Genomic DNA, 115,343 nt, shown 5'->3' on the forward strand with positions numbered 1-115,343 from the left:
TGCGAAAGCCATCGGACCGATTCTCCAGGGGATTGCCCGCCCGGTCAACGACCTTTCCCGCGGCTGCTGCGTGGATGACATCTATTATATGGTAGCCATCACGGCGTGCCAGGCACAGGATGCGAAAAGAAAGTAACAACTCCAAAAATACAATATGAAGATATTAGTACTGAACTGCGGTAGCAGTTCCATTAAGTACAAGTTGTACGACATGGCAGATGAGTCGGTGCTGGCTCAAGGTGGTGTTGAACGTATCGGACTTGACGAGGCGTTCATCAAGGTGAAACTGGACAACGGCGAGAAGCGGCAGATAATGGCCGACCTCCCGACCCACAAGGAGGGTGTGGCACTCGTCTTCAAGGTACTGCTTGACCCGGAAATCGGAGCATTGAAGAGCCTCGACGAGATTGATGCGGTCGGCCACCGCATCGTGCAGGGTGGCGACCTCTTCGAGAAGAGCTGCATCGTCACCAAGGAAGTGGAAGACGGCATCGAGAGCCTTATCGACCTCGCACCCGTCCACAATGCCGGACATCTGCGCGGACTGCGTGCCGTCGATGAGCTGATGCCGCATACGCCTCAGGTGACGGTGTTCGACAATGCCTTCCACAGCACGATGCCCGACTATGCTTATCTCTATGCCGTACCCTACGACTTCTACAAGAAGTACCACGTCCGTCGCTACGGCTTCCACGGAACAAGTCACCGCTACGTGTCACACCGTGTCTGCGAGATGCTGGGTGTCGATATCAAGACGCAGAGAATCATTACCTGCCACATCGGCAACGGTGCATCGGTAGCGGCCATCAAGGGCGGCAAGGTCATCGACACCTCTATGGGTCTGACACCGCTGGCCGGCCTGATGATGGGCTCCCGCTCCGGCGACATCGACCCCTCTGCCGTTACCTACCTGATGGAGAAGCTCGGAAAGCAGCCGCAGGAGATGGCGGACTTCCTGAACAAGGAGAGCGGTGTGCTGGGTATTACGGGTATCAGTTCGGATATGCGTGATATAGAGAATGCCGATAACGAAGGCAACAAGATGGCGCATCTGGCACTGCAGATGTACACCTATCGCATCAAGAAATACATTGGCGCCTATGCAGCAGCCATGAATGGCGTGGACATCATCGTGTGGACGGCAGGCGTCGGTGAGAACCAGACCGGACTTCGCTGGGATGCCTGCAAGGACATGGAATATCTTGGCATCAAGCTCGACAAAGAGCGCAACGAATGCCGTGGTGTAGAGAAGATTCTCTCTGCCGACGACTCGAAGGTCAAGGTCGTCCTTGTTCCTACTGACGAAGAGATTGTCATTGCACGTGACACGCAGGAGCTTGTCAAGAATCTGAAGAAGTAAGAAGCCAGAGGAAAAGACAGGCGACAACAAGCGGGGACAGGCGATGATAGGTGGCGATAAGCGATGATGACAGCTTATTCCTTCTGTCATCGCCTGTCCTCGCTTGTTGTCGGGTCTGTCACCGCCTATGGCTCCACACTCTTCTGAAAACGCGAAAGGTAGTTGTCTCACGACAACTACCTTTCTTTTTGACTAAACTTAATCTACAAACCTGAGTTTTAATTTTATATTATGAATGTCTTTTAATCTTCTTATTGGTATGAAAAATCCCTGAAATCCTTTCAATGACAATTTTTTCGTCATATTTTCTAAGGACAATGCAAAGTTACGAGTTTGTTTTGTAACTTCCAAATACTTTTCAGTAAATTTGGGTTTTCATCTCTAAAAAAACATTTTTTATCCTTGTGAAGAATGTATTTTTACCTTTATTAAGGTTTGGTCTCGCCTTCTACATATTCCTCGAGGAACATGTGTTCTCCGTCGAATACAGCGTATGTGAACTGCCATATCCAGTCGCCGAGTACCAGAAGGCGTGCTTTGCGCGAAAGGGTGAGGTCCAGCTCGATGTGCCGGTGGCCGTAAAGAAAGTAGTCGATGTCTTTGTGCGTGCGCATATACTCTTTCGTGTAACGCACGAGATACTCCTTGTCTTCCCCCATATAGGGGGTCTCCTTGCCGTCCGAACGTTTCAGGCGGCTTCTTTTTGCCCAGTTCAGACCCAGCTGCATTCCCCACCAGGGATGGAAGAAGTTGAGCAGCCGCTGGCATCCGCGGTTGTGGAACACCCTGCGGAGAAACTGAAACATCGGGTCGGGATCACCCAGTCCGTCGCCATGGGCAAGATAGAACACCTTGTCGTAGATCTCCGTCGTGACGGGTTTCCGGTGGAGGATCACGCCGCATTCCTCCTCAAGATAGCCATAGGTCCAGATGTCGTGGTTTCCTGTGAAATAATGGACATCCACCCCCATGTCGGTCAGTTCCGACAGCTTGCCCAGGAAGCGGGTAAACCCTTTTGGCACAACGTACTTGTACTCGTCCCAGAAATCGAACATGTCGCCGAGCAGATAGACTGCGGCTGCCTTGTGCTTGATGCTGTCCAGGAAGCGGACAAGGCGGCGTTCCTGTGTGCGTCGGTGCTCTATGGCGAGCGAGCCGAGGTGTGCGTCGGAGAGGAAATAGATATTCTTCATGTCTTTATGCTGTGAGTGATCGGTTATAAGTGCCGGGGTGACGGACACCCGGCAGGATGCCCGGCCGATGCTCGGGAGACGGTGGGCACAGGGCTGGAAATCATGCGGGATTAATCAAATCCCAGCTCGACACGTGCCTCCTCTGACATCATGCTCTGATCCCAGGCAGGATCGAAGACGAGGTTGATGCTGGCAGACTTGACCCCTTCCACGCTCTCCACTTTCGTGCGTACATCCTCGAGGATGAAATCGGCTGCCGGACAGGAGGGAGCGGTGAAAGTCATATCCATGTCAAGGTTCCCTTTCTCGTCGACATCAATCTTGTAAATCATGCCGAGATCATAGATGTTGACGGGAATCTCCGGGTCGTAGACGGTCTTCAGCACGTCGACGATCCTCTCTTCTATCTTTGTCTTCTCTTCTTGTGTCATAATTGTATTTGGCGTTTATAACAGTGCATCTTTTGCCGGGACAGGACGGACGGAGGCATGAGAACCTGTTCCAAAACGGCCGGATGCCGCCCTATCTTCTGCAAAGATAATAATTTAAAACTACAATCGCAACAGAAGCGGGTGGAAAGGTGACCGGTACCGGTATTTTCAGATTCTTCCGTTCAATGCGTGGATGTTTTTCACATAGCTTTCACGGAAGAGCCGAAGTGATTCATTCAACAAAAACATAGCCAGGGCCGTCAACTGGCTATTCTGTCATCATCCTCCGATACAAAGACCTTTTCATTTTAATACGTTGAAATACAGATAAGATATTGAAAAGTCATTACATAATTTCAAACAGATCATCTGCAGATAAAAAGAATACGTGCCAAAATCAGGTTTGTAATCAGCAGTAAATCAATTAGTTGTCAATCCGTTCAGAAAAGGTGCTTGATTGGACTTCAAAAGGGCGTTGGTAACACGCTAAAAGGGCACCTGTTGCAAGTCAATCAGGCACCTTTCAGGAGCCAGAAGAGCATGTGTTGCTTTGGACTGCATGAAAACAGTTTACAGACGCCGATGATATGGGAACAAGTCGTCTGTGGAAGGCGGTAAGGCATACTGATGGACAGGCATCGTACCAATTTGCCTTTTCTGCATCTTATTTGGTAGTTTGTCCTTCTTTGCAAGACCATCTGCTTTTGGACAGTCATACCCTGCAAGTGCGCAAGCCTTTGTTCTATTTCCGATCTGCGCATTTAACGGAAGAACCGTTCTTCCACCATGAAGGAACGCATTTCTCACCGTGAAGGCGGGCTGGAAGTCTGCCGTCAACTGCATGGAAGCCCTCCCGTCTCCTGCCGATGGGCCGGTGTCCGTCACCGGTCGTGCGGTTGGTGAACACCGTTCGTGTCGATGGCATATACGCCTGCAGTCTGCCGTCGGAACGGGAGCGGCGTGTCGTGAAGGAAGCGTTGTACCGCCATGGCTGACCTGACCTGTCGGGCGACGGAGAGGTTCGCCTTCCTCTCAGGCAATGAGCGATTAGCCTGTTGAAAGAATATTACACCGAGGAGATAGATCCGTTAAAGTTTTTCAGGGAAGCCGTCCAGTTCCGTCTGTGAATTGAATGCAGGGACAAAAAAACGGTGATTCAGGCCCCTGCCCAGATGTTATTTATATATAAATTCTTGTCAAATCAACCTTTTTTGCTTACCTTTACACCAAATTTCAATAACGAGATTATGAGTTACAACTTATTAAAAGGTAAAAGGGGTATTGTTTTCGGTGCCCTCAACGAGAAGTCAATCGCATGGAAAGTAGCAGAACGGGCCGTGGAAGAAGGTGCGGCAATCACCCTGTCCAACACGCCTGTCGCCGTACGTATGGGTACGGTAAACGCTCTGTCGGAGAAGCTGCATTGTGAAGTGATTCCTGCGGATGCCACCAATGTGGAAGACCTGGAGAACGTCTTCAAGCGTTCCATGGAAATCCTCGGGGGAAAGATTGACTTTGTCCTGCACGCCATCGGCATGTCACCGAATGTCCGCAAGCACCGTACATACGATGACCTGGACTACAAGATGCTCGACACCACGCTCGACATCTCTGCCGTTTCGTTCCACAAGATGATTCAGAGTGCCAAGAAGCTCGACGCCATCAACGATTACGGCTCCATCGTGGCATTGTCTTACGTTGCAGCCCAGCGTACCTTCTACGGTTACAATGACATGGCGGATGCGAAGGCGCTGCTGGAGAGTATCGCCCGCAGCTTCGGTTACATCTACGGCCGTGAGCATCATGTCCGCATCAATACCATTTCCCAGTCGCCCACGATGACGACGGCCGGTGCCGGCGTGAAGGGCATGGACAAGCTCTTCGACTTTGCCAACCGTATGTCGCCTCTGGGCAACGCCAGTGCTGACGAGTGTGCCGACTACTGTATCGTGATGTTCTCCGACCTCACCCGCAAGGTGACCATGCAGAATCTTTTCCACGACGGCGGCTTCTCGAATGTGGGCATGAGCCTCCGCGCCATGGCTACCTACGAGAAGGGACTCGACGAATACAAGGACGAGAACGGGAACATCATCTACGGATAAAAGGCTCATCCTGCCAATATGAAATGCTCCGGCAAGTTCTGCTTGCCGGAGCATTTGTTTTCTGCGGATGTATCATGCGGCTGGACGACGCAAGGTCATTCCACTGGTTTTCTGTTCCGGTGAATCCGGTTCATCTCCCTTGGGAAGAACCGGGCTGCGCATCACGAGTCTGTGGAAAGGCTGTCCCACAACTTCTTGTAAAAGGCATGGCGGGTCATTGTCCGGGCATTGCCGAGGATTATCAGCTTCATGCGGGCACGGGTTATGGCGACATTCATACGCCGCAGGTCACGCAGGAAACCGATCTGCCCTTCTTCATTGGAACGCACAAGAGAGATGAGTATTACGTCGCGCTCCTGTCCCTGGAAGCCGTCAACCGTATTCACGCTGACAAGACTCCTATAAGGCTTGAAGAACTCCCGCTTCTTTATCAGGCTGCGGAGGTACTGCACCTGGGCACGATAAGGCGAGATGATGCCTACGTCAATCCGTTCGTCCAGCACACGCTGCCTGCCTATCTTCGTGAAATAATCCTTCAATGTCTGGAGTGTCAGCTCTGCTTCTCCTTTGTTGATACGGCCGAAAGAAGAACCGACAAACTGCTCGTGGAAAGCGTCTTCCTGGTCTTTACCAGACAGGGGGAAAGGCGTTTGGCTTTCATCTGCGGCAAGGCCGTAGGCGGACGTCACCGCCTCGTCGGAGGTGTCTATCCATACCATCGGGTTGTCATAGTCGAGGATGCCTCGGTACTTGATCTGCGGAGCCGCCTCCACCTGTCCGCCATAGAACCAGTCGGACGAGAAACGCATGATTTCCTCATTCATGCGATACTGCACTTTCAGCAGCGTCACCACTTCCGGCTTGTTCTCCACGATGCGTTCCATCAGTGTCTTCCCTAATCCTCCCCGCAGAGCGGCGATGCTCTTTACCGTCGGCGGCAGCTGGCAGTGATCGCCCGCCAGGATGACTCTCGAAGCCCTGCGGATGGCGATCCAGCAGGCTGCCTCCAGTGCCTGTGCTGCCTCGTCTATGAACAAGGTGGTGAACTTCTGCCCCTCCATCACCCTGCTGCCGGCCCCGACCAGGGTGGAAGCAACGACACGTGCCTCGCTGAACAGACTGGTGTGGATGCGTATTTCAAGCTCCGTGGCACGGCTCTTCAGGCGGTCCATCTTCTGATGATAGCTCTCAGATCCCCGTTTCCTGTTGTTCCGCAATTCACGGATAGCCTTCCGTATCGACCATAGCTGCGGGTAATCCGGATGCGCCTCGAACTTCCGTTCGTAGGTGAAACCGAGCATCTTGTCATTCACACGGGTAGGATTGCCGATGCGCAGGACATTGATGCCCCGGTCGATGAGTTTCTCAGAGATCCAGTCTACGGCCATGTTGCTTTGCGCACAGACCAGCACCTGGCTCTCCCGCATCAGCGTCTCGTTGATGGCTTCGACCAGTGTCGTCGTCTTTCCTGTTCCCGGCGGACCGTGGACGACCGCCACGTCCTTCGCCCACAGCACCTCGTTGACCGCCCGCTCCTGCGCAGGGTTCAGCCAAGGCAGACGAATGGGGGAAAAGGAGAATCTCTCTGCCTTCTGCCGTGAACAGAACAAGTCGCGCAGGTAGGCCAGCCGGTTCCCCTTTGCCTTCATTGTACGGTCCAGCGCGTCGAACATCATCTGGTAGCTTGTCTCATCAAAGCCCAACTGACAGCCTGTCTGCTCCGAAGCCGACTGAAGGTCCGGCAAGGGGGCGGAGTCGGGGACTGCAACTACCATACGGTCGCCTTCCACATACGATACGGTAGCTGTGAAATCGTAGTATTTCAGTCTGCCACCCTCCTTGTCTCCACCATCAACATACCTGAAGAACAGCAACGGCCGGCCGCATTCAAAGTTGTGTTCTATGTCGCCGTCCTGTGTACGGAACACCTCGATGCAGAGCTGGTTCAGTCCGTTATAGAACCGCTTGCCCACCCTCAGCGGGAACCAGGCATCGCCGCGCTTCACCTTCCGCTGCATGCCGGTGGCTTCCGTCTGCTTTCTGAAAGTTTCCTTCTCGGCATAATACTCCATCTGGAGCAGCAGCCGCTGTCGTTGTAAAAGCTGTATGGATGTTTCCTGAAACATTGTTTTGTAGTTGACGGGTTGACAAATTGACAAGTTAATTGTGGATGGGCTTTGTTCCGCAGTATGAACTTCTGGAATATTGTTTCGCGGTTGACGGGTTGACGAGTTAATTGTGGATGGGTTCTGGTCTGCGGCACGGATCCTTTCAAGGAGTCCAGGTGATTCTGTGCCGGAACCGCGATAGAGAATCATAGGCCTTGACATTTTAACGCATCACCCTTCCTTTCGCGGAGGATGGAAATTATCGCTCCGCCCAGTCGCTTCTGTCCAGGTTCCTGTAGCCGATGGCTTCTGCGATATGCTGCACCTGTACCGTCTCTGACGCCTCCAGATCGGCGATGGAGCGGGCGACCTTCAGGATTCTGTTGTAGGCACGGGCAGAGAGCTTCAGCCGTTCCATGGCGTTGCGGAGCAGCGTGACGGAGGCTTCGTCAGGTTCAGCAAACTCGTGGATCATCCGTTCGGACATCTGTGCGTTGCAGTGGATGTTGCGATAGTCACGGAACCGCTCGGTCTGGACGGTACGTGCCCGGATGACTCTTTCCCGGATGGCGGCACTCGGTTCGCCCGGCGTCGATTGTGATATGTCCTTGAAAGGCAGCGGAGCGATCTCGCACTGGATGTCGATACGGTCCATGAGTGGTCCGGAGATCTTGGCAAGATACTTCTGGATCTGTCCCGGTGTGCAGACACAATGGTGCGTTGGGTCGGCGAAATAGCCGCACGGACAGGGATTCATGCTTGCCACGAACATGAAGCTGCATGGGTAGGTGACGGTGTATTTGGCGCGCGAAATCGTTATCTGTCGGTCTTCCAGCGGCTGGCGGAGCACCTCCAGGGTGTGCTTGTTGAACTCTGGCAGTTCGTCGCAGAAGAGGACTCCGTTGTGTGCAAGGGTTATCTCTCCCGGCATCGGGTTCATGCCGCCGCCTACGAGTGCCACCTCGGAGATGGTGTGGTGCGGACTGCGGAAGGGACGTTGCGTGATCAGTCCCGTATCACGGTGCAGCTTGCCGGCGATGGAATGAATCTGTGTCGTCTCCAGACTTTCCGAGAGCGACAAAGGAGGGAGAATGGAGGGAAGCCGTTTTGCCATCATGCTTTTTCCGCTTCCGGGCGGTCCTACCATGATGAGGTTGTGTCCGCCGGCGGCTGCCACCTCCAATGCCCGCTTCACATTCTCCTGTCCGCGGACATCTGCAAAGTCGAGGTCGAAGGCATACTGGTGCTCATAAAATTCCTTCCGGGTATCGACAAAGCAAGGCTCTGGGGCCGTTGTCCCATTGAAGAAGTCAATGACCTGCAGGATGTTCTCCATGCCGTAGACTTCCAGCGTGTCTACCACGGCCGCCTCGTGTTCGTTGGCTTTCGGCACGATGATGCCCTTGAACTTCTCTGCACGCGCCTTGATGGCGATGGGCAGTACTCCTTTGACGGGCTGCAGGGTACCGTCGAGACTGAGCTCTCCCACGAGCATGAAGTCGCCCAGACGGTCATGACTCATCTTCTCGTTGGCAGCCAGAATGGCTATTGCCAGCGGGAGATCGAAACTGGAACCTTCCTTCTTGAGGTCGGCGGGAGCAAGATTGGCGGTGATGTCGGCTACGGGAAATTTGTAACCGTTATTGAGAAGTGCGGCGGCGATACGGTCATGGCTCTCCTTTACCGCCCCATCGGCAAGGCCGGTAAGATGGAACAGTACACCCCGTGTGATACTTACTTCGACGGTCACGGTGGTGACTTCCATTCCGTTGACAGCTGCACAGAATGTTTTTACAAGCACGATTCTGGTTTTTAGTCGGCACCATAACGCTGTCGGATGGTATTAGCGGTGATGTTCCGCTCGGTTACTTTTCCGTTGCGAATGACGATATTGTCGGGTATGGTGGTGAGTCCGAAGGTCTTGAGCAGGGGGGTACGAAGCATCTTTCCGTCACAGACATTGGGAAAGACGATCCCGTCGCGTTCCAGTGTCCGTCGCGTCTCTTTGGTACTGGCATCCACACAGATACCCAGTGCTGCAATCTTCCCGGCCTTTACGGCATCGTTCAGTGCGCGCTGCAGGTCGAGACTTTCATAGCTCCACGCAGCCCAGGTGTTGATGATGATGGTGACTTTTCCCTGTAAAGAGGTGTTATTGACGGTCTTTCCGTTGACATCCCTGGCAGCGAACTTAGGCAGTCTGCTGCCTACTGCCAGTGTGCCGAGGTCATTCAGCTGACGGTGAAGCCGTCCTAAGGTGATGTTTTCGGGCTGCTCTTTCATCAGGAGCGGCAAGAGTCTTGCGGCCTCTTTGTAGTCCGGCGATTCCGTCTGGACGAGGTAGCGGTTGAGCAGATAGGCACTCACGGCAGACTCCGGATGGTCTTTTATGAACTGAACGGCATATTTCACTTCCTGTGGAGGAGATGCATTGGCGATCTGCTTGCGGAACTTCGTCATGAGTTCATTGTCATCCGTCCCCTCTACTTCCATCTCCTTCAGGTGAGAGGCATCGGCCTTCACCTCGACTGCTTCGCCTGATTCGGCAAAGATGGGCTGCGTAGAATAATTGGGGAAAATGACAATCAGAGTGGAAGGCTTACTGCAAGGCTTTTCGTAAGCAAAGCGTCCCGCTTCGATCTTGATGGTATCCAATCCATCGACACCACCGTCGGGACTGTAGACATAAAGTTCGCCTTGATTCATGTGCAGGAAGCGTCCCTCCATCTTGAAGTAACCGCTGCGGGTACCACAAGAAACCAACAGCAGGGAGAACACAAGTAGGTATGCTATTCGCTTCATGCGCATAAAGATTTAAGAAAGAAGTGCCGCGAGCGGGACTCGAACCCGCACAGCCATTACTGGCCAAGGGATTTTAAGTCCCTCGTGTCTACCAATTCCACCATTGCGGCAAACCGTCTGCAAAGATAAGGTTAAATCTCCGAACTGCAAAGGATTTGGATGTTTTTTTGACTGTCCGCCTCCTCGGGCCGGCAGGCTTTGATGGCTGCCAGGACTTGTCGGGGCCGGCTTCCATGGTCCTACTCGCTTGTCAGTTTCCGGCTCATGTAGCGTACGGGATACCATACGGAGAGCCAGCCGACGAGGATGACGGTGAAGAAGATGACGATGATGTCCTCCGGGTGGACGCTGATAGGGTAGGCGTTGACGACGAAATTGCCGGCCTGGTCGCCGAGCTGGACAAGTCCGTAGGTCTGTTGAAGCCAGCAGAGCAGCAGTCCGAGTGCAATGCCGATGATTGCTCCTGCGGCGGAGATCATACGTCCTTCGAAGAGGAAGATACGGCGTATCTGACCGTCTGTCGCACCGAGGTTGCGCAGCGTGATGACATCATTCTTCTTGTCGATGATGAGCATGGAGAGCGAACCGATGATGTTGAAGCACGCCACCATGAGTATGAATGTCAGGAACAGGTAGGCAAAGAGTTTCTCTATGCGCATGATGTTGAAGGTGTCGGCCTGCTGCTCGTAGCGGTCCAGCACCCTGTATTTCCTGCCGAGAATGTCCTGTATTTCCTGTTTCTCCCTGTCGATGTCAACACCCGGTCTCATGCGCAGCTCCAGTGAGGTAATCTCTCCCTGGCGGTTGAAGATACGGCGCGCAAAGTCGATAGAGGTAATGATGTAACCCTTGTCGTATTTCGTCTGTTTCACCTGGAAGAGCACACCCGGTGACACCAGTGAGTCTTTCACGAAGGCATTTGTCGGGTTGGAGGCATCGTATTGCCCCTCCCGCTGCGGAGCGTATATCTGCAGGTAGTCCTGCCATGCCACGCCCGTACCGAGGTCCTGTGCCAGCCGGATGCCCAGAACGCCGTATTGCAGGTTGGCCGCATGGAGCGTGAAGTCGCCGTCGCCATAAAGGATGTTGCTGATATGCGTCAGTGAATCGAAGTTGTCCTCCACTCCTTTTACGGTCACCATGGCCTGTTTGTCGTGATAGACGGCCAGCGCCTGGTCTTCCACACACTCTGTTGCAACCTCCACTGTGGGCAGGTGCCTTACTTTCTGGAGCAGCGCGTCATCGGCCGGCATGGCTTTACCTTTGGCGGCCTCAATCTTCAATTGCGGATCGAAATTAGTGAAGAAAGAGGCGACAAGGTCGGAGAATCCGTTGAATCCACTCAATACAACGACCAGTGCCATTGTCGCCACAGACACGCCGAGTACGGAAATCAGGCTGATGACATTGATGGCATGCGTGCTCTTTTTCGAGAAGAGGTAACGGCGGGCGATGTAAAAGGGGAAGTTCATGCTGGGTGATAGGGGGTGATAGGCGGGGGTAAGCGGTGATAGACGATAATAAGTGGTGATGGGCGATAATAAGCGGTGCTGGATGAGACTATTACTTTTTCAGAAGCTCGTCGATGCGGTCCAGGTAGTCGAGGGAATCGTCGATGAAGAAGCGAAGTTCGGGGATGATGCGCAGCTGGTTGTGTACACGCTGTCCCAGTTCGTAGCGGACGGTCTTCTCGTTGGCATTGATGTTCTTCAGCAGCTCTTCCCCCTTTTCAGACGGGAATATGCTGAGATACGCCGTGCAGATGCTGAGGTCGGGGCTTATCTTCACACGTGTGACACTGACCAGTACACCGTGCATCATGCGTGTCTGCGTCTGGAAGATGCTCGCCAGCTCCTTCTGGAGGAGGCGTGCTATGCGGTTCTGTCTTGTTTCCTGCATAATTCTTTATTTTATGGTTTTTGTCGTGCAAAGGTACTGAATGTTTGAGGAAATCACAAACATTTGGCGGTGATAAGCAGTGATAAGCGGTGATGGGCGATGATAAGCGATGATAAGCGGTGATGGGCGATGATAAGCGATGATAAGCGGTGCTGGATAGTAGCTAATCTTAATCCTTATCGGTAATTACTCCCCTCTCCATTCGGAGAGGGGTCGGGGGGTGAGGCTTTAGAGAGGTCGTGGGAGGTCTTTCTTCCTTATCAGTGTCAGCCCGTCACGCAAGGGCAGGATGACTTTCTCCACACGATTGTCATTGGCTATGAAATCGTTGAAGCGGCGGATGCCGATGGTCTGGGCATCGTGGTCGTAGGCCGGGTCGATGACGTGCCAGTCCCACAGGGTATTGTCGGCAAGGATGTATCCGCCGGGCCGGATGACGGGCAGAATCTTTTCATAGACTTCTGTGTAGGTACGCTTGTCGCCGTCGACGAAAGCCATATCGAACACAATCCCGAGCTTCGGGGCTTCTTCGGCGGCATCACCGATGCGGAAGTCGATCCTGCCGGCCACCGGCGATCCTTCGATCCAGGGGCGTGTGAAGTCCTCCATCTCATCGTTGATTTCATAGGTGTAGAGTCTGCCGTCCTCTTCCAGTCCTTCGGCCATGCAGATGGCGGAATAGCCGCTGAATGTCCCCACCTCAAGGATGTTCTTGGGGCGTATCATGTGGACGAGCATCTTCAGGAGCCGTCCCTGAAGATGTCCGCTTGCCATTCGTCCGTGGATGGTGTGGATGTTCGTTGCACGATAGAGTCGGTAGAGGTAATCGCCTTCGGGGTCGATGTGGGAGGTGAGGTAGGAGTCGTGGTCGGTTGTTGTCATCTTTAGGGTGATGGTAGGCGGCCTCCCCAAGCCCCTCCGAGGGAGGGGGATGTGGTAAGCGGTGGTAAGCGGTGATAAGCGGTGGCTAAAGGACAGACAATGCCTCTATGGCCAGCCGGTAACTGTCGAGGCCGAAGCCCTGGATGGTACCCTTGCAGGCAGGGGCGATCATCGAGTTCCGGCGGAACTCTTCCCGGTCGTTGACATTGCTGATGTGTACCTCTATCACAGGTGTGCGGAGGGAACGGATGCAGTCGAGAAGGGCGATGCTGGTGTGCGTGTAGGCTCCGGCGTTGAGGATGATGCCGTCATACGAGAATCCTGTCTCCTGCAGCTTGTCGATCAGTTCGCCCTCCACGTTGCTCTGATAATAGTCAATCTCCATGCCGGCATATCGTTTCCGCAGCCGTGGAAGGAATGTCTCCATCGACTCTTTGCCGTATATCCCCGGCTCGCGGATGCCCAGCAGGTTCAGGTTAGGACCGTTGATAATGATTACTTTCATGTCTCTTTCTTCTCGAATATCAGTTTTTGATGTATCTTTGCATACGGAATGCAGCATGCAAAAATAAGAAAATAAATGGAAACAGACAAGAGTTCAAAGGATATTGTCGGCCGTTTCCGCCGTTATCTGAAACTGGAGAAAGGCTGTTCACCCAATACCGTGGATGCCTATCTGCATGATGTGGACAAGCTCCTGCGCTATCTCGCCGGCGAGCAGGTGCCCGTGACGGATGTGACGCTGGAGCAGCTGGAGCACTTCGCGGCATCGGTCTCCGACCTCGGCATCGGTGCCCGCTCCCTGGCCCGCATCCTCAGCGGCGTGCGCCAGTTCTATTGTTTCCTTGTCCTTGACGGCTATATGGAAGCAGACCCGACCGAGCTGCTGGAGTCGCCCAAGCAGCCGGACCACCTGCCGGAGGTCCTTTCCACGGCCGAAGTCGACCTCCTGGAACAGGCCGTCGACCTGACCAAATGGGAGGGGCACCGCAACCGTGCCATCATCGAGGTGCTGTTCTCCTGCGGGCTGCGTGTCTCTGAACTCACGAATCTGAAGCTATCCGACCTTTACAGGGAAGAGCAGTATGTCCGTGTGATGGGGAAGGGGTCGAAGGAGCGGCTGGTCCCCATCTCGCCCCGTGCCCTGGACGAACTGGACTGCTGGTTCGCCGACCGCAACGTGATGAAGATAAAACCCGGCGAGGAAGATTATGTCTTCCTCAACCGGCGCGGACACCACCTCACCCGCACGATGATTCTCATCATGATCAAGCGGTACGCCGCTGAGGCCGGCATCAGAAAGACCATTTCTCCCCACACCCTGCGCCACTCCTTTGCCACCTCCCTGCTTGAGGGCGGTGCTGACCTGCGTGCCATTCAGGCGATGCTGGGACACGAAAGCATCGGGACGACCGAAATCTATACCCATATCGACACCTCCACGCTCCGGCAGGAGATCCTCGAGCACCATCCCCGTAACATCAAGTACAGCGAAGAGCACCGCGGCGGATGAACGGACTACTCCAGCCGGTAGCCGCCTCTGTCCGCTACGATCTTCAGGCCGCCGCGCTCGCTGACGATGGGCTTCAGCCGGCGGACAAGCGTGTAGAGCGTTTCGCTTGCATCGGGTTTACCGGGCCAGAGCGTATCGCAGATGACGGCCTTCGAGAGCCTGTGGCCGGCAGTATGGACAAAAAGCTCCATCAGCTGCTGCTGCATCGGCGTGAAGGGAATCCTTTCGCCATGGCGGTCCCGGAAGCCGTGGTCGGATGCTGCATAGACCATGTTTCCCAATACCCTCCTGTCCGTACGGTGTCGGCGGAAGTATACCGTGGACACTGCCATCCACAGTCCCGCCAGCAGCAGGAAGACGAAAGCCATGCGCTGGTCGGACAGTCCCCACACCGTGGCGAAGGAGCAGTCGGCATAGCTCTGGAACGTCAGCGAATGCCGGCCTGAACCCCATCTCATCTGCCTGCTGCACAGCGAATGGCGGTCTTCTCCCAGAGCGTAGGAGACGAACGAACGGCTTTTCAGCCCGGCGATCTGCAGATGCCGCCGGTAACACTGTATCGTGTCGGGCGTGATCCAGGCTTCACGCTTCTGTGCGAGGGTCTTCGAGAGCGCCTGGTCCATGTCCTGCACGATGGCGGTCTCTGCGCGGTGATAGCTGTCGACGCCTGCCCATACGGCCGAGCTGACGAGCAGCAGGAACAGGATGACGGAAGAGATAGGTTTCATAGGCTTCTCATTATGTTTCTGCAAATATACACAAAAAAAGTGAACGGGGTGGCGGACGGGTAAGAAATACAGCTTTTCTTTATCCGGGAAGCGGTCGTTTTTTTCTCTTGGACCGATGTCTGTGGAAAGGGAGACCGATGCCTGACAGAACGCATCGCCAGTCTGTCCATTCTTACCCATGCCTGCTTGATTTCCAAACGGCCGTTACTTGCACTGCAACTAACGCCTGTTCGGGTCTCAATCGGGCGTTAGTTGGCGTGCAATCAGGCACCTTTTGGAAGCGTACCCGTAATCGTCTGCCAATCAGTAAGTTCTGAACCCTTATTTTAGAGGCGGGGGCGATGCGGGAAGTCGGCCCCGTAAGGCCGTCCGTTGGCAGAAGTCACAACGGAATGTTCTGTGCTGAAACACGATGCTGCGAGGGTGAACGGTACGGTGAGGACTGCCTCATAAAATTATACATCAAAATTTGGGCGTTAAACCAAAATGCACTACCTTTGCACCCACGATTGTCCTATGGTGTAATGGTAGCACTACAGTTTTTGGTTCTGTCAGTGGTGGTTCGAATCCGCCTGGGACAACAGCAGGAAATCCGCAGATCCAATAAGGAGCCGCGGATTTTCCGTTTAGAGCATCATCCTGAAATACAACATTTATGACTTGTCAACTATCTAAACTCAGAAAGGCAGTCCTGTTCTTTTCGGCCTTGCTGCTGGCTGCGCCGGCTTCCGCCGCTCTCGGCCGTGACTCTCTGGCACTGACTCCGCCGATGGGTTTTATGACCTGGAACAAGTACAAGGATGACATCAGCGAGCAGCTTATCCGGCGGATTGCCGACAGAATGGTTTCTGCAGGCTATGCGGAAGCAGGCTATAAATACATTTTCATCGACGACGGATGGCAGGGAGGACGCGACAAGCGGAATAACATCATCCCCGATCCGGTCAAGTTCCCGAGCGGCATGAAGGCGCTGGCGGACTATGTTCATTCGAAGGGGCTGCTGCTCGGAATCTACTCCGACGCCGCCCGGCTCACCTGTGCCGGCTATACGGGCAGCTATGGGTTCGAGAAGCAGGATGCCAGGACCTTTGCCGAATGGGGCATCGACTACCTGAAATACGACTACTGCCACGCCCCTTCCGACAGTGCCGTTGCCCATCAACGCTACAGGAAGATGGGTGACGCACTGCAGGACTCCGGACGGAAGATTGCCCTGGGTGTCTGCGAGTGGGGGCAGCTGAACCCCGAACGGTGGGCACGGCAGGCCGGCGGTTCGCTCTGGCGTGTGAGCTATGATGTGCGTGATATGTGGAAAGACATCGTCGGTCAAGGCGGCATGGGGATTCTGGATATCATCGATATCACAGAACCGCTCTATAAATACGCCGGACCGGGACACTGGCTCGACATGGATATGCTCATTGTCGGACTTGACGGGAAAGGCGGCCCTTCGAGCGATTTAGGTGGGGTGGGCTGCACCTGTACCGAATATCAGGCGCAGATGTCCATGTGGTGTATGTTCGCTTCGCCTTTGGCAATGAGCCACGACCTCCTGGACGAGAACGAAGCCACACGCCGCATCCTCCTTAACAAAGAGATGATTGCCATCAACCAGGACGCGCTCGGAGAGGCTGCCCGCAGAGTCGACTTCCCCGGCGTGTGCCGTGTCTACCTCCGTCGGCTGAGCGGCAACCGGCAGGCACTTGCCGTCATGAATCCTTCCGACAAGCCCCAGGGGATCCGGCTGCCGCTGTCAGTTATAGGAAAGGCGGAGAAATACGCGTTCAGGGATGTATGGGAACACAAGACTACACTTCGGCAAAAGACCTGGCAGGACGACCTGCAGCCTCACGAAACCAAGGTGTTTACGGTTACGGCACGGTAGTCTGATCATCAAAAGACAATTACCTTGTCCCGGACATCTGCCGTTCTGCCGCAAAAAAGTAACGCCCGCTTGGAAACCAAGCGGGCGTTACTTTTTAATCTTCAGTGATTTCTTCCTTGCAGAGAAAGCGGTCTGTCCCGGGCTTATGGGAGTCCGGTCTGCCGACTCCCGACCGTCAATGCGTCGCCTTGTAATAGGAATTCCCGCCCAGTGCATTTTTGACTTTTGGGTTGTTTGAAGGGTCGGAGATGGTGATGCCGGAGAAAGTGCTGATAGGCATGATGTCGCCGTTCTCGGGATCTCTGACAGATGTAAAGAACGAGGGCGTGTTGCGCTTGTAGGGAACCAGGAGGGCGAGCTGGCGTGTGAATCGGGCCAGCAGCTCCGGTTCGTTCTGTGCTGTCTTGCTGACGTAATCGCCCATGTCGAAGAAGATGGAAGGCTGGTAACCGTCCATCACCTGAAGGTCATTCTCCGGGACCGTGACGAGATTGCCCGAACGGTTGATGTCTCTCATCACACCGGCCATTCCCTCCACCTGCGAGCAGTCGATTACGCTGATGGTTCCATAGGGACTGGTATAGCTGACATAGAAATTGTAGAACTCGTCACAGATACGTCCATAGTCAGGCACACGTTTTGACAGCTCCGGCCAGAGACGGTCGTAGGGCATGCCGTGCGCCATGATTTCCGTAGGGCAGGCGATGATGTGCTGCGTGCTGTGGCGGAGTTCGTAGGCGACTTCCACGTTCGCCATGTAACAGTCGTCGAAGAGGATGTACTGCATCTTGCCGATTCCCGACTGTTCGATGCCTTTGTCCAGTGTCGTGATGTCCGTCTGGTATTTCTCGCCGCCGAACCACCGGGTCAGCGGCAGCCGTTCTGTCCCGTGTCCGCCGGAGACAGAGCGGGCATGGCGGCTCCTTGTCACTTTCTTTCCGGGAAGCCATCCCAGGCCGTGACAGCCCACGATCATCGAATAACTGCGGGCTGGGGCATGCTCCTGCACACGTTTCAGCAGGGCGGTTATCCAGCTGACAGAGTTCAGCTGCTGCCCGGGGAGGCTGTTGTCGAAGACCGTCATCGTATCGTCCACGCAGTGTCCTTCCTTGTATTCCACGTTGATCAGCGCGCCTTTGGAAGACGAGCTGGAGATGAAGACGATGAGGTGTCTGTCGCCAAGTCCGCCCTGTGACTGGACGGCCTGCTTGATGTCCTGAAGGTTCGTTTTGAAGAATGAGTACAGATTGCCGCTGTCGCCCGACCATGGCATATAGACGAAGATGGTGTTCTCCACCTCTGCAGGGGGCTGCGGTGCTGGGGCCGGTTCAGGGTCTTCGCTCTGACAGGAAGTGAAGACAAGGATTGCGGTCAATTGCAGGAAAAGAATCAGTTTCTTCATAATGATGATGTTTCTGCCCCGTAAAAGGATGTGGGACATTCGTTTTTATGTGGTCGGAAAAAGCCTTGCAGCATCCGGCCGGAATGCTGTAAGGCTTTTCATAGTTTTGTGCGTGAATAAGTCCGGAGTACTTATTTCACGATGATCAGGGAGTAGTTCTTCTTGCCTTTCTGTACGAGAAGATACTTGCCGTCGATGAGGTCGTCGGCAGTCACGGGCTGGTCGAAGGCTGCGAGCTTCTCCTTGTTCAGGGATACGCCGCCGCCTTTGACGAGCTTGCGCATCTCGCTTTTGCTCGGGAAGATCTGCATTCCTTCCTGGTTGAAGACCTCGACGGCCGGCTGACCGAGAATATCCTTTGATGCCTCATAGTGCGGCACGTCCTTGAAGACATCGGTGAAGGTCTGCTCGTCCAGCTGTAACAAGTTCTCCTTCGTGCTCTTGCCGAAGAGGATGTTGGAGGCTGCGACGGCCATGTCAAGGTCGTCCTGGGAGTGAACCATGCGGGTGACTTCTTCTGCGAGACGTCGCTGAAGTGTGCGGCGGCCTGGGTCCTGGCGGTGCTCTTCGATGAGTGCGTCGATGACGTCTTTCTCCAATGACGTGAAGATCTTGATGTACTTCTCGGCATCCTCGTCGCTGACATTGAGCCAGAACTGATAGAAAGTGTATGGAGTCGTGCGGTTGCGGTCGAGCCAGATGTTGCCGCTCTCGGTCTTGCCGAACTTCTTTCCGTCAGCCTTGGTGATCAGCGGGCAGGTGAGACAGTAAGCCTCTGCCTCGCTGCCCAGGGTACGGCGGATCAGTTCCGTGCCGGTCGTCATGTTGCCCCACTGGTCGTTGCCGCCGAGCTGCAGCTTCACGCCGAATTTCTCATACTGGTAGAGGAAATCATAGCCTTGGAGCAGCTGGTAGGTGAACTCGGTGAAGCTGAGGCCGTCGCGCGCCTCTCCGTTGAGCCGCTTCTGCACGCTGTCCTTGGCCATCATGTAGTTGACGGTGATGTGCTTGCCGACGACACGGGCGAAGTCGAGGAAAGTGAAGTCCTTCATCCAGTCATAGTTGTTGACCATCTCGGCCTTGTTCGGCTCGCTGCCGTCGAAGTCAAGGAACTTGCTTACCTGCTTCTTGATTGCCTCCTGGTTATGGTAAAGGGTCTCCGCATCGAGGAGGTTGCGCTCCTGGCTTTTGCCGGAAGGGTCGCCGATCATACCCGTTGCACCGCCCACGAGGAGGTAAGGCTTATGGCCGCAACGCTGCAGATGCCGCAGCATCATGATGCCGCAGAGATGTCCGATATGGAGGGAATCGGCGGTGGGGTCGGTGCCCAAGTAGGCTGAAACCATCTCCTTCTGGAGCAGTTCTTCGGTTCCCGGCATGATCTGTGCCAGCATACCGCGCCAACGGAGTTCTTCTACAAAGTTCTTCATCTATGTCTTTTATTTTGGGAGTTATATGGAGTTATGGGGGCAGTTATATGGGGCGTATGGAATTATTGGGAGTTGAAGAGGCTATTGGGAGGTAAGGAAGACAAGCCGGCAGCGATGTTCTCTTTCGTTCTTTGTCACGGTACGGGATCATATCCGCTGCCTCCCCACGGGTTGCATCTCAGTATGCGCCAGACGGCAAGGGCAAGTCCCTTGAACGGTCCGTGCTTCAGGATAGCCTGCCTGGCATATTCCGAGCAGGTCGGTGTGAAGCGGCAGGACGGCGGCGTGAAGGGAGAGATGAACTGCCGGTAGAACAGTATCGGGAGTATCAACAGCCACGAAAGACCTCGTGAGAGAAGGTGCAGCGGACGGAACCGGCGGCTGCGTGCCTGTCCTTCGCAGGGCGGATGGCTGTTCTTTCTCTGCTCTTCCATCAGACACGTTCTCCTATGCGCTGGAGCAGGCTGCTCACCTGCTGTTCCACGGCGGCGGTGTCGGACAGTTCGTCGGCCAGCCAGATGAAGGCGATCAGAAGCTGCTTCCCGGCCTGTCCGTCCATGTGCCGGATGACGGAGTGCTTGTGCTTGCGGTAGGCTTCACGTATCTGCCGTTTCACCCTGTTGCGCTTCACGGCACGTCTGAAATGCCTTTTCGGCACGCTGACCATCATCTGCACACTCGCTGTCTCCGGGTCACCGTCCGGTGAAGAGGATGCCGGAACGCTGTCGGTAAGCCGGTAGACGGCCTTCAGAGGGAATGCCGTCATGGCATGACTCCCACCCGTGCCGAAGAGCAGGTCTATGCGCTTCTTGCTGCACAGCCGTTCGCTCTTTCTCAGTCTTTCGTCCTGCTTGTCCATTCCTTTCCAGCTTGTAATACCTGTATGCCCTGCGCCTTCTCTCCGTTCCTTTCCGCCTGTCCGGCAGGGAGGGAAGCGGGGGCTTCACAGTTCTTTCCTCTGTTTCTCCAGATAAGAACGCAGTGCCCCTGTCATGGACGGATATTCCTTGGAGGGAGCCTGCAGGTCGAGCTTCAGCCCCTGTGCCTCTACCTCCTTGGCGGTGGCGGGGCCGAAGGCCGCAATCTTGATGTCGCCCTGCTTGAAGTCAGGGATGTTTTCTTTCAGTGCCTTCACACCTGTCGGACTGAAGAAGATGAGCATGTCGTAGTCGAAGTTCTTCACCTCTTCCTCGGTCAGACCGTTGCTGACCGTACGGTACATCACACATTCCTTGTGCTTGAGCCTGCTCGCATCCAGCAGCTTCGACAGTGCATCCGTGTGTACGGAACTCTGCGGTACGAGGTATTTCTCCACCTTGTGCTTCTGCATGGTCGGGATGAGGCTGTCGATCTTTCCTGTATTGCCGAAGAACACCTTGCGCTTCCGGTACTGTACATATTTCTGGATGTAGAGCGCAATGGTCTCGATCACACAGAAATACTTCATGTCCTCGGGGATGGTGATCCGCATTTCCTTGGCAAGATTAAAGTAATTGTCTACGGCATGACGGGAGGTGAATACCACTGCGGTATAGTCCAACAGGTTGACCTTCTGCTGACGGAACTCTTTCGCCGAGAGCCCTTCCACCTTGAAGAAAGGTCTGAAAACCAGTTCCACTCCTAAGTCCGTTGCGATGTCATAGTAAGGCGACTTGTCGCTTGACGGCTTCGGCTGTGAAACCAAGATCTTTTTTATCATCGTGTCCTAAAAGTTTATTACCAAATAGTTATCTGTAATCAGCAAAATGCCCCATAATACCATCAGCGGCATCAATTCGAGCGCACAAAAGTACAAAATTATTTGCAGACCGACACCCTTTCTTTTGAAAAAGATGGAATAGCCCTTATGGAAAGCAAGCATTTTGACGAATAACATGACAATCAGTATACAGACCAGTGCCGCATTCGCCGACAATGAGAAATACACCTGAAGCAGGACTACCGGGAACAGCAGCACCCCTTCGAGTGAGGAAAGGAAGAGCCATGTGTGGTTCCATTGTCCGTTGCTTCTCCTGTCGAAGAACACCCAGTTGACGAACCCATAGGTTAAGTACTTGAGCAGGAAGTAGCCCATGAAGATGCCGCAGAAGCATCCTATCGTCCCGAGGTGGGATGCGCATTCTGGCCGTCCGTTGTTCCCTCCGTGTGCAAAGAAGTAATAGAGGATGCTTGCCAGCAAAGCGGTCTGCGCTATTAGGAACAGCTGGAAGCGCACTTCATAGTCCGTCTCGGTGACCGATTCCTTGCGCCGGCCGATATGGAAGAAACTCCTGATCTGCTTCTCAATGAAGTTGCGTGACACGGAGAATGCCACCATCGCCATGACGAAGCAGCCCAAGAGCAGGACCGTTATCGTGTTGTCATTGCTGACCGTATAGGGGACCGGTACGCCCTCAACTCCGCCGGCGTGTCTGCTTCCGCGTTCTGTCTTGAAGTACTTGCTGCCCTTGAAGTAGCCTTCTTCCGCAAAGTGGATGTCCGTCAGCTGAAAGGTCTTCTGCTTCCGGGGGCACAGCAAGGCCGGCGGAACAGGAGACTGGTCCGCCTTTGTCGCAGAATCGGTCTTCTTCATCTTTCCTGCTGCCGGCTTCAGCAACAGGGAAGAGGGAACGATGGAGTCGGTTGTCGGCATTGTCAATTAAAGTCCGAATGCCTTTCTGATTTCGTCCACGCGGTCGATCTTCTCCCATGTGAAGAGTTCCACGTCCACGGTCTTGGTATCGTGATAACGACTTGAAAAGGTCTTCTTTACAATCTCGTTCTTCCGTCCCATGTGTCCGTATGCCGCTGTCTCCAGATACATCGGCTGCCGGAGCTTCAATGTCTTCTCGATGGCTTTCGGACGGAGGTCGAACAGCTTTTTCACCTGTTCGGCAATCTCGCCGTCGGAGGCTTTCACGTGCGAACGGCCGTAGGTGTTCACGTAGACGCTGACCGGCTCGGCGACACCGATGGCGTATGCCAGCTGTACGAGTATCTCGTCGCTTACGCCGGCAGCCACCATGTTCTTGGCAATATAGCGGCTCGCATAGGCTGCCGAACGGTCCACCTTGCTGGAGTCTTTGCCCGAGAAGGCGCCGCCGCCATGGCCGCCTTTGCCGCCGTAGGTGTCGACGATGATCTTCCGACCCGTCAGACCGGTGTCCCCATGCGGCCCTCCGATGACGAATTTGCCTGTCGGGTTGACGAGGTATTTGATGCCGTCCTTGAACAGCGCCAGCACTTTCTCCGACCTGATCTGCGCCTTTACGCGGGGCATCAGTATTTCGACGACGTCCTTGTGGATTCTGTCCACCATCTCCTTGTCGGCCTTCAGCTGTGCCTCATGCGAACCGTCGGCCGGCTTGATGAAGTCGTCATGCTGTGTCGACACAACGATGGTGTCAATGCGCTGCGGCAGGTTGTCGTCGCTGTATTCTACCGTCACCTGGCTCTTGGCGTCCGGACGGAGGTAGGTCATCACTTTGCCTTCCTTGCGGATGTCGGCCAGCGTGCGCATGATGAGATGGGCCAGGTCGAGGGTGACGGGCATGTAATTGTCGGTCTCGTCGCAGGCATAGCCGAACATCATCCCCTGGTCGCCGGCTCCCTGGTTCTCGGCATCGCCGTTGTCGACGCCCCGGTTGATGTCGTCGCTCTGCTCGTGAATGGCGGAGAGAATGCCGCAGCTGTTGCCGTCGAACTGGTATTCGGCCTTCGTGTAGCCGATGTTGTTGATGGTCTTCCGGGCGATGGTCTGCAGGTCGACGTATTCCTTGGACCTGACCTCTCCCATGATCACGACCTGTCCCGTGGTGTTGAAGGTCTCTATTGCGCACCGGGCCTCTTCGTCGTAGGCCAGGAACTGGTCGAGCAGTGCGTCACTGATCTGATCGGCAACCTTATCCGGGTGTCCCTCAGATACGGATTCCGATGAAAACAAATATGCCATATTTCCTCTGTTTTATTGTTTACTTTTCCGTTTAAGGGTGCAAAGTTACTGCAACTTGCTTGGAAAACAAAATAAAAGGGGGAGATTTATACATTATTATAAATTATAAGAGGTGGCGGGAGACCTCCCCGGCCCTCTCGGAGGAGGATGGAAGGCGGCGGCCGATGGCGCCGGGGACAGACGGAAAAGGCGGTGGCAGGCTTTTGATGAACGCTTGGAAACGTTCGTCATCGCCTGTCACCGCCTGTCTGTTCTGTGGCGGGAACCGTCCTTTACTTACCCGGTGTCATCACCACCTCTGCATGATTGCCGGCAGCAACCAGCTGCTTCAGGTGAGCTGCAAGCCTGGCAGGAGTGAGTGCCTCTACGGCTGCCTTGTAGCCTGTCTGGAGGTCGACACCCGTCCAGATGTACTCGTCGAGGATGTCCATCCAGTGGCCGTTGTTCTTGGCGGAAAGCTCCGCATTCTTCAGCATGAAGTCCTTTACCTTCTGCACCTTGTCGGCATCCATCTTCACCGTGTTGTCCTTCATCCCCTCGGCGAGGAGCTTCAGGGCAAGACCGGACTTGTTCGGGTCCATCGGACAGTAGCCCTGTATGATCGCCACTGCCTTGTCGCCTCGACGCTGCAGACCGCCGCCGGCACTCACGGAGTAAGCGGCGCTGGCATCCTCGCGGATGCTCTTCAGGTAAACCATTGAAAGCACCTGTGCGGCGGCATCTGTCAGGACGGAGTTCTCAACCGTATAGGCCATCGGCGCATGCCACAGTTCAAAGGCGATGGCCTTGGGTGTCTCAGACTTGCGGGTGAACCTGTTTTCGATCTTTCCGGCAGCGAAACCCGGGACATCTTTCCAGTTCTCGGCCTTTCCCTTGGGCAGGGAAGCGATGTACTTCTCGATCAGCGGGCGCAGTGCAGCCTCATCGAAGTTGCCGACGAAGTAGTAGACGAACTGCCCCGGATTGGCATAACGCTCCTTCCAGATCTGGAGAATGCGGTCGTAGTCCACGCCTTTCAGCGTGTTCAGCGTCACCGGTGCGAAGCGTGCCTCGTGCCCGTAGATCGTGCAGGTGACCGAGTCGGAGAAGACGCTCTCCGGCGAGAGGTCCTTGTTCTTCAACGCCAGCTCGAACTGCGACATCATCGACTTGAACGAAGCCTCGTCCTTGGTGACATCCGTGAAGTTGAGATAGAGCAGCTGCATCATCGTCTCCACATCCTTCGGGACACAGGATCCGCCGAGCATCTGATAGTAGTTTGACAGCGTGCACGACATGGAAGCCTGCTTGCCCGAGAGAGCCTTCTGCAGTTCCTGGTGCGAGAAACTGCCCAGTCCGCTGTTGCCCATGACGGCATCGAAGAGCTGCAGGTTGTCGAAGTCGGCCTTGCCATAGAGCCCTTTGCCGCCCTTGGCCACCGCCTGGAACTGGATTTCATTGTCCTTGAAGCCGGTCTTCTTCAGAATGACACGCGCGCCGTTGCTCAGGGTCAGTTCCTTGTAGCCGAGCACCTTGTTCTCTTTCTCGCCGGTAATCTTGCCGGCCTTCGGCAGCCGGGTCTCGTCGAGGAGCGGTTCCTGCTTCACGTTGTCAACGTAAGGTTCGATCTTCTCGTCACGTACGGCCTTGATGGTCTGCGCCATCTGCGCCTCCGTCGGATAGGTCTTGCCGGCCTTCTCCTGTGCGAAGATGAAAGCCACGAAGTTGCTGTCCTTGTCGGAGATGAGCTCCTGGGCATACTTGTTGATGACGTCCACGTTCAGTGCCGGCATATCTATCAGCTGCTTCATGATCTGATACTCGTCCTCCTTGCCCGGGATAGGCTCGTTGGTGAGATAGTGGTCGCGCAGCTCGTCGCCGTACTGTGCATTCTTGATCTTGTTGCGGTTGACGTAGGCGGCCTCGATCCGGGAGAGGTATTCCGCCTTCATGCGGTCGTACTCGCCGGCAGTGAAGCCGTGCCGGCGCACGCGCTGGGCCTCACGGTAGATGGCGGCCAGCGACTCGAGGTCCTTGCCGTCCTTGGCCGATGCCGACATTTCAAAGGCGTCCTTGGTCTTCGAGAGGAAGTAGTCGCCGTCGTCGGCACTGGCACTCGTGAACGGACAGTCAGGTTTCTGCGAGAGTTCCTCCAGCCGCTGGTCGAGCATCATGGTGATGATTTCCTTGGCGTACGAGTCGATGTAATAGTACATATCGCCTTTCTGATCATCAGGGAAAGCATCGTGCTTCATGCAGAAGCCTACCTGGCTGTAAGGCATCTCCTTGTCCTTTCCGAAGACGTAGATGGCTTCCTTGGTGTCAGGCACCTGCTCGTCTACGACCTGTGCCGCGTCGGCCGGAACGGTAGACTTCGCCCAGAGCTTCTTGATTTCGCTTTCGATATGGTCTACATCCACATCGCCGACGACGATGATGCACTGATTGTCGGGACGGTACCACTTCTTATAGTAGTCGCGGAGGTCCTGATAAGGGAAATTGTCGACGATGCTCATCAGGCCGATCGGCATACGGTGTCCGTACTTGGAGTTGGGATAGAACTTCGGCAGTACGTCGTCATAAATCCGCATGATCGGGCTGCGGCGCAGCTGCCATTCCTGGTGGATGACCCCGCGTTCCTTGTCGATTTCCTTGTCGGCAAGCGTCAGGCCGTTCGACCAGTCCTTGAGAATCAGCAGGCAGGAGTCGAGTGCGCTCTGGCGGGACGTCGGCACGTCGCAGACACGGTAGACGGTCTGGTCGATGCTGGTATAGGCATTCAGGTTGCTGCCGAACTCAACGCCGAGCGAACGGGTGAATTCCAGCAGCGTGGAGTCGGGGAAGTGCTCCGACCCGTTGAAGGCCATGTGCTCCAGGAAGTGGGCCAGCCCTCGCTGCTTGTCGTTCTCCTGGATGGAACCGACCCGCTGTGCGATGTAGAAGTTGGCTACATGCTCCGGCCATTCGTTGTGAAGGATGTAATAGGTCAGGCCGTTGCTGAGCTTTCCCTGTCTCACGTTCTTGTTCACGGGAATCGGCCCCATCTGCTGCGCAGACACCATCCCTGTGACAAAAAGCAAGACAGTCAAGAATAAGTGTTTGATTTTCATCTTGAACGTTGTTTTGTAATTGAATATTAGCTATTATGGCGCAAATTTAGATAAAATTCCCGAACTATAAGCCAGTCGGATGAAGAAAATGCTTTTTTCTTTAGCGGGAAGCTACCCGGAAATCCGTTGCTCTTCTCCGTTTTCCTTTATTCCGGATCTTCAGGAATCCGGAGTGATGAGGTTTGTCTCGCGCGTTGATGACTTTGATGAAAGATCACATCTCCGCTTCTCCGGCTTCCGGAAAGTGCAGGGCGGGGGGATGCAGCGGCGGTGCGTCTCCCAGCGGCTGGGAATCCTGTTCCCGACCGGTCGGGAATCCTGTTCCCGGCGGCCGGTACTCCTGTTCCCAACGCCTGGTACTCCTGTTCCCGACCGGCCGGGGACGGTTCGGCCCGTACTCCCCCTTGAAAGGGAGACGTGCTGTGCGGAAACAGCGGAAATGCCCCGGCAGATGGAAGGAAAACACAATGTCAGCCAAATGTCAGGGATTATTTTCGCCGGACGGGCAGTGAAAAGCTATCTTTGCACGCAAAAAACGAAGATGCGAAAGATGATGAGAAAAGTTGTATGTATGGCGATTTTGGCCCTTCTGTCCCTGCCGGTCCCGGCGCAGAAGGAGGGGGAAGCCGGGCAGCAGGCCGGGCAGGTAACGTTGAAGGAGGTCACCGTGGAGGCAGCAAAGGTGATCCGCAAGGTGGACGGACAGCTGGTCGTCCCTTCCGAAGCACAGCGGAAGGCCGCCGCTGACGGGTACAGTCTGCTGGGGAGGGTCGCCCTTCCGCACATCCGGGTCGACGAGACGATGCACACGGTCACGGCCTTGATGAACAACGGGGAGGTGCAGCTGCGGCTGAACGGCGTGCCGGCAGGCAAGGAGGAAATGCTCTCCTTGGATCCGAAACAGGTGAAAAACATCGATTTCATCGATAATCCCGGGGTGCGTTATGGAGAGGGAATCGCTTATGTCATCGACATCCATACGCAGCGGAACACCGGCGGCTATACGGTGGGGGCAGACCTGACGCATACGCTCACGGCACGGAACAGCGATGACAGGGTCTATGCCAAGTTCAACCGCAGGAACTCGGAACTGTCTTTCTCCTACGGCTTCTCTTATCAGGATTTCCGTGGAGAGCGGAGCTCCGAGGCGGCGGACTACCTGCTGGCCGACGGCAGCCACCACTTCGTTTCCCGGGAGCAGACGGCAGGAAGGAACCGCACGCTGGGAAATATGTTCCAGGTGAAATACTGTCTTGCCGACTCTTCCACGTATGTCTTCCAGGCGACGTTGTCCGGCGACGGCAGCAACAGCCCCGGCAGCTTCGCCGACTTCCTGCTGCGGGACGGAGCCGTGACCGGGACTTTCCGGAAGGCCGCCGTGGAGAGCAGTTTCTCCCCGGCATTGGACCTCTACTTCTTCCATCAGCTCGGGAAGCACCAGAGTGTCACGGTGGACATCGTGGGGGCCGGCATCTATACCGACAGGCGGACGCAGAATGACGAGGGCGGACACTACGCCTACCGGGCCGACGGACGGAGCTGGACGGTGCGCAGTGAAGCCGTCTATGAGAACCGGCTGAAGCCTTTCACCCTCTCGGCAGGAGTGCAGCACATGGCGAAGTACACCCGGAACGATTACGAAGGGGACGTGTCGGCGCTGAACAGAATCCACCTCGGGGAACTGTATTTCTTCTCCGAGGTGAAGGGGCGGTGGAAACGGATGAGCTGTTCGGCGGGTGCCGGCGTGGCGGACAAGACCTATTCGCAGGCGGCCTTCCGGTACGACTACTGGACGTTCCGCCCGAAACTGACGCTGGGCTTCGAGGTGGCGAAGGGGCTGGACGTGCGCTATACCTTCCAGACCTATCGCCGGGTATCGTCCTATGCCATGGTGAGCAAGGCACGCATCCGGAACAACAGCAGGGAGTGGACGGTCGGCAATCCCGACCTGAAGCCCTCGCGCGTCATCCAGCACCTGGTGGAAGTCAGTTACTGCCGTCCGCGCCTGACGAATAACGTCTATATGGAGTACCGGAACAACCAGAACTGCAACATGGGGGTCTATGAACGGACGGTGGCCGGACAGTTCCTTTATTCGCAGCAGAACGCCGGAAGCATACGGATGTTCTACGTCCAGGACTACCTCAGGTATGACCTCATCCCCGAGCATCTGTCCCTGACCCTGGCCGGAGGAATCAACCGTTTCTTCAATGTCAGCAGTCTTTACCGTCATTACCTTACATCCTATACCTGTGGCGGCAACGTGCAGGTCTATCTCGGCCGCTGGACCCTGGCCGGCTTTGCGGACAACGGCTGGAAATTCGTAGAGGGGGAACAGCTGGGGCATGACAGTCCGGCCGTCTATTTCACCGCCGGTTATCGGCTGGGAAACTGCACCGTCTCGCTTTACCTGCAGCATCCCTTCCAGCAGCATCCCAGGATGTATCGCTCACAGGTGCTGAATGAATATCTGCACAAGGAGATCTCCCAGCGCAGCAGGGATCTGGGCAATATGCTGACCATCAGCTTCAACTGGCGGCTCTCGAGAGGGAAGACGTATAAGGAAATCAGGAAGACGATCCAGCAGAAGGAAGACCGGCAGACGGGGATCATGTAGCGGGCCGCGGCACGGTATGCAGCTGCCGGTTCTTTGCCGGGCGGTTTGCCCGGCAGCTCCTGTCCGTTCATTTCTCCCTGTACGGAAAGAGGCAGACCCGTCGGGCCTGCCTCTTATCTGTTGCAGTCAGTCTGCGAATTTAAGCGTTTACCGCATCAGCCAGCTCTGCACCGGCCTTGAACTTGGCAACCTTCTTGGCAGCGATCTGGATTTTCTCCTTTGTTGCCGGGTTGATGCCCTCATGAGCAGGACGCTCGTTGACAGCGAATGTGCCGAAGCCTACCAGCTGTACCTTGTCACCAGCCACGAGTGCGCCCTTGATGGCCTCTGTCGTTGCGTCCAATGCTTTCTTTGCGTCAGCCTTGCTCAGCCCGGCACTCGCTGCGATCTTCTCGATTAACTCTGTCTTGTTCATAATTTTGATTTATTTGTTGATTAATTTATGAATGATATTCAGGATTATGCTGCAAATATAGCGGTTTACTTTTATAAAACAAATAAAATCTAATGAAAAGTGTAGATTTTTACAAATTTAAGCCTTTATCTCCCCTGTTCCATGCTTGATGACAGGAGAATTTCGTAATTTTGCAGTGTTTTAATGAGAAAGTCGTAAAGATATAGAAAACAGTAAATGCGAAACATACCTGTAGTAACGAAGAATCTTCTTGTCATCAACGTGCTGGTGTTCATCGCCACGTACGTCCTGAGCGGGTCGAACATCGACTTGAACGAGCTCCTCGGCCTGCATTTCTTCCTGGCTTCCGACTTTCATGTCTGGCAGTTGGTTTCCTATATGTTCATGCACGGAGGCTTCACGCATATCCTGATGAACATGTTCATGCTGTGGATGTTCGGCATGGTCGTGGAGAATGTCTGGGGGCCGAGGAAGTTCCTTTTCTATTATCTGGTCTGCGGCATCGGGGCCGGTCTGTGCCAGGAGCTGGCACAGTATGCGGCGTATGTCGTGGAGGGACTGGCGCAGTACGACTCCGTGAGGATGGGCGGGAGCATCGTCCCCATGTCGGTCTATCTGAACATGATGACGACGGTCGGGGCTTCGGGTGCCATCTATGCGGTGCTCCTGGCGTTCGGCATGCTGTTCCCGGAGGAGCGTATGTTCATCATCCCCATCCCCATCCCCATCAAGGCGAAGTGGATCGTCATGGGATCCGTGGCCGTGGAGCTGTTCTCGGCGATCGGGACAAGCAACGACGGTGTGGCACATCTGGCGCACCTGGGCGGCATGCTCTTCGGGTTCCTGCTGATCCGGTACTGGAAGAAACATCCGTATTCCGGCTACGGCGACTTCGGCATGAACAGGGGACAGCAGTTCTTCGACCGCATGAAGCATACGTGGGAACAGCGGTCGGGACACCGTGCCGACGGCTATGACAGGCAGAGCCGCAGCGGCTGGGCAGGTACGTCCCAGGGCAATACGGCCGGCAGCGACAGCGACTGGGACTACAACGCACGCAGGAAGCGGGAGCAGGAGGAGGTGGACCGCATCCTCGACAAAATACGCAAGAGCGGGTATGACAGCCTGTCGAAAGAGGAAAAACAGAAACTGTTTGACAGTAGCAGGAAGTAGCAGACGGGACTGCTTGCCGGAACAGGACATACAGCTCCGACCAGCTTGGGCTGTCCTTAGTCTGTCTGTCCGGTCTGGGAAGCGTCCCCGGTACAGAGATCATGAGATAAAGACGAAATGTACAGGACGATCAAGAAAATTACGTTCAGGCTGCTTGTTGCCGGCAACGGCATCGTGGTGCTGTTGATGCTGCTTGTCGGCAATGTCGACCGGCTCAATCCTGTCGACCACCCGCTGCTGGCCAATCTGGGGCTGGGCTTCCCGATACTCCTTGCGTTCAACCTCGGCTTTCTCGTGCTGTGGTGTTTCGTCAGGCTGCGTACGGTCTGGCTGCCGCTGCTGGGCTTTCTCCTCTGTTACGGCCCTGTCCGGAACTATTCGCCGTTCAATCTGCCCGAAGACAAGCCGCACGGCTCCATCAAGGTGCTGTCCTACAACGTCTTCATGTTTTCTACCTGGAGTGAGCCGGGCGGAGAGCAGAACCCGATCGTAGATTACATCCTGAAGAGCAAGGCCGATATTGTCTGCCTGCAGGAAGCGCAGGCGGACGTGGAAGGCACGGATCGCATCTATCCCGCACTGAAGAAGCATTATCCTTATTTCAGGCTGATGGTGAAGAAAAAGCCCGGCGCCGACCACATGGTACTGCTCAGCAGGTATCCTGTGCTCTGGCAGGACAGCATCCCTTACGGCTCGGGCAGCAACCAGAGTGTCGCTTATCTGGTGGACATCAAAGGGACGAAGACGCTCGTCGTCAACAACCATTTCGAGAGCAACGGACTGAGTACCGGCGACAAGGAGAACTTCAAGACGCTGGTGAAGGGAGACATGGACACCCATGATGCCAGGAACGAATCGTTCCATCTGCTCAGAAAGCTGGGCGAGGTCTCCGCAAGACGTGCGCCGCAGGCAGTGGCCGTGGCGCGTTATGTCAGGAAATACCTCGACCGGAAGGTGCCGGTCATCCTCTGCGGCGACTTCAACGACAGTCCGCTGAGCTACACCCACCGGACGATTGCCCGGGAACTGACCGACTGCTACGTAGCCAGCGGCAACGGTCCCGGAATCAGCTATCACCGGAGCGGGATGTACTTCCGCATCGACCACATCTTCTGCTCTGACGACTTCGAACCGTATGGCGCAAAGGTGGACGACAGCGCGGAGACTTCCGACCACTACCCTGTCTGTTGCTGGCTCAAATACCGTCCGAAACCTTAAAATGCACACATTTATAAGGTATAAATTTCCCAAAGTGTGAAAAAATGCTTATCTTTGCACGTCTATCAAGTGTAGCGGAACAATAATTAAAAACAACCATAATAAAATGCAGAACAAAGGATTAGTAATTTGCGTAGCCGTCCTCCTGACGCTCGCAAGTATCTTCTACCTGTCTTTCTCGGTGGCGACAAGCTACTATGACAGTCAGGCAGCAAAGATCAAGGACCCTATTGCGCAGCAGGATTACAAGGATTCTGTCAAGTATCTGGGTATCTACTCTTACCAGAAGTGCCTTGAGACACAGATCGGGCTCGGTCTTGACCTGAAGGGCGGTATGAATGTCGTACTTGAAATTTCCGTGCCCGACGTCGTCGACGTGCTGGCCGACCACAAGCAGGATGCTGCTTACCAGAAGGCGATGGCGGAGGCCAGACAGGAAGAGATGACCAGCCAGAAGGACTTCATTACGCTTTTCATTGATGCTTACCACAAGGTGGCGCCGGGCCATTCGCTCGCCGAGGTCTTCGCCACGCAGCAGCTCAAGGGAAAGGTCAGCACGCAGAGTTCTGACAGCGAGGTGGAGAAGGCACTCCGCGAGGAAGTCGCTTCAGCCATCGACAACTCCTACAATGTCGTTACCAACCGTATCGACCAGTACGGTGTCGTCCAGCCGAATATCCAGAAGCTTGAAGGGCAGGAAGGCCGTCTGATGGTGGAGATGCCGGGCATCCGCGAGCCGGAACGTATGCGCAAGCTCCTGCAGGGTTCTGCCAACCTTGAGTTCTGGGAGACTTACAACAACCAGGAGGTTACACCTTATCTCGCACAGCTCGACCAGCGCCTTGCCAACGGCGATACCAAGGCCGATACCGTTGCCGCAGACTCAACCCGGAAAGCACAGGCTAACCCGGCTGCAACGCCGAAGTTCGCCCTCAAGGCCGACAAGGGTGCCGCTGCCGGTGAGGATGTCCAGACGGCTGCACTGAAGAAGATGCACCCGCTGCTCTCCATGTTGCAGACTATTCCGGGCGATGCGCTCAGCCTCGTCGGTTATGCCAGCGTACGTGACACGGCCGCCATCAACAAGCTGATTCACAGTCCGCTTGCCAAGCAGGTACTGCCAAGCGACCTGAAACTTCTATGGGGAGCCAAGCCGGCAGACGGTCTGAACAAGAAGAACGTATATGAGCTTTATGCGCTGAAGATAACCACTGCCGACGGCCGCGCACCGATGGAAGGTGATGTCGTGACAGATGCCAAAGACCAGTTCGACCAGTTCGGCCGTCCTGAGGTCAGCATGACGATGAACTCCGAGGGTGCCCGTGAGTGGGCTGCCCTGACAAAGGCGAACGTGGGCAAGGCGATAGCCATCGTGCTTGACGGCGTTGTCTACTCAGCTCCCCGTGTCAACGGTGAGATTGATGGCGGGCAGTCGTCCATCACGGGCAACTTCACCATCGAGGATACCAAGGACCTGGCCAACACGCTGAAGTCGGGTCGTATGCCGGCTCCGGCAAAGATTGTCCAGGAGGAGGTCGTAGGTCCTACGCTCGGTGCCCAGTCTATCCAGCAGGGTCTTGTGTCATTCGCCATCGCTTTTGTATTGCTGATGATCTACATGATTGTCATGTACAATGTCATCCCGGGCATGATGGCCAACCTGGCGCTGATCGCCAACCTCTTCTTCACGCTGGGCGTGCTTGCCTCCTTCCAGTCGGCATTGACCATGCCGGGTATCGCCGGTATCGTGCTGACCCTGGGTACGGCAGTGGATGCCAACGTGCTTATCTACGAGCGAATCAAGGAGGAGCTGCGGCTCGGAAAGGGAATGAAACAGGCATTGCATGAAGGCTACGGCAATGCGTTCTCGGCCATCTTCGACTCCAACCTCACCTCGCTCATCACGGGTGTCATCCTCCTCGTGACCGGTACAGGTCCTATCCGCGGTTTCGCCACGACATGGATCATCGGCATCATCATCTCGTTCTTCACGGCGGTCTTCCTGACCCGTCTTGTCTTCGAGAGCCGTATCAACAGCGACAAATGGCTGAACCAGACGTTTACGACGGCCGTCTCCAAGAATTTCATGCAGAACAAGAAATTCCACTTCCTCAGCATGTACAGGCGGAGTTTCACCGTATGGGGTGTCGCCATCGTCATCTGTGTCGTCAGCTTCGTTGTCCGTGGCCTGAGCCGCAGCATCGACTTCACCGGCGGCCGCAACTATGTTGTCACGCTGAACAAGCCTACACAGGTCGAGGAGGTGCGCAAGGTGATGAACGGCGCATTCGTCAACACCGTCGGCGAGAATGCCGGCAAACCGGCGAACACCAACGTCATCGCTCTGGGTACGGACGGCAAGACGGTGCGCATTTCGACGAACTACAACATCGAGTCGAACGATCCGCTTGAGGACGACAAGGCGGAGACCATCCTCTACAGCGCCTTGAAGAAGGGCGGTTTCGTCAGTCAGACAAGCGTTGCCAACTTCAAGAACCCTGACATCCGTGAGGGCGGTTCCATCATCCAGAGTGCGAAGGTAGGGCCTTCCATCGCCAAGAACATCACGTACAATGCGTTCATGAGTGTCCTGCTGGCCATCTTCTTCATCTTCCTGTACATCCTGCTGCGCTTCCGCAATATCGGTTTCTCCGTCGGTTCGATCGTCGGCCTGATCCTCGATACGACCATCGTCATCGGATTCTTCTCGCTGTGCTATGGCTGGATAGGATTCTCACTCGAGATCGACCAGACCTTCATCGGTGCCATCCTGACGGTGATCGGTTACGATATCAACGATACGGTGGTTGTCTACGACCGTATCCGTGAGAACCTCCGCAAGCACAAGCACAATCTTTTGAAGGCCGACATCCAGAAAATCTTCAACGACTCCATCAACGAGACGCTCTCGCGCACCATCAATACGTCCGTCTCTACGCTGATCGTGCTCGTGTCGATCTTCATCCTCGGCGGTGACAGTATCCGCAGCTTCGCCTTTGCGATGATCATCGGTATCATCATCGGTACGTTGAGCTCCATCTTCATCGCTTCACCGGTTGCCTACCTCGTATTGGGCAAGAAGATCGAGAAGCGTTCGCATGAGTTGGAGGCGGCATCCGCAGAGGCGTAGCCCGGAGGTCGTCAGAACAGATATTCATACCTTATTATATATATAAAGCAGCCCGCTGCCGTCACAGGCAGCGGGCTGCTTGCGTTTTCTTGTGTCGTTCCGGCCTCTGCTCCGGAAAGGAATCCTGCCCGTTCCGCCGGATGAACCGATCGGATGCGGTTCATCCGGCTGATGACTGGCAGTGTGTCGCCGGCAGACCGCAAGGGTATCTATTCTCAATGCGCATGGTGTTCACCGAAAGCTGTGGATGGGTATAGCAGACACCTGATCAGACCATCAGCTTTCTGAACCGTCAGGATGTTAAAAAGACTGTTTATAAGAATGTCTGAACAAAAAAGTCTGGAAAAGAGGTGTCGGTTTCAATAAAAAAGTATAAATTTGCAACTGAATTGACAAATTGGTATTATGCGAGCTTCCTCTTCACAAGAGGAAACCGGCCACTAAAGGGATTTTCCCTATATGCAGTCAGGAGGGACTGATGGATAGTAGGTCTCTGCTGAAAACAACATTTTCATGTAAGGGGCTGCACGTGAGGTGCAGCCTAATTATATTCCTGAGGGTATCTCCGTCGTGAGACAGGGGTGCTCTTACCTTAGAGAGAGTTGTTTAATGTTGAATCATAATAAGTGTTTTTTTAATGAAAATGAGAAGAATTTATGTGTTAGGCATTATGCTCATGACCATCATCATGGCGTATGCCGGTCCGACTAAAGAGATGAGAGGCGACACGCTTGTCATCACGGTGAATGCCAACGGCGACCTCGCCCCCGGTAATTTCACCCCAGAGAATAAAGCCGTCAAGCATGTGAAGCTGGTCACTGCCGCCGGTGTGAAGATTTCGCAGACTGACTGGACGAACTTCTTCGGTGTGGGCAATAATTCCGCCCCGATTTTCTCAAAGGTTACAGACTTGAACCTGGCATTGGCAGACTTTGCTAATGATGACATACTTAAAACCCTTGGGCAGAACTCAAGGTTCCTGAACGGTGGCAATCCACTTGGCGAACTTGTCCTACCGGAGAGTATCAAAGAGACCAAGTTCTCGTTTAACGATAATTTTAGCAAGTGGACAAGCGTGGTATTCCCAAATGCTACCAAGGATGCAAATAAGGGGACTACGGTGATTACTGCAACTGTCTTTACCCGTACAGAGTGGATTAAGAAGTTGACCATTGGTACGAGTGTAAAATCTATAGGTGGTAAAGCATTTGACGGATGTAAAAATCTCACAATGGTAGATTTCCAATATGGAGTGAAGAAGATTGATACTCATGCTTTCTGGGGCTGTACAGGACTGACCAGCATCATTCTTCCCGAAAGTCTCGAAGAGATTGGCCTGGGTGCTTTCGAGTTCTGTAAGAACCTCAGAACCGTACGCCTTCCGAACTCGCTGAAGACCATCAAGAAGGAAGCCTTTGAGGGGACTGGACTGAAGACGGTTGTCATCCCTGAAAGTGTAGAGCGCATTGAACGTCAGGCTTTTGGCGGGACAGGATCTCCGCTGGCGGATGTGTATGTACTGGGCTGCAATACAAAGGCGGAGAACCATGCGTTTGATCCAGTCCAATACACTTATGACTATGAACTTAAGAACAAAGACAATATACAAAATGGTGCTACGGTTAAATTGGCCGATTTTACGACTAAAACCGGTCATTATACCGTACTGCACTATCCGAAAGAGGCCTATGAAAATTATGTCAATAAATATATTCAGGTAATCGGCACAGAGGAATACAAGAATTATCCTTCTTATCGTAAAGACGACAACAAATGGGTCTTTGATAAAGATGGGAACAAGTATCCCAAAATACATTCTGATTACTTTCATCATTCCACTGGCGACTATGCCGGCTGGAACGAGTTCATGCTCACTGCCAAGCTGAAGGATACGCACAGGGACGAGCGTCTTGTCGAGGGCAAGTGGTATTCCGTCTGCTTCCCGTTCAGTCTGACGGAAGAGCAGATCAAGAATGCCTTTGGCGATGCTACGGAGGTATGCGAGTTCAGCGGTGTGAAGAGCGACAACGACCCGCATATCACCGGCAAGAAATACATTACCTTGCAGTTCAAGACCGAGGTGAAGGACATGAAGGCACACCATCCCTACATGATTCACCTGGGCCTTCACCATGCCGAGTACAGCATTATCGTAGGTGTAACCAAAGATACTGACACGGACAACGACAAGTTTGCCAAGAAGCTGAAGGCACAGAGCGTAAGCCACGAAGGGGACGGCGTGAAGTACACCTTTATCGGCAGCTACACTGAAGGAGCCAAAGTGCCGATGTACAGCTACTATTATTACTCCGGCAACAATCCGAAGTGGGAGAATGCCTTCTACAAGGCTATGCGCACAGACGTCATATTCACCCCGCAGACCGCAGTCGTAGAACTCAGCAGAGACAATGGCGTGTCGGGAGCTGCCAGGCAGGCGTTCTATACACGGAGCATCGATACCGATCCGACAGGCATCAGCACGCTTCCTGCCACCGATACCTCGAAGTCGGACCGTACTTTTGCCGGCCGCAACAACGTCTACAGTGTCTACGGACAGATTGTCCGGTGCGGTACGACAAACCTCGAGGGACTGCCGGCCGGTCTGTATATCGTGAATGGTAAGAAATATATTGTAAAATAAAGGAGAATGAAAACTATGACCGCAAAGAAAAAAACATATTACCGTCCTTGCATCGTCGTTACCCCTATAGAGATAGAGTTGCTGCTTACCGTTGCATCTGAAAAGGACAAGTACGACATCGGTTCAGACCATTCCAAATGGCCGAACAAGGGAGATGTACACGATGACACCGGCGACGGCCCGGGTGTCTCCGGTGCCAAGGGGCACCACTTTGATGGGTTCTGGGACGATTAAGGACGACCTCCCTCCTCTCCGTGTGGTGAGGAGGGAGGTTTTGTTTACCTCTTCGGGTTCTTCTGTTGAATACATGGATGGGAAATGATAAATTACATCTGCGCCATCCGCTTTTCCCTTTCTTCTCTTTTTTCCTGCTTCTTCTCTCTTCCCAGTGTTCCTTTCTCTGCACATCGGTGCTGATTTCTCCTCTGTGTCCTTTCCCCCTCCGTGTGAGACAAATCCCCTGCCCCTGTCCGGCTTTTTCCTTTCCTGTTTCTTCCTCCCGCCGGCAAACCGGATACATGAACCCGCACGGGAACAGGACTCCCAGGCGTTGGGAACAGGATTCCCAGGCGTTGGGAACAGGATTCCCAAGCGTTGGGAACAGGATTCCCGGGTGTTGGGAACAACCGTCCCGGTATTCAGGGGCATTTGTGCAATGTAGTCTGCTGTTTTTGGTCAGAGTGCTTTCCGTTTTACTTTCAAACTTGGTTGACCTTGATATGTTCTGTATAAAGTCCCGCCTCTGCAAGGAGCAGTATGTTTGCTTGTTCAAGCCGCGGTGGTCCAGTGTGACTTCTCCTCTGTGTCCTCTCTCCCTCCGTATGAGGCGCCCTCCTTGACGGAAGCCGCAGAAAGGCAGAGAGCGTTGCCCACTTTCATAGTACCGGTATGCTGGCGTGAACGTTTTGGAACAGGGCCGTACAAGCCGTCGGAAAGTCAGGAGCGAGGTCTGCGAGCCGCTGTAATCATACGATTTGTGCCTTTTTATTTTGCGGTTCATGCGCTTTGCCGTACCTTTGCAGTCCAATCAAGATCCACATAATGAGTAAGAAACATATACTTCTTATCAATGACATGGCGGGATACGGCAAGGTGGCGACGGCTGCCATGCTTCCCATCCTGTCCTATCAGGGGCATCCGGTGTACAATCTTCCGACGGCACTGGTCTCGAACACGCTCGATTACGGCAAGTTCAATATACTGGAGACGACGGATTACATCAAAGGGGTCTTCCCCGTCTGGAAGGAGCTGGGCTTCCGTTTCGATGCCGTCGCCACGGGGTTCATCGCCTCCGAGCGGCAGGCGAAGCTGGTGTCAGGCTACTGCCGTGAACAGGCTGCACGGGGTACGACCATCTTTGTCGACCCGATCATGGGCGATGAGGGGAAGCTCTACAACGGTGTGACACCTGCCACCGTCAACTCCATGCGTGAGATGATCGGCGTTGCCGACCTCATCTTCCCGAACTATACCGAGGCCTGTTACCTCACCGGCAGTACGTACAACGAGGACGGCATCGGTCTTGACGATGCGGAGAACCTGCTCGACAGGCTGCGTGGCATCGGCACAAAGTCGGCGCTGATCACTTCGGTTCTCATCGACGGTACTCCCTCCGTGGCAGGTTACAACCACAGGACCGGTCAGTATTTCTCGCTGCCTTACACAGAGATTCCTGTTCATTTCCCGGGTACAGGCGACATCTTCTCCGCCATCCTCATCGGCCATCTCCTTGACGGGGGACAGCTGGAGGCAAGCACGCAGAAGGCGATGGACGGTGTCTACCGGCTGATCGATCTCAACAAGGACAACAAGGACAAGAACAGGGGAATTCCTTTGGAAAAATATCTTGGGATATTGTAATACGAGGAGGCAGGGGGGAAAGATGCTGGCACTTTATCCACTCCTTGACTCCAAAATCAAACCGATATGAACTGGATCAACGGACTCTTTTCAATTCCTTCGGCACTGCAGGCTGTGGTAGTCCTTTCGCTCATCTGTGCGATAGGTTTAGGCCTGGGGAAAATCAGGATAGGCGGCATCTCGCTGGGTATCGCCTTCGTCTTCTTCTTCGGCATCGCCGTAGGCAGCTTCGGCCTGACGGTAGACAGCCGGATGCTGGATTACTGTGAGACCTTCGGGCTGGTCATCTTCGTCTATACGCTCGGTCTGAGTGTCGGTCCCAATTTCTTCGGCTCTTTCCGACACGAAGGTACATCGTTCAATCTTTGGTCGCTGGGCGTGATCCTGCTGGGTACGGTGATGTCCGTGGCACTCGCCTATGCCGTGAAGGTGCCGATGTCCGACATGGTGGGCATCCTCTGCGGCGCGACGACGAACACGCCGGCGCTCGGTGCCGGGCAGCAGGCCCTGCAGCATGCAGGAGTCAGCGGTGCCCGCGCGGCACTGGCAACGGCGGTCACCTATCCGCTGGGTGTGGTAGGCGTCATCTTCGCCATGATCTTCATCCGCAGGTTCTTCGTCAGGCCGGACGACCTTGTCGTCCACTCCGCTTCGGATGATGACCATACTTACATCGGTCAGTTTGTCATCCTTAACCCGGCTGTCGACGGCAAGACGATTGCCACGGTAGCGCAGGGGACACATCTGAAGTTCATCATCTCGCGCATCTGGCGTGGAGAGGAGGTGATTGTCCCCAAGGGGACGACCGTGCTGCATACGAACGACAACCTGCTTGTCGCAACCAAGCGCGAAGAGGTATCTGCCATTGAAATCCTTTTCGGACAGAAGGTGAAACGCGACCTGAACAAGGAACAGGTGGACTGGAACCACCTTGACTCGAAAGTGGAAAGCCGTGTCATCGTGTTGTCGAAGGGTGTCCTGAACGGCAAACGGCTCGGACAGCTTCACCTGCGCGACGCATACAACGTCAATGTGAGCCGTATCCTGCGCAGCGACATCAAACTGCTTGCCACCGAGGACCTTGTCCTGCGCTATGGCGACCGCCTCACACTGGTGGGACAGCCGGAGGCTATCGACCATGCCGAGAAGTTCCTGGGCAACTCCGTAAAGACGCTCAACGAGCCGAATCTGGCCGTTATCTTCCTCGGGATGCTGCTCGGTCTGGCCCTGGGAACCATTCCGGTTTCGATTCCGGGAATGGAGTCGCCGATACGGCTGGGCATTGCCGGTGGCCCCATCATCATGGGTATCCTTGCCGGTGCGTTCGGCCCCCGTCTGCACCTCATCGCCTATACGACGCGCAGTGCGTCGCTCATGCTGCGCAAACTGGGGCTTTCGCTTTATCTGGCCTGCCTCGGGCTGGATGCCGGCAAGGACTTCCTTGCCACGGTTGTCCGTCCTGACGGACTGCTGTGGATCGGTCTGGGATTTGTCCTCACGGTTGTCCCGGTCGTCATCGTGGGAATCATTGCACTGCGGTTGAAGAAGTTCGACTTCGGTACGGTCTGTGGTATTCTCTGCGGATCGATGGCAAACCCGATGGCCCTGGGCTATGCCAACGACACCGTAAAGGGCGAGACCAGCAACATCAGTTATGCCACGGTCTATCCGCTGGGTATGTTCGTCCGGGTCATCATCGCCCAGGTGCTGGTGATGTTCTTCGTCTGACGGCTTATACTTTACGGCCATGGTCATCCGCCTGTCTCATCTGTCTGTAGGCTATTCGCCTTCCCTGCCGGTCGTCTCCGGCATCAATGCCGTGGTAAGGAGCGGACAGCTGACGTGTCTGACAGGCGAGAACGGCATCGGGAAGTCGACCCTGTTGAAGACGCTCACGGGATTCCTGCCGAAGCTGGGGGGCGAGCTGCTGCTGGACGGCAGGGAGGTCGGAACGTTCTCGCAGCGGGAACTGGCACGCCAGGTGAGCATCGTCCTGACGCAGAAGCCCGACATACAGAACCTGACGGTAGAGGAGGTGGCCGGCCTGGGGCGTTCGCCTTATACCGGTTTCTTCGGCCGCCTTCATGATGCGGACCGGACCGTCATCGCCGATGCCCTTGCCGCCGTGGGGATAGAGCCGCTGCGGCACAGGATGATCCAGACCCTCTCCGACGGCGAACGGCAGAAGGTGATGATAGCCAAGGCGCTCGCCCAGCAGACACCTGCCATCCTCCTGGACGAGCCGACGGCATTCCTTGATTTCCCCTCCAAGGCCGAGACTTTCCGGCTCTTGCAGCGGATGGCGCACGACCGTGACAAACTCATCCTGCTCTCTACCCACGATCTCGGGCTTGCCGTGCGGTTCGCCGACTGCCTGCTGGAAGTAAAAGACCGCTCGCTGCACCGCGTCTCCGCCGATGAGGTAAAGGCCTCCATGCAGGCTGTCCTCGACGGCTGAAGCATGGCTTCGGAAACATCCGTGTGCCGATGGCGTACCTGTTTAAACGCCTGCCCCCGTTTGTCATTCATCATCAAAAACAACAATATGAAAAAGAACGTATCAATCGTATTCTCCGCCCTCGTGGCAGCCATGACCTTCTTCAGCTGCGGCACGCAGCAGACTGCAACGCAACCAGCTGCAGCCCCTGTGCACAGAGACAGCATTGTAGCTGTCGAGCCGCTGAAGGAGGTGATTACGATTGCCGAAGCATTGGATATGTACCAGAACCCTGACAAGGCAGCGGCGATAACGAAAAAGTATGGCTATAAGCTGAAGTCCAACTATGAGGTTTACCGTCTGGACAGGTTCTCTAAGATGTATTACAAGAACTGTGCTCTGGCCAAGCTCCTCACGGCCGACAAGTATGCGGATTATCCGAAGCCGATGCGCAAGGGAGTGTCCAGTTACATTGCCTTCAAGGACGGGGCGGTCATCGTCGCCGTGTTCAACCAGGCGGCATACGATAATCTTGTGGCACAGGTGAAGGCGGCCGGCTTCACGCTGGATATGCCGGGGAGCGAGGATATCTACACCGACGGTGTCCGTACTATTGCCTGTTACAAAGACGGAAAGAGCGTGCGGATACAGTGAGAAGGTTCTCTTCCGGTTTCTCAGAGGTGTGTCAGACAGGGCGATGAACGTATGTCTGACACACCTCTCTATAAGTTGAAGACGGTGCCGGGACTGCACCGTCCGATTTTTTTTCATGGCAGACAATCTTTTTCAAAAGGGCTGGTGCCGTTCCTAAACATCTGATACCCATTATGTTGTTCCGGTCTGATAGATATTCTCTATCGTGTGATAGTTTTTATCTTTTGGAGATGCTGGATTCTGCACGTACCTTTGCATCACAAAACAGAAGAATTTATCACATAAACAGTTTTAGTTAGATATGGAACCAATTATCAATGCACATGCACCCGAGTTTACCGTCCAGGCTTTCCAGGACGGACAGTTCAAGACAGTTTCCAACAAAGACATTGAAGGAAAGTGGGCACTCTTCTTCTTCTATCCTGCCGACTTCACGTTCGTATGCCCTACGGAGCTGGAAGACCTGGCCGGCAAATACGAGCAGCTGAAGGGGATGGGAGTAGAGGTGTTCTCGGTAAGTACCGATACGCATTTCGTACACAAGGCATGGCACGATGCCTCTGAGAGAATCAAGAAAATCAAGTATACCATGCTTGCCGACCCTACAGGCGTACTGAGCCGTGGCTTCGGTGTCTACAAGGAGGATGAGGGAGTCGCTTACCGTGGCACGTTCCTTGTGAACCCGGAAGGGCTGATCAAGATTGCCGAAATCCAGGACAACAGCATCGGCCGGAATGCCGATGAGCTGGTACGCAAGGTCGAGGCAGCCCAGTTCGTAGCGACCCATGACGGGGAAGTCTGCCCGGCCAAGTGGAAGCAGGGCGGCGAGACGCTGAAGCCGAGCATCGACCTCGTCGGCAAGCTCTAAGACGTAAGCGGACATCAAATCGTCATAGAAGTCCCGGTGGAGGGAGGAGCCTGCGGGCTTTTTCTCTCCACTTTTTGTAGAATAAGCAGAGAATTCAACAAGTCCCATGATAGATCCAGATATACTTAAACAGACGGGAAGCGTCTTCAGTTCGCTCTCATCAGACATTACGCTCAGTGTCGTACGTAACAGCGACGACGCGCGGTCGGCGGAGTTTTCGGCTTTTGTAGAGGACATCGCTTCTGTATCCGACAGGATCAAGACCGTCAGCCGGGAGGGTGAACGGTTCTCGTTCAGCATCCTCCGCAATGGAAAAGCAACCGGAATCAGTTTCCGCGGTATCCCCAACGGCCATGAGTTCACCTCGCTCCTCCTTGCCATCCTCAATGCCGACGGACAGGGGAAGAATCTTCCCGATGAGGCAATCACCGCGCGTATCAAGGCTTTGAAAGGGGAGATCAGGCTCCGGACCTACGTCTCCCTTACCTGTACGAACTGTCCCGACGTGGTGCAGGCACTGAATGTGATGGCACTCGTCAACCCCCGTATCAGCCATGAGATGGTGGACGGCGGACTGTACCAGGACGAAATAGAGCGTCTGGGCATACAGGGTGTCCCTGCCGTCTATGTCAATGAAGAACCGCTCCACGTAGGACGCGGCGACCTCGGCGTGCTGCTGCAGGAACTGGAAGACAAGGTCGGGACGGACCATGACGGGGAGGCCGTGCTGCCTGTCCGTACGTATGATGTCCTTGTTCTCGGCGGCGGACCTGCCGGTGTTTCGGCCGCCATCTATTCCGCCCGGAAGGGGCTGAAGGTGGCCGTTGTGGCAGAACGTATCGGCGGACAGGTGAATGACACGACCGGCATCGAGAACCTTGTCTCGGTCGCCAGGACAACCGGCACGCAGCTCGCAGCCGATTTCCGCACGCATCTTTCAGACTATCCGATTGATATATTCGACAACCGGAAAGTGGTTGCTGTAAACCTGAAGGGCAAGCAGAAAAGTGTTTCCGTGCGTGGCGGCGAGACCTTTGAAGCCCCGGCGGTCATCCTTGCCACAGGTGCCGGCTGGCGTCGTCTCGGTCTGGCTGGTGAGGAAAGGTACATCGGCCATGGCGAGCACTTCTGTCCGCACTGCGACGGTCCTTTCTACAAAGGAAAGGATGTCGCGGTCATCGGTGGCGGTAATTCGGGCATCGAGGCTGCCATTGACCTGGCCGGCATCTGTCGTCATGTGACCGTTCTCGAGTTTGCTGATGCGATGCGTGCCGATGAGGTGCTGCAGCGGAAAGTTGCCGGTCTGCCCAATGTGAAAGTGTTCCTGTCTGCCCAGACAACGGCGCTTCTGGGTGACGGACAGAAGCTGTCGGGCATCACGGTGAAAGACCGTATCAGCGGTGAGGAACGCAATATTCCCCTGGACGGTGTTTTCGTACAAATAGGTCTGTCGCCGAACAGCGATGTCTTCAGGAACGAAGTAGAGCTGACTCCGCGCAAGGAGATTGTCATCGACGTGGCCAACCGTACCAGTCTGCCTGGTGTATACGCTGCCGGCGACGTGACGACGGTTCCTTACAAACAGATTGCGATTGCCCTGGGTGAAGGGGCCAAGGCTGCCCTGTCTGCCTTCGAGGACCGTATCCGTGGGGTGATATAAGCTACTGTAGTCTCTTACCTGAGTACAGTTTGAATCCGGTGTGATAAGCAGGGACTTTCTCTTCTGCTTATCCACCGGATTCTTTTGTGGTGTTTGTGGGAGGATGCGTCAGGACAGCGTTCCTCCTGAAATCAGGTTCTTCCGTTAAAAGTGTAGATGTTTTTCATATGGCTTTAACGGAAGAACCGAAGTGATTGATGAAACAAAAACATGGGCAAGACTGTCAACTGTCTATCCTGTCATCAGCCTCCGAGTCAAAGACCCTTTCATTTTAATACGTTGAAAAGACAGATAAGATTTTGAAAAACCATTACATAATTTCAAACAGATCATCAGTAAATGTAAAGAACACGTGTAAAAATCGGGTCTGTAACCAGCAGTCAATCAATCGGTTGTTAAGTCGTTTGTAAAAGGTGCCTGATTGGACTTCAAAAGGGCGTTGGTAACACGCTAAAGGAGCACCCATTGCAGGTCAATCAGGCATCTTTCAGGAGCCAGAAGAGCATGTGTCAGCTTTGCACTGCACAAAAATGTTTACAAACACCGATGATAGTGGAATAAGTTGTTTGTAGAAGACGGAAAGACAGGCTGACGGGCAGGCATCGTATCAATTTGTCTTTTCTGCCTTTTATCCTGTAGTTTACCCTCCTTTGCAAGACCATCCGTTTTTGGAGAGTCATACTATGCAAGTACACAAGCCCTTTATTCTATTCCCATCTATCCATTTAACGGAAGAACCTGAAATCAACCGTCATTCTGCAAAGAACAATCGCCGTCAGAGCACAAAGAATGCAGTGACGGCGATGGTCTTAGTCGGTTGAGGATAGAGGGGGGACGGTCGGCAGGGAAGGGAGACCTCTCTCGCAGTCCTGCGTTTTGACACACCCTCCGGTCTGTCCCGGGGCCAGTTGACGGAAAAAGGGAAGAAGGGCTTACTCCATGATCCTGAAGACGGCGGCCGATATGCCTTTCAGTTCGACGGCATCGCTGCCGCTCCCGGTCTTATAGACGGCCTTTCCTGTCGTAATCAACGGCTGGGCTTTCCCGATGTGTGGGAGCTTCGCCGATACCTTTCTGTCGCAGGGGTTGACGGCAACGACTACGGTTTCACCGCCGGCCGTACGTTTGTAGACCATGGGGTAGGGCTGGCTTTCCTTGCTGACAAGTTCCCATTCTCCGTTTCCATGCAATGCCGGGTGGGCATGGCGCAGGCGGACCAGTTCACGGGTGAAGTTCAGCAGGGAATTGGGGTCTTTCTCCTGTGCCTCCACCGTCAGCTTTCCGTCTTCCGTATCCACAGGGAAATAGAGCCGGGCAGGCTCGCAGGTGGAGAAGCCGGCGGTAGGACCGGCAGCCCACTGCATAGGAGTACGTGTCCCGGCACGTTCGTTGCTACCCTCTTTGGTAGGAAGATTCATCTGGTATTTCATGCCGATTTCGTCACCGTAATAGATGAACGGTACGCCCGGCATGGTCAGGAAGAAGGTCATGGCCACCTTCAGTTGGTCCATCGTGTTGCGCGTGCCGATGTTCGGACGCTGGAAATCGTGGTTGGCCGTCGGGATGGCGATGTAGCCGAGCAGCTTTGTGCGGTTGAAGGCTGCCGTGAAGTTGTCCACAAACTCCTTCACCTCTCCTTTCCCTGCCTTGTCGAAGTAGCAGAACTTGTACTCCTTGGAGATGTCCTGCCCCTCCCACGGCCGGCCGTTCGGTGTGTTGCGGTCGAAGAAGAGAGAGGGATAACCCTTGATGCCGAAGTGGATCATGAAGTCGATGTTGAAGCCGGCAGGGATGGCGACGGCCGGGTCGCTCCACTCGGATATCAGTACGCACTGGGGATAATGCCTGTCCTTCCATGCCCTCATCTCGTTCCACAGCTTTGACACCTCTTTCTTCCCCGGGTCGTTCTTGACGAGCGAAGAGGCCATATCCACACGGAAGCCGTCGATGCCCTTGTCAAACCAGAAGGCCATGATGTTCTTCATCTCCCGGCGTACGGCCTGCGGTCCGGGTGCCGTCACAGGCTGCTCCCAGGGATGAGAGGGGTCGGGATGGGCAAAGCCGTAGTTCAGGGCAGGCTGGCATTCAAAGAAGTTCTTCTCATAGTATTTGCCGCGTTTTGCGTCCATCTCCACATAACGCCCACGTGTGCTTCCCTCCGGATTGGCATCCCTGTGGCGTGCTTCAATCTCTTCCTTGTCTTTCTGTGAGATGGTGTCAGTCCATATATAATAGTCGGAATAACGCCCGTTGCGGTCGCCGTTCGCACATTCCTGGAACCACGGCGACTTCACGCTCGTGTGTCCTGCCACCAGGTCCAGGCAGACCTTTATGCCTCTTCTGTGGGCTTCGTTGACCAGCGTCACCATATCGGTATTCGTACCGAAGCGCGGGTCAATCTTGTAGAAGTCGATGACATCGTAGCCACCGTCAAACCATCCCGACTCGAATACGGGATTCAGCCACAAGGCATCCACGCCCAGCGACTTGATGTAATCCAGCCTGCTGGTGATGCCGGGCAGGTCTCCGATACCGTTCCCGTCCGTATCCATGTAAGAGGAAGGATAGATCTGATAGAAAACGGCATTGTCAAGCCATTGTGGGTTCGTGCCGATCTGGGCTGTCATGGGGACTGCCATGGCCAGTGCCGCCGCTGCTGTGATGATTTCTTTCTTCATTGTTTAAGTTTTTAGTTGTCAGGATGTCCGTCGGACTTCCTGTTGTGTTGTCTGATGCAAAAGTACGGATATCCTTTTGAAAAACAAAGGAAGAATAGGATGGAGGAGTCTGTGTTCCCTGAAAGTTGACAGCCGGAATATCCTTGGACATTCCGGCTGTGATAAGGAATCAGAACCGGCTTTATTTCTTATAGCCTGGATTCTGATGGAGATTCTTGTTCAGATTCAGCACCTCATAAGGAATCGGATAGACGCAGGTGTATCCCTGGGTGTCATCGAGATAATCGCCGGCAGAAGCATTGTGGCTGACACCGGGATAGCGGTCTGCCGTCGGCTGGGTGAAGGTGCAGAAGCGTATCTGGTCCTGACGCCGTACGCCTTCCCAGGCCAGTTCAATCATGCGTTCGTCAAGAATATCATTCAGGTTGAGCGAGGTGCGCAGGGTGGCGTGTGCCCGGTCCCTGACCTGGTTGACGAGTGTCAGTGCTGCCGCATGGTTGCCCAGCCGGTATTCTGCTTCCGCCTTCATCAGCAGCGCATCGCCATAACGCCAGATGACAAGGTCGTTGTTGTACTGCCCCTGTGCGGCTGCCGTCGGGTCGTACTCATACTTCTTGAAACGGGCACCGGCGCATTTCACGTCATGCTTGTCGGCATTGGCATCGAAGTCTACCACGACTGCCAGCGGACGGTAGGAGAGCGTCCCGCCGACACCGTCGTCCACGGTCTTGCCGCCGGTCTGCTGGGTGTACTCCTGCTCTACCCAGTAGTTCTGGCGCAGGCGTGGGTCTTCGTTGCTTTCCTTGTATCCCATCACTTTCATCGCCCGTACCGTGGCGCAGGCACCGTTCCATCCGTTGAAGCCGGCGGCACTCGCATGGTTGTAGTGTACGGAGCGGATCAGGTTGTAATCGGTAATCTTGTACGTTTTGTCGTCGTTCGGACGTACAAAGATGTTTTCGTTAGAGTTCTGGTTCTGTGTGACGAAGTTGTCGGCATAGTTCGGCGAGAGGGTGTAGCCGAAGCCTGCGAGCTTGTCCACGCAGTACTTCACGGTCTCCCAGCAGTTCCGTTCCGTCCCGTCTACAGTCATCTTGATGTCCATTCCCTTTGCCGATATGTTTGCACCGAGGGTCTCGCTGGCCTTGCATTCCTTCGATTTGTCGTCGCCGACAAACGCCTTGTAGCTGTCCGGGGCTACGTCATCCGTGTTGTAGACAGGTGCATTGAGGGCGCACTTTGCCAGACACATATAGGCAACAGGCTTGGTGATACGTCCGAAATACTTGCCGGTCTTCTGGCTCTGGTCATCTGCGAGGTCATGCATGGCCTCTGTCAGTTCCTTGACGACGAATTTGAACACATCCGAGCGGTTGCTCTGGTTGACATCGCTGGTTCCCTGCTTGGAAGACGTCACTACCGGCACCTGTCCGAAGAGATCCATCGCATAATAGTAATAGATGGCGCGCAGGGCACGCAGCTCGGACACATACGGCTTGTAGTCGGGATGTTCGCCGAGCATCGGCGTGAGCTGGTCGATGGAGCCGTTGCACTGCCCGATGATCTTGTAGATATGCTTCCAGTTGTTGTTGTAGGTGTCCACAGACGATGCGAAGTTGTGGAGGAAGAAGTTCTGCCACTTGCCGCCGTCTACCCAGTCGCCCTGCCGTCCTGGGAGGATGGCCTCGTCAGAAGTGAATTCCTGCAGACAGTGGATGGCGTCCGTACCGCCATAGATGCCGTCTCCGATCTCTGAATAGACCTTTGCCACAGAGTTGACATAGGTCAGCGTGGCATTTGCGAAAGCGTCAGTCTCTTTGAATTTGCTTTGAGGTGTCTCGTCCAGCGAGCAGGCTGCAAGCAGTGCCGTGGAGAGCAGTGCCATTCCGAAAATATGTTTCTTCATAATAGTATTCCTTTTTTTGTTTATCAAAACCTTAGAAATTAACAGACACATTGAACGAGAAGGTGCGTGTCAACGGGAAGAGACGCTTGTCGTCTACACCCAGTGTCCCGTAGGTCGTACGGCCTTCGTCGACACGGACGAGCGATGCGGAGTTGATCATCGGGGTCAGGCCGCTGTACCCGGTGAGGGTGCAGACGTTGTTGACGGCCAGTCCGAGATGGATGCTCTGGATCCAGTCGGCCTTGAGCTGCTTCTTGTCGAAGGTGTAGCCCAGCGTGATGTACTCGAAGTTCACGTAGTCGCCTTTCTCCAGCCAGTAATCGGAAATCTGTATGTCTTTGATTCCTTTCTCCGGAGCATCAGAAAGCACGTTGTAGGTCGGGAAGTTGCTGAGGTTGCTGTAGGTCATGCCCGTACCATTGTAGATCTTATGGCCGAAGGCACCGTTGAACTGCATGGTGAGATCCCAGTTCTTGTACTTGAAGGTGAAGTCCCAGCCAAGGTAAGCCTTTGGTATCGCCTGTCCGCACACCTTGCGGTCGCCGGAGTCGCCGGTGTCGATGGTTCCGTTCTTGTCGAGGTCTTCGATGATGTACTGTCCCTTGTCGTCGATGCCTTTGCAGTGGGGCAGGTAGAATACGCCGATCGGCTGTCCCTCCATGAGATAGGTCACACCGGTGTTCTGCGTCAGGCCGGCCGCATTGATGTTGGCAACCGGGATGTGCTCACTGGTCGTCAGTCTCTGTCCTTTATAGGTGCCGCTCAGCGAGTTCAGCTTGTTCTTCTGGAAGCTGAGGTTCATGCCGGAATTGAAGGTAAAGTCCTTTGTGCGGATGATGTCGCCGCGCACGCCGATTTCAAAGCCCGAATTGGTCATCTCACCCATGTTCGCCAGCAAGGTGTTGTAGGTGAATGGCGGAACAGGTACGGTATAGGTATAGAGCAGGTCCTTCGTCTTGGAAGTATACCAGTCCAAAGTAACGTTCAGACGGTTCCGGAAAGCTGCGAAGTCGATGCCGATGTCGAAGGTATGCTTTACCTCCCACTTCAGGTCAGGGTTGTCGTTGCTCTGGATGGCGTATGTCGTCGTGTTGACACCGTTCACCGAGGTCACGCCGTTCGGTGCGTAGAGGGCCAGTGAGTTGTAAGGAGCGATGACATCCTGGTTGCCCGTCACACCATATCCGAGACGGACTTTCAGGTTGTCCACCCAGCGCACCTCTTTCATGAACGGTTCCTGTGATACGACCCATGCGACAGATGCTGACGGGAACCAGCCCCACTTGTGGCCTTCACCCAGCTTTGAAGAGCCGTCAGTACGGAGGTTGACGGTTGCGATGTAGCGGTTGCCGTACATGTAATTCAGACGTGCCATGTAAGAGCAGAGGGTATATTCCGTAGACTCGGAGTCCACATCGCCCCAGGAGACGTTGGCACCGGCCTTCATGTTGTTGAAGCCGAAGTAATTGGTATCGAACTTGAACGACTGCTCTGAATTCCAGAAGGTCTTGTATTGCTGGCCCTCCATCAGGGCGAGTGCGTCGATATGGTGCTCGCCGAAGTCCTTGGTATAAGTCAGCTGCAGGTTGCCCATGATGTCCGTGCGCTTCATGTTGCTGATGTATGCCCAGCCGTTGCCGTTGATGCGTCCCTGCTGGATGTCGTTCGGCACGTAACGCTTGTGGTCGAGGTTCATGCGGGTATAGCTGCCGAAGGCACTGAGGAAGAGTCCGTCAGCCAGCGTGACGGTCGCCTTTCCATGGGCGTTGAGCGAACCTACGTCGAAGCGGTCCTGCACCTCCAGCTGTCCCAGCGGGTTGTATATCTCGTTGGCAAGGCGGTCTTCGTCCCACTCGCCTGTCTGCGGGTTCTTGTAGGTCGGGTAGGTCGGGTTGTAGGCGGCGGCAGAATAGAACATCTTCTGCGGGTCGTACTGCATCTTTCCGTCGCGCTCACTGCCCAGGACACCCAGCTCCAGCTTGAGCTTCTTGTTGAAGGCGTACTGCGTGGCATCCAGTTTCACGGTATAGTTGCGCATATCCGAGTTCTTCAATGCGCCCTGACGCTGTACGAAGCCGACGCTGGCGCGGTAGTTGCCGGAGTCGTTGCCGGACGAGTAGGCGATGTTGTGGGTCTGTGTCAGTCCGGCCGAACGCTCTATTTCGTCGAACCAATTGGTATTGCCGCCGAGGTCGGTGAATGCCACACCCATCTTGGTGGCAGTGGCACGGTAAGCATCCGCGCTCAGCATTTCAAGGTTCTTGAAGATGGTGTTCACGCCCAGCGTACCGTTGTAAGAAAGGGAGGCAAAGCCGTTCTTTCCTTTTGTCGTCGTGACGACGATGACACCGGCTGCACCGCGGGATCCGTACTGTGCCGTCTCCGAGGCATCCTTCAGAATGGTCATGCTCTCGATGTCGCCGGGCTGAAGGGCGTTGAACATGGTCATGTCAGCGAAGACTCCGTCGATGATCACCAGCGGGTCGTTACCGCCGGAGAGCGAAGAGGTGCCGCGCACGCGGATATTGGTAGACCCCATCGGGTCGCCGCCGTTCTGGCTGATGACGACACCGCTGACCTTTCCCTTCAGGGCATCGGCTGCCGTGGTTACGACACCCTTGTTCATATCGCCCTTGCCTACGCGCTCAATGGCTCCCGACACCGTACGCTTCGTGCCTACGGCATAACCGACGACGACTACCTCGTCGAGCTGCTTGTTGTCTTCAGAGAGAGAAACATTGATATTGGACTGGTTGCCTACAGCCACTTCCTTGTTGCTGTAGCCTACATAAGAGAAGACGAGCGTCGCACCGGGCTTCACATTGGGGAGCTTGAAGTTACCGTCAATATCGGTTACGGTACCGCCTTGTTCTCCTTTCACTTGGATGGTCGCACCAATCAATGGCTCACCCGACGCATCCTTCACACTTCCCTGTACCACTGACTGGGCATAGGAACTCATTGCACACGTCAGACCGACAGCTATCACTGCGGTCCGCTTCATAAACAATCTGCTGCTCATGAGGGATTAGATCTTTTAATAATTAGTTATACTTTATAGCTTCTTGTCCTGATGACTCTGATGTCAGTTATCGAAAAATCTGCTGCTGGCGTAGTACGTCGCCAGAGGACGGTATTGCCTCCGTTTACCGCACGTCGTTGATCGTTGCAAGGCAGAATAGTCGTAGGTTTTTAATCCCTTTTCCGCTGTCAAAGGTATTTTATTTTTTTCAAATAAACAAATAAGCGGACGATTAATTTTGAGCGTAGAGAAAACAATCAACAGTCTAAAAAGCAAGATGAAAGTGGCTTACGACGATATTCTTTTTCTTTTCCGGTTTTTTTGTTTCCCTTTCTGATGGTGCAGGGGAGCGGGATGTGCATTCACGGCAGGGTGAGCCTGTCCGCCGGATGGCCGTCTGGGTGGATCTGCCCGGACAGGGGGGTGCACCTTCCGGCGGCGGGCAGCCGGCTATGGGGACGGCTGCCGGGCGTTCTTTTGCTGGAGGGAGTCGGCCTTCAATTCCATCTGTGTCTGCCGGTAAGCCTTCAGAACGGGGTCTTCCTTTTCGTCAAGTCCATCCATTTTCTTGAATATCTCACGCAGTTGGGCAACGTGCCTGCGGTCGCGGCGATACCGTTTGTCCAGCATGATTCCCAGGTCGAACCCTCCCAGGCTGCTCGGGGGACGCTTCTCCAGAATGTCCCGCTTCGGCATCTTCTTCAGCATCCCCCGTCCGTCGACCGTCTGTTTCCCCACAACCACCACTTCGTCCAGATAGTGGGCGGCAGGGAAGAGGAAGACCGTGTCGCGCAGCACCTCCTCTCTCAGCAGTTTTTCGGGGACATATCCTTTCTTCTGGAAGCTGACAGTCTGAAAGGGGCCGGACAGGCTGATGTATCCTTGCCATGTCGTCTGCCCGGCGGGTTTCCCGTCTGCACTGACCAGTACATCACGTATCGGGAAACGTGTCGCACCATCGCATACCAGCACCTGCTGTGCATGCAGTGCGGCCGGCAGCAGCCACCACAGGGAAAGGAGAAGGGTACGTATAGGCATTGCAGTCTGTTCTTTGCTGCAAAGAAACACAAAAGTTCTCACATACACGTTTTCCCTAAACTTTTTTTATAGGCAGCAGGCAGGATATTAATAATGTTTGGCATATCCGAGCTGGACGCATGGGTCTGCCGTTACCTTCCTCTGCGGTTTTCCGATTCCCTGTGCAGCAGTCCCTTTTTCTCTTTCCGTTGTGGAGAACGCCGCACCTCTTCGGAAACAGGACGGCCTCTTCCTGCCGGAAAGGCGGGAGTCCGTAAAAGGTCGTCTTCAGCATCAGCGGTAAGGCGGGAAGTACCGGTGTCTGGGAACGGGATTCCCGGCTGTTGGGAACAGGATTCCCAGCCGTTGGGAACAGGATTCCCGACCGGTTGGGAACACCTGTCCCAGGAATGCGGACATCGGGACCGGTGTGTTTTTAACGTTTTTGCTTGACTGCTTTTCATCTTGTTTCTATACTGGGTTGACGGATTGATGGTGTGGTCTGACGGTTTGTACCGGCCGCTTTCGGGTTTGCTTTTCAATCCGGCTGGCCGGTTTAGGGTCGTCCGTCCGTCTCCTGCCCGGTCGGCCGGTGGTCTTATGGAGGCTGTTCTCCGTGGACAGGCCGCCTGTCTGCAGAATGTAAAAAGATGCACCGGTTATGCAGTTTTTATGTTGTCGTAAGGAGGTTCCGGAAAATTCCATGCCGCCATACGGAGGCTGCGTACCTGGGCTTCTTCGCGTCTTCGATGTTTCCATACGGTCTCTTCTGCTCTCTTTTTCAGTCACATAGCCTGTCATTTCTCCAAAGGAAGGATGGACGCAGCGGGTTGCCTGAAAGTGGGAAAGGGACATCCGATACAATTTACAGAATCTGCCTATAATGCTATTTAAGAGGTTCGGTATCTTGCAATTTGTAATCAACAGTACTGTTAAATATTCAATTTATTTATGTTTTCTTTTGTGTGTTAAATAAATATTCATACCTTTGCATCGGTTTTTATAGAGAATTTTACATTTATAATTTATTTTTTATGGTGAAAAGATTGTCAATGGTTTTAGCAGGTCTGTTCCTTTGCATAGGTGTTGCATTGGCGCAGACAGAGATTTCAGGAACTGTTGTTTCGGCTGATGGCGGTGAGCCTGTGGTAGGCGCATCCGTCCTGGTTGTCGGGACACAGATGGGAACTGTTACAGACATTGATGGTAATTTCCATCTGTCTGTACCTGAAGGGAAAAGTCAGTTGCGTTTCCAGTATGTAGGCTTGAAGACCCAGATTGTTCCGGTGAAGAACGGCATGCGTGTCGTGATGAAAGCAGATGCCGGTTCGCTCGACGAGGTGATTGTGACAGGATACGGTAACTTCAAGAAATCAAGTTTTACGGGTGCGGCAGCCAGCATCGACCCCGGCAAGCTGGCCGATGTGCCGGTGACATCCGTCCAGGACAAGCTGGCCGGTTCCATTCCTGGCGTTACGGTGACGAGTTCGTCCGGTGCTCCAGGTTCCGTCGGCAGCATCCGTGTCCGCGGTATGGGTTCCATCAATGCGGGCAACAATCCGTTGTATGTCATTGACGGTACACCGGTGATTTCCGGCGACCTCAGTGCCGCACAGTCAAGTTATAACGAGTCGGGAACAAGTGCGCTGGCAACGCTGAACAGCAATGACATCGAGTCGATTACCGTCATCAAGGACGCCGCTGCCGCTTCACTGTACGGTTCGCGTGCCGCCAACGGCGTGATCGTCATCACGACGAAGAGCGGCAAGAAGGGCAAGACCCATGTCGACTTCCGCAGCGACTGGGGTTTCTCCAACCTTGCCATCGACTATCGTCCCATGCTGGGCGGCGACGACCGTCGTGCGCTGTTGTCCCTCGGGCTCAAGAACTTCGCACTCTACAAGAAAGGCATGAGTGAAGCCGATGCGGAGGCCTTTGCAAAGAAGAACATCGAGAACTATGCTGCCAAGCCTACTGTAGGCTATGACGAAAGCGGCAATCCCATCCAGGAGTGGACCGACTGGAAAGACCTTCTTTTCAAAACGGGACACCATCAGAACTATCAGGTAAGCCTCAGCGGCGGCAGCGAGAACACGCAGTTCTACACCTCTCTGTCCTACATGAAGCAGACGGGTATCACCGCCAACCAGGCACTGGAGCGTTTCACGGGCAATGCCAACCTGACCCACAGGTTCGGACACTTCACCTTGAACTACTCCGCCTTGTTCACGAAGATGAACCAGCAGCTTGCCAATGAAGGCACGAGCTTTGCAAGTTCAATCGCCAACTATGCCTTCTTCCAGTCACCGTCCAGCATTGCCTATCTTCCTGACGGCAGCCTGGCATCAGGCGCACAGACGAAGAGCGTCGTCAAAATCAATCCGCTCTACGAGTACGAACACTCGAGCGACAAGAGCGACATCAAGCGTATGCTCAATTCGATCAGGATCGACTGGAACATCTGGGACGCGCTTCACCTGAGCGAGAAGGTCACCTACGACTATACCTCCAACACGGAGAACATCCTCTGGGACCGTTACTCCAACGACGGTGCGCCGGGTGCGGTGATGCAGCGGGTGGTAAGCGACCTCAGCCAGCTCAACGGCCAGACGCAGCTGTCATACGTGAAGAGCTTCGGTCTGCACAACGTGGATGCGCTGCTGGGTTATGAGACGGAAAAATACACTTACAGGTACAACTACATCAACGGTACCGATTATCCCGGCGATCTCTATGAGTTCGGCAATGCCGGTACGACCAGTGCCGAGAGCAACAAGAGCGGATACACGCTTGCCAGCTGGCTGGGCCGTGTCAACTACAACTACGACAACAGGTACTATGCCGGCGTAAGCTACCGCCGTGACGGCAGCAGCCGTCTGGCAAAGGCGAACCGCTGGGGCGACTTCTGGTCGGTATCAGCCGCATGGCGTTTCGGTGCGGAGAAGTTCATGGAACCGGTGAAGCACGTCCTCAGCGACGGCAAGCTGCGTGTCAGCTACGGTGTGAACGGTACGCTGCCGAGCAACTATTACGACTACATGAGCCTCTACAAGTTCGGACGCTACTACAACGGGAAGTCGGGCATGGCCATCGTCGGCATCGGTAACCCCGACCTGAAGTGGGAGAAGAACCGTGCATTCAATGTCGGTCTCGACCTCACCTTCCTCGACCGCATCTCCGTGACGTTCGATTACTATGTACGTACCACCTCCGACCTGATCTATGACCTGCCGGTTTCAGCCGTGCCGGGCTACTTCAGCGGTGACAGTCCTTACCTGCCGACTTCTCCGAAGAATGTCGGTTCGCTGCGCAACAACGGTTACGAGGTGACCATCACGAGCAACAACATCCAGACCAAGGACTTCTCATGGACAACCTCTCTGAACTTCGGACACAACCACAACAAGCTGACGAAGATCTACGGCGACCAGGACCAGATCATCAGCGGCATCCGCATCCACAAGGTCGGCGAGCCTTACTACAGTTTCTACGGCTACGAGTATGCAGGTGTCGACCCGGCGACAGGCAAGGAATCGTTCTATCTCAATGACGGAACCGCCGATGCCCGCAAGACGACCACCGACCCCAGCAAGGCCCACAAGGTCATCATCGGCAACCACGAGACCTCCCTCGAAGGAGGCCTGAGCAACAACCTTACCTGGAAGTTCATCGACTTCGGTCTGAACTTCACCTTCTCTCTCGGCGGCAAGGCCTACGACGGTGCAACATGGCAGCACAACAACGGATCCTACCTCTTCCGCGGTGCCGTTCCTGCCTACTATGACATCAACAAGACGTGGAAGGGTCCCGGCGACACCAGTGCCTCGCAGCCTGTATTCCAGTACGGCAACACAAGCGAGAACTCTTCGCGCTGGCTGATGCCGACAGACTATCTCCGTCTGAAGAGCCTGACGCTGGGTCTCACCGCTCCCGGCAACTGGGTGTCACGCTTCGGTCTGAGCAAGGCCCGCTTCTACTTCGCAGCAAGCAACCTCCTCACATGGAAGTCGAAAGACCTCACGGTCGATCCGGAGATGCGTGTCGACGGCGTATGCACATTCCAGACACCTGCCCTACGCACATTCACCTTCGGTCTGGAACTGGGTTTCTAATTGTTTAACAGATGATGATTATTTATGAAAAGAACTTATAAGAACATATATACATGGATGCTGGCTGCCGCAGTAGCGTTCGGCCTTGCATCCTGCGGAGACGACTTCTTCGACCAGCAGCCTTCCGACGGAGTAGATGCCGGCAAGGCACTCAAGAACAGTTCAGACCTCGAGACCGCCCGGACGGGTATGTACCAGGCGTTGAAGGGGTCATCGAATTTCACCGACTACTATGGTGCGCAGATGTTCCTTTACGGCGAGATGCACGGCGAGGATCTGCAGTATAACCAGAACTTCGGCAGCAACCGCGCCGGGTTCTACTACAAGATGGAGTACACCTCGGCAAGCAGCTTCAGCCAGTCGACGGCCATCTGGCAGTCGCCTTACATGGTCATCGGCAGTGCGAACCGCATCATCGAGGCGGCCGACGGCGGCAAGCTGTCCGACAAGACAGAAGCGGCGGCAGCCATCGCACAGTACCGTGCCGAGGCTCTGGTACTGCGTGCCATGGCCACCTTCGACCTCACCCGCATCTACGGCAAGACCTATACCGAGGACAACGGCGCATCGCTGGGCGTGCCATTGGTGACCAAGGTGCTTGACAGCAATGAAAAGCCCGGCCGCAACACCGTTGCCGAATGTTATGCACAGGTCATCAAGGACCTCAAGGAAGCCATCAGCTCCGGTGCATTGATGACGACCTCTTCCAAGGAGAATGTCGGGTACATCAACCTCAATGCTGCAAAGGCACTGCTCGCCCGTGTCTATCTGACGAAAGGCGACTGGGCGGACGCTCTCTCGACGGCGGAGGATGTCATCGACAACTCCGGCAAGCAGCTCTGGACCCGCGACCAGTATGTCGCTGCATGGGGCAAGGACAACAGAGATCACGTCAACGAGATGCTTTTCGAACTGTCTGTCACCAACACTAAGGACTGGAACGACCGTGATGGCATCGCCTACCTCTACGCCGAGGACGGCGACAACGGCATCGGTTACAGCGATGTCTGCGCCACGAAGAACTTCGTCGACCTGCTGGCGCAGGATCCGGCCGACATCCGTGCCGATGTCTTCCTGAAGGCAACACAGGATGAGGGCGACAAGGTGTTCGGCGGAGCGAAGGTCTATCTGAACAAGATGCCGGGTGTAGGCGGTGACCCGCGCTATGCCAATGTCCCGATGCTCCGTCTCTCGGAAGTCTACCTCACGGCTGCCGAGGCCGCCTTCAAGTCGGGCGACAAGGCAAAGGCCGCACAGTATCTGAACGATGTCATCAAGAACCGCACGACAGATACCTCACGCCTGGTTACGGCTGCCGACATCACAGCAGCGCGCATCTCACTGGAACGCCGCAAGGAACTCGTGGGCGAGGGACAGCGTTTCTTCGATGCCGTCCGCAACAACGAGACCATCACCCGCTACACGGATGACGACCACCGGGGATGGCATGATGTCCTGACAGAAGAGGCCCGGAGCTACAACCGTGATTACTACAAGTCGCTGCCGGCTATCCCAAGTTATGAGACGGATGCCAATCCGACACTCAAGGCACAGCAGAATCCCGGTTACGGCGAGTAGGTCCGCAGCCTGCTCATAGATTCTCCTTACACTGGGGAACTGACTGCATGATGCAGCCGGTTCCCCTTTTTCTATGCCATTTTAGAATTATTACAGGTCGGGGATGCGACTGTCCGGCGTTTTTTTCCTACTTTTGTTGTGACATATCAAACTTGACAAGACGATGACGCTACAACAACTTGAATACATCATGGCAGTCTACCGGCTCAGACACTTCGCAAAGGCGGCCGACTACTGCGATGTGACACAGCCCACCCTCAGTTCGATGATACAGAAACTGGAGGACGAACTCGGCGTGAAAATCTTCGACCGCAAGCGGCAGCCTATCCAGCCGACAAAGGCAGGCATGAAGGTGATAGAGGAGGCATGGAAGGTGCTTTCAAGGGCAAAGAAGCTCCGGCAGACCGTCGAAGAGGAGAAACAGACGCTTACCGGCACCTTTGAAGTGGGTGTCCTGCCCACCATCGCACCCTATCTCATCCCGCGCTTCTTTCCCCAGCTGATGAACGAACACCCGGAGATGGACGTCAGGATTACGGAAATGAAGACAGAAGATATGTGCAGGGCTGTCAGGAGGGGCGACATCGACGCCGGCATTCTGGCAAGGGTCGGCGGCCTGGAGGGAATGGACTGCACGCCACTCTACCATGAACAGTTCCTCGCCTATGTGGCTGAAAACGACCCTCTCTTCAGCAAGGAGTTCATCCGTCCGTCCGACCTGTCAGGCGAATACCTCTGGCTGCTGGACGAAGGGCACTGTTTCCGCGACCAGCTGGTGAAGTTCTGCCATCTGAAGTCGGCGGCACGGAGCAAGAAGAGCTATAACCTGGGAAGCATAGAGACCTTCATGCGGATCGTGGAGAACGGCAAGGGCGTCACCTTCATTCCGCAGCTTGCCCTGACCCAGTTGAACGACGGGCAGAAACGACTTGTCCGGCCGTTTGCCCACCCTGTTCCTTCACGTGAAATCATCCTTATGACCTCGCCCAGTTTCATCCGCCGTACGCTGCTCGGTATGTTTGCCAAATGGATCAAGGATTCATTGCCGGAGGAAATCAGCAAGTAGCATCCGGGCGACGGGCCTGCGCATCCTCCACCCAAAACGGACGGCGGAAACGGGAAAGGACTATCCTTGCACAAGACGAGAAAAGACTTTACAATCAATGCGGGAAATTCTTGTTCTCCTCCATCCTGACCTACGCTTTCGGGAATGAAAACGGTCACCTCGACTCCAGCCAGCCCTCATCTGCTTTCCGGTTAACGCCTGCCAGCATTCCAAGCAAGGCTTACTTGCACGTCAATTAACGCCTGTCTGGCCTGCAAGTAAGCACTGTTTCAAAACGGCAATCCATATTGCTGTCTTTGAGCTATTTACAAGTTCTTCCATCTTCTTCCGATTCCGTGTACCGCCCTCTCTCCCGAAAGAAAGAGAGACATAGGCTTCGGAAAGAACCCGGACATACGGAAGAGTAAATTATAAGGACAAAAAGAACACCTGTTCTTTGTAGACAATCCTAAAAACAATCTCCGGCTGTCATCACGACAACCGGGGATTTTCTTAAATATTAAGTACTTTTATCTGGTCAAGATTACTAAAGGACTGTAACGGTATAACCTCCCCCTGCAGCCTGTTCCGGACAGACACAGGAGACGGTCAGATGTCAAGCAGTTTGATGGAAGCGCGGAAGTAACCTTTGTTCGCTTCCGGATTCCACATGGCCGTAGCCGTCACCGGCATAGGATGCTTGCCGATTTTCAGCTTATAGGTCACGTTGACCCGCACATCGTTGACACCGGCCGACTTGCCGTAGAATGTGGCATGGCTGCCGTCCTCCGGGCTCAGGGCGAAGGCTGCGCCGACAGAGGGAGTCACGACGAAATCCTCGTCTTCATAAACCTTGTAAGAAGCCTGCACGAAGGTGGAATAGAGGTTCTTGTCGTTCAGAGCACCGCGGTCGCGCCCGGCAAGAATGGTCGACCAGGAAAGGCTCAGGGGGAACTTCTCGCCGAAGTCGTAGCTGACGGCGGCATCGATGAAGTGTCCTGTCGTGCGGGCATTATAGTTGAAGATACGGTACGCCTTGTCGTTGGCATAGATACCGTCGGAGAAGTTGTAAATGTCCCAGACGGCGAGTTTGAATCCGCCATGGGTGTAGGAAGCATAATAGTCGAACTCCTTGTAGTCACCGTCCGTCTGCATTCCGCCCCACAGTCCGAAGCGGAAGTGGTCGTTGTTGTCGGAGATGGAGACGTCATTGTCGAAGGTCAGTCCCTTTGAGACCTCAAGTCCGCGCCACAGATGGGCTGTCTCCAGTTCTGATACAAAGTGCAGTTTCTGTGCGTTGGCTGTGAAAGAAACAAGGCTCAAGGCAGCCGCGCAGGCCATTTTGAATAGATTTTTCGTCATAGTTTTCTGTATTGTGATGAGGGCGTGCAGGATGCAAGGTTTCCGCAGGGCATACGTCCTGGCCTCCCGGTCCGTCCTCATCTGGTTATGTAATGCGAGCTAAGCAGTCATGTCCAATTCCTACAATGAGAGCAGCCATACACCGCACAGACCGGCAATGGCACCGCCGACCATAGGACCGACAACAGGCACCCATGAGTAAGCCCAGTCGTTGCCGCCCTTCATGCAGATGGCGTGTGCAATGCGCGGAGAGAGGTCACGGGCGGGATTCATGGCGTAACCGGTAGTACCGCCGAGCGACATACCGAGCGCGATGATCAGCAGGGTCACCGGGACAGGACCGAGGGCTGCCAGTCCGAACTTGAAGTGTTCCGGATCGCAGCAGTTGCCCTTCGTGCTGAAACTGATGATGATGAAGACCAGTGCCAGCGTGGCGATCACCTCGCTGAGGAAGTTCATCCCATAGTTCCGGATGGCCGGAGCCGTGCAGAACGTCCCGAGCTTCGCAGCGTCGTTGTCGGTGGCGTCGTAGTGGTCTTTGTAGAAAACCCACACGAGGATACCGCCCAGTACGCCGCCGATCATCTGTGCGGCGATGTAGACAGGGACCGAACTCCAGGGGAACATACCCGCTACAGCCAGGCCGAGCGATACGGCAGGATTGAGGTGGGCACCGGTATAGGGTCCGGCAACGAGCACACCCATGCAGACTGCGAGACCCCATGCCAGAGTGATCACCACCCATCCGGCATTCTGTCCCTTACTCTTGTTCAGCGTTACACACGCACATACACCGTCTCCGAAAAGTACCAGGACAAGTGTTCCAATCAGTTCCATCAGGAACTGGGTCGTCATAGAATATTCCATAATGATTGAATTTAGGTAATTGTTGTTTAGGATTTCTGGGGGGAGATAGGCGGGGGGCGATGATAGGCGATGATGAGCGATGATAGGCGATGATGGAATCTTATAATCGCCCGGTACGCCGGTTATTGCCCGCAGCCGCCTGTCTTCGGCCGGCTGTCTACCTGTTTGTCAGTGTCCTTCCGATGGCATCAGCCCATCCGGCCTTGGCGGCAGCCATCTCTTCGCTGTCGGCAAGAGGCTCGAAGCTGCGCTCAACCTGCCACTGGTTCTTGATCTCGTCAATGTCTTTCCAGAAGCCGACCGCCAGACCGGCAAGGTAAGCGGCACCGAGGGCGGTGGTCTCGGTGATCTTCGGGCGGACGACCTTTATGCCGAGGAGGTTGGACTGGTACTGCATCAGGAGGTTGTTGCGGGAGGCTCCGCCGTCAACCTTCAGTTCTGTAAGCGGTGCTTCCATGTCCTTCGCCATGGCCTGGGCAATGTCGTAAGTCTGGAAAGCGATGCCGTCAAGGGCGGCACGGGCGATGTGCGCACGGGTCGTGCCGCGCGTGATGCCGACGATCGTACCGCGGGCATACTGGTCCCAGTAAGGGGCGGCGAGGCCGGTGAGGGCAGGTACGAAGTAGACTCCGCCGCTGTCGGGCACGGTGGAAGCCAGGTCTTCTATCTCCGACGACGAGGTGATGAAGCCCAGACCGTCGCGCAGCCACTGCACGACAGAGCCTCCGACATAGATAGAACCCTCCAGGGCATAGTCGACACGGTCGCCGATTTTCCATGCAATGGTCGTCAGCAGGTTGTTCTTCGACATGACAGGCTTCCGACCTGTGTTCAACATCACGAAGCAGCCTGTCCCGTAGGTGTTCTTGATGGCACCCGGCTCGATGCACATCTGGCCGAAGAGAGCCGCCTGCTGGTCGCCGGCGATGCCCGAGATAGGCACTTCGTGGGCGAAGATGGTGGTCTTGGTGTGTCCGTAGATCTCCGAACTCGACTTCACTTCGGGCATCATGGACAGAGGGATGTCGAGCAGTTTCAGCAGATCCTCGTCCCATTTCAGGTCGTGGATGTTGAAGAGCATGGTGCGGGAAGCATTCGTGACGTCGGTCACGTGTACCTCTCCGCGTGTCAGACGCCATACCAGCCATGCGTCAACATTGCCGAAACGGAGCTTGCCCATCTCGGCGCGTTTGCGTGCTCCCGGTACGTTGTCGAGAATCCACTTGATCTTTGTCCCGCTGAAGTAAGCGTCGACTATCAGCCCGGTCTTCTCATGAATCTTGTCCGTCAGTCCCTGTGCCTTCAGCTTGTCGCAGTACTCGGCCGTGCGGCGGTCCTGCCAGACAATGGCGTCGTAGATGGGCTCTTCGGTGTCGATGTCCCATACGATGGTCGTCTCACGCTGGTTGGTGATGCCGATGCCGGCAATGTCAAGACCGTTGATGTCGATGGCGGAGATGGCTTCCGCTATCACAGAAGCCTGTGACGACCAGATCTCGTTGGGATTGTGTTCTACCCATCCCGGCTGTGGGAAATACTGTGTGAACTCTTTCTGTGCGACGGACTTGATCTGTCCGTTGTGGTCAAAGACAATAGCCCTTGAACTTGTTGTGCCCTGATCGAGGGCCAGGATAAACTTCTTCTCCATGTCAGTAATAATTTGTAGGTTGTTATTTTGCGGGGTGATGATAGGTGATGATAAGCGATGGATAGGCAGTGATAGGCGATGATAGGCGTTTATAAGCGTTTATACACCATTCAGCTTCATTGTTTCTTCCACATCCAGGGCTTCGGCAAGTATCGAGACGGGGTTCTTCACTTCATATCCCGTAGACATCTCTATCTGCCACTTGCAGGTTTCGCAGTCGGTCGTCACACAGTCGGGATTGACTTCCTTTATCTGTGTGAAGAGACCGGAGCCGATCTGCTGCGACCGTTCATAGTTCTCTTTCTTGAAGCCATACGTACCGGCAATGCCGCAGCACTGGGAGTCGAGCATCACAAGTTCCAGTCCCGGAATCATTTTCAGCAGTTCCGTACTGTAGACCACCCAGCCCATCTTCTCCATGTGGCACGCTGAATGATAGGCTGCACGCATCCTGAAGTCCTTGCGGAACGCCAGCTTTATCTCGCCCCGCTCTATGAGCCGGTAGAGGAAGCGGGTGGCCAGTGTGAGGTTCTCTCTTATGTCATCGGTCTTTACGCCCAGCAGATGCGCATACTCGTCACGCATGGTAAAGGTACAGGTGGAGCTGGTCGTGAGGACTACCCGGCCCTTCTCTGCTGACTTCCGGATGGAGTTGATGTTCACTTCTCCCTGCCGGCGAGCCTGCTTGCTGAGTCCGTTGGCGATCAGCGCCACGCCGCAGCACTTCTCCTTCTCCAGCAGATGGACACCATAGCCTGCTGCATTCATGATCTTCACGAGGTCCTTTCCCAGCTGCGGGAAGTTATAATTGACGTAACAGCCGTGGAAATAGCTTACATGTTTCCTGTATCCGTCCTGCTTTGGGGCAGCATTGCGCTTGAACCAGGTCTCGAACTTCCGGCTGCTGTAGGCCGGGAAGCTGCGATGCTTGTCAATCCCCATCACGCCGTGGAGCACCGCCTTGACAGGTTTCAGGCCCAGGGTAGTATTCACTATGGGTGCCACCCTGTTCGCCATCGTACCGACAAAGTCAGTATTCGCCAGCATCCTGTCGCGCAGGATAGGACCATGTGTGCTGTATTTGATGCGTGAAGCCTGAATGATATCGGCTATGCGGACACCGGACGGACAGGCCACTTCGCACCGTTTGCAGTTCAGGCACATCTTCAAGGCCTCATCGAAGAACCTGCTGTCCTTCAGTCTGTAACGCTCCAGGTCGGGACCTGAATGCTTCGGACCGGGGTATGCCGGCTCCACTGCCGACACCGGGCAGTACGCAGTACAGATTGAACACTTCAGACACTGTTCCAAGTTATTGCCGCTGATATTCTTCAGTTGTATTCCTTCTGGCATGACCTTATCTCCTTTCTGTAATTGTTCTGGCTACCTGAAGGGCAGTCAAGAGTGAAACACCTGTACCATCGAGGAGCCTGACAGGGTTGTGTCCGCTCAGTACGGAACCCACGGCGAAGAGATTGCCGACGGTCTGTCCGTCCTTTATGGCATGAAAATCCCGGTCTGTCCGCACACCGTATTCCATGTAAGGCTGTGCGTCAAAGGCATCTTCCTTCGTCCACTCAGCACGTTTCCCGGCTGCATCGACATCAAGACCGAACACCGGTTCGAACACACGCTGGTAGTTGCTTTCAAGTCCATGGCTCATGAAAGACCCTGAAGCAAGGATGAACTGGTCGGCATAGAGAGTCTCGTCCGGCAGATGATCTGTAGTGACTGAGACGAGACGGCCGTCCTTGAACACACCGCCATTGGCCTTGTCACCGACCAGCAGCGTACCGCCCAGACGGGCGAAGAGCCGCTTCAGGAGGATAGCCGTACGGACTCCCGATACCGACGGAGGGAGCGTCGGGAGGTATGCTATGGGCTTTGCAACCATTGTCTTCAGTTCGTCGAGACTCTTGTCGTCACTGAAGCCCAGTACAGCCGGCAGCAACAGCACATCGGTCTCTCCGCTGACGGCATTGATACAGTCGGCGACCTTGCGCAGGCTCTCCCTGTCTGCCAGCACTTTCGCTATGTTTGTCGCACGCATTTCCGTAGGACTCTTCCTCGCATGGCGCAGCTCGTCTGTCGTAAAAGACTTCACCTGGCAGACCGCTCCTTGTTTCTTGAGACCGGCTGAGATGAACTCAGTCGGGAAGTCCAGGAACCCTTGTACATTCAGGATTTCCACACGTTTCCAAGGCAGGGTATCCGCCTCTTCGCACACAGCATATCCCTCGGTCGTCAGCCATGCCGGAATCCGTCTGCCAAGCGGAGAGAAGCGGTAATGGTTCTTTTTGCTGTCACCTTTCACCTTCACGCCCGCTTCATTCAAAAGCGTCTCGGCCTCATCCGCCAGCCGGGCAATCCTTTCAAAGCCAATCTTTGCATAGGGATGCTCTGCTCCCAACTGCCCGATTGCTTCCAAGGGACGGGTGACCGGCTTTCCCTCCACGTCATAGCCCAGCAGGTCGAACGAGCCGGAATGGAAGTGCAGGCCGCTTTGTCCTGCCGACACAATGCAGACGCGACGGCCTGCCTGTGCCAGTGTGATACCGGCAGTGAGTCCGCTGAGTCCGCCACCTATTATTATAATGTCGTATTTCATCGTCGATTGTTTTGATTGTGTAGATTGCTTGCCTCGTTAGAATTTTCAGAGTCTGCCGGTAGTTATTGCTTTGCTAATACCACTGGCTTTTCTGGCTTTTCTAAATTTTCCACTACCACTAATGCTGCTAAGAAAACTGTGGCTGCCGGCCCTGCCGACACCATCATCCTTTTCCTGCTGCCAGTCCCAACAGCCCCTGATAAATCACCGCCATAAGCTGCGCTTCATCCAATGTACTGCCCCAAGCCACAGGACGCATCCCTTTCCAACGCTCGTTGATAAAACTGCGGAGGTCGGCCAGTGCCTTGTCCGTCTCCATTCCCGTCCGGCACATGATGCCTGCCGCACGACAGGCACAGAGCTCGCCCTGACAGGTGCCCATGCCCACCCGTGTGCGTCGGCGCAGGTTGAGCAGGTCGTGGACGTGCAGTTCCTCGATGGCATATTTCACTTCACCGACACTCACTTCCTCACATTCGCAGACCAGCGAGCGGTCTTCCTCACTTGTCTCGCTTACTTCCTGCACGCGGTTGCCCTGTCTTCCTTCAGCAGCATTATGTGCTGTAGAATAGACGTGGCGGGGCCTGTCGCCCGACTTTCCTTCTGTTCCGGGAAGCGGGAGGACGGCTGTCCGGCACTTTGCATCGACACCCAGCTTCCTGCAGGCCAGGTCTGTGGCCTGCTCCGCCATGAGCCGGTAGGTCATCATCTTGCCGCCTGTAATCGTAATGAGACCGGCCAGACCGTCGCGCTTTTCATGATCCAGGCAGATGATGCCACGGCTGATGCTTCGTCCCGAAGGGTCGTTGTCGGCAGCGAAAAGCGGACGGACACCTGCATAGGCACGCAGGATGCGTGTCGTCGCAAGGCTTGGAGCGAGTTTCTCGCCCTCCTTTATCAACAGGTCCACTTCTTCCTGCGTTACCTTCAGGTCGTCAATCGTTTCGTATGGCACGCGGTCGCTTGTCGTTCCGACGACGCACACCGTATCATCCGGTACGAGAATATCTGCATCGGCAGGCTTGCGGCAGCGGTTGATGACCATGTTGTTGACACGATGACCGAACACGAGGAGCGTCCCTTTGGCCGGGAACATGTTCAGCTTTATGCCTGCCATACCGGCAATGCCGTGTCCCCAGATACCTGCGGCGTTGATGACCAGCCGGCAATGCGCCTCGCTGTCCTCACCCGTATGGTTGTTGCGGAGCTGTACTCCCTCAATGCGTCCGTTCCTGACAGTCAGGCCTGTCACCTCGTGATAAGTGAGAATATCGGCCCCATGACGGCGTGCATCCAGGATGTTCGCCGTTGTGAGATGGAAAGGGTCAATGGAAGCATCGGGTACACGCACGGCCCCGACAAGGTCGGGATTGACCGACGGCTCTATGCGGCGTGCCTCTTCCGGAGAAATGACACTGGCTTTTATTCCTGCCTTCCCGCAGGCTTCGACGAATGTCGCCTGATAATGGATGTCGTCTTCAGGTAACGTGATGAACAAGCCGTCCGACTCTTCCACACAGTGATGGGCTATGCGCCGGAGAATCATGTTCTCCTTGATACATTCGGAAGCCGACTCCGGGTCGGTCACGGCATAGCGCGCACCGCTGTGCAGCAGACCGTGATTGCGTCCTGTCGCTCCATTGGTGAAATCGGACTTCTCTACAAGCAGCACACGCAGTCCGCGCAAGGCGCAGTCGCGTGCAGTGCCGGCACCGGTAATGCCCCCACCGATGATAATCACGTCATAGTCTTTGTTTAATACGCTGCTCATTGTATAGGTCGTTCAAATCGGTCAAAAGTTTACTTCATAATGTTTCGTAACGAAAGATTTAGTGAACGATACGCCTGCTGTTCATAAATATAATCGTTTCTTTTCGCAGCAAAGATAAATAAAATGCTTTTAAAACTCCAAATCAATTAACATAATTTATATATTTACTTTCGTTCAGAAGTTTTTTTCTTTCGTTTAGTTGCTTTTCTGAACGAAAATGAGGATGATTTCTCTGTTTCCCCTTACGGTAGGTTATGTCCGGAACGGCTGTCCCTTTCCTGATTCCGCCCGGTCGGGGGGGGAGCCTGTACAGACCGATGTCAAATAATAAGGCGTAGAAGTTGTTTCTCATTTTTTTTCTCTACCTTTGCACATGAGAGATACCGGCAGACCGGAATATTCACATTATTATATATAGGTTATGAACACTTCCTCCAGACAAGTCAACCAACGGAATACAAATCACAATCCAATAAATTTACCTCACATGAATGCACCCAGAAAGATATGGATTCTCGCAGGAATCGTTGCGGCCGTCCTTGTAGCGGGCCTTGCCTTTTTCTCGTTTGTCAACCCCTCATACGATGAAGAGGCGGCTTTGAAGATGAAGCCGATCTTCTTCGGCAGTACACGCGTCGACGGCGAACCGGTGAACTCCATCACGCTGGTAGCCCCGACGACTACCGCCGTCTACTTCAACATCCTCCCGCAGAAGATGCAGTTCCAGTTCGACGACCTGCTGTCGAACGACAACACGCCGCTCGATGTCAACATGTACATGATCATCCAGGTGAAGAAAGGACAGACGCCCGACCTGCTGCGTAACTATGGCGAGAACTGGTTCGAGAACTTCATCGAGCCTTATTTCCGCAACAAGGTGCGCGAATACGTGTCGTCCTGTTCGCCGTTCGACCTGATGAGCAACCGTGAGGTGCTGGCGAAATTCGACGACCGCATCAAGCAGTCCATGCGCAACTATGTTGCCGCACTGTCGCGGAAGGCCAACTTCCCTATCGACATACAGCAGGTCATCACCGACCGCGTCATGCCGAACAAAGAGCAGCTGGAGGAAATGAACAAGACGGCTGCAAGCATCCAGGCCAAACAGACACAGGAGAAACGGGCGGAGATGGAGCTTGCACGCGCCAAGGCCGAACGCAACAAAGCCGTGGCCGACAAGGCTTACATGACCGAGCTGAACCTCTCCCCCGCACAGTTCATCCAGCTGCGGGCATGGGATGTCATCGAGAAGAAGAACGGCGCCAACATCGACGTGCTCATCGGAGGCGGCGAGACGCCGATGTGGAACATCCGCAGGTAGAGGCCGCGGCCGCCGCATCCGGCCTTCACGCCCGCCTGCCCGGGAGCCGTGTTCCCGCCCGGCTGGGAATCCTGTTCCCAACGGCCGGGAATCGTGTTCCCAACGGCCGGGAACCGGATTCCCGACCGGTCGGGAATCGTCTGCATTCCGGAGACCGGCTTTCCGGTTCCCTGTAAAAATGGGCGGGATTGCTTTGCATTGTCTGCCTTTTGCGTTATCTTTGCATCTGAAAATAGAGGAATCAGCATGGACATACAGGAGATTTACAAGATTTACCGGCAGCATCCCGTTGTGACTACCGACAGCCGCAGCTGCCCTGCAGGAAGTATTTTCATCGCCTTGAAAGGTGCGTCTTTCGATGGCAACAGGTTTGCGGAGGCGGCCTTGCAGAAAGGGTGCAGCTACGCCGTAGTCGATGAAGCGGAATACGCCAAGGCCGGTGATGCACGGTTCATCCTCGTAGACGACGCGCTGGTGACCTACAAGGAACTGGCGCGTGCGCACCGCCGCCGGTTCGGGATACCGGTCATCGGCATAACAGGAACGAACGGGAAGACGACCAGCAAGGAACTTATTTCGGCGGTTCTGTCAGAGAGATTCAACGTACACGCTACCGAGGCCAATTACAACAATGATGTGGGCGTGCCCCGTACATTGCTCGGCATACGTCCCGAACACGACATAGCCGTCATTGAGATGGGTGCGTCTCATCCCGGTGATATTGAGAAGCTCGTCAGGTATGTAGAACCGACCTGCGGCCTGATCACCAATGTCGGACGCGCCCATCTGCAGGGGTTCGGCAGCTTCGAGGGGGTGAAACGTACGAAAGGGGAACTGTACGATTTCCTCAAGGCACATGGAGGACTGCTCTTCCTCAACGAAAGCAATGCCGACCTTACGGAGATGGCGGAGCAGCGGGAGTTCGACCGCATCGTCACTTACGGGCAGGACAGCACCGCCGATGTACAGGGACAGGTCGTCAGCTGTGCACCCTTCCTGAAATTCACCTGGCGGGCGCTCAACACCCCTCAGCCCTCCTCCAACACCTATGAGGTGCAGACCCGTCTCGTCGGGTCTTACAACCTGGACAATATGCTGGCTGCCATTTCCGTCGGCCTGCACTTCGGAGTTACGGCGCAGCAGGTGAACCATGCCCTGGAGAATTACATCCCCCGCAACAACCGCTCTCAGCTGACCGAGACGGCGCATAACAGGCTCATCGTGGATGCCTATAATGCCAATCCGTCGAGCATGTCTGCCGCCATAGAGAACTTCCGGATCATGCAGGTGGAGAACAAGATGGCCATCCTCGGAGACATGCGGGAGCTGGGAGAGGCCTCCGGAGAAGAGCACCAGCGGGTGGCCGGCGAGCTGGAAGCAGCCGGCATAGACGATGTGTGGCTCGTCGGAGAAGAGTTCGGAAAGACACGGTGCGCCTTCCGCAAATTCCGTGACGTGGAGGAGGTGAAGGCCGAGATAGAACGCCGCCGTCCGGAGGGACATTACATCCTGATAAAGGGGAGTAACGGCATAAAACTCTTCGAACTGCCCGCTTTGCTGTGACAAACATGAAAAAAAGCGCGCAAAACTTGTGTCAGTTCCAAAAAAATAATTACCTTTGCACTCGCTTACAGAGCAATCGGGATGTAGCGCAGTTGGTAGCGCACTACGTTCGGGACGTAGGGGTCGCCAGTTCGAGTCCGGTCATCCCGACAGAAAAAAGGGAAGAAACCGCATGGTTTCTTCCCTTTCTGCTTTTTGGGGGCTGTTGCCGCCCGCTTTCCCGGCCGGAGGCTGATGAGGCGGACAGGCGCTGCCGCCCCTGCTTTCCGGCGGCTAAGACCTCTTCAGTCTCTCCCGGCAGTCTTCGAGTATCGCAAGCAGCTCGTCCATCTTCGTGGCGCGGAGCATGGCGATGCGCATCTGCTTGAAGTCGGGGATGCCCTTGAAGATGGGAGAGGCCGCCAGGTGCCGGCGGGTATGGAGAATGCCCCGGTATTCGTCAATGCGCTCCACGTTGATGCGCAGCATCTCTTCCAGGACGTCTATCTTGTCGTCGAGTGTGAGTTTTTCCGTTCCTTTTCCGAAGATCCACGGACAGCCGAAAGTGGCGCGTCCGATCATGACGGCATCCACACCGTATCGGTCGAACTTCCCTCGGGCATCCACGACGTCCTTCACATCGCCGTTGCCGATGACCGGGATATGGATGCGGGGATTCTTCTTCACTTCGCCTATCAGGGTCCAGTCGGCGCTGCCGGTGTACATCTGCGCACGGGTCCGTCCGTGGATTGTCAGGGCCTGGATGCCGCAGTCCTGGAGCTGTTCGGCAAGGTCGGTGATGATCAGGTGGTCGTGATCCCAGCCCAGGCGGGTCTTCACCGTGACAGGTACTTTGACCGCCTTGACCACCTCGCGGGTGATTTCCAGCAGCAGCGGAATGTTCTTCAGCATCCCCGATCCGGCGCCTTTGTTCGCCACTTTCTTTACGGGGCAGCCGAAGTTGATGTCGATTACGTCAGGCCTTGCCTGTTCCACGATCCTGGCGGCTTCGACCATTGAGGCTACGTCCCTGCCGTAGATCTGTATGCCGACGGGACGCTCACGGTCGTCGATGACCATCTTGGAGAGTGTCGACCTGATGCTCCGGATGATCGCATCTGCCGATACGAACTCGGTATAGACCATTGCCGCACCGAACCGTTTGCACATCTTCCGGAATCCGATGTCCGTCACGTCTTCCATCGGAGCCAGGAACAGGGGGCGTTCCCCGAAATCTATCGTTCCTATTTTCATGGGTGCAAAGGTAAGGAAAAGGCGTTGAAAAGTGACAGGATAGAAAGATAAAATGTGAACGGCATCGCATCAATGAAGGGAAATGGCGGCAGATGAGCGGGAGAAGGTCGGGGCGGGGAGAGCCCGGCGTGCCGTCCGCATTGCGGTAAGAATGAGTGCAGCCAGAGCCTTGCCCGCAAGCAGCGGCGTATTCCGGCATCATGCCTGAAGTCCTTCCTGGCTTGCAAGTTTGCAACCCGGTTGCAGAATATAATCCTTATCTTTGCGCCAGAATAACAGATCAGTAACAGGTTTTGTATTATGAACAGAAAACTTATAAGAATCATTCTCACGGCTGTACTCCTGGCAGGAGCCTGGCTGGTGGAGCGGTCTGCAGGACTTCCCGTGTGGCAGGTGCTGCTTGTTTATCTCGTACCTTACCTGCTCATCGGCTATGATGTGCTGGGCGAGGCCATAGAAGGGATCATGGAGGGCGACCCGTTCGACGAGGACTTCCTGATGAGCCTTGCCACGGTCGGTGCATTGCTGATCGGCTTCCTGCCGGGTGCGGAACCGCAGTTCATAGAGGGAGTGTTCGTTATGCTGTTCTTCCAGCTCGGCGAACTCTTTGAGGATTATGCGGAGGACAAGGCGCGTGCCTCTATCTCCGGACTGATGGACATCCGTCCTGACGTGGCATTTGTCGAGCGAGGCGGAAAGACCGACCGCGTAGGTCCGGAGGAGGTGCGGGTCGGAGAGACGGTCATCGTGAAGCCCGGCGAGAAGATTCCGCTGGACGGAACGGTCCTGGAGGGCTGTTCCAGTCTCAATACCGTCGCACTGACGGGCGAGAGCATGCCGCGTGACGTGCAGGCGGGGATGGAGGTCGTCTCCGGCTGTGTCAATCTGTCGGGTGTGTTGAAGGTGCGTGTGGCAAAGCCTTTCAGCGAGTCGACGGCCTCGAAGATCATCCAGCTCGTCGAGCATGCCAGCGAGAACAAGTCGCACAGCGAGTCGTTCATCCGCCGCTTTGCCCGCATCTATACGCCTGTCGTGGTGCTTTCGGCGCTGGTGCTGGCCTTCCTGCCGCCTTTCTTCTATGACAGTTACGCCGCCGCTTTCGGTACCTGGCTCTACCGGGCGCTGACCTTTCTGGTCGTAAGCTGTCCCTGCGCGCTGGTCATCTCCATCCCGCTGGCCTTCTTTGCCGGTATCGGCGGAGCGTCCGGTAAGGGCATCCTGATCAAGGGCGGGAACTATATGGATGTCCTGGCAAAGCTCTCCACGGTGGTCTTCGACAAGACGGGGACGCTGACACGGGGCACATTCGAGGTCGAGGCGGTTCATCCGGAGACCGTCTCCGAGCAGGAACTGCTCCATCTGGCAGCCCATGCAGAGCGTTTCTCCACCCATCCGATCGCCGTCGCCCTCCGTACGGCTTATCCCCATGAAGCCGACAGATGTACGGTGGAAGACATACGGGAGACGGCAGGTCAGGGCATCACGGCACGCATCAATGGCAGGACTGTGAGTGTGGGGAACGCCCGCATGATGCAGTCGCTCGGCATCACGCTCCATCCCTGTACACGCTGTGCAGGCTATGCGGGAACGACGGTCCACGTCGCCATCGACGGCGAATATGCCGGACACATCGTCATTTCCGACCAGTTGAAGGAGGATGCTTCCGAGACGATTGAACGGCTGAAGCGGCTCGGAGTGAACAGGACGGTCATGCTGACTGGTGACAAGGAGGATGTGGCAGCGCTGACAGCGGCGCAGACCAAGGTGTCGGAGTACCATGCCGGGCTGCTCCCTGCCGACAAGGTGAGCCACATCGAGCGGATTCTGGCGGCGAAGAAGGACGGGGAGACCGTAGCTTTCGTGGGCGACGGCATCAACGATGCGCCGGTCCTGGCACGTGCCGACGTGGGGATTGCCATGGGTGCGCTGGGCAGTGATGCTGCCATCGAGGCGGCTGATGTCGTGCTGATGGACGACAAGCCCTCGAAAATAGCCCTTGCCATCCGCCTCTCCCGCCGCACGATCTTCATTGCCCGGGAGAACGCCTGGTTTGCCATCAGCATCAAGGTCGCCGTGCTTGTCCTCGCCACTTTCGGACTGGCGAGCATGGGGATGGCCGTCTTTGCCGATGTCGGTGTGATGGTTCTTGCCGTCCTCAATGCGATGCGTGCAAGATAAAAAGCCATGGACGGCGGCGCGCAGTGTACCGTTTCGACCTGACGGGAACTCTCCTGTACAGGATAGAGAGCCGTCGGCCTGGTCCATGGGCATGGAGGAGAAAAGGCCTTCCACGTGTGCGGAAGTGCATGAGGGTTCTGTCGCTGTCCGGGAAACGCTTTCCGTATCAGTCGGTCATCAGCCCCTTGCGATATGCGGGATAGTGACGGAAACGCACCTGACGCCCCGCTTTCTGCAGCTGTTCCGGCGTCTGCCACCCTTCGTATCGGGTACTGACTTCCCTCGTGCTGATGGCTGTCACCCTTCGTGCTGAGGCTCCGCACGTTTGCAATCTGTAACCGGTTCGAGGGCGGCTCACGGTGAGAATGAGGAAGGACCGCCTGTTGGAAGGAGCTGATGCAGGGACATCCATGCCGTTGAAGGTTTGCCGGACTTCGGTGTTATGGCGGCTTCTCAATGCCCTGTCTGCATGGAAAGAAGAGAGGGTATCAGACGGCCTGTTGTCCGTTGGGGACAGGCGGTCTGATACCCTCTCTTGTCTTCCATGTCTGCCGACGGACTGCATCTGCGTTTCCGTCGGCGGATGTCCGGCAGGACTATTTGAACTGGTTTTCCACGATTTCGCTCAGCACCTCCTTGATGTCCAGGCCTGCCGCCCGCACCTGCTGCGGGATGAAACTGGTGGCGGTCATCCCCGGTGTGGTGTTGATTTCCAGCATATTGACCACGTCCTCGCCGTCTTTGTCTTTCGAGATGATGTAATCGATGCGGATGATGCCGTTGGCATGCAGGATGTCGTAGATACGGCTTGTCTCGGCAGCCACACGTGCGGCGGTCTCCGGTGACATACGTGCCGGGGTGATTTCCTGCACCTGTCCGTTGTATTTGGCATTGTAGTCGAAGAACTCGTTGCTCGTCACTACCTCCGTCGCCGGGAACACGACAGCCTTTTCCTTCGTCTTGTAAACTCCCTGGGAGATTTCCATTCCGTCCATGAACCCTTCTATCATCACCTCGTTGCTTTCCATGAAAGCCACCCGGAGGGCCGGTGCCAGCTGGTCGGCATTCTTCACTTTTGACACGCCGAAGCTGCTGCCGTCGGCGGCAGGCTTCACGAAGCACGGCATGCCGAGCCGCTTCTCGATTTCCGCCTCATTGTAAGGTTCGCCGCGGCGGAGCAGGATGCTGTCGGCCACCTTCACGCCGAAGCCGCGCAGGTAATTGTTGAGCACGAATTTGTCGAAGGTCATCGCCTCGACAAGTACGCCGCTGGTGGAATAGGGGAGATGGATGAGGTCGAAGTAGCCCTGCATGACCCCGTTCTCGCCCGGCTGGCCGTGGATGGTGATGTAGGCGTAGTCAAACTCCCTGCGCCTGCCGTTCTCGACAAACGAAAAGTCGTTCTTGTCGATGGGCGCAAGGCTTCTGTCAGGCAGTTCGACATGCCAGTCGATACCTTTCACATCTACTATGTATATGTTGTAACGCTCCTTGTCGAAGAAGGAGTACAGTCCCTGCCCTGAGCGCATGGATACATCGTGTTCTGAAGAGTCGCCGCCGCATACGATGGCGATTGTCCGCTTGGAATCTTTCATTGTGTTGTTTTTATTTTTTTGGATGGGGATGCCATGAATGCCGGCAGGTGTCTTCTTCGCATCGGAACCGGATGCCTTCCGCGATGCTGCCGCGCCGGGTTCTGCCGGTGTCGTCAGTCCGGTCCGGCCGGATTTTCCCCGATACAGTTGTCAATCATCGGCCTTCAGCTGTCCGCTGATAAATCCTCTCCATTTTGCAAGCAGTGAGGAAAGGTCCTCGGGCAGGTCGCTGGTGAAGTTCATCTGTTCGCCCGTGACGGGATGGACGAAGCCCAGCGTGCGTGCGTGCAGTGCCTGGCGGCTGCAGCAGGCGAGACAGTTGCGGATGAATGCCTTGTAGGAACTCGACCGCTGTCCCCGCAGGATTTCGGTCCCGCCGTAACGTTCGTCGCCGAACAGCGGGTGTCCGATGTGCTTCATGTGGGCACGGATCTGGTGTGTCCTGCCTGTCTCGAGGATGCACTCGATGAGTGTCGTATAGCCGAAACGCTCGAGGACACGGTAGTGTGTCACGGCATGTTTCCCCGTTTCGGAGCCGGGAGGGAAGACCGTCATGCGGAGCCTGTCCCTCGGATCCCGGGCGATGTTGCCTTCTATCCGTCCCTCGTCTTCCGTGAAGTTGCCCCATACGAGGGCATTGTAACTGCGGTGTGTCGTCTTGTTGAAGAACTGCTTTCCCAGTGCTGTCTTCGCATCAGGCGTCTTTGCGACAACGAGCAGTCCGCTGGTGTCCTTGTCTATCCTGTGTACCAGCCCCACCTCCGGATCATTCGGATCGAAGGCCGGCATGTCTCTCAGATGCCAGGCGACGGCATTGATCAGCGTGCCGTGGAAGTTGCCTGCGCCGGGATGGACGACAAGTCCGGCAGGCTTGTTGATGACCATCAGTACCGTATCCTCGTAGACGATGTCCAAAGGGATGTCTTCCGCCTCGATGGTGTTGTCGTGCTTCGGACGGTCGAGCATCAGTGTGATGACATCCTCCGGCCGCACCTTGTAGTTGCTCTTCACCGGGGAACCGTTCACATGGATGAATCCTGCATCGGCGGCTTTCTGGATGCGGTTGCGGCTGGAATGCTGCATCCGCTCAAAGAGGAACTTGTCGATTCTGACAGGTACCTGCCCTTTGTCGACGGCGACCCGGAAGTGCTCATACAATCCGCCGTCCGCCTCCTCATCCGCCTCTGCGCCGAGGAGGTCGCCGGCCAGTTCGTCGTCGTATAGCGTTTCTTCGTCAGTTGTCATGTGTCTTTACTCTGTAGGTTTCGGTGAGGACGGGTCGGCGGGAAGCCCGGAGGAGGGGCCGGAGGCCGGTCTGCCGGCTCCCGGCTTGCCCCGTTCGTCCTTTATCTCGTTGCCGTTCTCGTCGACGGGGACCTCCACGTACTCCTCCACTTCATCGTATTTCGGCATTTTCTCTTCTACCTCTACATCCTCGTATTCCGGCTCGTTCAGTCCCGCCGTGTCGCTGATTTCACGTGTGCCGTCGCCTACCTGCAGGACAATGACCGCATCCGACGGAACGCGGTCGCCCGCCTGTACGTGCCTGCCATTGACGAGGATGCCGTAGATCCAGTCTTTCTCGCCCGGTATGTATTCGGGTTCTCCCACCTTGAAGCCCATGGAGAGCAGCTGCGCCTGTGCCTCGCGGAGCGAGTTGTTGTCGATGATGTCGGGGATGACGAGCGACGGTGCGCTGGCGGCGTTGACGGTCACATAGATCACATGGGTGGACTTGATGCGCTTGCCGCCCGCCGGCGACTGTTCGAGAATGCAGTCCGGCGGCAGTTCCTTTACATATCCGGTATCGGTCACTTCTATCGTCAGTCCCATCTTGTCCATGATGTCGACCGCCTCGTCGTACTGCTTGTGGACAACGTCCGGCACCACGATGGATTCGCCGTGATGGGTATAGAAGTCGAGGCCGAACCTGACTCCTATTGCCAGCAACAGCACAAGGATGACGATGGCAAGGATATTGCCCCAGATATATGTGCTGTTGAATTTATGGAAGAATTCTCTTGCTGTCATTCAAATTGTTTGCTTGTCGGTCCGCCGGCCGGTCCGTCCGCCAGTCGGTCCGCCGGCGCATCTCACTATATCGGGACAAAGTTAGATAAAAAAACGGAAAGAAGCAAAGAATAGTCTCTACTTCTTTCCGTTTCCGCATGAAATCCCATAGAGGGGAATGCGCACTCTTCCTTACTTTCCGTGGTGCTCGTCAGACACTGTTAGCTTCTTGCGACCCTTGGCACGACGGGCAGCCAGTACACGACGGCCGTTCTTTGTTGTCATTCTCTCGCGGAAACCGTGCTTGTTTACACGGCGACGGTTGTGCGGCTGAAATGTTCTTTTCATCTTCTTGTCCTATTTTATTGTTGTTTTTATCGTTGATGTACGTGTGGCCGGCAGTAAGGGGAGTCTGCCGTTACGGGCTGCAAAATTACTTAATCTTTTTGAATTAACCAAGGAAACGGTGTTTTTTACGTCTGTTATTTATGTTTTTTTCTATATTTTCCGTAACTTTGCACCGCATTAGCGAGACTGTACCGTATAAAAAAGTAACAAATTAGATATTAACAGATTATGATTAATTCACAGGAAATCAAGATCGGAACATGTATTCGTCTTGATGGCAAGATTTGGACTTGCATCGACTTCCAGCACCGCAAGCCGGGCAAGGGTAACACCGTTATGATCACGAAGCTGAAGAATGTGTCCGACGGCCGCGTGCTGGAGCGTACGTTCCAGGTAGGCTTCAAGCTCGAGGATGTGCGTGTGGAGCGTCGTCCCTACCAGTATCTGTACCAGGATGCTACGGGCTACATCTTCATGAACCAGGAGACGTTCGAGCAGATTCCTATCCCTAAGCACCAGATCACGGGGTCTGACTACATGAAGGAGGGAGATGTAGTAGAAGTCGTTACGGATACCTCTGACGGCACGATTCTCCTGGCCGAGATGCCGGTCAAGACGACCGTGACCATCGCCCACAGCGAGCCGGGCATCAAGGGCAATACGGCTACCAACGCCACCAAGCCGGCGACACTTGAGACGGGGGCTGTTGTCCGTGTGCCGCTTTTCATCAATGAGGGTGAAGTGATCCAGATCGACACCCGCGACGGCAGTTATCTGGGTCGTGTGAACTCCTAAGACGCTCTCCAGGATTCTCCTTGGGCGGTTCTTCGCCTTCCAGGCGGACGGATTCTGCCTTCTTCTGGGTAGCGCATGGCAGGCTGTGTGGCTGGTACGGAAAGAGCAGAAAAGCCTTCTGGAAGCTGAAAGGGAGCAGAAGGATTGGCGGGCTCCGCATACCGGCATGCCGGTGCAGACTTTCGGAGAATGCCTTGACACGCACCGTCTGCGGAAAAGGCAGACCGTTCCGATTCATAGAAAGAGGAGGTATCAGACTTTCTGTCTGAGACCTCCTCTTTCTTTATTCCTGTCACATACAAAGTCCGTCCCGTCGGCCGGGAATCCTGTTCCCGGGCTTCGGGAATGTCGTTCCCAAGGCTTGGGAATCCTGTTCCCAACCGGTTGGGAACAGGATTCCCAGCAGTGTCCATGCTTTTGGCTGACTGCTTTCTTTTCTTGTTTTTATACTCGGCTGGCAGATTGAATGCTTATGGGGTGTTCGGAGAGGAGGCCTCGAATGCAAATGACGCGGTGTCGATTTCCTCTATGCCCGCCGCTGCGGTGACAGGCACGGAACGGCATGATGTCACTGTGCTGATGACCTTGGTTTTAGACAGCAGACATCCAGACGGCGGCTACCGGTCCGTCCAGCCTGGTGCGCTTAAAATCGTCCATCCCATTAGGAAATACCACCATAAGGGACGATGTTCTCATATTTTATTGCTATCTTTGCCATGCCAAGTAGAACTTTGTACTATATTGTTTTTCACCATAAAGTCGGTGAAAATTCTACAGACAGCAAACTCTGAGGAATGTATTGTTCTTCAGAGACTTGTAAAATAAATTAATAATAAATTACGTGTTTAGTCGCGGGATCAAGGTTTAATATAGTCCGTGACATTCTGAAACAATAACAATTATGAAAGGGACTGCATCGCATCTGCTGGAATTCCTTGAAGGGGCTAGAAAGAGATTCATCATACCCGTATATCAAAGAAATTACGACTGGAAGCGTGAAAACTGCAAACAGTTGTTCGACGACCTTGTCAGCGTCGTCAAGGAAGGGAAAAACAGGGTCAGTCCTAAAACCCAGTTGCAAGTCTATCCGCTTAAGCACACAATCTCATAAGTATTTATTACCTTTGCATCATGAAGAGTCACCAATTATTACGTTGCATCTTTCCAGATGTACTTGCCGACTACTTTGATGTTGTCGATATTCAAGAGAGTGTTTCCCAGTTTGACTTTTGGCTTGACGAGCGTAACTTCATGGAAAAGTCAGACCATAAGTTAGGCACTGTAAGCAGTTATGGTTTTACCAGCGAGCGTGTTATTCAGGACTTTCCCCTTCGTGGCAAAGCAGTTTACCTCCATGTTCGCCGTCGCAAGTGGCGTGACAGTTCCAACGGAGAGATATTTACTTATTCATATGATGATTTGACGGCCGAGGGCAGTAAACTATCCCCCGAGTTCGTTTCTTTTTTAAAAGAATAGAATTGAGTCCACTGCAGAGAGCATCGCAAGCATTGGTGCGCACTATGGCGTAAATGGCAAGCTGTTATCCACACAGTACAAGGAACATTTCAGTGATTATCGTAGCTGGAATCAGTTGGATCATGCTCAAGACTGGCTATTGTTTGAAGATAACATAGGAGAGAGTCTAAGTATCGATGAGACCTGTCTAAGCAGTGGCGAGGTTTATACTTTTCTGACCAACAAGGCGGGAAAGGGCGGAAAAGGGACTTTAGTGGCTGTGGTTAAAGGGACCAAGGCTGAGGACGTCATCCAGGTTCTCAAGAAGATAAACCTTTCTAAACGGAAGACTGTCAAGGAGATAACACTCGATTTGTCATCTTCGATGATGCGCATAGCCCGCTCTGTTTTTCCCAAAGCACTTATTACCAATGACAGATTTCATGTGCAGAAACTATATTATGATGCTCTGGATGACATGCGTATCGCTTACCGATGGATGGCAAGAGATAAAGAGAATGAGGAGATAAAAGAAGCTAAAAGTAAGGGTAAGGAATATATACCATTTAGATACAGCAATGGTGACACGCGCAAGCAGTTGCTCGCCAGAGCAAAGTTCATATTGACCAAGCACAAGACCAAGTGGACTGAAACACAGAAAGGTAGGGCACAGATCATCTTTGAACATTATCCGACACTGAAAAAGGCATATGATTTGGCTATGAAACTTACCGACATTTATAACATCAAGAGCATCAAGGATGCTGCAAGGCTGAAGCTGGCAAAATGGTTTAATGAGGTTGAAGAGCTGGGAGTGGACAATTTCTACACAGTGATTGACACGTTTGAAAATCATTATCAAACCATACTCAATTTCTTTGTAAACAGAGCTACGAATGCAAATGCCGAGTCATTCAATGCTAAGGTTAAGGCATTCAGGGCACAGTTCAGAGGAGTTACAGATATTCCTTTCTTTTTATATAGGCTTATGAAATTGTGTGTTTAAGCGGGTAGGCTTGCAACTGGGTTTTAGGACTGACCCGAAAAACACTCACTTCTTTGGTAGCATAGTGTCGTATGCTCACAGCAGGGACGAAGTTATACTCATTGACGGTCAACAGCGCATAACCACTATCTCGCTGATTCTTATTGCAATGATCAATGCCATGAAGAAGGGTATCTGTGTTCCTGGTGATTCAAGGTTGCCGGAGATATTGGAGGATACGTATATCATAGATAAGTATAGGAGGGATGAAAGAAAAGTCCGGCTGAAGCCCTTCCGTGATGACTGTACGGCTTTTGACCGGCTGATATATAACGAAGAGACGGAATATATTCAAGATTCTAAGGTTACTGTCAACTACAACTATTTCTACGATAGGATTGTGCAGATAAAGGAACTGACACCAGACGAACTGTACAGGGCCATTGACAGTCTTGAGATCATTGATATAGAACTGGAACCGCAGCACGGCGATAATCCGCAGTTGATATTCGAGAGTCTGAACTCTACTGGGCTTGATTTGACGGAGGCCGACAAGATAAGGAACTTCGTATTGATGAACTTGCCCCCGGACATTCAGGAACAGTTCTACGACAGGTATTGGAATAAGATAGAAAAATGCAGTGGTAACGAGCTGGACGGTTTCGTCAGGAATTATCTGACCATTAAGCAAGGAACTATTCCTAATCAAAGGAAGATATACTTCGCTTTTAAGGAATTTACCAAGCGTTACGACGGCATAGAAGGAGTGCTGCAGGAAATGCTTGTTTATGCCGATGCTTATCATGGCATCAAGACTTTTCAGGTGGGCGCTAAAGACACCAATGAGATTGCCAGACGACTGGATCTGCTTGAAATGACGGTTGCCTATCCCTTCCTGATGGCATTCCTCGTTTATGCCAGGGAGGTGGGATTGCCGTTGACGGAAATCTATAAAGTATTCTCGTGCATCGAAACCTTCATCTTCCGTCGCCTGATGTGCGACCTGCCGACCAATGCACTTAACAAGATATTTGCGACACTTCATGATGCGGTCCTGAAGAACAAAAAGGAAACGGACAACTATTCATCCGTACTGATTTATATCCTTGAAAGCAAGAAGCTGTCGAGTGCGTTCCCCAAGGATGAAGAGTTTATCAACGGCTTCACGACAAAAAAGGTCTATTCAATGCGGACCAAGAACAAGATGTACATCTTTGAACGGTTGGAAAATGGCAGCAGCAAAGAAAAGAACGATGTGGTGGAGAATATGGAGGAAGGCATCTTGACCATAGAGCATATCATGCCACAGACATTGAGTAATGCCTGGAAGCGGGAACTTGGCACAGAATGGGAAACCATACAGGAGAAATGGCTGCACACCATATCAAACCTTACGCTAACTGGTTATAACATCAAGTACAGCAACAGACCCTTCGCTGAAAAGCGAGATATGGAGAATGGCTTTAAGCAGAGTGGGTTGAGGATGAACCATTACATCGCCCAGTTTGACAAATGGAGTGAAGAGGAGCTGGAACAGAGAAAGCAAGAACTTTCATGTTTGGCGAAGGCTATTTGGAGCTATCCTGAAACAGACTTCGTGCCGGAGGTGCAGGATGATGATGTGGTCAGTCTGTCAGAAGACAACGGTATTTCTACCGGACGTAAGATACTGTACTATATCTTCCAAGAAGAGAGGGAAGATGTGGGTGAATGGTCAGAAATGATGTGGGCTGTTATCAACAGACTGTTTGCTCTCAATCCTATTCTGTTGTATGAGGAGGCTAAAAGTAACAGGAATGTCTGGTTCTCCACTACTGAGGCAAGTAGGCACTATAAGAAAATAGCCGAAGGATTGTACTACCGTCCTTCAAGAAGCAACACATGGAACAAAATGGCCATTCTGAAGAACCTCTTCCGTCTGTATCAGATCGACGAGGATGATTTACAATTTGGGCTAAAACCGATAAGACAGTAGCATTATGGCTACATCTAAAAATACGGAAAAACATTTTTCTGAGAAGTTCGGAACCGGATGGGGAGTATGCTTTTCGGCATTGAAAATCTTCTCATCAGGCTTTGGAACAGGCTGTTATGTAAAAGAAACATTGTCCAGAATCCTCTAAAGAAAAAGCGTTTCCTTTGTCCGGCTGGCTTATGGCTCTGGTTCTGGATTTTCCATCTGAATTCGGTCTCAATCAAAAGAATGAGCCCCAAGAGGCATTGCACGAACTGAAAAAGGCGAACTGCATAATACTTATCCCGGATTCAGGTACTTCCTGAATGCTGTCGGCGGTGTGGTTGGGTGGCTTTGGTTGACTGCTTTTCGTCTTGTTTTTAAACCCGGCTGACGTTTTCATGGTCTGCTGCACGGCATTCTGGAGTATTTCCGTCCGGGTGACGGCTGCTGCAGATCAGAATATGACATACGGACGCAGCCGTTCGATGGCTTCCGGAGGGAAGTCCTTGGACAGGCGGAGCTGGGCAAGACCGGTCAGTTTTCCTTTCAGCCGCCTGTAGTCGCAGATGACCCTTGCCTGGTAGAAGTTCAGGTAAGGATGGCGGCGCAGCTGGCTGAGCGTAGCGGTGTTGAGGTTTATCTTGTCCGTATGTGGATCGCTGATGGAGAAGTAAGGCAGCGCTTCCTCGGGAAACCCCTCTATCTCCAGCAGCTGTCCTACGGCCACGTATCCGCCCAGCCGTCTGCCGTAACTGATGATGGCACGTGCCCAGCCCGACCCGATTCCGGGGACTTTCTTCAGCTGGCTGGTGTCGGCGGCAGCAAGGTTGACGTGCTCTCCGGCTTTCAGTTTCAGCGGATAACGGATGGTGTCGCGGTCGTATTCCTTGTAAGGTTTGTAAGTGTTCCTGGCTTTGTAGGCCTCGTAAGCCGCATGGGCCGCCTGCTTCTCTGCCTCTTTCCGGGCAATGTAATGCTGTACGGAGGGGAGGGTAGAGGCCGGTTCATAGTCATCGCCGATCGTGATGTAAGGTGCTAATTCTCTGTATTGTCTGCGTGTAAGTCCGTAGAGGCGGGCAAAGTCCATGGGCGACCGGTAGACTCCGCCTTTGGAACGGTATTTCAGGATATTGCGTATCTGGAAGGGAGCCAGTCCCAGCTGTTGCAGTTCATCGGCCGTAGCGGTGTTGGGATCAAAGGGGAACAGCTGCTTGCCGTTTTCCATTTCATATACCGGTAGCTGTTTCCGTCTCGGGAAGGAAGCGGTCGGCCGGAGGGGGAGGGAATCGTCCTTTCCAGCTGCCGTCTCTTCTGTTCGGCTGCCGACGAAGACAATCAGTCCAAGGCAGATGAGGACGAAGACCAGCAGGGACAGGATTACTTTCCGGTCGGAATGGTGGAGATAGAAGAGAGATTTAAGGTTCATGTGGAGGGAGATTTTCAGGTGGATTCGGTGGATGCCGGCGTTGACAGGGATGCCGGCGGATAGCGTGGGGTGAGTAGGATTCCGTCCCCTCCCCTCTCAGAGGAGGAGGGGGGAGTTTCAGAATATGCCCAGCTGATGCAGGAAGATGGCAAGGATGGCCACCGGACAGATGAAGCGGATCAGGAAATAGTATGTCCCGAAGAATGGGCTGCGGGCTGTTCCCCAGTTGGTGAACTCATCCCTGACCAGCTGTTTCGGTACGTACCAGCCGATGAACAGGCAGGTAAGAAGACCGCCGACGGGAAGGAAAATCTGTCCGGTCACGAAGTCGAATACGTCAAAGAGGTCTGTACCCGCTAACTTGAGGAAGCTCCAGTCGCCCAGGGACAGAGAGCACACTGCTCCGATGACGGTGCAGCAGGCGGTGACGATCAGTGCCGCGCGGGGGCGGCTGATGTGCAGCTCCTCCTGGAAGAAGGCCGTGCTCACTTCGTGCAGGGAGATGAGGGAGGTTAGGGCGGCCATGGACAGAAGCAGATAGAACGACAGGGAGATGACGTAGCCCGCGACAGGCATGCCGGCAAAAGCTTGTTCAAAGACATTCGGCAACGTGATGAAGATGAGCGAAGGCCCGCTGTCGGGTCTTACCCCCACGGAGAAGGCCGCCGGGAAAATCATCAGGCCGGCAAGGATGGCGACGACGGTGTCGATGAAGCCGATCTGTACGGCCGAGTTCAGCAGTCTGGTATGGCGGCTGTAATATGACGCATAGGTGCAGATACAGCCCATCGCAATGCTCATGGAATAGAACGACTGCCCCAGAGCGCCCAGGAAGACATCGCCCGTGACCTTGCTGAAGTCGGGCTTCAGGAGGAACTCGATTCCCTTTCCCGCTCCCGGAAGCAGGCAGGATGCAACGACGATGGCAAGCAGCAGCAGGAAAAGGGCGGGCATCATGATCTTCGAGGCACGCTCTATACCGTTCCGCACTCCGTGGATGATGACGTAATGGGTGATGAGGAGGATGGCGGCTGTCCACAGCACCGGCTTCCACGGATTGGTGGAGAAGCCTGAGAAATAGGACTGGAAATAGGCCGGTGACCCGTGCAGGTGATTCATGACGGAGGCCAGACCGTATTGTAGACACCAGCCGGAGACAACGGCATAGTAACCGGTGATGAGAAAGCCTGTGAGGACTCCCAGGTAGCCTACCCATTTCCAGGCCGTCCCGTTGGACAGCTTCGTATAGGCACGTGCCGTGTTCGAGGCTGCATGACGGCCGATGATGAACTCGCTGACCATGCACGGCAGTCCCAGCAGCAGGATGCAGCCGATATAGATAAGGATGAAGGCCGCACCGCCGTTCTGCCCTGTCATATAAGGAAAACGCCACACATTGCCCAGACCGACGGCGCCGCCTGCTGTGGCAAGAATCATTCCTATTTTACTTCCGAACTTTGCTCTTTTTTGTTGAACCATGTAAATTTACTTTGTATAGATACGCAAAATTACAAAAAAATATCTACTTTTGTATCAGATCAGAAGTAAAATATGAGATTATATCGGCATATCTTAACCCGGTTCCCATTCAGCTGTATCATCATTGCAGGTATCTGGGTGTTGTGTTTCATGGACATTCCGGAGACTCCTTTGAGCGAGGTCAGGTTCATTGACAAGTGGACGCACAGTGTGATGTACCTGGTGTTGAGTCTGACCATCAGCCTCGAATACCTGTACAGGGTCAAGCCCGCCGGCTCCCGCTTCCTTGCTGTCTGGGCATGGCTCATGCCGGTCGTCATGGGCGGACTTATCGAAATCCTCCAGGCCAGCTGTACGGGGGGACGGCGCAGCGGAGAGTGGCTCGACTTCCTTGCAGATGCGGCAGGCTCGACGATAGCCTTGGCTATCGGTATTCTTCTGGCACGCTGTCACGCCAGGTCCTGAACGGATTTCTCCGCATGTAGGAGTTGTAGAAATGCCGGTTCCCGGTCACTTCCGTACCGATGAAGTCGGGTTTTTCAAAGGCTTCTTCCTCACTGCCCAGTTCCACTTCGGCCATGACGAGCCCGTCGTTGTCACCATGGAACTCATCCACTTCGAAGATATGTCCGCCGAAAGGGACGAGATACCTGTGCTTGTCTATCACGCCCGGCTCACACAGCTGCATAAGCTGCCGTGCCTCCTCAAGCGTTATCTCCTTCTCGAATTCGTAGCGGGACAGACCGCCGTCACGGGACGGCCCCTTGATGGTCAGGTAGCCCTTGTCATCCCGGATGCGGATGCGGACAGTGTTGACGGCGGCGAAATAGCCCTGTTGTATATGGCTGCAGCTGCTTGCCAGCCGTTTCCAGCCCATCCTTTTATGTACCAGGAATTTCCTTTCTATCTCCAATCCACTCATCGGTTGCTTTCTTGTTAATGTGTTCTGACAATCTCCTCCTTCTGACGGATGCCGCCTCCTTCCGTTGTGGAGGTGTGCTGTCGCGGCAGTTGGTTGCCGTTGTCCCCCATGCGAATAGATGCTGCCTGTCGTAGCAGCCAGGCGGCTGTTTCTTCAGGGAGGTGTTCCGGCAGCAGTAGCCGGACAGCTTCTTTTGCGGGGTCAGATGGTTGCGGTCGCCACGATTACGTATGCTATCGCCAATAGGATCAGCACTGCACCGATCCAGAAGATGACACGTTTTGCCTGTTTTTCCTGTTTCTGTTCCCGTGCTTTGCGGTTCAGTTTGCTTCTTTCACTCATAGTTATATTTTTTTTAAAAGGTTGATTCTTTTTAGGCGATGAGCGGTGATGATGACCTCCTCATCCCCTCCGGGGGGAGGGGGAGGCCGTGGGTGTGATGAGCCTTGTCCCAACCGGCTTCTGCAGTCGCTCCCCTCCTTCAGAGGGTCGGAGAGAGGGCTACTCTTCTGACGGGAACTCCATCAGGTAAGCCTTGATGAAGGCGTCAATCTTGCCGTCCATCACGCCATCCACGTCCGATGTCTGGTAATTGGTACGGTGATCCTTCACCCGCCGGTCGTCGAAGACGTAGCTGCGGATCTGGCTGCCCCACTCGATCTTTTTCTTTCCGGCCTCAATCTTCGCCTGCTCCTCCATGCGTTTCTTCATCGCACGGTCGTAGAGCTGAGACTTCAGAAGCTGCATGGCCTTGGCACGGTTCTTGGGCTGGTCGCGCGTTTCCGTATTCTCGATGAGGATTTCTTCCTGCTCTCCTGTGTCCGGATCTTCATACTGGTAACGCAGGCGGACACCCGACTCCACCTTGTTGACATTCTGTCCGCCGGCACCGCTCGATCGGAAAGTGTCCCAGCTGACACGTGCCGGATCGACATATACCTCGATGGTATCGTCCACCAGCGGCGTGACGAAAACGCTGGCGAAACTCGTCATGCGCTTGCCTTGCGCATTGAACGGACTGACGCGGACCAGACGGTGTACGCCGTTCTCGCTCTTCAGATAGCCATAGGCGTATTCTCCGCCCTCGAACTTCATCGTCACGCTCTTGATGCCGGCCTCGTCCCCTTCCTGGATGTCGGAGACGGTCACCTTGTAGCCGTGCGCCTCCCCCCAGCGCATATACATCCGCATGAGCATGGATGCCCAGTCCTGGCTCTCCGTGCCGCCGGCACCGGAGTTGATCTTCATCACGCACTCCATCGGGTCTTCCTCCTGGCGCAGCATATTCTTGAGCTCCAGGTCTTCGATCACCTTGAACGCCTTGTCGTAAGCCGTATCGACCTCTTCCTCCGTGACGAGTTCGTCCTTGTAGAAATCAAATGCGAGCTGTGCCTCGTCTGTCAGCGACCGCGCCTGATCGTAGCCTTTGATCCACTTTTCTATTCCCTTGACTTTCTTCATCTGCTCCTGTGCGCGCTTCGGGTCGTCCCAGAAGTCGGGCGCCTGTGTGCGGAGCTGTTCTTCTTCAAATTCTATCCGCTTCCTGTCGATGTCAAGATAGCGGTGCAGTGCGTCGGTACGCACTTGGATGTCTTTTAGCTGGTCTGCTGTTATCATTGTTTCTTTTTTCTTTTATCGGTGTATGCGGGGGCGGCTCCTGCCGAGGCTAGCAGGACTAGCAGGACTGGCGGGGACTGTCAACAGCGGTAATACTGTCTCAGAAGAGATCCGTTGACGCGTCCGACTGGCCATCCACCCTTTCGCTTATTCCTCATACATCTTGTCAATCACGTCCTGGTAACGGCGGTTGACCACCGAACGCTTCAGTTTCAGCGTATTCGTCAGCTCACCGCTCTCCATCGAGAAATGATGCGGAAGGAGGGTGAAACGCTTGATCTGCTCGTAGGGTGCGAGCCGCTGCTGCAAGGTGTCGATGCGCTCACGCATCATTGCATTGACCTGCCTGTTCCGGCACAGATCTTCCCGGTCCTTGAAGCCGATATGGTTCTCCTTGGCCCATTCTTCCAGCACGCTGTATTCCGGAACGATCAGTGCAGAGACGAACTTCCGCTGGTCGGCGATGACGGAGACCTGCTCGATGAACTTGTCCACCAGCAGCATTCCTTCCACCATCTGCGGTGCCACGTACTTGCCGTTGGAGGTCTTGAAGAGGTCTTTGATGCGCTCCTTCAGGAACAGCTCTCCGTCCTTCAGGTAACCGGCGTCACCTGTATGGAAGAAGCCGTCCTTGTCGAAAGACTCCGCATTCGTTGTTTCACGGCGGAAATAGCCCGGCGTGATCGTCGGCCCTTTCAGCATCACTTCTCCCGTATCACTGATTTTGATTTCGATGCTGTCTATCGGCCGTCCTACAGACCCGATGGTGTAAGGTTCGCCCAGACGGTCGCAGGTGACCGTGGCCAGACTTTCCGTCAGACCGTACCCGACGATCATGTTCAGGCCGATGCTGTGTACGAACTCCTCGACCTCCGGTGAGACGTAGGCGCCCGCTGTCGGGAAGATGTTCGGATGTTCCAGTCCCAGCTGTTTGCGGACGAGGCTCAATATCGTTCTGTTGACGACTTTGTACTCCATCTCCAGTGCCAGCGGGACACGTCTCCCTCGTGCCAGATACTGTACGTTGCGTTTCCTTCCGACACCCAGAGCGTGGTAGAAGAGCTTGCGCTGGACGGCGCTGGAATTGTCCATGCGTTCTTTGACGGCTACAAAGACCTTCTCCCAGAATCGGGGTACGGCCGACATGCACGTCGGATGCGTCTCCCGCATGCTCTGCTGGATCTCCTTCGGATAAGTGTTCACAATCATCTGCGCACCCTCCGAGAGGGCAAGGTAGGACCATCCGCGTTCGAAGACGTGCGTGAAAGGCAGGAAATTGATGATGCGGTCGTTCTCGTTTACTTCAACACATTTGCCGTTCGCCTCCAGGGCGGCACGGTACATCCTGTAGGTCAGCACGACGCCCTTGCTCTCGCCTGTCGTCCCGCTTGTATAAAGTATGTTGCAAATGTCCTCGTCGTTCGCTTCCGCCCAGCGTTCCTCCACTTCCGGTTCCCGGGGCAGTCCCTCTCCTAACTTCAGGAAATCCTCGAAATAGATGCTGTTGGGGTCATGCGAGCTGATGCGCACGCTCGGGTCGAAGACGATGATGCGTTCCAGCGTCGGACAGAGTGCGGCGACGCGGTGCGCCTTGTCATACTGCTCCTGTTCGCCTGCGAAAAGGAATCTTACGCTTGCATTCTGGATCATGTATTGTATCTGCTGCTCTGAGCTGGTGGCGTAAAAGGGAATGCTGATTACGCGGACACCGTATGCACCGAAGTCAGTGTAAAGATACTGTATGCAGTTCTGTGCGAATACTGCGATTGTCTCCTGCGGTTTCATTCCGAGGTTCAAAAGGGCGTTTGAAACCTCCTTCACCCGCATTGAAAACTGGTTCCATGAGACATTCTTCCACTTCAGACTGCCGAAGCTGCGGAAAGTCAGTGCCGTTTTCGATCCGTATTTCTTGGCTTGTTCGTGAATAAGAACAGAAAGATGACTGTTTGTCTGCATTGTTTTCTGGTTTTATGTATGCTGCAAAAAAAACATGGGAGAGGGCAAAAGAGACTTGCTTTCAACCTGCCGGTGCAGTTTATTTCTGCAAATATAAACATTTATCTGCAAAACAGAAAATAATTTAAGTGTTTAATTGCAATTTCCCTCTCTCCCTCCCTCTTGTTCTATTGCGAAGAAAAGAACAATAATGTTCTTTCGCAGAGCACTCCTTCCTGTCTGGAAATTGACCGGATTCCCTCCGGAATCCTACCGGCCGTCACCCGGATTCCAAACAAGCCTTACTTGGACTTCAATCAGGCCTCACTTGGGCTTCAATCAGGCCTTGTTTGCACGGCAATCAGGCACCTCTTCCCAACGGGTCTGTAACCTGCTGAAAATCAGGATTCCCACAACCTGCTTTTTGCGGACATGGAAGCCCGTCGGCATCCGCATTCCACGGCCTCTCCGCAGAATCCTTTTTTACCTTCACAGACAACCGTCATTTCTGCCGGCGGAGAATTGCGAGCGACAGAAGTCGTATGACAGGACGAGACCCGGAGAAGAGTCTTCACATCACTCCTCTCCGGGCCTCCCATATATAATAAGGTGTCAGCCGGATCAGCGCAGCCACTGTTCCGGGTTCAGCTTGGCCGTCTCCTTGCGCAGCTGGAACTGCAGAATGCCGCTCCTGCCGACGGTTCCGATGGTCTGCCCTGTGCCTACCTTCTGTCCTTTGCCGACACTGACGGAACCGAGGTTGGCGTAGACGGTGATGTAGATACCGTGGCGGATCATCACCACGCTCATGCCGCCTGCCATGAAGACACCGCTCACCTCGCCCATGAAGACGCTGCGGACAGCACTTCCCGGTGCGCCTTTGATGTTGATGCCGTCGTTGTTCAGGCGGATGTTCGACATGCCGGCAACGTTGTACTGGCCGAAATGGCTGACGATGTGTCCCGACAGCGGCATCGGCAGCCGTCCGCGGTTGTTGGCGAAACTGCCGGTTATGGCACGGTCGGCAGAGCTGAGCATGTCATTGCTCTCTGCCGCCGAAGCCCTTGCCGCAGCTGCCTCACGGGTCGCCCGCTCCCGGTCGGCCGCCGCCTTGCGCTCGGCCGCCACACGGGTGGCCTCAGCCTCCCGGGCAGCCTGGTCGGCACGTGCTTTCTCCTGTGCGGCCTTTGCCTCTGCCCTCTCCTGGTCGGCACGGGCTGCAGCTTCCTGTTGTTCGGCCTTGCGGATGGCCCGTTCACGGGCGGCAGCACGCTCCTTCTGCAAGGCCTCCTGCCGTGCCTTTTCGGCTGCGGCGCGGGCTGCGGAGGCACGTGCCGCAGCTTCCTGGCGTGCTTTCTCAGCCGCTTCTGCCGCCGCACGTGCCTCCGCCTTGGCTTTCTCCTCACGTGCCCTCGCCTCTGCGATGCGCCGTGCATTCTCGCGTGCCGCCGCTTCGGCCGCCGCCTTCTTGCGGGCCAGCTCCTCTGCGCGTTTCTTCGCAGCGGCCGCCCGTGCCGCCGCCTGCGCCTTGGCTTCAGCGATGGCACGGGCACGTGCCTTCTGTATCTCTATCTGGATGAGGCGGTCGATCTGTGCATTCAGTGCCTGCTGCTGCTGGCGGCGCTGTGCGATTACTCCCTGAAGCACCTTCTGGTCGTTCTGCAGAGAGGCCACGACCGCCTGCTGTTCGACACGCTTGCGTTCCATCTGGGCGTGTACCTGCCGGTCCTTGTAGAGCAGACTGCTCTTGTTGCCGCGTACCTGTCTCAGCTGGGTATGCTTCTGGTCCACCTGCTGCTGCTTGGCCTTGAGCTGTTCGCCCTGTGCCCGCTGGTAGGCGGCATACTCCCGCACGAAGCGGAGGCGGCGGTACATCTGCGTCAGGCTCTTGGCCGAGAAGACGAACATGAGCTTGTCCTGTATGCTGCGGTGGCGTGCCATGTAGCGCATGGAGCGGATGAAGCGGGCGCGCCGTTCGCCCAGCTGCGCTTCAAGGGAGGAGAGCTGTCCCTTCAGGATGCCGATGTTCGTGTCCAGTCCCTTGATGTCGGTGGCGATGTTGTTGATGGTCTTCTGGTGCTGTCCGATCTCCGTATCGAGTCGGACGATCTTCTGCAGGCGGTTGTCGACATCCTTCTGCTTCACCTTCACTTCCTCCTCGTGTTCTGATATTTCCTTCTGCAGCTGCTGGTTCTGTTTCTGCAGGCCTTTGATTTCCTCCGTGGTCACGTAAGCCGGAGCTTTGGCACCTTTCCTGCCGGTACGCACATTGCGCCCTGCCGTCTTCCCATGTGTGTCCTGTACGGGCTTTGCCTGCGGTTGGCCTTTTACCTGTACCTGCCTGCCTTTAGCCTGTGGCTGTTCCTTGCCGGCGGTCTTCCGCTGCCCTTTGAGGCGGGAAGCCGGCATCCCGGTCATTATTTTATGTGCGTTCTTCTGTGCGGCCCCGCCTTTCCCGGTTCCGGTGGAGGGAGCCTGTATGGGCTGGATGACAGGTGTCTTCAGCTTTGCGCCGTTCTTCTTCGTATGCTGTGCAAAGACTGTCAGCATCCCGATCGACGAGAACAGGAATGATAGAAAAAGTCGTTTCATTTAAAAGTTCATTAGTTTGCCGAGGATTTCCTCTACGCTTACTTTCTTGTATTTGTCCGAAGGAGTTGTGAAAGGCTCCCAGTCGCCGGCGTCGCTGAAGCCGTCGAGCTCAAAGCTGGCTTTGAGCGTCTTCGCCGGCCGCTGACCGATGGCCGGCGTATGGATTTCTACCGACTGACTGGCGGGGAACTGCTTTGAGCCGAAGGGTCTGAAATCTTCATAGAACCAGGAAAGTTCTGATGTGCCGTGGGTGGGGCTGGTGTAAGAGACTGCGGTGTGTGCAATCTGATCCCATAGGGCGGGTATGACCCACTTGTAGGTCATCTTGCCATCCCTCAGAACGATTTTCGCACTGCCGTCAACCTCCAGCCGATGGGTGTCGACCGAGAACTGTGACATATCGGCCTCGCTCACTCTCTGCTGGCGGGGGATGAACAGCTGATTCCAGAAAAGCGCCTGGAGCGTGTAGAAGCTGATGCCGTTGTCACGCAGGAAGGCGACATCGTTGTAGCCTGCCTTTACGTATTGCTTGTGGATGCGGTCGATGAACAGGACATAATCCTTTGTGAACTCGATGCGTCCTATCTCGCTTCTGAGGATCGGAATGAGCAGCTGCAGACGGACGACCTCGTCCTTGCGCATACGGAGAATGCCCGGAACGGTGATGTCCTTGCGGCCGTTGTTGACCGTAAAAGTAAGGTTCGACACGACATTCTTCTGATAAAGCGCCTTGTCGGATATGTGCTGTACGTAGGAAAGTTTATGGCTGGTCGAGTCCGCTGCCGGCCGGGGCGTGTCGCCGGGCGCGGGCTTCTGCTCCATCAGCGTTTTATGTGTACCGCATGAAGCCAGTAGGAGAGCCGTCATGCCGGCAAGCAAGATCTTTGTCGTTTTCATTCTGCTATGTATTTTTTCAGTTGTATCTTCTTTTTCAGTGTGGCACTCGCATTGCCCCCTTCGAGCGACTGCCGCCAGTACTCGAGGGCCTTCTCCATGTCGCCGGTCTGCGCATAGATGTCGCCGGCATGTTCCTTGACGACCCCGCTGAGTGTCGAGTCGTTTCGGATGGCCTGCTCGATGTAGATCTTCGCCTCCTCATACCGTTTCTCCTGGAAGAGGATCCATGCGTAAGTATCGAGGAAGGTGCTGTTGGAAGGTTCGGCCTTGATGGTCTTGTAGCTCATCTGCTCGGCCTTCGTGAGGTTCTTTTTCTCCACGCTGAGGTAATAGGCATAGTTGTTCAGCGCCGCCGTATTGTCCGGTTTCCACTGCAGGCAGCTGTCGTAGGCCTGGAAGGCCTCTCCGTTGCGTCCTTTCTCGTGGAGGATGTCGCCCATGATGGCGTAGAAGTCCGACACGATGTCGGGGTTGCTGTCGGGTCTGATCTGGTCGACTCCTTTCCGGAATGTCGCCAGGGCGGCATCATTCTCATGCTTCTGGTACTGCGCCATTCCCTGGAAGTAATAGAACGCCATCTCGTCCGGATTGTATTCCAGAGCCGGCCGGCAGATGGCGATCACCCGGTCGTAGTCCTCCGTCTCCCAGATGTTCTGGATGAGGAAGATCCTCGCCCTCGAATTGTCGGGTTCTGCTTCTATGGCCTGTTCGTAGACCCGGTTGATGTCGGCCTTCGGCATTTTGCGGAGTGTCATGTAGGCCGCTTTCAGCATGAGGATGTCGGCATTTTCCTGCGGGGTCGCCAGGGCCGTGGAGAAGAGGCGCATGACTTCCGTGCTGTCGGGGTTGTTGTCTTTCTGACTGGCTGCTATGACCTGCCGCAGCAGTTCCACCTTTGTATTCTGCTCCGTCTTGGCCGACTGCAGGAGTTCCTGCCGGATGGCATTTACAGTCGGCTGGTCGCCGATGCTGTTGTAGTAATCCATCATCGAGAGCCGGGCGGGCGAGTTGGCAGGATCTTCCTTCAGCACGTCGCGGTATTTCTGCAGGGCTTCCTTCTTCTTGCCGTTCTGCAGAAGCCAGTTCCCAAACATCACCTGGTAGTTGAGGTCGAGTGGATGGCTGTCGACAAGCGACTTCAGTTCGTCATACTCTTTGCGTTTCTCCCCCAGCTGCTCGTAGATCTGCATCTTGCTGAGTGAGATCTGCTCGTTGCTGCCTTCGACGGTCTCCAGCCGTTCCAGCGTACTGATCATCTTCCGGTAATCATTCTGCGAGCCGTAGAGCTGGTAGAGTAGCTGCAGCACGTCGGTGCGTGCCTTGTTGGAATCATAGAGCCGTTCATAGGCTCTGATGGCGTCGGGATAATCTTTCTGCGTCACGTAGAGCTGTCCGAGCTTCTCCTGATAGGCCGTGTTGTCCGGGTCAAGTGCCGCCGCCTTCTCGAAGTATGCACGTGCCAGGGAGTCGTTCTTCATGTCCACATAATAGCCCGCCAGCTGGAAATACACCTCCGGCGCCAGCGGATTGAGGTCACGGGCATGGCACAGGAGGTCGAAGGCAGCTGTCAGGTTGCCCATGTCCTGCTGCCGCAAAGCCTCCAGATAGAAGTAATCATAGCTTTGCAGACTGTCCTTCCGGTCGGCCTGCACCGCCAGCGAAGCCCCCGTCAGCAGCAGGACGAGGAAGAGCCGGCGCATCTTTTTGACGTTCAGTATATTCTTGTCGAACATTTATCGGATACCTTTCTCTGTCTTCACTTCAGGCCTGTATGTCCGTAGCCGCCTTCGCCCCGTTCGGTCTCGTCCAGCTCTTCCACCTCGGCAAACGCCGCCTGTTCGTGGCGTGCGATGACCATCTGGGCGATGCGTTCACCGTCGTTGACAGTGAAAGGCGCATTGGACAGGTTGATGAGCAGCACCATGATTTCTCCCCGGTAATCGGCGTCGACCGTGCCTGGAGAATTGAGGACGGTCAGCCCGTGCTTCAGAGCCAGTCCGCTGCGTGGCCGCACCTGTGCCTCGAATCCGGCAGGAAGAGCGATGTGAAGTCCGGTAGGAATGAGCCTCCGCTCCATGGGCTGCAATACAATCGGGGTGTCGATATTGGCACGGAGATCCATCCCCGCACTCTGTGAAGTGGCATAGGCAGGAAGCTGCTGATGCCCTTTATTGATTACTTTTATCCGTATCATTGTCATATAATAAGGTGCAAAATTAAGCAATTAATACCATAAAACTATATTTATACGGGCTAAAAAGATGGTTTTTAGCCAATTTTAATTACTTTTGCGTGTGGCTTTCAATATTCCGCCTCAACCCGACACCCCGTCGGCAATTCATCAACACCCAACACTTATGGACTGGCAACGACTCATCTCCAACAAGCGGCTCGGACAGGAAGACCGGCACGCACTGCGGCACGACGACCGCTCCGAGTTCAAACGCGACAGCGACCGGCTGATTTATTCCGCACCGTTCCGGCGGCTGCAGAACAAGACCCAGGTGTTCCCGCTTCCGGGCAGCGTCTTCGTACACAACCGCCTTACCCACTCGCTGGAGGTGGCTTCACTGGGCAAGTCGCTGGGCGATGACGTAGCACGGAAACTGACGGAAGTCCATCCGGAGCTGCGCGGGACGCTCTTCGAAGAGATCGGCACGATCGTACAGACAGCCTGCTATGCGCACGACATGGGGAATCCTCCGTTCGGTCACAGCGGCGAGAAGGCCATCCAGGCATTCTTCATCGAAGGGCCGGGAGCCGGTCTGGAGAAGGATGTGAGCCGCCGCTTCTGGGACGACATCACCCACTTCGAGGGCAACGCCAACGCCTTCCGTCTGCTCACGCACCGTTTCCTGGGCAGAAGGGAGGGCGGATTCGTCATGACTTACAGTACGCTGGCCAGCATCGTGAAGTACCCCTTCAGCTCTTCCTATGCAGGGAAGCACGGCAAGTTCGGATTCTTTGCCACGGAGGAGAAAACGTATCAGAAGATAGCAGACGAACTGGGCATTATCCGCAAAGACGGTTCGGCGGAAGGCATCTGCTACGTCCGACATCCGCTGACCTATCTGATGGAGGCAGCAGACGACATCTGCTATGAAATCATGGACATCGAGGATTCGCACAAGCTCAAGCTCCTGTCGTTTGAGGAGACCGCCGACCTGCTTCTCGGCTTTTTCGATGAGCAGGCGAAGCAGAGCATCCGCAGGCGGATAGAGGAGGAAGGGGTGACCGACCGGAACGAACAGGTGGTTTACTTCCGGGCCTGTGCCGTGGGTCTGCTGGAGGCAGAGTGCGTCAGGGTCTTTGTCGAACGCGAGGAGGAAATTCTCAACGGGACGTTCGAGGGGTCGCTCATCCAACATATCTCCGAACTGCCCTGTCAGGCTTACAGGCACTGTACGGAGGTGTCCAAAGACAAGATTTACCGCAGCAAGGCCGTACTCGACGTCGAACTGTCAGGCTATAAGATCATGGAGACACTCATGGAAGCCCTCATCGGTGCAGCTGTCGAGCCGGACCATTTCCACAGCCAGCAGCTCATCCACCGCTTCTCCAGCCAGTACGACATCCAGAGTCCCGACAAGGAGACCCGCATCATGGCTGTGCTCGACTATATCAGCGGCATGACGGACATCTATGCTCTGGACATCTATCAGAAGATAAACGGAATCAGCCTGCCGCTGGTATAGTGAAGCCTCCCCCGGCTCTTCAGAAGGAGGGGAGTGCCTGACGGAAGCCAGTCAGGGTAAGACTCATCACCGCTTATCACTGCTTATCACCGCTTATGGAAAATCAATATAAGAAAACCTTCCCCGACCTCATGGCTGGGAAGAAAATCATCTACGTTCACGGCTTCATGTCAGCCGGATCCACCCACACCGCACAGATTCTGCGCGACTACATGCCTCAGGCAACCGTCATCGCCCCCGACCTCCCCCTACATCCCGAAGAGGCGATGGAACTGCTGCGGAATCTCGTCGGCACAGAGAAGCCCGACCTTATCATCGGCACGTCGATGGGAGGCATGTACACAGAGATGCTCTATGGTATTGACCGCATCTGCGTGAACCCTGCTTTCCAGATGGGGTCAACCCTCACCGAGAGCAATATGATGGGGAAACAGGTCTACCAGAACGAACGGCAGGACGGCGTGCAGGAGGTCATCGTCACCAAGGCACTGGTGAAGGAATACAGGGACATGACCGAGCAATGCTTCTCGCAGGTGACGGAAGAGGAACGGCAGCACGTCTTCGGGCTCTTCGGCGATGCCGACCCCATTGTCCACACCTTCGATCTGTTCCGGGAACATTACCCGCAGGCCATCCGCTTCCACGGAGAACACCGCCTCATAGAAAAGGCCATCTTCCACTATCTCATGCCGGTCGTCCGATGGATTGACGACCGTCAGGAGGGATGCGAACGCCGGACAGTATTCATCGACCAGAACACCCTTGCCGACGGGTACGGAAAACCGAAGTCGAGCCTCCACAAAGCCTACGAGTTCTTACTCGACAGCTACAACGTCTTCTTCGTCTGTCCTGCTCCGACGAACAGTCCGGAAGTCATTGCCAGACAGCAGGAATGGATTGAAGAGACCTTCAGTACGCCGGCATGGGATCACGTCGTCTTCACCAACCAGCCACAGCTTCTTTATGGCGACTACCTCATCAGCAGCACCGGAAACGACGACTTCCTCGGAACAACACTGCACTTCGGCAGCGATGAGTTCAAAACCTGGGAAGAAATCATCACTTTCTTTGAACGCCTGGGAGGACAGTAAAGAACAGGGCAAAGCTATCTTTGCGGAATTATTTTCGTGAAAAGAAATATTTTTTCTTCATGAAAAGAAATGTTTGTCTTCGTGAAAAGAAATTCTTCTCTTCACGGAAATAATTCAGGACAAGTGCCGTCTGACTGCAAAGACAATCTGTAATGACCCGGTTTCAAGGCAACAGCTTTCACACAGGAGATACACTAAAGATTCCGTCCTCACGCACTGCATAATTTCAACTCCTCTTCTTCGGGAAGGACGGAGAGATACTTTTCTATGGCACACGAACTTTTCACACGCATCGCCGACATCCTCTCAGCGCCGGCAGAAGCACAGCCGCGCATCATGCACGAGGCACTCGTCATCGCCTGTCACGAAGGACTGAAGGAGACCCGCCACGGTTTCGGCAACCTCTCGTCGCAGGTAGAGTCGCTCTGCCGGCAGCATAACATAGCTCCACAGGACATCGTCGCCATCCAGAAGATGCGCCGGCACAGCAATTCCAGCGCACCCGTCCTGCCCGACGACGTGGCTTACGACTGCCGTGCCCTCGCTCTCTTCGTCTCTGCTGTCGTACAGGAGCCGGTCCCCCCGTTCCTCGTCGGTAGGATACCGGAACACGGGCGCATGACGGAGTACATACAGATTGCAAACTACCGTTACATCCGCTGCATCGTAAGGAAGTGGAACGAGAAAACCATACAAGTGGCCGTGACGAATCAGGACTGCAGTGAGAATCTCCTGACGGTAGACTATACGGACACGCCAGAATATGTCGACTTCAGCTATCTGCGACCGCTGCTGCGCGAGGGGATGCAGCTGGACCTCCTCGACTGCACCGTCACACACCGGAAGGTAGTGCCAAGGCTCATCGTCGTTGAGCCCGACTATCTGCTGGATATATCCGCCATCGCCAACTGTTTTGAGAGTTACGGACACCACCCGCTGCTCTTCACGGTCAACCGGCTCGGTACACGGCCTGCCAACAAATACACCGTGCTGGGTAACTTCGCCGGGGCTGCACTCGATGACATCATCAACCATCCCGGACACTACGACATCAAGGACACCTTCCGCTCCAACTTCCGGGAGAAGGCACTGGACTTCGCCACCTGCCCCGACTTTGACGCCGCAGCCTTCAAGCAGGAGGCCGGACGGCAGGTGGAGAACATCAAGGACATTGTGGATGAAATCTTCCGCACTTTCGACCGTGGGAAAGCCATCCTCGAGCCGTCTTTCGTCTGCGAACGGCTGGGCATACAGGGACGTGTGGACCTGATGACGACCGACCTGAAGCTGCTTGTCGAACAGAAGTCGGGCAAGAACATCTTTATCGAACGCAAGTTCCGGAATCCGCACGGGTCACTCCATGTGGAGAAACATTATGTACAGCTGCTCCTCTACTACGGCATTCTGCAATACAACTTCCGCCTTACCCCGAAACAGGCACACATCCGGCTGATGTACTCGAAATATCCTCTGCCCGACGGACTGCTCGAGGTGGAGCCGCTGCAATCGCTCCTGCACGAGGCCATCCGCTTCCGCAACCAGGCCGTGGCGACGGAGTTCTGGATGGCAGAGAACGGATTTGGCAGAATACTGCCACTGCTTACCCCACAGACATTGAACACCGGGAAACAGAACGACCGGTTCTATCATGAATACCTCCTGCCACAGCTTACGGAGACGCTTGCACCCCTCCACCGGCTCGACAGCCTGGAACGGGCCTACTTCATGCGTATGATGACCTTCGTCATCAAGGAACAGCTTGTATCGAAAGTGGGAGCGCAGGAGGGCGTGGGAAACAGCTGTGCCGACCTCTGGAACATGCCTCTGGCAGAGAAGAAAGAGACAGGCAACATCTACACAGAACTGACCCTCATGGGCAAAGAACGCAGCACCTCGTCCAACGGCTACGACACGGTGACACTCTGCATACCCCGGCAGGGGGATGACTTCCTGCCGAATTTCCGCAGAGGAGACATGGTCTACCTCTATGCGTACAGGAAAAACGAAGAACCGGACGTGCGGAAAAGCATTCTTTTCAAGGGATCGCTGCAGGAGATACACAGCGACCGAATCGTCGTACACCTCAGCGACGGACAGCAGAACCCCGACCTGATCAGCGGAGAACGCTTCGCCATCGAACATGCCGGAAGCGACATCGGCGGCACATCGGCCATCCGGAGTCTCTACACGTTCATCACTTCGGAAACAGACCGCCGCCGGCTGCTTCTCGGCCAGCGTGCGCCACGTGTGGACAAGACCTTGAGATTGTCGCACAGTTACCATCCCGGTTATGACGAGATCCTCCTGAAAGCAAAGCAGGCGCAGGACTATTTTCTCCTCATCGGTCCTCCGGGGACGGGGAAGACCTCACAGGCACTGCAGTTCCTTGTGCGTGAACAGTTAGCAGAATGTAATAATGTTCAAAGCCCAAAGGCCAAGGCTCAAAGTTCAATCCTTCTCCTGGCCTATACAAATCGTGCTGTCGACGAGATCTGCAACATGCTTTCAGCGAACAAGCTCGATTATATCCGCGTGGGTAATGAGTTCAGTTGTTCCCCGGAATACAGCGACCATCTGTTGCAGGAGATCATCGACGAGAACCCGTCTCTTCACACCATCAGGTCGACCTTGGAGAATGCGCAGATTGTGGTAGCCACCACCTCAACGATGAATTCCCGTTCTGCCCTGTTCAACATCAAGCAGTTTGACCTCGCCGTCATCGACGAGGCGAGTCAGATATTAGAACCGAATATTATCGGGCTGCTGACAAGCCGGCACGGGGAAGAGCGGGCAATCGGGAAGTTCATACTGATCGGCGACCACAAACAGCTGCCGGCGGTTGTGCAACAGAGTGATGCGGAAGTGATAGTCGAAGACGAAACACTGGAAGCTATCCACCTCACCTCCTGCGCCAACTCCCTCTTCGAGCGGCTCATCCTCACTGAGCGGGCAGCAGGACGCGCAGACTTCATCGGCACACTGCACAGACAAGGACGAATGCACCCTGACATTGCCGATTTTGCCAACCGCAGGTTCTATGCGAAAGAGCAACTGGAATGTGTGCCCTTGGCGCATCAGCTGGAACAGACCTTGCCTTATCATGAAGTAAGCGAAGACGAGACTGACGACTTCTTGAAGACCCATCGCATGATTTTCATTCCTTCAAGACCCTGCCGGCAACTGAATGTTTCCGAAAAGGTAAACACGGAAGAAGCACGGATCATTGCCGATCTGCTCCGCCGTCTGCACCGGCAGCTCGGCAGCGACTTCAATCCGCAGAAATCCGTGGGAGTCATCGTTCCCTACCGCAATCAGATAGCCATGATTCGCAGGGAAATCGAGAAACTCGGCATCCCGGGACTGGAAGAAATCAGCATCGACACGGTCGAACGCTACCAGGGCAGCCAGCGTGACATCATCCTCTATTCCTTCACGATTCAGAGCCGTTACCAGCTCGATTTCCTCACCGCCAATACTTTCTATGAGGACGGCCAGCCCATCGACCGGAAGCTGAACGTCGCCATCACACGGGCACGCAAGCAGCTGGTTCTTACCGGCAATGAGGCAACGTTAAGACAGAACCCGCTCTTCGCAGAACTCATCGACTACATCAAGGAAAAAGGTGGCTACTACGAAGACGGCTGTTGAAACGGTATGTGGAAAAGTACAGCCGACAGGTTGTAATATACAAGGAAAAACATTATTTTTGCAATGTGTTTAGATGGAAGATGTCGTATGCCGGAAGGCGTTAAGCGTATGATTATGATGAGGAAAAAGACACTTTTCTTATTGCCGGTTCTTTGTGTGATGCTCCTGTCGTGTACGGACAGGAAACCTGTCGGCAGTGTTCATGAGGAACTGGTATTGCGGAAGGATACGGTCTCCGCAAAGAAAATGGAGGTTGCAGAAACCGTGAGGGCGAAGCCAATTACGTATAAGATTCTTGTACCCTTCCTCTATCGCCTGTGTGACCCGGACACGCTGATAAACAGGAACTGGGCTGAACTTTACCAGCAAGGAAAGGATTATTACGTTGGAAAGGCGCATTATCGCATTCGGAAAGAGGAAGACCCCTGTACAGGTGATTTGGCATCAGACCTGCGGGGAAAGCGGAAAACGATTCTGTTTGTCAATCAGCTGCCCATAAGAATGGGGAAGGTACAAGTAGCCGACATTGAACTCTCGGACAGTTCTTACCTTGAACCCGGTACTGTCCGTAATTTCACTTTTTCCGGGAAACTTTACAAGTTGGAGGCAAAGGCGAAAGGGGAGGACATCTACAAGAATTACTGTCTGCTGCTGAACGGAGAGCGGATTGTCCGGGAAGCGCAGGTGGATGATGCTTGGTTCCGTCTTCTCTTTGCCGGCGACCTGGATGGTGACGGAAAGCTGGACCTGGTTCTTTCGGTACCGGCACATTATGAGAATCTCAGGGTCGTGCTGTTCCTGTCATCTTGTGCGCAGGGCGGGCAGCAGCTGGGGAAAGCCGCTGAGGTAGATGACGACTTCAGCTGTTAGTCCCGGCCTGTGTCTTGTGTTTTGTTAGTTAGTACATGTTGAAAAAGAAAAACGGGTCAGTCCTAAAACCCAGTTGCAAGCCTATTCTCTTAAGCACACAATTTCATAAGTATTTATTACCTTTGCATCATGAAGAGTCACCAATTATTACGTTGCATCTTTCCAGATGTACTTGCCGACTACTTTGATGTTGTCGATATTCAAGAGAGTGTTTCCCAGTTTGACTTTTGGCTTGACGAGCGTAACTTCATGGAAAAGTCAGACCATAAGTTAGGCACTGTAAGCAGTTATGGTTTTACCAGCGAGCGTGTTATTCAGGACTTTCCCCTTCGTGGCAAAGCAGTTTACCTCCATGTCCGCCGTCGCAAGTGGCGTGACAGTTCCAACGGAGAGATATTTACTTATTCATATGATGATTTGACGGCTGAGGGCAGTAGACTATCCCCCGAGTTCGTTTCTTTTTTAAAAGAATAGAATTGAGTCCACTGCAGAGAGCATCGCAAGTATCGGTGCTCACTATGGCGTAAATGGCAAGCTGTTATCCACACAGTACAAGGAACATTTCAGTGATTATCGTAGCTGGGATCAGTTGGATCATGCTCAAGACTGGCTGTTGTTTGAAGATAACATAGGTGAGAACCTAAGTATTGATGAGACCTGTCTAAGCAGTGGCGAGGTCTATACTTTTCTGACCAACAAGGCGGGAAAGGGCGGAAATGGAACTTTAGTGGCTGTGGTTAAAGGGACCAAGGCAGAGGACGTTATTCAGGTTGTCAAGAAGATAGACCTGTCCAAACGAAAGACTGTCAAAGAGATAACACTTGATTTGTCATCTTCGATGATGCGCATAGCCCGTGCTGTTTTTCCCAAAGCACTCATTACCAATGACAGGTTTCATGTGCAGAAACTGTATTATGATGCTCTGGATGACATGCGTATCGCTTACCGGTGGATGGCAAGGGATAAAGAGAACCAGGAGATAAAAGAAGCTAAAAGTGAGGGAAAGGAATATATACCATTTAGATACAGCAATGGTGACACGCGTAAGCAGTTGCTCGCCAGGGCAAAGTTCATATTGACCAAGCACAGGACCAAGTGGACTGAAGCACAGAAAGCCAGGGCGGAAATCATCTTTGAACATTATCCTACACTGAAAAAGGCATATGATCTGGCTATGAAACTTACCGATATTTATAACATCAAGAGCATCAAGGATGCGGCAAGACTGAAGCTGGCTAAATGGTTCAATGAGGTTGAAGAGCTGGGAGTGGACAATTTCTACACAGTGATTGACACGTTTGAAAATCATTATCAAACCATACTCAATTTCTTTGTAAACAGAGCTACGAATGCAAATGCCGAGTCATTCAATGCTAAAGTTAAGGCATTCAGGGCACAGTTCAGAGGAGTGACAGATATTCCTTTCTTTTTATATAGACTTATGAAATTGTGTGCTTAAGAGAATAGGGGGTCAGTCCTAAAACCCAGTTGCAAGCCTATACTCTTAAGCACATAATTCCATAAGTATTTATTACCTTTGCATCATGAAGAGTGACCAACTATTACGTTGCATCTTTCCAGATGTACTTGCCGACTACTTTGATGTTGTCGATATTCAAGAGAGTGTTTCCCAGTTTGACTTTTGGCTTGACGAGCGTAACTTTATGGAAAAGTCAGACCATAAGCTAGGCACTGTAAGCAGTTATGGTTTTACCAGCGAGCGTGTAATTCAGGACTTTCCTCTTCGTGGCAAAGCCGTCTACCTCCATGTTCGCCGTCGCAAGTGGCGTGACAGTTCCAACGGAGAGATATTTACTTATTCATATGATGACTTGACGGCCGAGGGCAGTAAACTATCCCCCGAGTTCGTTTCTTTTTTAAAAGAATAGAATTGAGTCCACTGCAGAGAGCATCGCAAGCATCGGTGCGCACTATGGCGTAAATGGCAAGCAGTTATCCACACAGTACAAGGAACATTTCAGTGATTATCGTAGCTGGGACCAGTTGGGGCATGCTCAAGACTGGCTATTGTTTGAAGATAACATAGGTGAGAACCTAAGTATTGATGAGACCTGTCTAAGCAGTGGCGAGGTTTATACTTTTCTGACCAACAAGGCGGGAAAGGGCAGAAAAGGGACTTTGGTAGCTGTGGTTAAAGGGACCAAGGCAGAGGACGTCATCCAGGTTCTCAAGACGATAAACCTTTCTAAACGAAAGACAGTCAAGGAGATAACACTCGATTTATCATCTTCTATGATGCGCATAGCCCGCTCTGTTTTTCCAAAAGCACTTATTACCAATGACAGATTTCATGTGCAGAAACTATATTATGATGCTCTGGATGACATGCGTATTGCTTACCGATGGATGGCAAGAGATAAAGAGAATGAGGAGATAAAAGAAGCTAAAAGTAAGGGTAAGGAATATATACCATTTAGATACAGCAATGGTGACACGCGCAAGCAGTTGCTCGCCAGAGCAAAGTTCATATTGACCAAGCACAAGACCAAGTGGACTGAAACACAGAAAGGTAGGGCGGAAATCATCTTTGAACATTATCCGACACTGAAAAAGGCATATGATTTGGCTATGAAACTTACCGACATTTATAACATCAAGAGCATCAAGGATGCTGCAAGGCTGAAGCTGGCAAAATGGTTTAATGAGGTTGAAGAGCTGGGAGTGGACAATTTCTACACAGTGATTGACACGTTTGAAAATCATTATCAAACCATACTCAATTTCTTTGTAAACAGAGCTACGAATGCAAATGCCGAGTCATTCAATGCTAAGGTTAAGGCATTCAGGGCACAGTTCAGAGGAGTTACAGATATTCCTTTCTTTTTATATAGGCTTATGAAATTGTGTGCTTAAGAGTATAGGCTTGCAACTGGGTTTTAGGACTGACCCAGAATAGGCTTGCAACTGGGTTTTAGGACTGACCCAGAAAAACCCCTTGCAAATCAGCGATTTACAAGGGATTTGTAGTACCCAGACCCGGGCTCGAACCGGGATGGATTGCTCCACTGGTGTTTGAGACCAGCGCGTCTACCTATTCCGCCATCTGGGCATAAATTGTTGTCGGAACAACAGGTGCAAAGTTAGGGAGAAAATCTGAATGGGGCAAATTTTTAAGTGACAAAATCTCGGGCGTTCCATGATTCGTCGTGATTTTTGGTATTTAAACAAAAAAGATTTGGAGGTATGATATATATAGGGTATCTTTGGGGATAGAAACAGGTTAGCTTAGACAAATAATGACTACGAAACAAAACAACTATTGCGTGATTCTTGCTGGCGGTAAGGGCAGACGGCTCTGGCCCTGCAGCAGGGACAGGTATCCTAAGCAGTTCATTGATTTCTTCGGTTCAGGGCGGACGCAGCTCCAGCAGACCTTCGACCGCTTTGTCCGCATCCTTCCCAGGGAGAACATCTATATAAATACCAGTCGGAAATACCTTGACATTGTCCGCGGCCAGCTGCCCGAGATCCCCATGGAGCATATCCTGGCAGAGCCGATCCACCGGAACACCGCCCCCAGTGTGGCTTGGGCTGTACACCGCATCATGATGTCCAACCCCAGGGCCAACCTCGTCGTTTCGCCCTCCGACCAGCATATCGTCAACGACGGGGACTTCCGCCGGAACGTTGAAGACGGACTGCAGTTTGTCGAGGCCAACGACGCACTGCTCACGATGGGTGTCAGGCCGACCCGCCCCGAGCCCGGTTACGGCTATATACAGAAGGGTGTCTATACGGGGGCGAACGGTATATATAAGGTGCAGGCGTTCACGGAGAAGCCCGACAGGAGTTTTGCCCGGATGTTCATGGACAGCAGGGAATGGTACTGGAACACAGGTCTCTTCCTCGCCAATGCCCGCTACTTCCGGCAGAGTCTTTCCAAAGTCCTCCCCTCCCTCCTTCACACGGAGGAGTGTAAGGAAAAGATTACCACGATAGAGGCGGAAGACAACTTCATGCAGGAGAATTTCCCGCTCTATCCGAATATGTCGTTAGACTACGGGGTGCTGGAGAAGTCGGACAATGTCTATGTGATGAAATGTGATTTCGGCTGGGCGGATCTGGGAACATGGCATGGACTCTACGAGGCGATGAGCAAATGCGAGAATGACAATGTCGTCGTCGATTCGGATGTCATTCTTGAGAACGCAACGGACAACATCATCAAGTTGCCCAAGGGCAGGCTGGCGGTCATCAACGGTCTGGACGGCTATATCGTGGCAGAGAAGGACAATGTGCTGTTTATCTGCAAGAAAGAGGATTCTTCTGCACTGGTGAGGAAATACGTCAATGAGGTACAGATGAAGAAAGGGGAGACGTATGTATGAGGTTTCCGGAGCCTGCCCCGCCTCTCCCGTCTATTATAGAAATTCAATTGTCCTATGACACACGCAGGTTCCTTCACGAGCGGCGGAAGAGGATAAGACGAGACCCATGTTTCCTTTTCCGCTGGAGGGGCAGTCCTCCCATGGTGCGGCTGCCGGGACTGCTGTTCCCAACCGGTTGGGAATCCTGCTCCCAGCCGTTGGGAGTCCTGTTCCCGGGCGTTGGGAACAGGATTCCCAGACGTCCGGGACATGCCGCCCGACTGTGAAGTCGGATTCAGACCGTAATCTAATGTTTTTGGTTGACAGTGTTTCGTCTTGCTTTCAGGCCTGGCTGACGGGTTAAGAGGCGTAGCCCTCCGGCTGAGAGAGCCGGGTAGGATGGCTGCTGACAGGTGAACCGCACGGGCTGCGGAGGCCAATCTTTGTCCGCCTGTATGTTTTGGCAGTCCCTCGGGAAAGTCGGCAGAAATGTGATGACGGCATGGGCCGCAACAGGCTTTTGTCTCTAATTTCTTTGCTGTTTACCTTATTTACAGTAACTTTGCAGCAGATTTCCGGATGTGTATGGTGCAAGGGGAATAGCGCCTTGGTACAGATTCGTCAGATTGGAGCAAAGAAACAACAAGCAAATATTTATGGAAGAAAAGAATTTCAAGCGCACCACGGTGACGGCGGCTCTGCCTTACGCCAACGGCGGTGTACATATAGGACATCTTGCCGGCGTGTATGTCCCGGCAGACATCTATGTGCGTTATCTCCGGCTGAAGAAGCGGGAGGTCGTCTTCATCGGCGGCAGCGACGAGCACGGTGTGCCCATCACGATCCGTGCCAAGAAGGAAGGCATCACGCCGCAGGACGTGTGCGACCGCTATCATAAGCTGATCAAGGATTCGTTCGAGGAGTTCGGCATCTCGTTCGACGTGTACAGCCGCACGACAAGTCCCACCCACAACAAGTTCGCTTCCGACTTCTTCCGCAAGCTCTACGATGACGGCAAGCTCGTCGAAAAGGAGAGCGAACAGTATTACGACGAGGAAGCCCGTCAGTTCCTTGCCGACCGTTACATCATGGGCGAATGTCCCCACTGCGGCAATCCCAACGCCTACGGCGACCAGTGTGAGAAGTGCGGCAGCGACCTCAGCCCGATGGAACTGAAGAACCCGCACTCTACCATCTCCGGTTCACAGCCCGTCATCAGGAAGACGAAGAACTGGTATCTGCCGCTGAACAACTATCAGGAGTGGCTGAAGCGGTGGATTCTCGGGGACCACAAGGAGTGGCGTCCGAATGTCTACGGACAGTGCAAGAGCTGGCTCGACATGGACCTGCAGCCCCGTGCTATGACCCGCGACCTCGACTGGGGCATCCCTGTCCCGGTTGAAGGGGCTGAAGGAAAGGTACTCTACGTATGGTTCGATGCGCCGATCGGCTATATCTCGAACACCAAGGAACTGTGCGACAGCGATCCCGAACGTTTCGGCAGCTGGCAGAAGTGGTGGCAGGACCCGGAGACGCGTCTCGTCCACTTCATCGGAAAGGACAACATCGTCTTCCACTGTCTTATCTTCCCGACGATGCTGAAGGCGCACGGCGGTTACATCCTGCCCGACAATGTGCCGGCAAACGAGTTCCTGAACCTCGAGGACAACAAGATTTCCACGAGCAAGAACTGGGCCGTGTGGCTCCATGAGTACCTCCGCGACTTTGAAGGAAAGCAGGACGTGCTGCGCTATGTGCTGACAGCCAACGCTCCGGAGACCAAGGACAACAACTTCACCTGGAAGGACTTTCAGGAGCGCAACAACTCCGAGCTGGTGGCTGTCTACGGCAACTTCGTGAACCGTGCGCTGCAGCTGACGAAGAAGTACTGGGACGGTGTCGTTCCTGCCTGCGGCGAGCTGCACGACGTGGATCGCCAGACCATCCGGGAGTTCCAGGATGTCAAGGAAAAGGTGGAGGCTTATCTCGAGGCGTTCAAGTTCCGCGAGGCGCAGAAGGAGGCGATGAATCTTGCCCGCATCGGCAACAAGTACATCACCGAGTGTGAGCCGTGGAAGGTATGGAAGACCGATCCGAAGCGCGTGGAGACCATCCTCAACCTCTCGCTCCAGCTCGTCGCCAACCTCAGCATCGCCTTTGAGCCCTTCCTTCCGTTCAGCAGCAAGAAGCTCCGCAGCATGATCAACATGACGGAATACGACTGGAGCGAGCTTGGGTCTACCGACCTGCTCCCTGCCGGCAAGCAGCTGGCCGAACCGGAACTCCTTTTCGATAAGATTGAAGACGAGGCCATCGAGGCACAGCTCCGCAAGCTGGAGGAGACCCGCAAGGCCAACGAGGAGGCTGCCTACAAGGCCGGGCCGGTGAAGAAGGAGATTCCTTTCGACGACTTCGAGAAGCTGGACATCCGTGTAGGCCACATCCTCCGGTGCGAGAAGGTGAAGAAGAGCAAGAAGCTGCTGAAGTTCACCCTCGACGACGGTTCCGGTACGGAGCGTACCATCCTCAGCAGTATCGCCGCCTACTACGAGCCGGAGCAGCTCACAGGCAAGGACGTTCTCTTCGTTGCCAACTTCGCCCCCCGCAGGATGATGGGCATCGAGAGCCAGGGAATGATTCTCTCGGCCGTCAACTTCGACGGGTCGCTCACCGTCACGACGACGCTGGGCGAGGTGAAGCCCGGCAGCCAGGTGGGATGATGCGTATGCCCTGTATGAAACCGCAAAACAGGCGGACAGACCCTTTCGTCTGTCCGCCTGTTTCATTTTGATACAGGGATTTTCCTGTCCGTCGGAAGTCTTGTCTGTTAATACAGACCTTGCTTGTGCGCCCAGTCGAGGGCATCCTTTTGTGTGGTCATCCTGCCCTTGTAGCTGCCTTCCTTTGTCCCGTCTTTCCAGATGAACTTGAAGCGGAGCTCTATCTCGTGCTCGCCGGTCTGGCGAAGATAGACATAGCTGCCTTTCTTGAAGAAATGTTCATCATAGTCATGGAGCCCATGCACAATAGAGCCGCCGGCAGTCCATTCGCCCGGCTTCGTCAGGTCGACTTCCTTTCCCGCCATGCTCTTCGGGATGGAGAAACCTACGAATTGGCCGGTAAATCCCAATGGATAGTTGACGCCAATCGTCCCATTGAAGTCGCTGAAAAGGACAGGACTGATTCCGTCACCTCCGTTGTTGTCGTCATTGTCACTGCTGCACGCACTGATACTGAAACACATTGTCAGGGCAATCACGCCCGCTGCAAGGGCATACGCCCATTGCTGAAATCTCTTTGTCATGTTGTTTTAATTTAGAAGTTAATCGTTTGCAAAGGTAAGATTTTATATGGAAAGTAAAAGTGTTTTTCGTATTTTTTTTTGTAAAAACATGTGTTGGGAAAGATCGGAAACAAGGAGATGAGGCTGCCCGGAATAAGAATATGGGAGGATGAATGATGAATTAACAATCCAGCTTCTCCGTTATTCGGCTGATTTTCCGTAACTTTGCAATCAGAATAAAAGACAAACGAAAAATGAAGATAGAAGAGCAAATTACCGGTGCTGCACTTGCAGCTGTCAAGGAGTTATACGGAACCGAAGTTCCGGAGAAGATGATCCAGCTGCAGAAGACACGCAGTGATTTCGAGGGTAACCTTACCCTCGTCACCTTCCCGCTGCTGAAGACCTCGCACAAGAAGCCCGAGGAGACGGCGCAGGAACTGGGCGAATACCTGAAGAAGAACTGCAAGGCGGTTGCCGACTTCAACGTCGTCAAGGGATTCCTCAACCTTGTCATCGCACAGGCGGCATGGACAGGACTGCTGAACGACATCAATGCCGATGAGAAGTTCGGTGAGAAAAGGGTGACGGCAGACAGTCCGCTGGTAATGATCGAATACTCTTCACCGAACACCAACAAGCCCCTTCACCTCGGCCACGTGCGCAACAACCTGCTCGGATGGTCGCTGGCACAGATCATGGAAGCCAACGGCAACAAGGTGGTGAAGACGAACATCGTCAATGACCGCGGCATCCATATCTGCAAGTCGATGCTGGCCTGGCTGAAGTGGGGCAACGGCATCACGCCCGAGAAGGCCGGCAAGAAGGGTGACCACCTGATCGGTGATTTCTATGTCCTCTTCGACAAGCACTTCAAAGAAGAGTGCAGGCAGTTGCAGGAACAGTATGAGAAGGAAGGCATGACATCTGATGCCGCCGAGGAAAAAGCCGGACAGGAAGCACCGCTGATCAAGGAAGCACACGAGATGCTCGTCAAGTGGGAGCAGGGCGACCCGGAGGTACGTGCGCTGTGGGAGAAGATGAACAACTGGGTGTATGCCGGTTTCGACGAGACCTACAAGGCATTGGGCGTGAGCTTCGACAAGATCTACTATGAATCGAATACCTACCTTGTCGGCAAGAAGAAGGTGGAAGAAGGTCTGGAGAAGGGACTGTTCTTCCGCAAGGACGACAACTCCGTATGGGCCGACCTCACCAAAGAGGGTCTGGACCAGAAGCTCCTGCTGCGCAAGGACGGTACGTCGGTCTACATGACGCAGGACATCGGTACGGCCGAGATGCGCTTCAACGACTTCCCCATCGACAAGATGATCTACGTCGTCGGGAACGAGCAGAATTACCACTTCCAGGTGCTTTCCATCCTCTTGGACCGTCTGGGCTTCAAGTGGGGCAAGGATCTTGTACACTTCTCCTACGGCATGGTCGAACTGCCGAACGGCAAGATGAAGAGCCGTGAGGGTACGGTTGTCGATGCCGACGATCTGGTCGCCTCCATGATAGAGAATGCCAAGAAACTCAGCGAAGACAAGGTGAACAAGCTCGAGGGCATCACCGAGGAGGAGAAGAACGAGATAGCACGCATCGTGGGGATGGGGGCTTTGAAGTACTTTATCCTCAAGGTGGACGCACGCAAGAACATGCTCTTCAATCCCGAGGAGTCCATCGACTTCAACGGCAACACGGGTCCGTTCATCCAGTACACTTACGCCCGCATCCGCAGCATTCTCCGCAAGGCAGCGGCGCAGGACATCCTCCTGCCGGCATCGCTGGCCGATGATGCCCCGCTGAACGAGAAGGAAATAGAACTCATCCAGAAGCTCAACGACTTCGGTACTGCCGTCGCACAGGCAGGCATCGACTACAGTCCCAGCGGCATCGCCAACTACTGTTACGAACTGACCAAGGAGTTCAACCAGTTCTATCATGACTACAGCATCCTCAGCGCTGACACCGAGGCCGAGAAGATCACCCGGCTTGTCTTGGCGAAGAATGTGGCAAAAGTCATCAGGAACGGTATGGCACTGCTGGGCATTGAGGTGCCGGAGAGAATGTAAGGGAAGTCCCGCCCCTCTCCCCGAAGGGGGAGGAGGCCTGACGGGATACCGTCAGGAAAAGCCGGGAAAGCGATATGAGCGATGGAAGCTGGTCTGGCCGGACGGCCGGACCAGGAATACATGACAAGATAAAATGCCAACAGATTACAAGCAACGGACAGGTACGCAGCCTTCCCCTGTCTCGGAGGGACGGGCTGCCTGGGCTGTCGATGCCGCCTGTTCCGGTAATCCCGGACCGATGGAGTACAGGTGCGTCGATTTGCAGACCGGGCAGCAGGTGTTTCATTTCGGCCCCGTGCTGGGGACGAACAACATCGGAGAGTTCCTTGCCATCGTACACGCTCTGGCCTTGATGGAGCGGCAGGGAATAACAGACAAGGTCATCTACAGCGATTCCTACAATGCCATCCTGTGGGTGGACAAGAAGCATTGCAAGACGACACTTGTCCGCAATGCGGAGACCGAACAGCTCTATCAGGTCATCGCCCGTGCCGAGCACTGGCTCAAGACCCATAAGGTCATGACACCTGTCATCAAATGGGAGACAAGGCAGTGGGGAGAGATACCGGCCGATTTCGGCCGGAAGAAGTAAGATTCTTTAGGAGCGGGTATTATCTGTTTCACAGCCCAGGCCGGGAAACGTTCCCATTGACTTTTTGTGTAAAAACTCCATGAAAAGTGGATTTATACCATTTTTTTCTTTACTTTTGTACCATAAACGGAAACCTACTATGTTACAACGAGATTATTTTATTCGCCTGATAGAGGAATTCAACGCTGCCGTGTCGCGTTTTCTCGTGAAGAAGGGAGACGACCTGAAGTGGGATAAGGAGTTGAAAGACCTTTACAGACAGTATGTCGGAGAATATGACGACCTGCGCAACCTCTCTGTCGGCGACCTGCTGAAATATGCCGGAGAGCAGTGGAAGGAGGACGAGCGGACAGACCGGATCGGCATGCTTGCGGAACTGCTGTATGCCGAAGCGAGCTACAAAGGGCA

The 115,343-nt window shown here is 54.3% G+C and carries 89 protein-coding genes and 4 tRNA genes (2 of these 93 cut by a window edge); 45 read left to right on the forward strand and 48 right to left on the reverse strand.

From position 1 onward, the window contains the following. Together pta and J4864_RS05900 are read left to right on the forward strand one after the other, a co-directional pair. Nucleotides 1–136 carry the 3' portion of a phosphate acetyltransferase gene (pta, locus tag J4864_RS05895; protein WP_007367886.1) on the forward strand. The gene continues 911 nt to the left of window position 1, outside the view, so only the last 136 of its 1,047 coding nucleotides appear in the window; its start codon lies beyond the left edge, outside the window; the stop codon is at nucleotides 134–136. Between the two features lie 18 nt (nucleotides 137–154). After that, entirely contained in the window at nucleotides 155–1,360 is a 1,206-nt protein-coding gene (locus J4864_RS05900) for an acetate kinase (protein WP_007367887.1), read from the forward strand. A gap of 428 nt (nucleotides 1,361–1,788) precedes the next feature. Here the strand turns inward: J4864_RS05900 and J4864_RS05905 are convergent, their stop codons facing one another. The 3 genes from J4864_RS05905 to J4864_RS05915 all read right to left on the reverse strand — a co-directional run bounded on the left by J4864_RS05905 (nucleotide 1,789) and on the right by J4864_RS05915 (nucleotide 4,024). Beyond that, entirely contained in the window at nucleotides 1,789–2,553 is a 765-nt protein-coding gene (locus J4864_RS05905) for a UDP-2,3-diacylglucosamine diphosphatase (RefSeq protein ID WP_007367888.1), read from the reverse strand. Between the two features lie 110 nt (nucleotides 2,554–2,663). After that, nucleotides 2,664–2,984: a metal-sulfur cluster assembly factor gene (locus J4864_RS05910; RefSeq protein WP_211814067.1), complete on the reverse strand. Its 321-nt coding sequence runs from the start codon at nucleotides 2,982–2,984 to the stop codon at nucleotides 2,664–2,666. Nucleotides 2,985–3,865: 881 nt separating this feature from the next. Beyond that, nucleotides 3,866–4,024, reverse strand: coding sequence for a hypothetical protein (locus J4864_RS05915; protein ID WP_211814068.1), 159 nt, complete (start codon nucleotides 4,022–4,024; stop codon nucleotides 3,866–3,868). 207 nt (nucleotides 4,025–4,231) lie between these two features. Between J4864_RS05915 and J4864_RS05920 the strand changes: the two genes are divergently transcribed. After that, a complete protein-coding gene (locus tag J4864_RS05920) occupies nucleotides 4,232–5,089 on the forward strand; it encodes an enoyl-ACP reductase FabI (RefSeq protein WP_040554648.1) in 858 nt (285 codons plus the stop codon). A 161-nt stretch (nucleotides 5,090–5,250) separates the two neighbouring features. Here the strand turns inward: J4864_RS05920 and J4864_RS05925 are convergent, their stop codons facing one another. From J4864_RS05925 to aroQ, 8 genes are all read right to left on the reverse strand, one after another. After that, nucleotides 5,251–7,215: an AAA domain-containing protein gene (locus J4864_RS05925; RefSeq protein WP_211814069.1), complete on the reverse strand. Its 1,965-nt coding sequence runs from the start codon at nucleotides 7,213–7,215 to the stop codon at nucleotides 5,251–5,253. Between the two features lie 241 nt (nucleotides 7,216–7,456). Then, the gene (locus J4864_RS05930) at nucleotides 7,457–8,998 is read right to left on the reverse strand and encodes a YifB family Mg chelatase-like AAA ATPase (protein ID WP_211796981.1); all 1,542 of its coding nucleotides are present in this window, start codon (nucleotides 8,996–8,998) and stop codon (nucleotides 7,457–7,459) included. An 11-nt stretch (nucleotides 8,999–9,009) separates the two neighbouring features. Then, a complete protein-coding gene (locus J4864_RS05935; protein WP_211814070.1) occupies nucleotides 9,010–10,005 on the reverse strand; it encodes a DUF4369 domain-containing protein in 996 nt (331 codons plus the stop codon). Between the two features lie 18 nt (nucleotides 10,006–10,023). After that, nucleotides 10,024–10,109: transfer RNA gene (locus tag J4864_RS05940), tRNA-Leu, on the reverse strand. Nucleotides 10,110–10,238: 129 nt separating this feature from the next. Next, nucleotides 10,239–11,471, reverse strand: a complete 1,233-nt coding sequence (locus tag J4864_RS05945; protein ID WP_211814071.1) for an FtsX-like permease family protein — start codon at nucleotides 11,469–11,471, stop codon at nucleotides 10,239–10,241. Nucleotides 11,472–11,562: 91 nt separating this feature from the next. Next, complete coding sequence (rbfA, locus tag J4864_RS05950) at nucleotides 11,563–11,898, reverse strand: 30S ribosome-binding factor RbfA (protein WP_007367898.1); 336 nt, start codon at nucleotides 11,896–11,898, stop codon at nucleotides 11,563–11,565. 228 nt (nucleotides 11,899–12,126) lie between these two features. After that, complete coding sequence (locus J4864_RS05955; protein WP_211814072.1) at nucleotides 12,127–12,780, reverse strand: O-methyltransferase; 654 nt, start codon at nucleotides 12,778–12,780, stop codon at nucleotides 12,127–12,129. Between the two features lie 85 nt (nucleotides 12,781–12,865). Then, nucleotides 12,866–13,285 (reverse strand): type II 3-dehydroquinate dehydratase, encoded by a 420-nt coding sequence (gene aroQ / locus J4864_RS05960; protein WP_211814073.1) that lies wholly within the window; start codon nucleotides 13,283–13,285, stop codon nucleotides 12,866–12,868. 75 nt (nucleotides 13,286–13,360) lie between these two features. On the opposite strand from aroQ, the gene xerA reads away from it, so the two are divergent. After that, a complete protein-coding gene (gene xerA, locus J4864_RS05965) occupies nucleotides 13,361–14,293 on the forward strand; it encodes a site-specific tyrosine recombinase/integron integrase (RefSeq protein WP_211814074.1) in 933 nt (310 codons plus the stop codon). A gap of 5 nt (nucleotides 14,294–14,298) precedes the next feature. Here xerA and J4864_RS05970 read toward each other — a convergent pair whose 3' ends face one another. Then, entirely contained in the window at nucleotides 14,299–15,021 is a 723-nt protein-coding gene (locus tag J4864_RS05970; RefSeq protein WP_040554653.1) for a winged helix-turn-helix domain-containing protein, read from the reverse strand. 510 nt (nucleotides 15,022–15,531) lie between these two features. On the opposite strand from J4864_RS05970, the gene J4864_RS05975 reads away from it, so the two are divergent. After that, nucleotides 15,532–15,602, forward strand: a tRNA-Gln gene (locus J4864_RS05975). A gap of 74 nt (nucleotides 15,603–15,676) precedes the next feature. Next, on the forward strand, nucleotides 15,677–16,906 hold the full coding sequence (locus tag J4864_RS05980; protein WP_211814075.1) for a glycoside hydrolase family 27 protein: 1,230 nt from the start codon (nucleotides 15,677–15,679) through the stop codon (nucleotides 16,904–16,906). 175 nt (nucleotides 16,907–17,081) lie between these two features. Here the strand turns inward: J4864_RS05980 and J4864_RS05985 are convergent, their stop codons facing one another. The 8 genes from J4864_RS05985 to J4864_RS06020 form a co-directional block, all read right to left on the reverse strand. Next, nucleotides 17,082–18,308: a clostripain-related cysteine peptidase gene (locus J4864_RS05985; protein ID WP_211814076.1), complete on the reverse strand. Its 1,227-nt coding sequence runs from the start codon at nucleotides 18,306–18,308 to the stop codon at nucleotides 17,082–17,084. A gap of 131 nt (nucleotides 18,309–18,439) precedes the next feature. Continuing rightward, nucleotides 18,440–19,738 (reverse strand): tyrosine--tRNA ligase, encoded by a 1,299-nt coding sequence (tyrS, locus tag J4864_RS05990; RefSeq protein WP_211814077.1) that lies wholly within the window; start codon nucleotides 19,736–19,738, stop codon nucleotides 18,440–18,442. A 134-nt stretch (nucleotides 19,739–19,872) separates the two neighbouring features. Next, nucleotides 19,873–20,172, reverse strand: coding sequence for a membrane protein insertion efficiency factor YidD (yidD, locus tag J4864_RS05995; protein ID WP_211814078.1), 300 nt, complete (start codon nucleotides 20,170–20,172; stop codon nucleotides 19,873–19,875). After that, on the reverse strand, nucleotides 20,172–20,597 hold the full coding sequence (rnpA, locus tag J4864_RS06000; protein WP_211814079.1) for a ribonuclease P protein component: 426 nt from the start codon (nucleotides 20,595–20,597) through the stop codon (nucleotides 20,172–20,174). The genes yidD and rnpA overlap by 1 nt, the downstream gene beginning before the upstream one ends. A gap of 84 nt (nucleotides 20,598–20,681) precedes the next feature. Next, the gene (locus J4864_RS06005; RefSeq protein ID WP_007367908.1) at nucleotides 20,682–21,437 is read right to left on the reverse strand and encodes a uroporphyrinogen-III synthase; all 756 of its coding nucleotides are present in this window, start codon (nucleotides 21,435–21,437) and stop codon (nucleotides 20,682–20,684) included. A gap of 6 nt (nucleotides 21,438–21,443) precedes the next feature. Beyond that, nucleotides 21,444–22,370: a DUF4271 domain-containing protein gene (locus J4864_RS06010; protein WP_211814080.1), complete on the reverse strand. Its 927-nt coding sequence runs from the start codon at nucleotides 22,368–22,370 to the stop codon at nucleotides 21,444–21,446. Nucleotides 22,371–22,376: 6 nt separating this feature from the next. Then, nucleotides 22,377–23,669, reverse strand: a complete 1,293-nt coding sequence (gene metK, locus J4864_RS06015; RefSeq protein WP_211814081.1) for a methionine adenosyltransferase — start codon at nucleotides 23,667–23,669, stop codon at nucleotides 22,377–22,379. Between the two features lie 272 nt (nucleotides 23,670–23,941). Continuing rightward, a complete protein-coding gene (locus tag J4864_RS06020; protein ID WP_211814082.1) occupies nucleotides 23,942–26,758 on the reverse strand; it encodes a M16 family metallopeptidase in 2,817 nt (938 codons plus the stop codon). 553 nt (nucleotides 26,759–27,311) lie between these two features. On the opposite strand from J4864_RS06020, the gene J4864_RS06025 reads away from it, so the two are divergent. Then, on the forward strand, nucleotides 27,312–29,375 hold the full coding sequence (locus tag J4864_RS06025; RefSeq protein WP_211814632.1) for an outer membrane beta-barrel protein: 2,064 nt from the start codon (nucleotides 27,312–27,314) through the stop codon (nucleotides 29,373–29,375). Nucleotides 29,376–29,514: 139 nt separating this feature from the next. Here J4864_RS06025 and J4864_RS06030 read toward each other — a convergent pair whose 3' ends face one another. Continuing rightward, nucleotides 29,515–29,790: an HU family DNA-binding protein gene (locus J4864_RS06030; RefSeq protein ID WP_007367914.1), complete on the reverse strand. Its 276-nt coding sequence runs from the start codon at nucleotides 29,788–29,790 to the stop codon at nucleotides 29,515–29,517. Between the two features lie 216 nt (nucleotides 29,791–30,006). Here J4864_RS06030 and J4864_RS06035 point away from each other — a divergent pair, with 216 nt between their 5' ends. The 11 genes from J4864_RS06035 (at nucleotide 30,007) to ahpF (ending at nucleotide 45,431) form a co-directional block, all read left to right on the forward strand. Continuing rightward, nucleotides 30,007–30,963 carry a rhomboid family intramembrane serine protease gene (locus J4864_RS06035; protein ID WP_211814083.1) on the forward strand — a complete coding sequence of 319 codons (957 nt, stop codon included), beginning with the start codon at nucleotides 30,007–30,009 and terminating at the stop codon, nucleotides 30,961–30,963. 117 nt (nucleotides 30,964–31,080) lie between these two features. Then, on the forward strand, nucleotides 31,081–32,181 hold the full coding sequence (locus J4864_RS06040) for an endonuclease/exonuclease/phosphatase family protein (protein WP_211814084.1): 1,101 nt from the start codon (nucleotides 31,081–31,083) through the stop codon (nucleotides 32,179–32,181). A gap of 106 nt (nucleotides 32,182–32,287) precedes the next feature. Beyond that, nucleotides 32,288–35,311 (forward strand): protein translocase subunit SecDF, encoded by a 3,024-nt coding sequence (gene secDF / locus J4864_RS06045; RefSeq protein ID WP_211814085.1) that lies wholly within the window; start codon nucleotides 32,288–32,290, stop codon nucleotides 35,309–35,311. Between the two features lie 643 nt (nucleotides 35,312–35,954). Further along, on the forward strand, nucleotides 35,955–37,952 hold the full coding sequence (locus J4864_RS06050; protein WP_246479388.1) for a leucine-rich repeat domain-containing protein: 1,998 nt from the start codon (nucleotides 35,955–35,957) through the stop codon (nucleotides 37,950–37,952). A gap of 6 nt (nucleotides 37,953–37,958) precedes the next feature. Further along, nucleotides 37,959–38,186, forward strand: coding sequence for a hypothetical protein (locus J4864_RS06055; RefSeq protein WP_040554656.1), 228 nt, complete (start codon nucleotides 37,959–37,961; stop codon nucleotides 38,184–38,186). A gap of 807 nt (nucleotides 38,187–38,993) precedes the next feature. Continuing rightward, a complete protein-coding gene (locus J4864_RS06060; protein WP_211814087.1) occupies nucleotides 38,994–39,812 on the forward strand; it encodes a PfkB family carbohydrate kinase in 819 nt (272 codons plus the stop codon). A 66-nt stretch (nucleotides 39,813–39,878) separates the two neighbouring features. Then, nucleotides 39,879–41,540 carry a putative transporter gene (locus tag J4864_RS06065; RefSeq protein ID WP_211814088.1) on the forward strand — a complete coding sequence of 554 codons (1,662 nt, stop codon included), beginning with the start codon at nucleotides 39,879–39,881 and terminating at the stop codon, nucleotides 41,538–41,540. A gap of 19 nt (nucleotides 41,541–41,559) precedes the next feature. Then, nucleotides 41,560–42,270 (forward strand): ABC transporter ATP-binding protein, encoded by a 711-nt coding sequence (locus tag J4864_RS06070; protein WP_211814089.1) that lies wholly within the window; start codon nucleotides 41,560–41,562, stop codon nucleotides 42,268–42,270. 87 nt (nucleotides 42,271–42,357) lie between these two features. Further along, nucleotides 42,358–42,903, forward strand: a complete 546-nt coding sequence (locus tag J4864_RS06075; protein ID WP_211814090.1) for a hypothetical protein — start codon at nucleotides 42,358–42,360, stop codon at nucleotides 42,901–42,903. Nucleotides 42,904–43,204: 301 nt separating this feature from the next. Continuing rightward, on the forward strand, nucleotides 43,205–43,771 hold the full coding sequence (gene ahpC, locus J4864_RS06080) for an alkyl hydroperoxide reductase subunit C (RefSeq protein WP_007367927.1): 567 nt from the start codon (nucleotides 43,205–43,207) through the stop codon (nucleotides 43,769–43,771). 106 nt (nucleotides 43,772–43,877) lie between these two features. Continuing rightward, the gene (gene ahpF / locus J4864_RS06085; protein WP_211814091.1) at nucleotides 43,878–45,431 is read left to right on the forward strand and encodes an alkyl hydroperoxide reductase subunit F; all 1,554 of its coding nucleotides are present in this window, start codon (nucleotides 43,878–43,880) and stop codon (nucleotides 45,429–45,431) included. A gap of 932 nt (nucleotides 45,432–46,363) precedes the next feature. Here ahpF and J4864_RS06090 read toward each other — a convergent pair. The 4 genes from J4864_RS06090 to J4864_RS06105 all read right to left on the reverse strand — a co-directional run bounded on the left by J4864_RS06090 (nucleotide 46,364) and on the right by J4864_RS06105 (nucleotide 54,075). Next, nucleotides 46,364–48,109: an alpha-amylase family glycosyl hydrolase gene (locus J4864_RS06090; RefSeq protein WP_211814092.1), complete on the reverse strand. Its 1,746-nt coding sequence runs from the start codon at nucleotides 48,107–48,109 to the stop codon at nucleotides 46,364–46,366. A gap of 181 nt (nucleotides 48,110–48,290) precedes the next feature. Continuing rightward, nucleotides 48,291–50,015 (reverse strand): RagB/SusD family nutrient uptake outer membrane protein, encoded by a 1,725-nt coding sequence (locus tag J4864_RS06095; RefSeq protein ID WP_211814093.1) that lies wholly within the window; start codon nucleotides 50,013–50,015, stop codon nucleotides 48,291–48,293. 31 nt (nucleotides 50,016–50,046) lie between these two features. Continuing rightward, nucleotides 50,047–53,037 carry a SusC/RagA family TonB-linked outer membrane protein gene (locus J4864_RS06100; RefSeq protein ID WP_211814094.1) on the reverse strand — a complete coding sequence of 997 codons (2,991 nt, stop codon included), beginning with the start codon at nucleotides 53,035–53,037 and terminating at the stop codon, nucleotides 50,047–50,049. A gap of 450 nt (nucleotides 53,038–53,487) precedes the next feature. Continuing rightward, complete coding sequence (locus tag J4864_RS06105; RefSeq protein ID WP_211814095.1) at nucleotides 53,488–54,075, reverse strand: hypothetical protein; 588 nt, start codon at nucleotides 54,073–54,075, stop codon at nucleotides 53,488–53,490. 1,013 nt (nucleotides 54,076–55,088) lie between these two features. Between J4864_RS06105 and J4864_RS06110 the strand changes: the two genes are divergently transcribed. The 3 genes from J4864_RS06110 (at nucleotide 55,089) to J4864_RS06120 (ending at nucleotide 60,810) form a co-directional block, all read left to right on the forward strand. Then, nucleotides 55,089–58,166 carry a SusC/RagA family TonB-linked outer membrane protein gene (locus J4864_RS06110; protein WP_211814096.1) on the forward strand — a complete coding sequence of 1,026 codons (3,078 nt, stop codon included), beginning with the start codon at nucleotides 55,089–55,091 and terminating at the stop codon, nucleotides 58,164–58,166. A 24-nt stretch (nucleotides 58,167–58,190) separates the two neighbouring features. Beyond that, the gene (locus J4864_RS06115; protein ID WP_211814097.1) at nucleotides 58,191–59,744 is read left to right on the forward strand and encodes a RagB/SusD family nutrient uptake outer membrane protein; all 1,554 of its coding nucleotides are present in this window, start codon (nucleotides 58,191–58,193) and stop codon (nucleotides 59,742–59,744) included. 163 nt (nucleotides 59,745–59,907) lie between these two features. Continuing rightward, nucleotides 59,908–60,810, forward strand: coding sequence for a hydrogen peroxide-inducible genes activator (locus tag J4864_RS06120; protein WP_211814098.1), 903 nt, complete (start codon nucleotides 59,908–59,910; stop codon nucleotides 60,808–60,810). 588 nt (nucleotides 60,811–61,398) lie between these two features. Here J4864_RS06120 and J4864_RS06125 read toward each other — a convergent pair. From J4864_RS06125 to glpA, 6 genes are all read right to left on the reverse strand, one after another. Then, entirely contained in the window at nucleotides 61,399–62,151 is a 753-nt protein-coding gene (locus J4864_RS06125; RefSeq protein WP_036877366.1) for a hypothetical protein, read from the reverse strand. 120 nt (nucleotides 62,152–62,271) lie between these two features. Beyond that, nucleotides 62,272–63,018 carry an MIP/aquaporin family protein gene (locus J4864_RS06130; protein WP_007367942.1) on the reverse strand — a complete coding sequence of 249 codons (747 nt, stop codon included), beginning with the start codon at nucleotides 63,016–63,018 and terminating at the stop codon, nucleotides 62,272–62,274. A gap of 157 nt (nucleotides 63,019–63,175) precedes the next feature. Next, nucleotides 63,176–64,666 carry a glycerol kinase GlpK gene (gene glpK, locus J4864_RS06135; protein ID WP_211814100.1) on the reverse strand — a complete coding sequence of 497 codons (1,491 nt, stop codon included), beginning with the start codon at nucleotides 64,664–64,666 and terminating at the stop codon, nucleotides 63,176–63,178. Between the two features lie 99 nt (nucleotides 64,667–64,765). Further along, nucleotides 64,766–66,019, reverse strand: coding sequence for an anaerobic glycerol-3-phosphate dehydrogenase subunit GlpC (glpC, locus tag J4864_RS06140; protein WP_211814101.1), 1,254 nt, complete (start codon nucleotides 66,017–66,019; stop codon nucleotides 64,766–64,768). Between the two features lie 4 nt (nucleotides 66,020–66,023). Next, the gene (glpB, locus tag J4864_RS06145) at nucleotides 66,024–67,274 is read right to left on the reverse strand and encodes a glycerol-3-phosphate dehydrogenase subunit GlpB (RefSeq protein WP_211814102.1); all 1,251 of its coding nucleotides are present in this window, start codon (nucleotides 67,272–67,274) and stop codon (nucleotides 66,024–66,026) included. Nucleotides 67,275–67,437: 163 nt separating this feature from the next. Further along, nucleotides 67,438–69,045 (reverse strand): anaerobic glycerol-3-phosphate dehydrogenase subunit A, encoded by a 1,608-nt coding sequence (glpA, locus tag J4864_RS06150; protein ID WP_211814103.1) that lies wholly within the window; start codon nucleotides 69,043–69,045, stop codon nucleotides 67,438–67,440. A 421-nt stretch (nucleotides 69,046–69,466) separates the two neighbouring features. Here glpA and J4864_RS06155 point away from each other — a divergent pair, with 421 nt between their 5' ends. The 3 genes from J4864_RS06155 (at nucleotide 69,467) to J4864_RS06165 (ending at nucleotide 72,079) form a co-directional block, all read left to right on the forward strand. Continuing rightward, the gene (locus J4864_RS06155) at nucleotides 69,467–70,366 is read left to right on the forward strand and encodes an SPFH domain-containing protein (protein WP_211814104.1); all 900 of its coding nucleotides are present in this window, start codon (nucleotides 69,467–69,469) and stop codon (nucleotides 70,364–70,366) included. Nucleotides 70,367–70,612: 246 nt separating this feature from the next. Then, nucleotides 70,613–71,929 (forward strand): UDP-N-acetylmuramoyl-tripeptide--D-alanyl-D-alanine ligase, encoded by a 1,317-nt coding sequence (locus J4864_RS06160; RefSeq protein ID WP_211814105.1) that lies wholly within the window; start codon nucleotides 70,613–70,615, stop codon nucleotides 71,927–71,929. Nucleotides 71,930–72,006: 77 nt separating this feature from the next. After that, a tRNA-Pro gene (locus J4864_RS06165) sits at nucleotides 72,007–72,079 on the forward strand. Nucleotides 72,080–72,202: 123 nt separating this feature from the next. Here J4864_RS06165 and dusB read toward each other — a convergent pair. Next, nucleotides 72,203–73,162 carry a tRNA dihydrouridine synthase DusB gene (dusB, locus tag J4864_RS06170; protein ID WP_211814106.1) on the reverse strand — a complete coding sequence of 320 codons (960 nt, stop codon included), beginning with the start codon at nucleotides 73,160–73,162 and terminating at the stop codon, nucleotides 72,203–72,205. A gap of 300 nt (nucleotides 73,163–73,462) precedes the next feature. Between dusB and J4864_RS06175 the strand changes: the two genes are divergently transcribed. After that, nucleotides 73,463–75,340, forward strand: coding sequence for a heavy metal translocating P-type ATPase (locus tag J4864_RS06175; protein WP_211814107.1), 1,878 nt, complete (start codon nucleotides 73,463–73,465; stop codon nucleotides 75,338–75,340). Nucleotides 75,341–75,936: 596 nt separating this feature from the next. On the opposite strand, the gene J4864_RS06180 is transcribed toward J4864_RS06175, so the two are convergent. The 4 genes from J4864_RS06180 to rpmH all read right to left on the reverse strand — a co-directional run bounded on the left by J4864_RS06180 (nucleotide 75,937) and on the right by rpmH (nucleotide 79,293). After that, nucleotides 75,937–76,935: a D-alanine--D-alanine ligase gene (locus tag J4864_RS06180; RefSeq protein WP_007368005.1), complete on the reverse strand. Its 999-nt coding sequence runs from the start codon at nucleotides 76,933–76,935 to the stop codon at nucleotides 75,937–75,939. Between the two features lie 150 nt (nucleotides 76,936–77,085). Then, on the reverse strand, nucleotides 77,086–78,180 hold the full coding sequence (locus J4864_RS06185; RefSeq protein WP_007368006.1) for an RluA family pseudouridine synthase: 1,095 nt from the start codon (nucleotides 78,178–78,180) through the stop codon (nucleotides 77,086–77,088). Between the two features lie 6 nt (nucleotides 78,181–78,186). After that, the gene (locus J4864_RS06190) at nucleotides 78,187–78,966 is read right to left on the reverse strand and encodes a PASTA domain-containing protein (RefSeq protein ID WP_211814108.1); all 780 of its coding nucleotides are present in this window, start codon (nucleotides 78,964–78,966) and stop codon (nucleotides 78,187–78,189) included. 171 nt (nucleotides 78,967–79,137) lie between these two features. Beyond that, nucleotides 79,138–79,293 carry a 50S ribosomal protein L34 gene (gene rpmH, locus J4864_RS06195; RefSeq protein WP_007368008.1) on the reverse strand — a complete coding sequence of 52 codons (156 nt, stop codon included), beginning with the start codon at nucleotides 79,291–79,293 and terminating at the stop codon, nucleotides 79,138–79,140. A gap of 228 nt (nucleotides 79,294–79,521) precedes the next feature. Here rpmH and efp point away from each other — a divergent pair, with 228 nt between their 5' ends. The 6 genes from efp (at nucleotide 79,522) to J4864_RS06225 (ending at nucleotide 84,651) form a co-directional block, all read left to right on the forward strand. Further along, the gene (gene efp, locus J4864_RS06200) at nucleotides 79,522–80,088 is read left to right on the forward strand and encodes an elongation factor P (protein ID WP_007368010.1); all 567 of its coding nucleotides are present in this window, start codon (nucleotides 79,522–79,524) and stop codon (nucleotides 80,086–80,088) included. 901 nt (nucleotides 80,089–80,989) lie between these two features. Continuing rightward, the gene (locus J4864_RS11970) at nucleotides 80,990–81,199 is read left to right on the forward strand and encodes a GmrSD restriction endonuclease domain-containing protein (protein ID WP_211814109.1); all 210 of its coding nucleotides are present in this window, start codon (nucleotides 80,990–80,992) and stop codon (nucleotides 81,197–81,199) included. 20 nt (nucleotides 81,200–81,219) lie between these two features. Then, complete coding sequence (locus J4864_RS06210; protein ID WP_211813866.1) at nucleotides 81,220–81,564, forward strand: ISAon1 family transposase N-terminal region protein; 345 nt, start codon at nucleotides 81,220–81,222, stop codon at nucleotides 81,562–81,564. Between the two features lies 1 nt (nucleotide 81,565). Continuing rightward, nucleotides 81,566–82,549: an ISAon1 family transposase gene (locus J4864_RS06215; protein WP_449579659.1), complete on the forward strand. Its 984-nt coding sequence runs from the start codon at nucleotides 81,566–81,568 to the stop codon at nucleotides 82,547–82,549. Further along, nucleotides 82,542–84,503, forward strand: a complete 1,962-nt coding sequence (locus J4864_RS06220) for a DUF262 domain-containing protein (protein WP_262897210.1) — start codon at nucleotides 82,542–82,544, stop codon at nucleotides 84,501–84,503. Before J4864_RS06215 ends, J4864_RS06220 begins: the two co-directional genes overlap by 8 nt. A 4-nt stretch (nucleotides 84,504–84,507) precedes the next feature. Further along, complete coding sequence (locus tag J4864_RS06225; protein ID WP_211814112.1) at nucleotides 84,508–84,651, forward strand: hypothetical protein; 144 nt, start codon at nucleotides 84,508–84,510, stop codon at nucleotides 84,649–84,651. 288 nt (nucleotides 84,652–84,939) lie between these two features. Here J4864_RS06225 and J4864_RS06230 read toward each other — a convergent pair whose 3' ends face one another. Both J4864_RS06230 and J4864_RS06235 read right to left on the reverse strand, forming a co-directional pair. Further along, complete coding sequence (locus J4864_RS06230) at nucleotides 84,940–85,911, reverse strand: ComEA family DNA-binding protein (RefSeq protein ID WP_211814113.1); 972 nt, start codon at nucleotides 85,909–85,911, stop codon at nucleotides 84,940–84,942. A 117-nt stretch (nucleotides 85,912–86,028) separates the two neighbouring features. Next, nucleotides 86,029–87,390 carry a sodium-dependent transporter gene (locus J4864_RS06235; protein WP_211814114.1) on the reverse strand — a complete coding sequence of 454 codons (1,362 nt, stop codon included), beginning with the start codon at nucleotides 87,388–87,390 and terminating at the stop codon, nucleotides 86,029–86,031. 72 nt (nucleotides 87,391–87,462) lie between these two features. On the opposite strand from J4864_RS06235, the gene J4864_RS06240 reads away from it, so the two are divergent. After that, complete coding sequence (locus J4864_RS06240; RefSeq protein ID WP_211814115.1) at nucleotides 87,463–87,855, forward strand: VanZ family protein; 393 nt, start codon at nucleotides 87,463–87,465, stop codon at nucleotides 87,853–87,855. Here the strand turns inward: J4864_RS06240 and J4864_RS06245 are convergent. The 8 genes from J4864_RS06245 to dut all read right to left on the reverse strand — a co-directional run bounded on the left by J4864_RS06245 (nucleotide 87,815) and on the right by dut (nucleotide 97,547). Further along, complete coding sequence (locus J4864_RS06245) at nucleotides 87,815–88,312, reverse strand: CYTH domain-containing protein (protein WP_211814116.1); 498 nt, start codon at nucleotides 88,310–88,312, stop codon at nucleotides 87,815–87,817. The genes J4864_RS06240 and J4864_RS06245 overlap by 41 nt on opposite strands. A 201-nt stretch (nucleotides 88,313–88,513) precedes the next feature. Continuing rightward, complete coding sequence (locus J4864_RS06250) at nucleotides 88,514–88,654, reverse strand: hypothetical protein (RefSeq protein WP_007368019.1); 141 nt, start codon at nucleotides 88,652–88,654, stop codon at nucleotides 88,514–88,516. A 159-nt stretch (nucleotides 88,655–88,813) separates the two neighbouring features. Continuing rightward, the gene (prfB, locus tag J4864_RS06255) at nucleotides 88,814–89,929 is read right to left on the reverse strand and encodes a peptide chain release factor 2 (protein ID WP_211814117.1); all 1,116 of its coding nucleotides are present in this window, start codon (nucleotides 89,927–89,929) and stop codon (nucleotides 88,814–88,816) included. 147 nt (nucleotides 89,930–90,076) lie between these two features. Beyond that, nucleotides 90,077–91,885, reverse strand: a complete 1,809-nt coding sequence (locus J4864_RS06260) for an AMP-dependent synthetase/ligase (RefSeq protein WP_211814118.1) — start codon at nucleotides 91,883–91,885, stop codon at nucleotides 90,077–90,079. Nucleotides 91,886–92,485: 600 nt separating this feature from the next. Beyond that, nucleotides 92,486–94,456, reverse strand: a complete 1,971-nt coding sequence (locus J4864_RS06265) for a murein hydrolase activator EnvC family protein (protein ID WP_211814119.1) — start codon at nucleotides 94,454–94,456, stop codon at nucleotides 92,486–92,488. Then, complete coding sequence (locus J4864_RS06270; RefSeq protein WP_007368023.1) at nucleotides 94,457–95,353, reverse strand: lipoprotein insertase outer membrane protein LolB1; 897 nt, start codon at nucleotides 95,351–95,353, stop codon at nucleotides 94,457–94,459. Next, nucleotides 95,350–97,086 (reverse strand): tetratricopeptide repeat protein, encoded by a 1,737-nt coding sequence (locus J4864_RS06275; RefSeq protein ID WP_211814120.1) that lies wholly within the window; start codon nucleotides 97,084–97,086, stop codon nucleotides 95,350–95,352. Before J4864_RS06275 ends, J4864_RS06270 begins: the two co-directional genes overlap by 4 nt. A gap of 23 nt (nucleotides 97,087–97,109) precedes the next feature. Then, nucleotides 97,110–97,547 carry a dUTP diphosphatase gene (gene dut / locus J4864_RS06280; protein ID WP_040554669.1) on the reverse strand — a complete coding sequence of 146 codons (438 nt, stop codon included), beginning with the start codon at nucleotides 97,545–97,547 and terminating at the stop codon, nucleotides 97,110–97,112. Nucleotides 97,548–97,710: 163 nt separating this feature from the next. On the opposite strand from dut, the gene dgt reads away from it, so the two are divergent. The 8 genes from dgt (at nucleotide 97,711) to J4864_RS06320 (ending at nucleotide 107,531) form a co-directional block, all read left to right on the forward strand. Beyond that, nucleotides 97,711–99,048 (forward strand): dGTP triphosphohydrolase, encoded by a 1,338-nt coding sequence (dgt, locus tag J4864_RS06285; RefSeq protein ID WP_211814121.1) that lies wholly within the window; start codon nucleotides 97,711–97,713, stop codon nucleotides 99,046–99,048. A gap of 95 nt (nucleotides 99,049–99,143) precedes the next feature. Then, complete coding sequence (locus J4864_RS06290; RefSeq protein ID WP_211814122.1) at nucleotides 99,144–100,139, forward strand: YqiA/YcfP family alpha/beta fold hydrolase; 996 nt, start codon at nucleotides 99,144–99,146, stop codon at nucleotides 100,137–100,139. Nucleotides 100,140–100,406: 267 nt separating this feature from the next. Further along, complete coding sequence (locus J4864_RS06295) at nucleotides 100,407–103,787, forward strand: DEAD/DEAH box helicase (protein WP_211814123.1); 3,381 nt, start codon at nucleotides 100,407–100,409, stop codon at nucleotides 103,785–103,787. A gap of 114 nt (nucleotides 103,788–103,901) precedes the next feature. Further along, complete coding sequence (locus J4864_RS06300) at nucleotides 103,902–104,657, forward strand: FG-GAP repeat protein (protein WP_246479389.1); 756 nt, start codon at nucleotides 103,902–103,904, stop codon at nucleotides 104,655–104,657. Between the two features lie 129 nt (nucleotides 104,658–104,786). Then, nucleotides 104,787–105,131, forward strand: a complete 345-nt coding sequence (locus J4864_RS06305; protein WP_211805765.1) for an ISAon1 family transposase N-terminal region protein — start codon at nucleotides 104,787–104,789, stop codon at nucleotides 105,129–105,131. A 1-nt stretch (nucleotide 105,132) separates the two neighbouring features. Next, nucleotides 105,133–106,116, forward strand: coding sequence for an ISAon1 family transposase (locus J4864_RS06310; protein WP_449579661.1), 984 nt, complete (start codon nucleotides 105,133–105,135; stop codon nucleotides 106,114–106,116). Between the two features lie 85 nt (nucleotides 106,117–106,201). After that, nucleotides 106,202–106,546, forward strand: coding sequence for an ISAon1 family transposase N-terminal region protein (locus tag J4864_RS06315; RefSeq protein WP_211813571.1), 345 nt, complete (start codon nucleotides 106,202–106,204; stop codon nucleotides 106,544–106,546). A gap of 1 nt (nucleotide 106,547) precedes the next feature. Continuing rightward, nucleotides 106,548–107,531 carry an ISAon1 family transposase gene (locus J4864_RS06320; RefSeq protein ID WP_449579656.1) on the forward strand — a complete coding sequence of 328 codons (984 nt, stop codon included), beginning with the start codon at nucleotides 106,548–106,550 and terminating at the stop codon, nucleotides 107,529–107,531. A gap of 114 nt (nucleotides 107,532–107,645) precedes the next feature. Here J4864_RS06320 and J4864_RS06325 read toward each other — a convergent pair. Beyond that, nucleotides 107,646–107,727 (reverse strand) — tRNA-Leu (locus J4864_RS06325). Between the two features lie 187 nt (nucleotides 107,728–107,914). Between J4864_RS06325 and J4864_RS06330 the strand changes: the two genes are divergently transcribed. Together J4864_RS06330 and metG are read left to right on the forward strand one after the other, a co-directional pair. Further along, nucleotides 107,915–109,006, forward strand: a complete 1,092-nt coding sequence (locus tag J4864_RS06330) for a mannose-1-phosphate guanylyltransferase (protein ID WP_211814126.1) — start codon at nucleotides 107,915–107,917, stop codon at nucleotides 109,004–109,006. A 635-nt stretch (nucleotides 109,007–109,641) separates the two neighbouring features. Next, nucleotides 109,642–111,705, forward strand: coding sequence for a methionine--tRNA ligase (gene metG, locus J4864_RS06335; RefSeq protein WP_211814127.1), 2,064 nt, complete (start codon nucleotides 109,642–109,644; stop codon nucleotides 111,703–111,705). 107 nt (nucleotides 111,706–111,812) lie between these two features. On the opposite strand, the gene J4864_RS06340 is transcribed toward metG, so the two are convergent. Beyond that, on the reverse strand, nucleotides 111,813–112,289 hold the full coding sequence (locus tag J4864_RS06340) for a hypothetical protein (protein WP_211814128.1): 477 nt from the start codon (nucleotides 112,287–112,289) through the stop codon (nucleotides 111,813–111,815). 233 nt (nucleotides 112,290–112,522) lie between these two features. On the opposite strand from J4864_RS06340, the gene argS reads away from it, so the two are divergent. The 3 genes from argS to J4864_RS06355 all read left to right on the forward strand — a co-directional run. Next, nucleotides 112,523–114,343 (forward strand): arginine--tRNA ligase, encoded by a 1,821-nt coding sequence (argS, locus tag J4864_RS06345; protein ID WP_211814129.1) that lies wholly within the window; start codon nucleotides 112,523–112,525, stop codon nucleotides 114,341–114,343. A gap of 133 nt (nucleotides 114,344–114,476) precedes the next feature. Continuing rightward, a complete protein-coding gene (locus J4864_RS06350) occupies nucleotides 114,477–114,935 on the forward strand; it encodes an RNase H family protein (protein ID WP_211814130.1) in 459 nt (152 codons plus the stop codon). Between the two features lie 139 nt (nucleotides 114,936–115,074). Beyond that, nucleotides 115,075–115,343, forward strand: the 5' portion of a protein-coding gene (locus J4864_RS06355) for a hypothetical protein (RefSeq protein ID WP_211814131.1). The gene runs 145 nt beyond the window's last position; the window shows 269 of its 414 coding nt (coding positions 1–269); the start codon lies at nucleotides 115,075–115,077; the stop codon falls past the right edge of the window.

It is taken from the genome of Prevotella multiformis (assembly GCF_018127985.1).
Lineage (GTDB): Bacteria > Bacteroidota > Bacteroidia > Bacteroidales > Bacteroidaceae > Prevotella > Prevotella multiformis.

What these genes read in the sequence shown, in the direction of transcription:
- J4864_RS05900 (WP_007367887.1), top strand. Translation starts at nt 155, where the DNA reads ATGAAGATATTAGTACTGAACTGCGGTAGCAGTTCCATTAAGTACAAG.
- J4864_RS05905 (WP_007367888.1), bottom strand. Translation starts at nt 2,553, where the DNA reads ATGAAGAATATCTATTTCCTCTCCGACGCACACCTCGGCTCGCTCGCC.
- J4864_RS05910 (WP_211814067.1), bottom strand. Translation starts at nt 2,984, where the DNA reads ATGACACAAGAAGAGAAGACAAAGATAGAAGAGAGGATCGTCGACGTG.
- J4864_RS05920 (WP_040554648.1), top strand. Translation starts at nt 4,232, where the DNA reads ATGAGTTACAACTTATTAAAAGGTAAAAGGGGTATTGTTTTCGGTGCC.
- J4864_RS05925 (WP_211814069.1), bottom strand. Translation starts at nt 7,215, where the DNA reads ATGTTTCAGGAAACATCCATACAGCTTTTACAACGACAGCGGCTGCTG.
- J4864_RS05935 (WP_211814070.1), bottom strand. Translation starts at nt 10,005, where the DNA reads ATGCGCATGAAGCGAATAGCATACCTACTTGTGTTCTCCCTGCTGTTG.
- J4864_RS05945 (WP_211814071.1), bottom strand. Translation starts at nt 11,471, where the DNA reads ATGAACTTCCCCTTTTACATCGCCCGCCGTTACCTCTTCTCGAAAAAG.
- rbfA (WP_007367898.1), bottom strand. Translation starts at nt 11,898, where the DNA reads ATGCAGGAAACAAGACAGAACCGCATAGCACGCCTCCTCCAGAAGGAG.
- J4864_RS05955 (WP_211814072.1), bottom strand. Translation starts at nt 12,780, where the DNA reads ATGACAACAACCGACCACGACTCCTACCTCACCTCCCACATCGACCCC.
- aroQ (WP_211814073.1), bottom strand. Translation starts at nt 13,285, where the DNA reads ATGAAAGTAATCATTATCAACGGTCCTAACCTGAACCTGCTGGGCATC.
- xerA (WP_211814074.1), top strand. Translation starts at nt 13,361, where the DNA reads ATGGAAACAGACAAGAGTTCAAAGGATATTGTCGGCCGTTTCCGCCGT.
- J4864_RS05970 (WP_040554653.1), bottom strand. Translation starts at nt 15,021, where the DNA reads ATGAAACCTATCTCTTCCGTCATCCTGTTCCTGCTGCTCGTCAGCTCG.
- J4864_RS05980 (WP_211814075.1), top strand. Translation starts at nt 15,677, where the DNA reads ATGACTTGTCAACTATCTAAACTCAGAAAGGCAGTCCTGTTCTTTTCG.
- J4864_RS05985 (WP_211814076.1), bottom strand. Translation starts at nt 18,308, where the DNA reads ATGAAGAAACTGATTCTTTTCCTGCAATTGACCGCAATCCTTGTCTTC.
- tyrS (WP_211814077.1), bottom strand. Translation starts at nt 19,738, where the DNA reads ATGAAGAACTTTGTAGAAGAACTCCGTTGGCGCGGTATGCTGGCACAG.
- yidD (WP_211814078.1), bottom strand. Translation starts at nt 20,172, where the DNA reads ATGGAAGAGCAGAGAAAGAACAGCCATCCGCCCTGCGAAGGACAGGCA.
- rnpA (WP_211814079.1), bottom strand. Translation starts at nt 20,597, where the DNA reads ATGGACAAGCAGGACGAAAGACTGAGAAAGAGCGAACGGCTGTGCAGC.
- J4864_RS06005 (WP_007367908.1), bottom strand. Translation starts at nt 21,437, where the DNA reads ATGATAAAAAAGATCTTGGTTTCACAGCCGAAGCCGTCAAGCGACAAG.
- J4864_RS06010 (WP_211814080.1), bottom strand. Translation starts at nt 22,370, where the DNA reads ATGCCGACAACCGACTCCATCGTTCCCTCTTCCCTGTTGCTGAAGCCG.
- metK (WP_211814081.1), bottom strand. Translation starts at nt 23,669, where the DNA reads ATGGCATATTTGTTTTCATCGGAATCCGTATCTGAGGGACACCCGGAT.
- J4864_RS06020 (WP_211814082.1), bottom strand. Translation starts at nt 26,758, where the DNA reads ATGAAAATCAAACACTTATTCTTGACTGTCTTGCTTTTTGTCACAGGG.
- J4864_RS06025 (WP_211814632.1), top strand. Translation starts at nt 27,312, where the DNA reads ATGAGAAAAGTTGTATGTATGGCGATTTTGGCCCTTCTGTCCCTGCCG.
- J4864_RS06030 (WP_007367914.1), bottom strand. Translation starts at nt 29,790, where the DNA reads ATGAACAAGACAGAGTTAATCGAGAAGATCGCAGCGAGTGCCGGGCTG.
- J4864_RS06035 (WP_211814083.1), top strand. Translation starts at nt 30,007, where the DNA reads ATGCGAAACATACCTGTAGTAACGAAGAATCTTCTTGTCATCAACGTG.
- J4864_RS06040 (WP_211814084.1), top strand. Translation starts at nt 31,081, where the DNA reads ATGTACAGGACGATCAAGAAAATTACGTTCAGGCTGCTTGTTGCCGGC.
- secDF (WP_211814085.1), top strand. Translation starts at nt 32,288, where the DNA reads ATGCAGAACAAAGGATTAGTAATTTGCGTAGCCGTCCTCCTGACGCTC.
- J4864_RS06050 (WP_246479388.1), top strand. Translation starts at nt 35,955, where the DNA reads ATGAGAAGAATTTATGTGTTAGGCATTATGCTCATGACCATCATCATG.
- J4864_RS06055 (WP_040554656.1), top strand. Translation starts at nt 37,959, where the DNA reads ATGAAAACTATGACCGCAAAGAAAAAAACATATTACCGTCCTTGCATC.
- J4864_RS06060 (WP_211814087.1), top strand. Translation starts at nt 38,994, where the DNA reads ATGAGTAAGAAACATATACTTCTTATCAATGACATGGCGGGATACGGC.
- J4864_RS06065 (WP_211814088.1), top strand. Translation starts at nt 39,879, where the DNA reads ATGAACTGGATCAACGGACTCTTTTCAATTCCTTCGGCACTGCAGGCT.
- J4864_RS06070 (WP_211814089.1), top strand. Translation starts at nt 41,560, where the DNA reads ATGGTCATCCGCCTGTCTCATCTGTCTGTAGGCTATTCGCCTTCCCTG.
- J4864_RS06075 (WP_211814090.1), top strand. Translation starts at nt 42,358, where the DNA reads ATGAAAAAGAACGTATCAATCGTATTCTCCGCCCTCGTGGCAGCCATG.
- ahpC (WP_007367927.1), top strand. Translation starts at nt 43,205, where the DNA reads ATGGAACCAATTATCAATGCACATGCACCCGAGTTTACCGTCCAGGCT.
- ahpF (WP_211814091.1), top strand. Translation starts at nt 43,878, where the DNA reads ATGATAGATCCAGATATACTTAAACAGACGGGAAGCGTCTTCAGTTCG.
- J4864_RS06090 (WP_211814092.1), bottom strand. Translation starts at nt 48,109, where the DNA reads ATGAAGAAAGAAATCATCACAGCAGCGGCGGCACTGGCCATGGCAGTC.
- J4864_RS06095 (WP_211814093.1), bottom strand. Translation starts at nt 50,015, where the DNA reads ATGAAGAAACATATTTTCGGAATGGCACTGCTCTCCACGGCACTGCTT.
- J4864_RS06100 (WP_211814094.1), bottom strand. Translation starts at nt 53,037, where the DNA reads ATGAGCAGCAGATTGTTTATGAAGCGGACCGCAGTGATAGCTGTCGGT.
- J4864_RS06105 (WP_211814095.1), bottom strand. Translation starts at nt 54,075, where the DNA reads ATGCCTATACGTACCCTTCTCCTTTCCCTGTGGTGGCTGCTGCCGGCC.
- J4864_RS06110 (WP_211814096.1), top strand. Translation starts at nt 55,089, where the DNA reads ATGGTGAAAAGATTGTCAATGGTTTTAGCAGGTCTGTTCCTTTGCATA.
- J4864_RS06115 (WP_211814097.1), top strand. Translation starts at nt 58,191, where the DNA reads ATGAAAAGAACTTATAAGAACATATATACATGGATGCTGGCTGCCGCA.
- J4864_RS06120 (WP_211814098.1), top strand. Translation starts at nt 59,908, where the DNA reads ATGACGCTACAACAACTTGAATACATCATGGCAGTCTACCGGCTCAGA.
- J4864_RS06125 (WP_036877366.1), bottom strand. Translation starts at nt 62,151, where the DNA reads ATGACGAAAAATCTATTCAAAATGGCCTGCGCGGCTGCCTTGAGCCTT.
- J4864_RS06130 (WP_007367942.1), bottom strand. Translation starts at nt 63,018, where the DNA reads ATGGAATATTCTATGACGACCCAGTTCCTGATGGAACTGATTGGAACA.
- glpK (WP_211814100.1), bottom strand. Translation starts at nt 64,666, where the DNA reads ATGGAGAAGAAGTTTATCCTGGCCCTCGATCAGGGCACAACAAGTTCA.
- glpC (WP_211814101.1), bottom strand. Translation starts at nt 66,019, where the DNA reads ATGCCAGAAGGAATACAACTGAAGAATATCAGCGGCAATAACTTGGAA.
- glpB (WP_211814102.1), bottom strand. Translation starts at nt 67,274, where the DNA reads ATGAAATACGACATTATAATAATAGGTGGCGGACTCAGCGGACTCACT.
- glpA (WP_211814103.1), bottom strand. Translation starts at nt 69,045, where the DNA reads ATGAGCAGCGTATTAAACAAAGACTATGACGTGATTATCATCGGTGGG.
- J4864_RS06155 (WP_211814104.1), top strand. Translation starts at nt 69,467, where the DNA reads ATGAACACTTCCTCCAGACAAGTCAACCAACGGAATACAAATCACAAT.
- J4864_RS06160 (WP_211814105.1), top strand. Translation starts at nt 70,613, where the DNA reads ATGGACATACAGGAGATTTACAAGATTTACCGGCAGCATCCCGTTGTG.
- dusB (WP_211814106.1), bottom strand. Translation starts at nt 73,162, where the DNA reads ATGAAAATAGGAACGATAGATTTCGGGGAACGCCCCCTGTTCCTGGCT.
- J4864_RS06175 (WP_211814107.1), top strand. Translation starts at nt 73,463, where the DNA reads ATGAACAGAAAACTTATAAGAATCATTCTCACGGCTGTACTCCTGGCA.
- J4864_RS06180 (WP_007368005.1), bottom strand. Translation starts at nt 76,935, where the DNA reads ATGAAAGATTCCAAGCGGACAATCGCCATCGTATGCGGCGGCGACTCT.
- J4864_RS06185 (WP_007368006.1), bottom strand. Translation starts at nt 78,180, where the DNA reads ATGACAACTGACGAAGAAACGCTATACGACGACGAACTGGCCGGCGAC.
- J4864_RS06190 (WP_211814108.1), bottom strand. Translation starts at nt 78,966, where the DNA reads ATGACAGCAAGAGAATTCTTCCATAAATTCAACAGCACATATATCTGG.
- rpmH (WP_007368008.1), bottom strand. Translation starts at nt 79,293, where the DNA reads ATGAAAAGAACATTTCAGCCGCACAACCGTCGCCGTGTAAACAAGCAC.
- efp (WP_007368010.1), top strand. Translation starts at nt 79,522, where the DNA reads ATGATTAATTCACAGGAAATCAAGATCGGAACATGTATTCGTCTTGAT.
- J4864_RS11970 (WP_211814109.1), top strand. Translation starts at nt 80,990, where the DNA reads ATGAAAGGGACTGCATCGCATCTGCTGGAATTCCTTGAAGGGGCTAGA.
- J4864_RS06210 (WP_211813866.1), top strand. Translation starts at nt 81,220, where the DNA reads ATGAAGAGTCACCAATTATTACGTTGCATCTTTCCAGATGTACTTGCC.
- J4864_RS06225 (WP_211814112.1), top strand. Translation starts at nt 84,508, where the DNA reads ATGGCTACATCTAAAAATACGGAAAAACATTTTTCTGAGAAGTTCGGA.
- J4864_RS06230 (WP_211814113.1), bottom strand. Translation starts at nt 85,911, where the DNA reads ATGAACCTTAAATCTCTCTTCTATCTCCACCATTCCGACCGGAAAGTA.
- J4864_RS06235 (WP_211814114.1), bottom strand. Translation starts at nt 87,390, where the DNA reads ATGGTTCAACAAAAAAGAGCAAAGTTCGGAAGTAAAATAGGAATGATT.
- J4864_RS06240 (WP_211814115.1), top strand. Translation starts at nt 87,463, where the DNA reads ATGAGATTATATCGGCATATCTTAACCCGGTTCCCATTCAGCTGTATC.
- J4864_RS06245 (WP_211814116.1), bottom strand. Translation starts at nt 88,312, where the DNA reads ATGAGTGGATTGGAGATAGAAAGGAAATTCCTGGTACATAAAAGGATG.
- J4864_RS06250 (WP_007368019.1), bottom strand. Translation starts at nt 88,654, where the DNA reads ATGAGTGAAAGAAGCAAACTGAACCGCAAAGCACGGGAACAGAAACAG.
- prfB (WP_211814117.1), bottom strand. Translation starts at nt 89,929, where the DNA reads ATGATAACAGCAGACCAGCTAAAAGACATCCAAGTGCGTACCGACGCA.
- J4864_RS06260 (WP_211814118.1), bottom strand. Translation starts at nt 91,885, where the DNA reads ATGCAGACAAACAGTCATCTTTCTGTTCTTATTCACGAACAAGCCAAG.
- J4864_RS06265 (WP_211814119.1), bottom strand. Translation starts at nt 94,456, where the DNA reads ATGAAACGACTTTTTCTATCATTCCTGTTCTCGTCGATCGGGATGCTG.
- J4864_RS06270 (WP_007368023.1), bottom strand. Translation starts at nt 95,353, where the DNA reads ATGAAAACGACAAAGATCTTGCTTGCCGGCATGACGGCTCTCCTACTG.
- J4864_RS06275 (WP_211814120.1), bottom strand. Translation starts at nt 97,086, where the DNA reads ATGTTCGACAAGAATATACTGAACGTCAAAAAGATGCGCCGGCTCTTC.
- dut (WP_040554669.1), bottom strand. Translation starts at nt 97,547, where the DNA reads ATGATACGGATAAAAGTAATCAATAAAGGGCATCAGCAGCTTCCTGCC.
- dgt (WP_211814121.1), top strand. Translation starts at nt 97,711, where the DNA reads ATGGACTGGCAACGACTCATCTCCAACAAGCGGCTCGGACAGGAAGAC.
- J4864_RS06290 (WP_211814122.1), top strand. Translation starts at nt 99,144, where the DNA reads ATGGAAAATCAATATAAGAAAACCTTCCCCGACCTCATGGCTGGGAAG.
- J4864_RS06295 (WP_211814123.1), top strand. Translation starts at nt 100,407, where the DNA reads ATGGCACACGAACTTTTCACACGCATCGCCGACATCCTCTCAGCGCCG.
- J4864_RS06300 (WP_246479389.1), top strand. Translation starts at nt 103,902, where the DNA reads ATGATGAGGAAAAAGACACTTTTCTTATTGCCGGTTCTTTGTGTGATG.
- J4864_RS06305 (WP_211805765.1), top strand. Translation starts at nt 104,787, where the DNA reads ATGAAGAGTCACCAATTATTACGTTGCATCTTTCCAGATGTACTTGCC.
- J4864_RS06315 (WP_211813571.1), top strand. Translation starts at nt 106,202, where the DNA reads ATGAAGAGTGACCAACTATTACGTTGCATCTTTCCAGATGTACTTGCC.
- J4864_RS06330 (WP_211814126.1), top strand. Translation starts at nt 107,915, where the DNA reads ATGACTACGAAACAAAACAACTATTGCGTGATTCTTGCTGGCGGTAAG.
- metG (WP_211814127.1), top strand. Translation starts at nt 109,642, where the DNA reads ATGGAAGAAAAGAATTTCAAGCGCACCACGGTGACGGCGGCTCTGCCT.
- J4864_RS06340 (WP_211814128.1), bottom strand. Translation starts at nt 112,289, where the DNA reads ATGACAAAGAGATTTCAGCAATGGGCGTATGCCCTTGCAGCGGGCGTG.
- argS (WP_211814129.1), top strand. Translation starts at nt 112,523, where the DNA reads ATGAAGATAGAAGAGCAAATTACCGGTGCTGCACTTGCAGCTGTCAAG.
- J4864_RS06350 (WP_211814130.1), top strand. Translation starts at nt 114,477, where the DNA reads ATGCCAACAGATTACAAGCAACGGACAGGTACGCAGCCTTCCCCTGTC.